General features: G+C 60.3%; 108 protein-coding genes (1 of these 108 running past the window's edge). 66 read left to right on the top strand and 42 right to left on the bottom strand.

What is annotated here, in order from left to right:
- On the top strand, positions 1-734 hold the 3' portion of the coding sequence (locus Q0072_RS15445; RefSeq protein ID WP_298331846.1) for a dihydroorotase. It extends 592 nt beyond the left edge of the window; only the last 734 of its 1326 coding nucleotides appear in the window; the start codon falls outside the window, past its left edge; it ends in the stop codon at positions 732-734.
- 173 nt (positions 735-907) lie between these two features.
- Here Q0072_RS15445 and Q0072_RS15440 read toward each other — a convergent pair whose 3' ends face one another.
- Positions 908-2293, bottom strand: coding sequence for a hypothetical protein (locus tag Q0072_RS15440; RefSeq protein WP_298331843.1), 1386 nt, complete (start codon positions 2291-2293; stop codon positions 908-910).
- A gap of 231 nt (positions 2294-2524) precedes the next feature.
- Between Q0072_RS15440 and Q0072_RS15435 the strand changes: the two genes are divergently transcribed.
- The 6 genes from Q0072_RS15435 to Q0072_RS15410 all read left to right on the top strand — a co-directional run bounded on the left by Q0072_RS15435 (position 2525) and on the right by Q0072_RS15410 (position 6778).
- The gene (locus tag Q0072_RS15435; protein ID WP_298331841.1) at positions 2525-3253 is read left to right on the top strand and encodes an enoyl-CoA hydratase-related protein; all 729 of its coding nucleotides are present in this window, start codon (positions 2525-2527) and stop codon (positions 3251-3253) included.
- Between the two features lie 44 nt (positions 3254-3297).
- Complete coding sequence (locus Q0072_RS15430; protein WP_298331839.1) at positions 3298-3900, top strand: GNAT family N-acetyltransferase; 603 nt, start codon at positions 3298-3300, stop codon at positions 3898-3900.
- Positions 3897-4403, top strand: a complete 507-nt coding sequence (locus tag Q0072_RS15425; RefSeq protein WP_298331837.1) for a DUF1285 domain-containing protein — start codon at positions 3897-3899, stop codon at positions 4401-4403. The genes Q0072_RS15430 and Q0072_RS15425 overlap by 4 nt, the downstream gene beginning before the upstream one ends.
- A gap of 120 nt (positions 4404-4523) precedes the next feature.
- The gene (locus tag Q0072_RS15420) at positions 4524-5666 is read left to right on the top strand and encodes a CCA tRNA nucleotidyltransferase (RefSeq protein ID WP_298331835.1); all 1143 of its coding nucleotides are present in this window, start codon (positions 4524-4526) and stop codon (positions 5664-5666) included.
- Between the two features lie 21 nt (positions 5667-5687).
- Positions 5688-6398, top strand: a complete 711-nt coding sequence (locus Q0072_RS15415) for a type 1 glutamine amidotransferase (RefSeq protein WP_298331832.1) — start codon at positions 5688-5690, stop codon at positions 6396-6398.
- The gene (locus Q0072_RS15410) at positions 6395-6778 is read left to right on the top strand and encodes a hypothetical protein (protein WP_298331829.1); all 384 of its coding nucleotides are present in this window, start codon (positions 6395-6397) and stop codon (positions 6776-6778) included. Before Q0072_RS15415 ends, Q0072_RS15410 begins: the two co-directional genes overlap by 4 nt.
- 29 nt (positions 6779-6807) lie before the next feature.
- Here the strand turns inward: Q0072_RS15410 and hemF are convergent, their stop codons facing one another.
- Complete coding sequence (hemF, locus tag Q0072_RS15405) at positions 6808-7722, bottom strand: oxygen-dependent coproporphyrinogen oxidase (protein WP_298331827.1); 915 nt, start codon at positions 7720-7722, stop codon at positions 6808-6810.
- Positions 7723-7731: 9 nt separating this feature from the next.
- The gene (locus tag Q0072_RS15400) at positions 7732-8211 is read right to left on the bottom strand and encodes a tRNA (cytidine(34)-2'-O)-methyltransferase (protein WP_298331825.1); all 480 of its coding nucleotides are present in this window, start codon (positions 8209-8211) and stop codon (positions 7732-7734) included.
- A gap of 228 nt (positions 8212-8439) precedes the next feature.
- On the opposite strand from Q0072_RS15400, the gene petA reads away from it, so the two are divergent.
- The 4 genes from petA (at position 8440) to Q0072_RS15380 (ending at position 12177) form a co-directional block, all read left to right on the top strand.
- The gene (petA, locus tag Q0072_RS15395; protein WP_298331824.1) at positions 8440-8979 is read left to right on the top strand and encodes a ubiquinol-cytochrome c reductase iron-sulfur subunit; all 540 of its coding nucleotides are present in this window, start codon (positions 8440-8442) and stop codon (positions 8977-8979) included.
- 10 nt (positions 8980-8989) lie between these two features.
- Positions 8990-10285 (top strand): cytochrome b N-terminal domain-containing protein, encoded by a 1296-nt coding sequence (locus Q0072_RS15390; protein ID WP_013478650.1) that lies wholly within the window; start codon positions 8990-8992, stop codon positions 10283-10285.
- Between the two features lie 5 nt (positions 10286-10290).
- Positions 10291-11160: a cytochrome c1 gene (locus tag Q0072_RS15385; protein WP_298331821.1), complete on the top strand. Its 870-nt coding sequence runs from the start codon at positions 10291-10293 to the stop codon at positions 11158-11160.
- A gap of 291 nt (positions 11161-11451) precedes the next feature.
- Positions 11452-12177, top strand: a complete 726-nt coding sequence (locus Q0072_RS15380; RefSeq protein WP_298331818.1) for an HD domain-containing protein — start codon at positions 11452-11454, stop codon at positions 12175-12177.
- 87 nt (positions 12178-12264) lie between these two features.
- Here the strand turns inward: Q0072_RS15380 and ychF are convergent, their stop codons facing one another.
- Positions 12265-13377, bottom strand: a complete 1113-nt coding sequence (gene ychF / locus Q0072_RS15375) for a redox-regulated ATPase YchF (protein WP_298331816.1) — start codon at positions 13375-13377, stop codon at positions 12265-12267.
- Positions 13378-13518: 141 nt separating this feature from the next.
- Here ychF and Q0072_RS15370 point away from each other — a divergent pair, with 141 nt between their 5' ends.
- Positions 13519-15090 (top strand): serine hydrolase, encoded by a 1572-nt coding sequence (locus Q0072_RS15370; RefSeq protein WP_298331813.1) that lies wholly within the window; start codon positions 13519-13521, stop codon positions 15088-15090.
- 38 nt (positions 15091-15128) lie between these two features.
- Here Q0072_RS15370 and Q0072_RS15365 read toward each other — a convergent pair whose 3' ends face one another.
- From Q0072_RS15365 to lgt, 9 genes are all read right to left on the bottom strand, one after another.
- A complete protein-coding gene (locus tag Q0072_RS15365) occupies positions 15129-16418 on the bottom strand; it encodes a glycosyltransferase (RefSeq protein ID WP_298331810.1) in 1290 nt (429 codons plus the stop codon).
- Between the two features lie 18 nt (positions 16419-16436).
- Positions 16437-17045 (bottom strand): aminoacyl-tRNA hydrolase, encoded by a 609-nt coding sequence (gene pth, locus Q0072_RS15360; RefSeq protein WP_298331808.1) that lies wholly within the window; start codon positions 17043-17045, stop codon positions 16437-16439.
- 183 nt (positions 17046-17228) lie between these two features.
- A complete protein-coding gene (locus Q0072_RS15355; RefSeq protein WP_298331806.1) occupies positions 17229-17822 on the bottom strand; it encodes a 50S ribosomal protein L25/general stress protein Ctc in 594 nt (197 codons plus the stop codon).
- 322 nt (positions 17823-18144) lie between these two features.
- Positions 18145-19395, bottom strand: coding sequence for a hypothetical protein (locus Q0072_RS15350; protein ID WP_298331803.1), 1251 nt, complete (start codon positions 19393-19395; stop codon positions 18145-18147).
- A 399-nt stretch (positions 19396-19794) separates the two neighbouring features.
- A complete protein-coding gene (locus Q0072_RS15345) occupies positions 19795-20730 on the bottom strand; it encodes a ribose-phosphate pyrophosphokinase (protein ID WP_298331799.1) in 936 nt (311 codons plus the stop codon).
- A gap of 121 nt (positions 20731-20851) precedes the next feature.
- Entirely contained in the window at positions 20852-21211 is a 360-nt protein-coding gene (locus tag Q0072_RS15340; protein ID WP_298331796.1) for a nuclear transport factor 2 family protein, read from the bottom strand.
- On the bottom strand, positions 21208-21984 hold the full coding sequence (pgeF, locus tag Q0072_RS15335) for a peptidoglycan editing factor PgeF (RefSeq protein ID WP_298331793.1): 777 nt from the start codon (positions 21982-21984) through the stop codon (positions 21208-21210). The genes Q0072_RS15340 and pgeF overlap by 4 nt, the downstream gene beginning before the upstream one ends.
- A 103-nt stretch (positions 21985-22087) precedes the next feature.
- On the bottom strand, positions 22088-23179 hold the full coding sequence (locus tag Q0072_RS15330; protein ID WP_298331791.1) for an SAM-dependent methyltransferase: 1092 nt from the start codon (positions 23177-23179) through the stop codon (positions 22088-22090).
- Positions 23148-24047, bottom strand: a complete 900-nt coding sequence (gene lgt, locus Q0072_RS15325; protein WP_298331788.1) for a prolipoprotein diacylglyceryl transferase — start codon at positions 24045-24047, stop codon at positions 23148-23150. The genes Q0072_RS15330 and lgt overlap by 32 nt, the downstream gene beginning before the upstream one ends.
- Before the next feature lie 160 nt (positions 24048-24207).
- Between lgt and Q0072_RS15320 the strand changes: the two genes are divergently transcribed.
- The 3 genes from Q0072_RS15320 to proC all read left to right on the top strand — a co-directional run bounded on the left by Q0072_RS15320 (position 24208) and on the right by proC (position 25958).
- On the top strand, positions 24208-24444 hold the full coding sequence (locus Q0072_RS15320) for an accessory factor UbiK family protein (RefSeq protein ID WP_013478665.1): 237 nt from the start codon (positions 24208-24210) through the stop codon (positions 24442-24444).
- Positions 24445-24484: 40 nt separating this feature from the next.
- On the top strand, positions 24485-25018 hold the full coding sequence (locus Q0072_RS15315; RefSeq protein ID WP_126419956.1) for a YbjN domain-containing protein: 534 nt from the start codon (positions 24485-24487) through the stop codon (positions 25016-25018).
- A gap of 139 nt (positions 25019-25157) precedes the next feature.
- Entirely contained in the window at positions 25158-25958 is an 801-nt protein-coding gene (gene proC / locus Q0072_RS15310; protein ID WP_298331783.1) for a pyrroline-5-carboxylate reductase, read from the top strand.
- 35 nt (positions 25959-25993) lie between these two features.
- Here the strand turns inward: proC and Q0072_RS15305 are convergent, their stop codons facing one another.
- The gene (locus tag Q0072_RS15305; protein ID WP_298331780.1) at positions 25994-27061 is read right to left on the bottom strand and encodes a phytase; all 1068 of its coding nucleotides are present in this window, start codon (positions 27059-27061) and stop codon (positions 25994-25996) included.
- Between the two features lie 283 nt (positions 27062-27344).
- Here Q0072_RS15305 and Q0072_RS15300 point away from each other — a divergent pair, with 283 nt between their 5' ends.
- The 5 genes from Q0072_RS15300 to Q0072_RS15280 all read left to right on the top strand — a co-directional run bounded on the left by Q0072_RS15300 (position 27345) and on the right by Q0072_RS15280 (position 32851).
- Positions 27345-30023 carry a TonB-dependent receptor gene (locus Q0072_RS15300; RefSeq protein ID WP_298331777.1) on the top strand — a complete coding sequence of 893 codons (2679 nt, stop codon included), beginning with the start codon at positions 27345-27347 and terminating at the stop codon, positions 30021-30023.
- 280 nt (positions 30024-30303) lie between these two features.
- Entirely contained in the window at positions 30304-31221 is a 918-nt protein-coding gene (locus tag Q0072_RS15295; RefSeq protein ID WP_298331774.1) for a hypothetical protein, read from the top strand.
- A 50-nt stretch (positions 31222-31271) separates the two neighbouring features.
- Positions 31272-32255: a nucleoside hydrolase gene (locus Q0072_RS15290; RefSeq protein WP_298331771.1), complete on the top strand. Its 984-nt coding sequence runs from the start codon at positions 31272-31274 to the stop codon at positions 32253-32255.
- 51 nt (positions 32256-32306) lie between these two features.
- Complete coding sequence (locus Q0072_RS15285) at positions 32307-32567, top strand: type II toxin-antitoxin system ParD family antitoxin (protein ID WP_298331769.1); 261 nt, start codon at positions 32307-32309, stop codon at positions 32565-32567.
- Positions 32567-32851, top strand: coding sequence for a type II toxin-antitoxin system RelE/ParE family toxin (locus Q0072_RS15280; RefSeq protein ID WP_298331765.1), 285 nt, complete (start codon positions 32567-32569; stop codon positions 32849-32851). The genes Q0072_RS15285 and Q0072_RS15280 overlap by 1 nt, the downstream gene beginning before the upstream one ends.
- Positions 32852-32903: 52 nt before the next feature.
- On the opposite strand, the gene Q0072_RS15275 is transcribed toward Q0072_RS15280, so the two are convergent.
- The 4 genes from Q0072_RS15275 to Q0072_RS15260 form a co-directional block, all read right to left on the bottom strand.
- Positions 32904-33305 (bottom strand): argininosuccinate lyase, encoded by a 402-nt coding sequence (locus Q0072_RS15275; protein WP_298331763.1) that lies wholly within the window; start codon positions 33303-33305, stop codon positions 32904-32906.
- 237 nt (positions 33306-33542) lie between these two features.
- Positions 33543-33875, bottom strand: a complete 333-nt coding sequence (locus Q0072_RS15270) for a hypothetical protein (protein ID WP_298331760.1) — start codon at positions 33873-33875, stop codon at positions 33543-33545.
- On the bottom strand, positions 33876-34682 hold the full coding sequence (gene fliP / locus Q0072_RS15265) for a flagellar type III secretion system pore protein FliP (RefSeq protein ID WP_298331757.1): 807 nt from the start codon (positions 34680-34682) through the stop codon (positions 33876-33878).
- On the bottom strand, positions 34682-35002 hold the full coding sequence (locus tag Q0072_RS15260) for a flagellar biosynthetic protein FliO (RefSeq protein ID WP_298331754.1): 321 nt from the start codon (positions 35000-35002) through the stop codon (positions 34682-34684). Before Q0072_RS15260 ends, fliP begins: the two co-directional genes overlap by 1 nt.
- 137 nt (positions 35003-35139) lie before the next feature.
- Here Q0072_RS15260 and flgB point away from each other — a divergent pair, with 137 nt between their 5' ends.
- The 9 genes from flgB to cckA all read left to right on the top strand — a co-directional run bounded on the left by flgB (position 35140) and on the right by cckA (position 41635).
- The gene (flgB, locus tag Q0072_RS15255; RefSeq protein WP_298331751.1) at positions 35140-35553 is read left to right on the top strand and encodes a flagellar basal body rod protein FlgB; all 414 of its coding nucleotides are present in this window, start codon (positions 35140-35142) and stop codon (positions 35551-35553) included.
- Between the two features lie 13 nt (positions 35554-35566).
- The gene (gene flgC / locus Q0072_RS15250; protein ID WP_298331748.1) at positions 35567-35989 is read left to right on the top strand and encodes a flagellar basal body rod protein FlgC; all 423 of its coding nucleotides are present in this window, start codon (positions 35567-35569) and stop codon (positions 35987-35989) included.
- A gap of 11 nt (positions 35990-36000) precedes the next feature.
- On the top strand, positions 36001-36309 hold the full coding sequence (locus Q0072_RS15245; RefSeq protein WP_298331745.1) for a flagellar hook-basal body complex protein FliE: 309 nt from the start codon (positions 36001-36003) through the stop codon (positions 36307-36309).
- A gap of 166 nt (positions 36310-36475) precedes the next feature.
- Positions 36476-36718 carry a type II toxin-antitoxin system RelE/ParE family toxin gene (locus Q0072_RS15240; RefSeq protein WP_298331742.1) on the top strand — a complete coding sequence of 81 codons (243 nt, stop codon included), beginning with the start codon at positions 36476-36478 and terminating at the stop codon, positions 36716-36718.
- Between the two features lie 12 nt (positions 36719-36730).
- Positions 36731-37129, top strand: a complete 399-nt coding sequence (locus Q0072_RS15235; protein ID WP_298331740.1) for a helix-turn-helix transcriptional regulator — start codon at positions 36731-36733, stop codon at positions 37127-37129.
- 102 nt (positions 37130-37231) lie between these two features.
- Positions 37232-37495, top strand: a complete 264-nt coding sequence (gene fliQ / locus Q0072_RS15230) for a flagellar biosynthesis protein FliQ (RefSeq protein WP_107870319.1) — start codon at positions 37232-37234, stop codon at positions 37493-37495.
- A gap of 42 nt (positions 37496-37537) precedes the next feature.
- Complete coding sequence (gene fliR / locus Q0072_RS15225; RefSeq protein ID WP_298331730.1) at positions 37538-38344, top strand: flagellar biosynthetic protein FliR; 807 nt, start codon at positions 37538-37540, stop codon at positions 38342-38344.
- Positions 38345-39412: a flagellar biosynthesis protein FlhB gene (gene flhB, locus Q0072_RS15220; protein WP_298331728.1), complete on the top strand. Its 1068-nt coding sequence runs from the start codon at positions 38345-38347 to the stop codon at positions 39410-39412.
- 69 nt (positions 39413-39481) lie between these two features.
- On the top strand, positions 39482-41635 hold the full coding sequence (gene cckA / locus Q0072_RS15215; protein ID WP_298331726.1) for a cell cycle histidine kinase CckA: 2154 nt from the start codon (positions 39482-39484) through the stop codon (positions 41633-41635).
- Positions 41636-41766: 131 nt separating this feature from the next.
- Here the strand turns inward: cckA and Q0072_RS15210 are convergent, their stop codons facing one another.
- Entirely contained in the window at positions 41767-42474 is a 708-nt protein-coding gene (locus Q0072_RS15210) for a FadR/GntR family transcriptional regulator (protein ID WP_298331724.1), read from the bottom strand.
- 479 nt (positions 42475-42953) lie between these two features.
- Here Q0072_RS15210 and Q0072_RS15205 point away from each other — a divergent pair, with 479 nt between their 5' ends.
- The gene (locus Q0072_RS15205) at positions 42954-44615 is read left to right on the top strand and encodes a DUF5597 domain-containing protein (protein ID WP_298331722.1); all 1662 of its coding nucleotides are present in this window, start codon (positions 42954-42956) and stop codon (positions 44613-44615) included.
- Positions 44616-44753: 138 nt separating this feature from the next.
- On the top strand, positions 44754-47627 hold the full coding sequence (locus tag Q0072_RS15200; protein ID WP_298331720.1) for a TIM-barrel domain-containing protein: 2874 nt from the start codon (positions 44754-44756) through the stop codon (positions 47625-47627).
- A 132-nt stretch (positions 47628-47759) separates the two neighbouring features.
- On the opposite strand, the gene Q0072_RS15195 is transcribed toward Q0072_RS15200, so the two are convergent.
- Together Q0072_RS15195 and Q0072_RS15190 are read right to left on the bottom strand one after the other, a co-directional pair.
- On the bottom strand, positions 47760-48599 hold the full coding sequence (locus Q0072_RS15195) for a DUF1365 domain-containing protein (protein ID WP_298331718.1): 840 nt from the start codon (positions 48597-48599) through the stop codon (positions 47760-47762).
- A gap of 181 nt (positions 48600-48780) precedes the next feature.
- Positions 48781-50160, bottom strand: coding sequence for an FAD-dependent oxidoreductase (locus Q0072_RS15190; protein ID WP_298331716.1), 1380 nt, complete (start codon positions 50158-50160; stop codon positions 48781-48783).
- Between the two features lie 167 nt (positions 50161-50327).
- Between Q0072_RS15190 and Q0072_RS15185 the strand changes: the two genes are divergently transcribed.
- The 10 genes from Q0072_RS15185 to Q0072_RS15140 all read left to right on the top strand — a co-directional run bounded on the left by Q0072_RS15185 (position 50328) and on the right by Q0072_RS15140 (position 58683).
- Positions 50328-50966 carry a sigma-70 family RNA polymerase sigma factor gene (locus Q0072_RS15185; protein WP_298331714.1) on the top strand — a complete coding sequence of 213 codons (639 nt, stop codon included), beginning with the start codon at positions 50328-50330 and terminating at the stop codon, positions 50964-50966.
- A complete protein-coding gene (locus Q0072_RS15180; protein WP_298331711.1) occupies positions 50963-51616 on the top strand; it encodes a ChrR family anti-sigma-E factor in 654 nt (217 codons plus the stop codon). Before Q0072_RS15185 ends, Q0072_RS15180 begins: the two co-directional genes overlap by 4 nt.
- Before the next feature lie 27 nt (positions 51617-51643).
- The gene (locus Q0072_RS15175; protein ID WP_298331709.1) at positions 51644-52069 is read left to right on the top strand and encodes a DUF2177 family protein; all 426 of its coding nucleotides are present in this window, start codon (positions 51644-51646) and stop codon (positions 52067-52069) included.
- Positions 52070-52124: 55 nt separating this feature from the next.
- Positions 52125-53357: a cyclopropane-fatty-acyl-phospholipid synthase family protein gene (locus tag Q0072_RS15170; RefSeq protein ID WP_298331706.1), complete on the top strand. Its 1233-nt coding sequence runs from the start codon at positions 52125-52127 to the stop codon at positions 53355-53357.
- A gap of 276 nt (positions 53358-53633) precedes the next feature.
- On the top strand, positions 53634-54236 hold the full coding sequence (locus Q0072_RS15165; RefSeq protein ID WP_298331703.1) for a histidine phosphatase family protein: 603 nt from the start codon (positions 53634-53636) through the stop codon (positions 54234-54236).
- A gap of 58 nt (positions 54237-54294) precedes the next feature.
- On the top strand, positions 54295-54534 hold the full coding sequence (locus tag Q0072_RS15160; protein ID WP_298331878.1) for an exodeoxyribonuclease VII small subunit: 240 nt from the start codon (positions 54295-54297) through the stop codon (positions 54532-54534).
- A 4-nt stretch (positions 54535-54538) separates the two neighbouring features.
- Positions 54539-55447, top strand: a complete 909-nt coding sequence (locus Q0072_RS15155; protein ID WP_298331700.1) for a polyprenyl synthetase family protein — start codon at positions 54539-54541, stop codon at positions 55445-55447.
- A gap of 19 nt (positions 55448-55466) precedes the next feature.
- Positions 55467-56126, top strand: coding sequence for a hypothetical protein (locus Q0072_RS15150; RefSeq protein WP_298331697.1), 660 nt, complete (start codon positions 55467-55469; stop codon positions 56124-56126).
- 115 nt (positions 56127-56241) lie between these two features.
- Positions 56242-58161, top strand: coding sequence for a 1-deoxy-D-xylulose-5-phosphate synthase (dxs, locus tag Q0072_RS15145; protein WP_298331696.1), 1920 nt, complete (start codon positions 56242-56244; stop codon positions 58159-58161).
- A gap of 78 nt (positions 58162-58239) precedes the next feature.
- The gene (locus Q0072_RS15140) at positions 58240-58683 is read left to right on the top strand and encodes an Imm26 family immunity protein (RefSeq protein WP_298331694.1); all 444 of its coding nucleotides are present in this window, start codon (positions 58240-58242) and stop codon (positions 58681-58683) included.
- Between the two features lie 57 nt (positions 58684-58740).
- On the opposite strand, the gene Q0072_RS15135 is transcribed toward Q0072_RS15140, so the two are convergent.
- Positions 58741-59148 (bottom strand): RcnB family protein, encoded by a 408-nt coding sequence (locus Q0072_RS15135; protein ID WP_298331692.1) that lies wholly within the window; start codon positions 59146-59148, stop codon positions 58741-58743.
- A 281-nt stretch (positions 59149-59429) separates the two neighbouring features.
- Between Q0072_RS15135 and Q0072_RS15130 the strand changes: the two genes are divergently transcribed.
- Entirely contained in the window at positions 59430-61031 is a 1602-nt protein-coding gene (locus Q0072_RS15130; protein ID WP_298331689.1) for an AbgT family transporter, read from the top strand.
- 146 nt (positions 61032-61177) lie between these two features.
- Here Q0072_RS15130 and Q0072_RS15125 read toward each other — a convergent pair whose 3' ends face one another.
- Positions 61178-62254, bottom strand: coding sequence for an alpha/beta hydrolase fold domain-containing protein (locus tag Q0072_RS15125; protein ID WP_298331687.1), 1077 nt, complete (start codon positions 62252-62254; stop codon positions 61178-61180).
- A 295-nt stretch (positions 62255-62549) separates the two neighbouring features.
- Between Q0072_RS15125 and Q0072_RS15120 the strand changes: the two genes are divergently transcribed.
- Positions 62550-63098 (top strand): hypothetical protein, encoded by a 549-nt coding sequence (locus Q0072_RS15120; RefSeq protein WP_298331683.1) that lies wholly within the window; start codon positions 62550-62552, stop codon positions 63096-63098.
- Positions 63099-63425: 327 nt separating this feature from the next.
- Positions 63426-63629 (top strand): cold-shock protein, encoded by a 204-nt coding sequence (locus Q0072_RS15115; RefSeq protein WP_013478897.1) that lies wholly within the window; start codon positions 63426-63428, stop codon positions 63627-63629.
- A gap of 54 nt (positions 63630-63683) precedes the next feature.
- Here Q0072_RS15115 and gluQRS read toward each other — a convergent pair whose 3' ends face one another.
- A complete protein-coding gene (gluQRS, locus tag Q0072_RS15110; protein WP_298331676.1) occupies positions 63684-64511 on the bottom strand; it encodes a tRNA glutamyl-Q(34) synthetase GluQRS in 828 nt (275 codons plus the stop codon).
- A gap of 154 nt (positions 64512-64665) precedes the next feature.
- On the opposite strand from gluQRS, the gene Q0072_RS15105 reads away from it, so the two are divergent.
- The 5 genes from Q0072_RS15105 (at position 64666) to Q0072_RS15085 (ending at position 68383) form a co-directional block, all read left to right on the top strand.
- Positions 64666-65226: an HNH endonuclease gene (locus Q0072_RS15105; protein WP_298331673.1), complete on the top strand. Its 561-nt coding sequence runs from the start codon at positions 64666-64668 to the stop codon at positions 65224-65226.
- A 46-nt stretch (positions 65227-65272) separates the two neighbouring features.
- On the top strand, positions 65273-65590 hold the full coding sequence (locus Q0072_RS15100) for a hypothetical protein (RefSeq protein ID WP_298331671.1): 318 nt from the start codon (positions 65273-65275) through the stop codon (positions 65588-65590).
- A 75-nt stretch (positions 65591-65665) separates the two neighbouring features.
- A complete protein-coding gene (locus Q0072_RS15095; RefSeq protein WP_298331669.1) occupies positions 65666-66013 on the top strand; it encodes a hypothetical protein in 348 nt (115 codons plus the stop codon).
- 62 nt (positions 66014-66075) lie between these two features.
- Positions 66076-67707: a copper resistance system multicopper oxidase gene (locus tag Q0072_RS15090; RefSeq protein WP_298331667.1), complete on the top strand. Its 1632-nt coding sequence runs from the start codon at positions 66076-66078 to the stop codon at positions 67705-67707.
- Complete coding sequence (locus Q0072_RS15085; protein WP_298331664.1) at positions 67694-68383, top strand: copper resistance protein B; 690 nt, start codon at positions 67694-67696, stop codon at positions 68381-68383. The genes Q0072_RS15090 and Q0072_RS15085 overlap by 14 nt, the downstream gene beginning before the upstream one ends.
- 59 nt (positions 68384-68442) lie before the next feature.
- Here the strand turns inward: Q0072_RS15085 and Q0072_RS15080 are convergent, their stop codons facing one another.
- From Q0072_RS15080 to Q0072_RS15070, 3 genes are all read right to left on the bottom strand, one after another.
- The gene (locus tag Q0072_RS15080; RefSeq protein WP_298331661.1) at positions 68443-69657 is read right to left on the bottom strand and encodes an alginate export family protein; all 1215 of its coding nucleotides are present in this window, start codon (positions 69655-69657) and stop codon (positions 68443-68445) included.
- A 118-nt stretch (positions 69658-69775) separates the two neighbouring features.
- Positions 69776-70765, bottom strand: a complete 990-nt coding sequence (locus tag Q0072_RS15075) for a LacI family DNA-binding transcriptional regulator (protein ID WP_298331657.1) — start codon at positions 70763-70765, stop codon at positions 69776-69778.
- A gap of 2 nt (positions 70766-70767) precedes the next feature.
- Positions 70768-72054 carry an MFS transporter gene (locus Q0072_RS15070; protein ID WP_298331655.1) on the bottom strand — a complete coding sequence of 429 codons (1287 nt, stop codon included), beginning with the start codon at positions 72052-72054 and terminating at the stop codon, positions 70768-70770.
- Positions 72055-72203: 149 nt separating this feature from the next.
- On the opposite strand from Q0072_RS15070, the gene Q0072_RS15065 reads away from it, so the two are divergent.
- A complete protein-coding gene (locus Q0072_RS15065; protein WP_298331653.1) occupies positions 72204-72629 on the top strand; it encodes a hypothetical protein in 426 nt (141 codons plus the stop codon).
- Between the two features lie 52 nt (positions 72630-72681).
- Here the strand turns inward: Q0072_RS15065 and Q0072_RS15060 are convergent, their stop codons facing one another.
- Positions 72682-73449 carry a response regulator gene (locus tag Q0072_RS15060; RefSeq protein ID WP_298331651.1) on the bottom strand — a complete coding sequence of 256 codons (768 nt, stop codon included), beginning with the start codon at positions 73447-73449 and terminating at the stop codon, positions 72682-72684.
- Between the two features lie 384 nt (positions 73450-73833).
- Between Q0072_RS15060 and Q0072_RS15055 the strand changes: the two genes are divergently transcribed.
- Positions 73834-74661 (top strand): flagellin, encoded by an 828-nt coding sequence (locus tag Q0072_RS15055; RefSeq protein ID WP_126420325.1) that lies wholly within the window; start codon positions 73834-73836, stop codon positions 74659-74661.
- An 86-nt stretch (positions 74662-74747) separates the two neighbouring features.
- Here the strand turns inward: Q0072_RS15055 and Q0072_RS15050 are convergent, their stop codons facing one another.
- From Q0072_RS15050 to Q0072_RS15010, 9 genes are all read right to left on the bottom strand, one after another.
- Positions 74748-75062: a hypothetical protein gene (locus tag Q0072_RS15050; protein WP_298331646.1), complete on the bottom strand. Its 315-nt coding sequence runs from the start codon at positions 75060-75062 to the stop codon at positions 74748-74750.
- A gap of 82 nt (positions 75063-75144) precedes the next feature.
- Complete coding sequence (gene serS / locus Q0072_RS15045) at positions 75145-76620, bottom strand: serine--tRNA ligase (protein ID WP_298331644.1); 1476 nt, start codon at positions 76618-76620, stop codon at positions 75145-75147.
- A gap of 161 nt (positions 76621-76781) precedes the next feature.
- Positions 76782-77681 (bottom strand): twin-arginine translocase subunit TatC, encoded by a 900-nt coding sequence (gene tatC / locus Q0072_RS15040; RefSeq protein WP_126420328.1) that lies wholly within the window; start codon positions 77679-77681, stop codon positions 76782-76784.
- Positions 77678-78265, bottom strand: a complete 588-nt coding sequence (tatB, locus tag Q0072_RS15035; protein WP_298331638.1) for a Sec-independent protein translocase protein TatB — start codon at positions 78263-78265, stop codon at positions 77678-77680. The genes tatC and tatB overlap by 4 nt, the downstream gene beginning before the upstream one ends.
- Before the next feature lie 86 nt (positions 78266-78351).
- On the bottom strand, positions 78352-78558 hold the full coding sequence (locus tag Q0072_RS15030; RefSeq protein WP_298331635.1) for a twin-arginine translocase TatA/TatE family subunit: 207 nt from the start codon (positions 78556-78558) through the stop codon (positions 78352-78354).
- A gap of 120 nt (positions 78559-78678) precedes the next feature.
- Positions 78679-79350 (bottom strand): SMC-Scp complex subunit ScpB, encoded by a 672-nt coding sequence (scpB, locus tag Q0072_RS15025; RefSeq protein WP_298331632.1) that lies wholly within the window; start codon positions 79348-79350, stop codon positions 78679-78681.
- A 154-nt stretch (positions 79351-79504) separates the two neighbouring features.
- Positions 79505-80362, bottom strand: a complete 858-nt coding sequence (locus Q0072_RS15020; RefSeq protein WP_298331629.1) for a ScpA family protein — start codon at positions 80360-80362, stop codon at positions 79505-79507.
- 3 nt (positions 80363-80365) lie between these two features.
- Positions 80366-81457, bottom strand: a complete 1092-nt coding sequence (gene nagZ / locus Q0072_RS15015; protein ID WP_298331626.1) for a beta-N-acetylhexosaminidase — start codon at positions 81455-81457, stop codon at positions 80366-80368.
- A gap of 14 nt (positions 81458-81471) precedes the next feature.
- Entirely contained in the window at positions 81472-82278 is an 807-nt protein-coding gene (locus Q0072_RS15010) for an SPOR domain-containing protein (RefSeq protein WP_298331623.1), read from the bottom strand.
- Positions 82279-82516: 238 nt separating this feature from the next.
- Here Q0072_RS15010 and Q0072_RS15005 point away from each other — a divergent pair, with 238 nt between their 5' ends.
- Complete coding sequence (locus Q0072_RS15005) at positions 82517-83005, top strand: hypothetical protein (RefSeq protein ID WP_298331621.1); 489 nt, start codon at positions 82517-82519, stop codon at positions 83003-83005.
- Positions 83006-83058: 53 nt separating this feature from the next.
- On the opposite strand, the gene Q0072_RS15000 is transcribed toward Q0072_RS15005, so the two are convergent.
- Both Q0072_RS15000 and Q0072_RS14995 read right to left on the bottom strand, forming a co-directional pair.
- Entirely contained in the window at positions 83059-84636 is a 1578-nt protein-coding gene (locus tag Q0072_RS15000; protein WP_298331619.1) for a cisplatin damage response ATP-dependent DNA ligase, read from the bottom strand.
- Positions 84633-85643, bottom strand: coding sequence for a ligase-associated DNA damage response exonuclease (locus tag Q0072_RS14995; protein ID WP_298331617.1), 1011 nt, complete (start codon positions 85641-85643; stop codon positions 84633-84635). The genes Q0072_RS15000 and Q0072_RS14995 overlap by 4 nt, the downstream gene beginning before the upstream one ends.
- Positions 85644-85718: 75 nt before the next feature.
- Between Q0072_RS14995 and Q0072_RS14990 the strand changes: the two genes are divergently transcribed.
- The 6 genes from Q0072_RS14990 to Q0072_RS14965 all read left to right on the top strand — a co-directional run bounded on the left by Q0072_RS14990 (position 85719) and on the right by Q0072_RS14965 (position 93538).
- The gene (locus tag Q0072_RS14990) at positions 85719-88166 is read left to right on the top strand and encodes a ligase-associated DNA damage response DEXH box helicase (protein ID WP_298331615.1); all 2448 of its coding nucleotides are present in this window, start codon (positions 85719-85721) and stop codon (positions 88164-88166) included.
- Positions 88150-88818: a ligase-associated DNA damage response endonuclease PdeM gene (gene pdeM, locus Q0072_RS14985; protein ID WP_298331613.1), complete on the top strand. Its 669-nt coding sequence runs from the start codon at positions 88150-88152 to the stop codon at positions 88816-88818. The genes Q0072_RS14990 and pdeM overlap by 17 nt, the downstream gene beginning before the upstream one ends.
- Positions 88819-88887: 69 nt before the next feature.
- Positions 88888-89457, top strand: a complete 570-nt coding sequence (locus tag Q0072_RS14980; RefSeq protein ID WP_298331611.1) for a lipocalin family protein — start codon at positions 88888-88890, stop codon at positions 89455-89457.
- A 209-nt stretch (positions 89458-89666) separates the two neighbouring features.
- Entirely contained in the window at positions 89667-91925 is a 2259-nt protein-coding gene (locus tag Q0072_RS14975; RefSeq protein WP_298331609.1) for a hypothetical protein, read from the top strand.
- A gap of 85 nt (positions 91926-92010) precedes the next feature.
- The gene (locus Q0072_RS14970) at positions 92011-92325 is read left to right on the top strand and encodes a metalloregulator ArsR/SmtB family transcription factor (protein WP_298331607.1); all 315 of its coding nucleotides are present in this window, start codon (positions 92011-92013) and stop codon (positions 92323-92325) included.
- A 196-nt stretch (positions 92326-92521) separates the two neighbouring features.
- Positions 92522-93538 carry a substrate-binding domain-containing protein gene (locus tag Q0072_RS14965; protein ID WP_298331605.1) on the top strand — a complete coding sequence of 339 codons (1017 nt, stop codon included), beginning with the start codon at positions 92522-92524 and terminating at the stop codon, positions 93536-93538.
- Here the strand turns inward: Q0072_RS14965 and Q0072_RS14960 are convergent, their stop codons facing one another.
- Both Q0072_RS14960 and Q0072_RS14955 read right to left on the bottom strand, forming a co-directional pair.
- Complete coding sequence (locus Q0072_RS14960) at positions 93539-94768, bottom strand: MFS transporter (protein WP_298331603.1); 1230 nt, start codon at positions 94766-94768, stop codon at positions 93539-93541.
- 168 nt (positions 94769-94936) lie between these two features.
- Entirely contained in the window at positions 94937-97369 is a 2433-nt protein-coding gene (locus tag Q0072_RS14955) for a TonB-dependent receptor (RefSeq protein ID WP_298331601.1), read from the bottom strand.
- A 347-nt stretch (positions 97370-97716) separates the two neighbouring features.
- On the opposite strand from Q0072_RS14955, the gene Q0072_RS14950 reads away from it, so the two are divergent.
- Both Q0072_RS14950 and Q0072_RS14945 read left to right on the top strand, forming a co-directional pair.
- The gene (locus tag Q0072_RS14950; protein WP_298331599.1) at positions 97717-99480 is read left to right on the top strand and encodes an alpha-amylase family glycosyl hydrolase; all 1764 of its coding nucleotides are present in this window, start codon (positions 97717-97719) and stop codon (positions 99478-99480) included.
- Positions 99481-99482: 2 nt separating this feature from the next.
- Entirely contained in the window at positions 99483-100370 is an 888-nt protein-coding gene (locus Q0072_RS14945) for an ROK family protein (protein WP_298331597.1), read from the top strand.
- A gap of 195 nt (positions 100371-100565) precedes the next feature.
- Here the strand turns inward: Q0072_RS14945 and Q0072_RS14940 are convergent, their stop codons facing one another.
- Positions 100566-103811: a PAS domain-containing protein gene (locus tag Q0072_RS14940; protein WP_298331595.1), complete on the bottom strand. Its 3246-nt coding sequence runs from the start codon at positions 103809-103811 to the stop codon at positions 100566-100568.
- Positions 103812-103955: 144 nt separating this feature from the next.
- Here Q0072_RS14940 and Q0072_RS14935 point away from each other — a divergent pair, with 144 nt between their 5' ends.
- The 6 genes from Q0072_RS14935 to Q0072_RS14910 all read left to right on the top strand — a co-directional run.
- Positions 103956-105335, top strand: a complete 1380-nt coding sequence (locus Q0072_RS14935) for an arabinogalactan endo-1,4-beta-galactosidase (RefSeq protein WP_298331593.1) — start codon at positions 103956-103958, stop codon at positions 105333-105335.
- Between the two features lie 273 nt (positions 105336-105608).
- Positions 105609-106178: an RNA polymerase sigma factor gene (locus Q0072_RS14930; protein ID WP_298331591.1), complete on the top strand. Its 570-nt coding sequence runs from the start codon at positions 105609-105611 to the stop codon at positions 106176-106178.
- Positions 106165-107133 (top strand): FecR domain-containing protein, encoded by a 969-nt coding sequence (locus tag Q0072_RS14925; protein ID WP_298331589.1) that lies wholly within the window; start codon positions 106165-106167, stop codon positions 107131-107133. The genes Q0072_RS14930 and Q0072_RS14925 overlap by 14 nt, the downstream gene beginning before the upstream one ends.
- Before the next feature lie 152 nt (positions 107134-107285).
- Positions 107286-110189, top strand: a complete 2904-nt coding sequence (locus tag Q0072_RS14920; protein WP_298331587.1) for a TonB-dependent receptor — start codon at positions 107286-107288, stop codon at positions 110187-110189.
- Positions 110190-110277: 88 nt separating this feature from the next.
- Positions 110278-112758, top strand: a complete 2481-nt coding sequence (galA, locus tag Q0072_RS14915) for a beta-galactosidase GalA (RefSeq protein ID WP_298331586.1) — start codon at positions 110278-110280, stop codon at positions 112756-112758.
- Positions 112759-112935: 177 nt separating this feature from the next.
- Positions 112936-113237, top strand: a 302-nt coding sequence (locus Q0072_RS14910; protein WP_298331585.1) for a hypothetical protein, incomplete at its 3' end; no start/stop codon positions are given.

Here is a 113237-nt window from a genome sequence, read left to right as displayed (position 1 = left end):
ACTGGACCAGCCACGACTTTGTGCGCGATGCCCAGTCAGCCATTCAGTCCACCCACCGTCTGGTGCGTCTGGCGCGCGAGGCCGGCAAGCGTATCCATGTCCTGCACGTCACCACCGCGGAAGAGATCGAATTCCTGTCGCACAACAAGGACATAGCCACGGTCGAGATCACGCCGCAGCACCTGACGCTGGTGGCACCCGAAGCCTATCAACGCCTGAAGGGCTATGCCCAGATGAACCCGCCGATCCGCGATCAGTATCACGTCGATGGCCTGTGGCGCGGCATCAGCGACGGCGTCGCTGACGTGCTGGGCTCTGACCACGCGCCGCACACCATCGAAGAGAAGCAGAAGCCCTATCCGGCCTCGCCGTCGGGTATGCCCGGCGTGCAAACCCTCTTGCCGGTCATGCTGACCCATGTCGCCAACGGCAAGCTGTCGCTGGAGCGGCTGGTGGACCTGACCTCGGCCGGGGCGCAGCGCGTCTTCGGTGTGGCGGGCAAAGGGCGGATGGCCGAAGGCTATGATGCCGATGTGACGCTGGTCGATCTGAACCACAAGCGGGTTATCACCCACGATCAGATGCGTTCGCGCTGCGGCTGGACGCCGTTTGATGGTTTTGAGGCCCACGGCTGGCCTAAGGCGACCATCATTCGCGGCAAGGTGGTCATGCGCGATGACGAGATCGTCCGGCCGTCGCAGGGGGAGGCGTGCCGCTTCATGGAAATCCTTTAGGTTCCCTCTCTTGGGCGACTGGGGCGTCGGCGTCGCTTGCAGGTACTCTTGTACCTGCGGCGCTAGCCTCCTGCCATTCGCCTCAAGATATGAAACCTAAAGCGTTCTGTTCCTTGCAAAAAAAGCCCCGCCTAACACTCGGCGGGGCTTTTCGTTGGGCGTTAAAACACCAATCAGTCGTTGGAACCACCCGCCGGAGGCACATAGGTGCCGTTGCCGGGGATTTCACACTGGATCGGATATTTGCGGCTCTTGGCGATGTTACAGGAGACGACTTCATCGAAGCCCGTGCGGGCCTTCACCACGGCGCCCACATAGCCACGCTTGTTGGTGCAGGCGATTTCGACCAGAGCGGCGTCATCGTCGCCACGGCCCAGATAGGTAACCTGCTGAACGTCGCAATCCTTCTTGGCCGCCTTGATCAGGACGTCCAGATGCTTGTCCAGCGTGGCGCGCGGCACGAAACCACATTCCTTGCGGCGTGAGATCATGGTGAAGCAGTCCATGGCCTCGAACTTGGCCGTCGAGCCCGTGTTCGGGATAAAGGCGGCCAGACCAAACTTTTGCTCAGGGCATTTGAATTCGATCAGATCGCGCTTGGTTGCGGTTTCCGTGCCGATCAGGTTGTATTCGGCGACGGTGCAGGTGATACCCGCCGCCTTCAGCTTTTCGCCATAGGCGGTGCGCGCTTCGGCAGTCAGGCTGGCGGCGTCCGTGTACTGACAGGGGCCAAGCGTACCGGCGCGGTCGCAGCCGACACTGGCGATATACTTCATCGTGGTCGTCGTCTGCAGAACGAAGCCGGGCTTGCCGGCGCAGCCGATTTCATAGAAGTCCTGACCTTCGCTGGTGACGCGGCCGATCCAGCGGGCCTTTTCCACCGTGCACGACGGCTGCGCCTGCTTGACGGGCGCTTGCAGGGACTGCATGGCCTGCGCCTCAGTGGTGTATTGACAGGCCGAGTTGCCCTTGGTCATCAGGCAGTTCGAAAAGCTCAGCTTGGCGCTTGTGGCCGTAAAGGGCACGTCCATCACGAAGCCAGGACGGCCGTCACAGGCCACTTCATAGCGATCAAAGCCATGATCCGTGACCGCACCCATCCAGCGGGCATTGCTGACGGTACAGGCCTGATCATATTGCTGCGCCAGCGGCGTCATCCACGCGTAGTGCTTTTCATTGCCCGGCAACACGCACTTGGCCTGCTTGTTGTTGGCAGCGTTTTGCGAAAAGGCCTGCGTACAGTTGAACTTATCGACCTTGTTCGTCGTGGTGTCCTTGCTGAGCAGATAGCCCCCTCCGGCCTTACAGGACACTTCGGTGACCTGAAGCTTGACCGGCTTGCCATCGGCCCCCTTGCTGCTGGACTCGCCGACATAGTAGGCATCGGCCGGTTCACAGGGCACGCCCGCCGCCTGAATCAGGGCCGGGGCATCCGCCACGCCCTTGGCACGTTGCTTATCGTTGAGCTTGACCGCTTCGGCAGCCGAGGCCGCGCTGCACCCCAGCGCGAGGGCGGCTACGGCCATAGCCGCGCCTCTGAGGAAGGTGGAAAGAGACATCGGTTGCGTTTTCCTTGAATGCGAACCTGTGAATGAGACGACGGCCGGATTTTAGCGGCTCTTTATAACAGGATTGTCTCTACAGGATGTGGCGGCTTAAAGGCAATGCCAGGAACGCGTGGCAAGCGGCGCTCGGCATAAAAAAACGCTCCGATTTTCAGGCTTGCCTGACCCAGCGGCAGACGTGCCATATAGAGATGTGATAACAACAGAATACGGGAACGAAACGGCATGTCGGTAAAGGTGACAGACGCGGCGGGCATCAGGCGCATCAGGCTTGATCGGGCCGCCAAGAAAAACGCGCTTGATCACCACATGTACACCACCCTGTCCGAGGCGATAGACAGCGCGCCGGGTGTTATTCTGCTCGAAGCCGAGGGGGGCGATTTCTGCGCCGGCAATGACATTGTCGATTTCATTTCGCTGGCTTCGCATGAGGGTGCGGTCGAAGCCCTGCCGGTCTTTCGGTTCCTCAAAGCCCTGACCTATGCGCGGATGCCGATTGTGGCGGCTGTGCAGGGGCAGGCCGTGGGGGTGGGGACGACCCTGCTGCTGCATTGCGATCAGGTGCTGCTGTCCGAAGATGCACGCCTCAGCCTGCCCTTCCTCAAGCTGGGCCTGACGCCCGAAGGCGGTTCCAGCCTGTTGCTGACCCAGCGAATCGGCCATGCGCGGGCCTTTGAGTGGCTTAGTTCCGGGCGGGTCATCCCGGCGGCCGAAGCGCTGAGCACCGGTGTCGCCAATCGCGTGGTGGCCCGTGAGGCTTTGGAAACGGAATCTCTGAGCGTTGCTGAAAAACTGGCCGCCCTGCCGCTGGAGGCGCTCATTCAGGCCAAGGCCCTGATGCGCCAGCCTGACGTCATCTGGGACCAGATCGTGCGCGAGGGTGAAATTTTTCTGGCGCGGCTGAGGAGCCCGGAAGCGGCCGCGGCTTTTGCGGCGTTTCTCAAAAAAGGCTGATTTGTAACAAACGCCTAACCTTGTTTATTTGACGAGGCGGGGGTTTGGGACTAAAGGGTGCGACCGTTTTTGCCGCTTTGTGGCATGAGTTGCATGATAAGTCAGGTCTGGCCGTGGATAGCTATGCCTTTGATCGTCTGATTACCGTGGAGGCGCTGGCTGAGCGCGAGGCCGCTGATGCGCTGGTCAACCGCGTGTTCGGACCCGGTCGCTATGCCAAGACGGCGGAACGCCTGCGTGAAGGCAATCAGCCCATTCCCGGCCTGTCGTTCGTTATGCACCGTATCGAACAGGGCGGGCACAGCGAAACCGCCATAATCGGATCGGTGCGTCTGTGGCCGGTCAAGGTACGCGATGACAATCAGGCGCTCAAAGGCGAAATGGCCTTTCTGGGGCCGATCGCCGTTGACGAAGATCACCAAAGTCTGGGTATCGGACGCGCCCTGATCCGTACCGCTATCAAGGCGGCCTTTGATGCCGGCGTCACAGCCATTTTGCTGGTTGGCACGCCCGCTTATTTTCAGAACTTTGGCTTTACGAAGGCCGAGGGGCTGAGCCTGCCGGGACCGGTCGATTTGCGCCGCCTGATGGTCCTCTATAACCCCGCCTATAAGGGCGAACCTCTGACGGGTGCGGTTGACAAATGAACGGCTGGCTGACCGAGGCCGCGCGTTTTCCTGATAAAGACTATCCCGTTGAGTCGTGGCAGCCGTCCCTGTGCGGGGCCATTGACATCCTCATCCGCCGCGATGGTGTCTGGCTGCACGAAGGCCGGCCCATCGCCCGCCCGGCGCTCGTGCGGCTGTTTTCGAAACTGCTACGCTGTGACGCAGAGGGCTACGTGCTGGTTACGCCGGTTGAGAAGCTGACCATCCAGGTTGAGGATTTGCCGTTTCGCATTGTCGATTTCGAGGGCAGTGTTTTCCGCAGCGATCAGGACAACCCACTGCCGTTGTCAGACGCGCATCCGCTGGTCATCGATGTGCAGGGCGAAGAATGGCGGCCGCGGATACGGGTGCGCGGCGATCTGTGGGGACGTCTGACGCGCGCCTGTGCGGCCCGCCTGTTCGAGACGGCGGAACTGGATGGCGATAAGGTGCGGCTTGAACTGGACGGGCAGGGGTTTGAAATCCCGGTGGTTTCAGCATAGGCTCGGACTTCAACAAACCTAAGGCGGTTTTTGGTGCATATCGCGCTCCCTCCGGAAATGACCGCGCCAGCGGTTCAGCGAGTCTTTGCTGCTTTAGAAGCGGCGGGAGGTGCGGGCTGCGTGCGTTTTGTCGGCGGCTGCGTGCGCGATGTGGTCATGGGCCGCACGCCGGGCGATCTCGACCTTTCGACGCAACTGACGCCCGACGCCACCGAGGCCGCACTGTCGGCGGCGGGTATCCGCCATGTGCCAACCGGCAAGGCCTTTGGCACCATTACGGCGGTGATTGACGGGCAGCCGTTCGAAATCACCTCCCTGCGCGAGGACGTTGAAACCGATGGCCGCCGTGCGGTGGTCAGCTACACGGGCGATTGGAGCCGGGACGCGCAACGCCGCGATTTTTACCTCAATGCCCTCTATGCCGATATCCGCGGCGAGGTGTTTGATCCGACGGGGCAGGGGCTCGATGACGCGCAGGCCGGTCGGGTGCGTTTGATCGGAGACGCCGAGACAAGACTCCGCGAAGACTATCTGAGAATATTGCGTTTTTTCCGTTTTAGCGCCAGTCATGGACGGGGCTTGGATGAGGCGTCCTTAAGCGCCTGTGTGGCCTTGCGTGACGGTATAGACAGCCTGTCGGGTGAGCGTATCCAGCAGGAGCTGTTTAAGCTGCTTACTATTGCCGACCCGGTAAACGTCGTACAGCGGATGATTGAAACCGGTGTGATCGCGCACGTCGTGCCCGGCGCGCCGGTGAATGCCGAGCGCGTGGAAGCCGGTTTCCCGCTGACGTCGGATGTAGTTCAACGATTGATTGTTCTGATTGGTGGCCACGGATGGGCTGAGACACTCCCCGCCTTAACTCAGCGTCTGCGTCTGTCAAATCGCGTGGCCGACCGTCTGAGCGCGGCCGCTGTTGCCTGTGCCGAAGCGGACATCACGGCGTCACCGGCCGCCCTGCGACGTGGCCTCTATCGCCATGGCCCTCAGGCGATGAGCGACGCGCTTGTGTTCCTTGCGGCGGAGGCGGGCCTGAAGCCAGAGGCATGGAAAGAACTCGATCAAAACCTGAAGCACATCGACGTGCCCGTCTTTCCGCTGAAGTCGGCGGGCCTGATCACCGCTGGGCTCACGCCCGGCCCGGAACTGGGCCAGACCCTGCGCCGTATCGAGGCCGACTGGATCGCACACGATTTCTCACCAATCGTGATTGAGGACGCCATTGACGACATAGCCAAACAGGCAAACATAAGAGGGCAGTAAAAACCCCGTGTTGTTTGCCTTATGTCCTACGTTGCCATCCTTGAAACCGGAGTGCCGCCGGAAAATCTGAGCGAAACCTACGGCACCTATGCCGACATGTTTCGTGCGCATCTGGCTGCACCGGAGCGTCAGTTTCGCGTGTTCTGCACCATGGAAGGCGAATTGCCGGGGCCGCAAGACAAGCTCACAGGCGTGGTCATCACCGGTTCGCCCGCCGGAGTCTATGAAGACCATGCGTGGATTTCGGACCTCATCGACTGGCTGAGGGGGCTGGATGCGCAGGTGCCGGTGGTCGGCATCTGCTTCGGCCATCAGGTGATGGCGCAGGCCTGGGGTGGCCACGTCGAAAAGTCGGATAAGGGCTGGGGCGTCGGCCTGCACGAATACACCATCCACGACAATGCCTTATGGCGCGAACTGGCCACGACGGACCTGTCGGCGATCCGCGTTGCCGTCAGCCATCAGGATCAGGTGGTCAGAAAGCCAGAGACGGCGGTGGTGCTGGCCGGGTCGGACTTCACGCCCTATGGCGCGCTGGCCTATACCGACCGCAAGGCGATTTCGTTTCAGTGCCACCCGGAATTTTGTGAAAACTTCGCCGGTGATCTGTGGATGAGCCGCCGCGGCTGGCGCATTTCCGAGCATCTGGTCGATCAGGCGATGGACAGCCTCAAGGCCGGCACGACGCGCGACCATGTGCTGGCGGCAATTTCACGGTTTTTGGCGGCGTGAAGCCTTATTTTGAAGCCTGTGCAGCTCTTCAGAGTCTTTATCTGGAAGATAGCTATGTCATTGGGATTGCTGAGCAGGATCCCGATCTGATCTTCCTGCTGGATGCGGTTCTGACCGAAAACCATCCCGCCTATCAGGCGCCGTCTTCTGGAATATACTATTGTTTCAAGCGTTTAGCGTTGAGGTTCGAAGACATTTCTACTGTTGCTTGGAAAGCTCTGTGCTTGAAAGAGGCCCTCACTACGGACGCCGATGGTGAAGTCGATTACGGCAATATCGACACGCTTCTTTTAACAGACAACACGGCTTATATCGAAGGCAGTTGGGGTGAGGTGGAACTCACCTTTTCCCGAATTACGGTCGATTATCTCGAGCCTTAAGACTTTTCAGTCATCTGCCATTGCCCCAATTACGGCCACTTCACCGCCGGGGGCATGGACGACAGGATAGATTCCACATTGCCGCCGGTTTTCAGCCCAAACAGCGTCCCGCGATCATAAAGCAGGTTGAATTCGACGTAGCGACCGCGCTGTATCAACTGTTGATCGCGTTCCTCTTCTGTCCAGCTCTGTTCTGAGCGTTCGCGCACAAGCCGCGGATAGATATCGAGAAACGTCTCGCCCACCGCACGGGTAAAGGCGAAATCGGCCTCATGATCGCCGGTGTTGAGGTGGTCATAGAAGATGCCGCCAATGCCGCGCGGTTCATTGCGGTGGGGCAGGAAGAAATATTCGTCACACCACTTTTTGAAACGCGCATAATAGTCCGGCGCGAAGTGATCGCAGGTCGCTTCGAACGCCGTGTGGAAGGCCTTGGCCTGCGGCGCGTCTTCGCGGCGGTCAGCGGCCAGAAGCGGTGTCAGGTCGGCGCCGCCACCGAACCAGCTCTGCGTCGTGGTGATAAAGCGCGTATTCATGTGCACCGCCGGGACGTGCGGGTTCCACATGTGGGCGATCAGGCTGATGCCGGTGGCGAAAAAGCGCGGGTCTTCGGCGGCCCCCGGTATGGTTTTGGCGAAGTCCGGGCTGAAGGTGCCGTGCACGGTTGAGATATGCACACCGACCTTTTCAAACAGCCGTCCGTGCATCATCGACATTTCGCCACCGCCGCCATCGCCGTGTTCTGCGTCAGGGCGTGTCCAGGGCTTGCGCGTAAAGCGCCCCGGCGTTGGTCCGTACATCGTCTCAGGGGCCGCGTCCTCCAGCGCTTCAAACGCGGCGCAGATGCGGTCGCGCAAGGCTCGGAACCAGACGGCGGCGGCCTGCTGGCGCGTGCTTAGGGTATCGGCAGAAAGCGGGGCGGAGAGGGGGGCGGTAGCGGTCATGGTGTTCTCTTAGGCTATTGGCGCGACCGGGGCAAACCCCGCTGTCTGACGCAGGGCCTCGCCCAGTGCCATGGCGGCGGCATTGATGACATTGATCGAGCGCATTCCCGGCCGCATGGGGATCAGCAAACGCGCATCGGCGGCATTGTGGACCTCATCCGGCACACCCGCGCTTTCGCGCCCCATCAGCAGTATGTCGTGAGGCCTGAAGGCGAAGTTTTGATACGGCGCCGCCCCCCTGGTGGTGAAGAGGACAAGACGGGTGTCCTGCGGCCAATCGTCGCGCCCGCTCAGGAAAGCCGCCCACGAATCATGTCGCGTCACATCGGCCTGACCGCCATAGTCCATCGCCGCGCGACGGATGGCGCGGTCGCTGAGGGGGAAGCCGCAGGGTTCGATGACGTCCAGTGCGACATCAAGGCACGCGCATAAACGTAACGCACTGCCTAGATTCTGTGGAATATCCGGTTGAAAAAGGGCCAGACGCATTTTATGCCATATTTTGGACAGAGGATTTTTTCGGCGCGCAAATGCCGCTATAGACGGAAAGACCTCTGACAGGTAAGAGGAGCTATCTGTGTCTTGTCGGGGAAAACCACCGGCGGGGTCGCAGGTCAATAAGAATTATGGCCGCCCTGTGGCGGCGAGCATTGAGGTAAGCGTCCCGCCCGTTCAGGTCGGGTCGGCGCATTGAGCGCAAGACGAAGAGGTGTCAAGGTGAGCGAACCTGCTACGGATCATGGCGGTCATGGGGACCCGAACCGCCGCGATTTCATTTACATAGCCGCGGGTGCGGCCGCCGTAGGCGCAGTGGCGATGGTTATTCCGCCGCTGGTCGATCAGATGAACCCCGCGGCTGACACCCTGGCTCTGGCTTCGACGGAATTCGACCTGTCGAAGGTACAGGAAGGCATGCAGGTGGTGATCAAGTGGCGCGGTAAGCCCTTGTTCGTTCGCTATCGCACGCCCAAGGAAATCAAGGAAGCGCAGGATGTCAAACTGACGGACCTCAAGGATCCGCAGGCCGACGCCGACCGCGTGAAAAAAGGGAAGGAACAGTATCTGATCCTCGTGGGCTCGTGCACGCACCTGGGGTGCGTGCCGACGTTTGGGGCTGGCGATTACGGCGGGTGGTTCTGCCCCTGTCACGGTTCGCACTATGATACATCGGGTCGCATCCGCAAAGGGCCGGCTCCGCTGAATCTGGCTGTGCCGGACTTCCAGTTCCTGTCCGACACCAAAGTGAAGATCGGTTAAGAGGGGCATCATGAGCGACCATCCGTCAACCTATGAGCCGAAGACCGGCGTCGAGAAGTGGCTCGACCAGCGACTGCCGATCGTTCGACTCGCCTATGATTCGTTTGTCGATTATCCGACGCCGCGCAACCTGAACTATTGGTGGACCTTCGGCGGTATTCTGTCCGTCTGCCTGATGATCCAGATCGTGACTGGCATCATTCTGGCCATGCACTACACGGCGCATATCGATCTGGCCTTTAATTCCGTCGAGCGCATCATGCGCGACGTGAATTACGGCTGGCTGATCCGCTATGTGCACGCCAACGGCGCGTCGATGTTCTTCTTCGCCGTCTTCGTTCACATGTTCCGCGGTCTTTATTACGGATCGTACAAGGCCCCGCGCGAAGTTCTGTGGATTTTGGGCTGCCTGATCTTCTTCCTGATGATCGCGACGGCCTTTATGGGCTACGTCCTCCCCTGGGGGCAGATGTCCTTCCACGGCGCCGTCGTTATCACCAACCTGATCGGTTCGATTCCCGTCATCGGCGGCCCGATCCTGACCTGGTTGCAAGGCGGCTTTGCGGTGGATCAGGCGACGCTTAACCGCTTCTTCTCGCTGCACTATCTGCTGCCCTTCGTGATTGCCGGTGTGGTTATCCTGCACATCTGGGCGCTGCACGTTGTGGGTCAGAACAATCCGGCGGGCGTGGATATCAAGTCGAAGGAAGACACCGTGCCCTTCACGCCCTATGCGACGGTGAAGGACGGTCTCGGGATCATCTTCTTCCTGATCCTCTTCTCGATCTTCGTCTTCTTCATGCCGAACGCCTTGGGCCATGCCGATAACTATATCCCGGCCAACCCGCTGGTGACCCCGGCGCATATCGTGCCGGAATGGTATCTGCTGCCCTTCTACGCCATCCTGCGCGCTATCCCGGACAAGTTCGGCGGCGTGATAGCGATGTTCGGTGCCATTGCCGTGCTGTTCGTTCTGCCGTGGCTCGATACGTCCAAGGTGCGCTCCATGCGTTACCGCCCGGTGATGCGCTGGTTCTTCGTGATCTTCGTTGTGGTCTGCCTTGGTCTCGGCTGGTGCGGGGCGCAGCTTCCGGACGCCCCTGTGGTGCCGGGTCTGCCCAGCTTCACCCTGCTGGACGGTGAGTTTAACTCTTACCTGTGGCTGACGCGCGCTCTGACGCTCTACTACTTCGCATTCTTCCTGCTCATCATGCCGTGGGTCGGCCTGAAGGAAGATCCGCTGCCGGTTCCGGCATCCATCAGCGAGGCTATCCTCGCCGAACACGCGAAGAAGAAGGGGGCTTAAGTCACATGTCCGCTATCATGACAAAAGGTCTTAAGGCTCTGGGACTGGCCGCCATCGCCGCCACCCTCGCTCTGTCGGCACCGGCCTTTGCGGCCGGTGGGGCCAAACATCCGCACGCGCCGAAGGAAGGCTTCAGCTTCGAGGGGCCGTTCGGCACCTTCGATCAGGGCCAGCTCCAGCGCGGCTATAAGGTGTTCCGCGAAGTCTGCTCCAACTGCCACTCGGCGACCCTGATGTCGTTCCGCAACCTCGGTCAGAAGGGTGGCCCCTTCTACGACGAGAAGTACAAGAACCCGAACGACAATCCGATCGTCAAGCAAATCGCGTCGGAATTTGAGGTGCCGGATGTTGACACGGATACAGGTGACGCCATCACCCGTCCGGCGACACCTTCTGATCACTTTCCGGCCAAGTTCGCCAACACCTATGCCGCAGCCGCGTCCAACGGTGGGGCCATCCCGCCCGATTTGTCGGTGATCACCAAGGCCCGCCATGGCGGTGCCCGTTACGTCTATTCGCTGCTGACGGGATACGTGGGGACTCCGAAGGGTCTGACCGTAAATGAGGGGCAGCACTATAACCCCTATATGGCGGGTGATCTGCACAGCGCCTGGAAGGGCGATCCCAAGCACGTTCCTCCCGGTGGCGTGTTGGCCATGGCCCCGCCGCTGAAGGACGATCTGGTCACCTATGACGACGGCACCAAGGCCACCACGCACCAGATGGCTGCCGACGTCGCCGCCTTTCTGGAATGGGCCGGTGATCCGCACGCCACGCTGCGCAAGAAGACGGGTGTGGGCGTGCTGATCTATCTCCTGCTGTTCGCCGGCGTGACGTATGCGGCCTACCGCAAGCTTTGGCACGGCAAACACTAATCGCCAGCCTGGCTCTACTGCGAGGGGCTGCTAAGCCCCGCCTTTCAAGCTTCCGGTGCTCACGTACTGTATGTACGCTGCGCTCCGGGGCTTGAAAGCCAAGTCTTCTCGCCGCCTCGCAGCGAGCCATGCAAGGCGATTAGTCGCGCATTTTCAAAGCCCTCGGTTCGCCGGGGGCTTTTTCTGTTGGTGGCTTCAAAAAGTGATCGCTTGACGGGTGTAAAAGGGCACATCGGTTCGTGATCACGTGCTACAGATCAGACTGAGGCAGGGGACAGTATCGAGTCGTCCATGGATTGTCAGACCCAACCCGTTTCCAAAGGCACCAGCCGGTTTCCCGATGCGCAGGCCCTGCAAAAGATGATGGCCGCGCGTCTGGCTCCGTCCTTTGCGCCGCATGAGACTCTGGCCGAAGCCCTGCTCCCGCACGTTCTGGGCAGCAGTGATGACGGTTCGCACGACGTCTCCCACCTTCAGCGCGTATTCAAGGTCGCCATGACCCTCCGTGCCGCCGAAAGCGGCAATGCTGAAATCGTGGCGGCTGCGGTCCTGTTGCACGATTGCGTTCAGGTCGAGAAAAACTCCCCGCTGCGCGCCGAAGCCTCGCGCCTCTCTGCGGAAAAGGCGGGCGAGATACTGGTGGCTCTGGGATGGGAACCCGCGCGCATCGAGGCGACGACCCACGCCATCCTGACCCATTCGTTCAGTGCCAATGTCGCGCCAGAAACGCTGGAAGCCAAGATCGTGCAGGACGCCGACCGTCTGGACGCCATCGGCTTTGTCGGCATCGCACGCTGCTTCTACACGGCCGGGCGCATGAACAGCGCGCTTTACGATCCGTTTGACCCGAAGGCCGAAGAACGCGAACTGGACGACCTTAGCTTCGCGCTGGACCACTTTGAAACCAAGCTGTTCAAGCTGAAATCCGGGTTTCAGACCGCCGCGGGCCGGGATATGGCCGACCTGCGTCACGCCCGCATGAAGGCGTTTATTGAGTATCTTCACGAAGAAATCTAAGGCTTGGGGCCGCAGGCCCCAAACCCCGATACTTCAGCGAGACGTCTCCATCTGCTCCCCGTAACGGGTGCAGGGGCCGTGCCCCTGCTACACATTAAAGCGGAAGTTCATCACATCGCCGTCCTTGACGATGTATTCCTTGCCTTCCTGACGGAATTTGCCGTTTTCCTTGGCGCCCGCTTCGCCGTTGAACTTCACGAAGTCCTCATAGGCGATGGTTTCGGCGCGGATGAAGCCCTTTTCAAAGTCCGTATGAATGACGCCGGCGGCCTGCGGCGCGGTATCGCCGACATGGATGGTCCAGGCGCGCGCTTCCTTGGGGCCGACGGTGAAGTAGGATTGCAGGCCCAGCAGGGAATAGGCTTCGCGGATCAGGCGGTTGAGGCCCGGCTCCTCAAGGCCAAGGGTTTCCAGAAACTCCTGACGCTCATCAGCATCGAGCAGTGCGATTTCCGACTCGATTTGTGCCGAAATGACCACCGACTTGGCGTGATCGGCGGCGGCGCGTTTGGAGACGATTTCCGACAGATCGTTGCCCGTCGAAGCCGAGGCCTCATCGACGTTACAGACGTACAGGGCGGGCTTGGAGGTCAGCAGTTGCAGCATCTCCCACGCCTTGGTGTCTTCCTTGCTGATCTTGCCCTTTTCGTAGGCGACGCGGGCCGGGCGGCCGTCGCGCAGTTCGGCCAGAGCCGCGTTGATCAGCGATACGGTGAGGGCCGCGTCCTTGTCGCCACCCGACTTGGCGCGCTTTTCGAGCTGCGGCAGGCGCTTTTCCAGCGATTCCAGATCGGCGATCATCAGCTCGGTTTCGATGATTTCCAGATCGGCCAGCGGGTCGATGCGGCCTTCAACGTGGGTGATGTCCGTATCGACGAAGCAGCGCGCCACAAAGGCAATGGCGTCGCAGTCGCGGATATTGGCGAGGAACTGGTTGCCGAGGCCTTCGCCCTTCGACGCGCCGCGCACCAGACCGGCAATATCGACGAAGTTGATGCGGGCGGGGATGATTTCCTTCGAGCCAACGATTTTGGCCAGCACCTCAAGGCGCGGTTCCGGCACGGCCACTTCGCCGGTGTTCGGCTCGATGGTGCAGAAGGGGTAGTTGGCAGCCTGGGCCGAAGCGATCTGGGTCAGGGCGTTGAACAGGGTGGACTTGCCGACATTGGGCAGACCGACGATTGCGACTTTCAGGGCCATGGGATTCCAAGCGGAGAAGAGAGAAATTGGCCCGCTGCCTAACGCATTTTCCCCGGCAAGGCCAGTGTTTTAGAAACGGATATGCTTGCGTAATCAAAAGCGGGCGCGATAGGGTAAGGTATCTATTGCAAGGATATGACCATGCTGCGCACCGACCGCCGTTCGTTTCTTACCCTTAGCGCAGGCCTTGCCGCGGCGGCGGCCCTGCCGGCCTTTGCGCAGACGTCTGATACCGCGCAGATCGACGCCATTGTCGAAGCCTTTATGGCGAAGTTCGCTCTGCCGGGTGTCGCCGTGGCGGTCATCCGGCCCGGTCAGCCTGACTATGTGAAGGGCTATGGCGTCCGCACGCTGGGTAAGCCGGACAAGGTCGATGAGCATACGCAGTTCGGCGTCGCCTCCAATACCAAGGCCTTTACGGCGGCGGCTCTGGCCCTGCTGGTCGAAGAGAAAAAGGTCGAATGGGACGCGCCGGTCGTGCGTTATATCCCTGAGTTTAAAATGTACGATGCGACCCTGACGCCACTGGTGACGGTGCGGGATCTGCTGTCGCACAGGGCGGGTCTGGGTCTGGGGCAGGGCGACCTGATGCTGTTCCCGGAGTCGGACCATACGCGCGAGGATCAGCTTAAGGGCGTACAGTTCCTCAAACCGCAATATCCGTTCCGGTCCGGCTATGCCTATAACAATGTCATGTTCACCATCGCCGGTCTGGTCATCGAGCGGGTGTCGGGCCAGACCTATGAGCGCTTTGTGACTGAGCGTCTGCTGACGCCGCTGGGCATGGCCGATACGGTGCTGGGCTGGCCCAATGTGACGGGGAACAACGTGGCCGGGCGGCACGCGCGTCTGACCGGCCCGCTGCGCGGTATGGGCGACTATAAGGTGGTCTTGCCCGAAGAGACGCTGTCCTTTTCACCGGCGGCCGGGCTGGTCACCAGCGTGACGGGCATATTGCCGTGGCTGCATACGCAACTGAAAAAGGGCGTGATGCCCAATGGTCAGCGGCTGTTTTCCGAGGCCTCGTCGCGCGAAATGTGGAAGCCCAACACGATGGTCGGGGCCGGAGCGGGGCCGACGCCGGAAATGCCGACCGCGGCGCTGTTCCGCACCTATGGTCTGGGCTGGTTCATTCAGGATTATCGCGGCTTGCGTCTGGTGTCGCACTCCGGCGGGCTGGTCGGGCAGGTGACGCAGCAGGCCCTGTTGCCGGAAAAGGGCATAGCGGTCGCCGTCTATACCAATGTCGAGGACGGGGCGAGCGGGCAGATTCGCAACGCCATTCTCGACCTGCTCATTGGCGCGCCGACCTTTGACTGGCTCAAGGCGGCGGCCGAAGGCACGACCAAGGCAGCCGACAAGGCGCTGGCCGATGCACCCAAGGCGCAACCGGGCGGGCCGTCACTGCCGCTTTCGGCCTATGCGGGCACCTATCGGGATGCGTGGTATGGCGACGTGACGGTGGCGGTGAGTGGAAAGGGTAAGACGGCGCGTCTGATGCTGGATTTCACCCGCACGCCGCGCCTGAAAGGGCCGCTGGAGGTGTTCGGACCGGACGTTTTCCGCACGCGCTTCCCGATCGGCTGGGGCGAGGACGCTGTGGTCACGTTCGAGATGAAGGACGGTCAGGTCGTGGGTATGAAGCTGGTGGCCTATTCACCGTTGGCCGATTTCAGCTTCGACTATCAGGACCTCGATCTGCGAAAGGTATAGGCGGGTCACGGGGCGAAGGGGGCCGTGCCCCCTTCGTCTTAAACCGTCACCGGCAGGCTTTGCATCAGGCGCTCGGCAGCGCGTTCGGCCCCGTCTTCCTGCGACACAACGGCGGAAGCGGCTTCGGCCTTATGGGGAAAGCTTGGGTCAGACAGCAGACGATCCAGCAGACGAATGGCCGAATGTTTGTGCCAACGGTCGAAGGTGATCGACAGGCCGGCCCCCAGACGCTCGATACGGCGGCCATTGTCGAACTGATCGCCAAAGACCGGCGTAACCAGTTGCGGACGCCCGGCGCGCAGGGCCTGAGCCGTGGAGCCTATGCCACCGTGGTGAATATTGACACGCGCGCGCGGCATCAGCAGCGAGTGCGGCGCGTAGGGGACGCAGAGAATATCCGGCCCAAAGTCGTCATTGAGCAGCGGGCTTTGCCCGCCGACCAGCAGCACGGCGCGCTGACGCAGCGCCTTCGCCGCCTTGACAGCGGTGCGGTAGAAGTCTTCACCGTCATAGACCGCCGTGGACCCCAGACTGAAGACCAGCGGGGCCTGACCGGCAGACAGGAAGGCCTCCAGCTGCGGCGGCAGTTCGCTGCGGCGGCCGTCTTCGGAATCGAAGAAGGGGAAGCCGACGATCTCGGTATGCGGCGGAAAGTCCGGGGCTACGTCGCCGATGAGGGGCGAATAGAGGCCCAGCGTCATCTGATCCGACTGCACGCCGCCCAGGCTGATTTCCATATTTACGCCGTACTTGGCATAGATGGCGCGGATAGGGGCGAGGCAGCCCGACAGCTTCTTTTCGCCGATCCAGAAGATGGCGCGGTTATATTGCCGGCCCAGCTCGGTGCGCGGCGACAGCACCAGAGGCGCGTCCTTCAGCTTGGGCGGATCATAGGCCGACAGCATGACGGCCGGTTGCAGGGCAACGGTAGAGAAGGGCCGGCCTTCGAGGCGCGCCGCCAGATGCGCCGTATAGGCGTAGGAGGAGGAGACGACCAGATCGGCCTGCCGCACAATGGGGCGAAGCTCGGACAGGCCCTGTTCTATATAGGGGGCCACGAGGTGCTTCAGCATGAAGCCGTGGTCCTGTGAGAAGTGGCGGATGATCTGCGCGGCGTCGATGCCCAGATTCTGGCGATAGGTTTCCATGCTGGGGCCACAGGCGAGGAATTTCAACCCGGCGGCTTCGACCTTACCTTCATAATCGGGGTGAGAGGCCAGCACGACGCTGACCCCACGACGTTTCAGCGCAAGGCCCAACGCCATGAAGGGATGCAGATCCCCCAGCGAACCAAAGGTCGTCAGAACGATTTGAGGCGCGGTCGGCATCGTCTAACCTTTTGAATCCTACTGAACGACTTTTTTAGGATCGAATTTCGGAGCCGGGCTCAAACGCATCACTTCGGTCATGTATTTTTCACTTTCCCCCAAGAGCGCCAGAGGTAGCGCCTTGACGCAGGCGTCGCACAAACGCTCAACCCAGTCCTCGGCCTTGTAGAAGTCCGATAAGACCCAGCTATGTACCAGTTCCTTTTGTCCGGGGTGCCCGATCCCCATGCGCCCGCGCACAAAGTTCGGCCCCAGATGTCCCATAATGGAGCGTAAACCATTATGGCCCGCATGGCCACCGCCCATTTTCAGCCGGAAGCGCCCCGGAGCCAGATCCAGTTCATCATGAAATACAAGGATATGGTCAGGCTTGATCTTGTAGAAGGTCGCCGCTTCCAGAACCGCATTGCCGGACAGGTTCATGAAGGTTTGCGGCTTCATGGCCAGTATTTTCGCAGGTCCCTTGGGCGTATCCACGCTCCCTTCGGAGACTTCGGACTGAAATTTTTTGCGCACCGGACCGAAGCTGGGCCCGTCGATCAGGCGATCAATAAACATGAAGCCGATATTGTGCCGGTTCTTCGCATATTGCGTACCTGGATTGCCAAGACCAACGACAAGAAACAAGGCGGGCTCCGATCAGCTCAAATCGATTCCGTACTCAATGAACGGTGATCTAATCAAAAAAATGGCAGAACGAACATGCCGAAATGCACAGACCCGGAGCGGAATCGTCGGGTTGCACACAGAAATAAGCCCTGTCCTTAGGGTAAGGACAGGGCTTTATCCTATTCCGTGTAAAAGCCCTTATCAGGCTTCGGCGGAAGCTTCTTCGCTCTTTTCAGCGGCCGAGGCGGTGATCGAAGCGATCACGACGTCCTTGCCCTGAACGGTGGTGACGTCCGACGGGAGGTTCAGATCGCCGACATGCACCGAAGCGCCGATGTCGAGACCCGACAGGTCAACCACGACGTCTTCCGGGATGTGACCGGCGGGAACTTGGATTTCCAGCTCGTGGAAGGCCACGGTCAGGGCGCCGCCCTTTTTCATGCCTGGCGAGGCTTCGTGGTTCTTAAAGTGAACCGGCACGTTGATCTTGATGGTCTGGGTTTCATCGACGCGATACAGGTCGAAGTGAACCGGCACATCGGTGACCGGATGGAAGTCGATCGCCTTAGCGATGACCTTCTGGGTTTCTTCGCCGTACTTCAGCGTGACGAGGTGACCGGCCAGCTTGCCCGTGTAGAGCGCCTTGCGGAATTCGTTGAGCTTCACGGCGATAGCCACCGGAGCCTTGTCACCACCGTACAGGATGCCCGGAACCTTGCCTTCATTGCGGGTGGCGCGGGCGCCGCCGGTGCCGGTGCGCTCACGGATTTCAACGTCTAGTACGATATCGGCCATTAGCCTGTTCCTCAAACAAAATGCGCCGCGTCAGTTTCAATGCCCGCCCTCTGAAACCTCCGTAAGGGAGGCGCGGGCAACACAATGGACACGGCGTGGGGAGACCCCGAAAATCTCAAGAGGGCGCGTAGATACACGCTAACGTCCCGATACGCAACTGGTCAGAAAGCGGAAAAATCGGCTTTTTCCTGCTCAAGGCCGGGTTTTTCAGACGGTAACCCTCATAAAGCCGAAAATCCCCCACGGGCGTCGAGGTAAGCCCTTGGAGGATTTTCAATATAACAGCAGATGGCACAGGGGAAGTTGCCTCCCCCCTGTCCGGTCAGGACGTCTTCTTCTTGGCCGGCGCGGTGGTCTTTTTCGTCGAAGTCTTCTTGGACGACGTTTTCTTGACCGGTTCTGGCTTGATGTACGGCTTGGCGTTGGCGTACCTCAACTCTTCGGTGCCGTCGGCCCGCAGCTTGACCTCGCGGTCCGGCGACAGGTTGAGCGCGTTCGAAGACAGTTCGCCGATGCAGTTACCCGTATCCATCATGATGTGCTGCCCAACGCAGAACACATCATCAAAGTGGAAGCGCGAGGCGGCCAGACACTGATTAAGATTCAGCTTTGATTCGCCGAGGCAGCGCGGCGACTGCTGCTCGTTCAGCAGGGCCACGACGGCGGCTTCGTTGGGGCCGGTCCCTTCACCCAGAATGGAGATGGCAGCGATGGCGAGCGCCCGATTCACGCCATAGGTATAGGGCGTGTTGAACAGGGTTTCCTGATCGAAGGACACCGGGGTGGTGCCCGTAGTGCTGAGCGGCTGAGCCGGGGTGCTGGTCGCTGCGGTCGCGTTATAGGCGGCGGCTTCGGCGGTCGCCGTGCCCGTGCTGGCGCGCGTAGTCAGGCCCTTACCGGTCAGGGCTGCGGTCAGCAGTCGAGCGCTTTCATCGCTGGCGACGCCACGGCTGGTCGAGGACGACAGCTTGGTGGCGGCCAGACGGCCCGCCGGATCGCTCAGCACGCCCTTGGACCAGGCCTGTTTCTGGATCGAATAGGCGGCTTGCTTCATCGCCGTACCCTTGGCGTAGAGCATTTCGCCGTCCGAAGACAGGGCCAGGATAACGCGACGGGCGGCGATATTGGCACCGGGGATGCCCGCCGCGTAGGCTGGATTGCTGAACAGCTTGTTCACCAGTTCCTGACGCGCCGCGTCGTCGGAGGCATAGGCGCGCAGTTGCGAGCGGAAGGCCGGTTCCTGCATGGCGACGATGGCGGCATAGGCGATAGCCCCGCGCGCCAGTTGCTTCGGCTCATAGGAAGCGCCCTGGCTCAGCTTGGCCTGCACCATAGAGGCGTCGTTGAAATCCGGGCTCATGCCACGCGCCTGTTCGACATAAGTGACATAGACCGAGGCGGCATCGGAAATGGCCGGAGCCAGCGACACGGGCGGCCCAGCAGGCGCGGGTGGCGGCGGGGGAGGTGCGGGCGGTGGCGCGTCGGTCTGACAGGCGGCCAGGCTAAGGGCCATAATCGACGCGGTGACGGCCAAGAAGAGCGGCCTGCGGCCGGTTCCGGTCGTGAATTTCATACTAAACTCCCCAATACGGATGCCCGGAACGGCGGGCAATATACGAGACGTCGGTTGACGGGGCGCAAACCCCAGGGCGCAGACAAACAGAAAGTCGTGCGGCCAAGCTTCCGCATCTGTTTCTTATGTCAGGTACTCTGAGCGGGCGGCATTTCCCACCGGACGGCGAGGGCATGATACTGGCAAAACGGCCGATCACAAGGCTGTCAGGAATAATTCAACTGCCAGCAGAAGTCCTCATAAAAGCGCCAAAAATATGGCTTTTTCGCTCGCGGCGGCCCCTGAGTCGCGCCGAAACGAAAATAACATTTCCGTGAGAGGTGTGGCCCTCCTCACGGTTAATATTGGCCTAATGGAAAATAAAAGAGGCATCCGGAAGGATGCCTTTTGGTCGGGAGCTTAGTCAAAGAGTTTGGAAACAGACTCTTCGTTGGCGATGCGGCGGATCGCCTCGCCGATCAGCGGAGCGACGCCGACGATACGCACCTTGGGGTGGTTACGGACATGCTCCGGCGCTTCGATCGAGTCGGTGATTACCAGTTCTTTGAGCACCGAAGTCTCCACGCGCTCCATCGCCTTGCCCGACAGCACGCCGTGGCTGATATAGGCGGAGACCGAGGTGGCACCGCGATCAATTAGCGCCTTGGCGGCGTTGACCAGCGTGCCGCCGGAATCGACGATATCGTCGAACAGGATGCAGTTGCGGCCGGTCACGTCCCCGATGATGTTCATCACTTCGGATTCGCCAGCGCGCGGACGGCGCTTGTCCACGATGGCCAGATCACCGCCCAGACGATCCGCCAACGCGCGGGCGCGCACCACGCCGCCGACGTCCGGCGACACCACCATGATTTCATGGGCGTTGGTGTAGTTGGCCTTGATGTCCTTGGCCATGAAGGGGATGGCCACAAGGTTGTCGGTCGGGATGTCGAAAAAGCCCTGAATCTGACCGGCGTGCAGGTCCATGGTCAGGACGCGGTGCGCCCCGGCGCGCACGATCAGATTGGCCACCAACTTGGCCGAAATCGGGGTGCGTCCGCCGGTCTTACGGTCCTGACGGGCATAGCCGAAATAGGGGATGACGGCAGTGATGCGCTTGGCCGAAGCCCGCGTCAGGGCATCGATGCAGATCAGCAGTTCCATCAGGTTGTCATTGGCCGGATAGCTGGTGGACTGAATGACAAATACATCCTCACCGCGCACGTTTTCGTCGATGGTGACGAAGATTTCCTTGTCGGCGAACCGTTCGATGCGGGCCTTGGTCAGGGGCATGTCGAGATAGTCGCCGATGGCCTGAGCCAGCAGTCGGTTGGAATTGGCCGATAGCAATTTCATGGGGAACCTGTGGGGCGGCAGGGTGGGAAACACGTGCGTGTTTTACATGCGGCGGCTTTTAACAGGTGCGATCTTTGGGGCAAGCCCGATTCGTCGCAAATCCTTAAAATTCTCGCTGGATTTACGGCTCTCTTGGCGTGCCCATGATGAACCATGCGCGCTTAATCGTTTCACCCTCGATTTCGTAGATGCCGACCACATCGACACGCCGCATACCCTCCGGAAAATTGCGGGTGACGGATTCGGTGTCGATAACGAAGGTGCCGATCACGCTGCGGCTGATGAGATGGGCGTAAAGGTCCGGTTCCTGAAAGCGGATCAGGTGGCGATCACCAATAGCCCTATGTCCCTTGGCCAGCAGGGTCTGTGGATGGGCGTAGATTTCGGCATCTTCGGCCCAAAAGGACAAAAACCTGTTCACGTCCTTCGCATTATAGGCGTCGAGCTGCCCTTTGACGATGTCTTCCGCTGAGCGTGTCATGGGCGCAGCATGATGGCGCTGATCAGGCGGCCATAGTCTGGCTCCTGCCGCAGGAAGCCGCGGCGGTTGGAATGGAACAGGGCCTCTTCGGCGCAGGTGTCGTGGCCCGTGGTCGCGACCTGCGTCAGGCCCAGCCGCTTCAGTCGCATCAGGCAGAAGCCGGGCAGGTCGAAATAGCGCTTGTCGGCGGCCTTGCCGGGAATAAAGCAGGCGCCGCTTTCGGCATCCTGCGCGCAGAAGGTTTCTTCGTAGTCAGCTGAAACTTCATAAGAGGCCTGCGCTATGCACGGGCCGATGACGGCCCTAAGGTGCCGGGCCTCGGCCCCCTTGGCCAGAAGCGCCGCGTATTCGGCCTCGATCATGCCCCCCAGCGCACCCTTCCAGCCCGCGTGACAGGCCCCGACGACGCCATTGACCGGATCGGCCCACAGGATGGGGGCACAATCGGCTGACAAAGCCCCCAGAATCAGGCCGGGGGCGGTGGTGACCAGGCCATCGGCCTCCGGACGGTCTTCGGTGGGCCACGGGCCATCGACCGTCACGGCGATTTTGGAATGCACCTGATAACAGTTGAGCAGACGCGCTTCGGGCTGGCCAAAGCTGGCGGCGACGCGGCGGCGGTTTTCAAGGATATTGTCGCGCGTGTCCTTGGAGCCCTGCCCGACATTCAGCGACTCGTAAGGAAAGGGCGAGACGCCGCCGAGCCGCGTGAAAAAGCCGTGCTGGATGTTCGGCAGGTCGAGGAGTGGGTGCAGGATTCGGGGCAGGGTCATTGTAGCGCCTGTGAAATTAAGAGCCCCCCACCACCGCATCTCAGCTTCGCTTCGTGCGGTCCCCCTCCCCAGTAAACTGGGGAGGTATGAAGGCTAAGCTGTACTAGGCCCCGATCTCGATCGGTGCAAGGCCTGCCAGCGGCAGGTCGCGGGGGTAACTGAGGGCCAGCACCTTAAACAACTCGCCCATCTCCTCTGACGCGATCAGGCGATGGACCTGCCGCGCCAGCCGGTCGGTTTCCTCAGGGTTTTTCGCGCGCAGTTCATCGAAGCGCTCGATGATGCCGAGACGTTGCAGGAAAACGCCCTGCGGTGTGATCTGGCTAACCCCCAGCCCCATGTTCAGCGCCGTAATCGCCAGCGACGGAAAATCGGCCCACTGGGTCAGGTCGTGCGCGCCGGGTTCGGCCAGCGGATCGGTCTTTTCGTGGCGATAGAGGGCCTGAAGTGTATCGCCGGGTTCGGGGCGGTCGCGGCCGTAGTCGATAAACAGCGCCGCACCCGTCGCCTCGTGGATCAGCGCGCCGACGGCCTCGATCAGGCGGTTTTGTGCCAGAGAGACTTCGCAGACCTGACCGGTTTCGGCGGCGAAGGGGGCGGTGAAATCATCAGGCGCGGGGACGAGGCCGATGACCAGTTCGCCCTCATGCAAACCCACGCAGCGCTCAAACCAGCCGTCGGGCGTCAGTTGAAACTGCCGCGCCGGCAGACAGTCGAGCACCTCATTGGCGATGATGAGCAAGGGCGCATCGGTCGGCACGTGGTCGAGGCTGTCGTAATGGCGCACCCCTCCTAGCCTGGCCGTTTGCACAGCACGCAGCGGCTGCGAGGGTTCGATCAGACCGATCTCAACGGCCTGCGCAAAGGCGGGCAGGGCGCGGAAAGTGCGCAGAAGATCGCTCATCAGCGTGCCGTCACCGGGGCCGATTTCAAGGACGCGAATCTTCGCGGGCGCACCCAGATCCTGCCACGCCTGCATGGCCCACAGGGCGAGACGTTCGCCGAACATCTGCGACACCAGCGGGGCCGTGATAAAGTCGCCCGCTTCGCCCAGAGCCGGGCGCGTGGCATAATAGCCTTCCTGCGGGTCGAACAGGCAGGCCCACATATAGTCGGCAATGGTCAGCGGGCCTTCGAGCTTTATTTGCTCGATCAGGCGGGTCTTAAGCGAGGCCATCAGGCGCTTTCGTCTCATTCGTCGTCGCCGTAAACCCGGCAGGCAGGGTTTTGCCGCGCAGGGCCAGCCAGATGGCAATGCCGCCGCCCATGATCATCAGCAGCGACAGGGTCTGCCCCATGGTGATGACGTGCTTGAAGAAGGGCAGCATCTGAGCGTCGGGCTCGCGCACAAATTCAACCAGCACGCGGGCAAGGCCGTATCCCGCAATGAACACGCCCATGATCAGGCCGGGCTGACGCAGTTTGCGCCAGACGTGGACGAGCAGATAGCCGACGATAAACAGCACGATGCCTTCCAGCACGGCCTCATAAAGCTGGCTGGGGTGGCGCGGCAGATAACCGGCCGGGCAGACGCCGCCGTATTGCTGAAGGATAAATTTGTTACAGAAAACCATGCCCCAGGGCCCGTCGGTGGTGCGACCCCACAGTTCGCCATTGATAAAATTGGCGATGCGGCCAAAGAACAGGCCGATCGGCGCGGCACAGGCCAGAAGATCACCCAGTGTCCACGGATTGATACGGTGACGCCGACTATAAAGTACGCCCGCGATACAGACGCCGATAAAACCGCCGTGGAAGGACATGCCGCCTTCCCATACCTTGAAGAATTGCAGCGGGTTTTTCAGGATGGGGGCCAGATCATAGAACAACACATAGCCGATGCGCCCCCCCAGAATGATGCCGAGCGCCATCCAGATAATCAGGTCTTCGAGATTTTCGCGCGACAGGGGGGCGGGGTAGGGCGCCCACAATGACTCCTTGCGGATCACGCGCGTCAGATACCACCAGCCCAGCGCGATACCGGCGACATAGGCCAGCGCGTACCAGCGCAGGGCGAGAGGGCCTATGTGCAAAAGGACGGGATCAATGTCGGGCAGGGTCATGCTCAGAAACCTGTGAACTGTATTCAATGACCTAAAGGAATCATCGAAGGGGGGCAAGAATCGTGAAAAACTTTCTTTCATTCGCCATTCGCACTATATGCGCACAGTGTGACAACTCATTTGAGGCTCTTTCCGGGCCTTTATCCGCAAGGATTTTCCCATGCAGTCGAAAAACCCCTTCCTCGACGAATTCGCCAAGCTCTCGACCAGCGCCATGTCTCTGGCTCAGGCCGCCGGTGACGAGGCCAAGGCCGCCTTCCGCGCCCAGGGCGACCGCTTCGTCGCCGATATGGACCTCATCCGCCGCGATGAATTCGAGGCGATGAAGGAGGTCATGCTGGCCGAAATCGCCGCACTGAAGCTGGAAATCCAGAGCCTCAAATCCAAGGCCGAGTAATCCCGCCCTCTGGACCTCTCTCAGGACACCTGTATCTACCATGGATCTGCCTCAGGCTGACTATACCGACACGACTTCCGACCCGCTCGAACTGGTCGAAGCCATCCTCACCGACGAAGGCCTGACCTTTGAGCGGACGCCTGATGGCGAGGTGCTGTTCTCGCTGGCCGGGCTGTGGAAGTCGCACGACATGTGGTTCTCCTGCCGTCCGGAGGGGGAGTGCCTGCAACTGTGTTCGTCGCTCGACCTGCGCTTCGATCCGGCAAAGGTCGCGCCGATTCATCAGTTACTGTCGCTGGTCAATCAGCGCGTCTGGTTTGGCCACTTTGAAATCTATGAGGACGAAGAGGGGATGCGCGAAGCGGGGCGTCTGCCCGCCGATATCGTCTTCCGCCACACCCTGTTGTCGAGCCCGATGGAACGCCCCGGTCAGGTGCAGACGGCGCACATGATCAATGTTGCCGCTGAGGCGGTGGATCGCTTCTATCCGGCCTTCGACTTCCTGTTCAAAGGCGCGCCAACGGCCGAAGCGGCGCTGGAAGCCTGCCTGTTCGAAACGATCGGAGAGGCATAAACCCTTTCTCCGCCCCTGCGAAGCGGGGGAGGGGGACCACGAAGTGGTGGAGGGGGGCTTCCGGGCGGCCCCCTCCGTCAGTTCGCTCATGCTCACTGACACCTCCCCCGCTGGTCAGGGGAGGAGGGAGGAAAGTCCAATGCTGGCGAAACCCATACTGCTGATCGGGGCCGGGGCGCTGGGGTCGGCCATGCTTAAGGGGATGCGCGCGGCGGGGCACGTGGCCCCGTCCGACCTGATCATTCTCGACCTCAATCCCGGCGAAGAGGCGCAAGCCTATGCCGGGATGGGAGCGCGGCTCAACCCGGCCCCGGAGGTGTGGCGTGAGGCCTTCACCGTCATCATCGCCGTCAAGCCGCAGAGCTGGCGCGGGGCGGCACAGATTCTGGACGGCAATCTCAACCCGGAGGCGACACTGATTTCGGTGATGGCCGGGGTGCGGACCGAAGACCTCAGCAGTGTTTTTGCACCGCTGAAAGTCGCGCGCGTCATGCCGACCACCGGCGTCGCAACCGGTAAGGGCGTTGCCAGTCTCTATGCGGCCGAGGGCGTGGCCTTACAGGCGGCGTCCAATCTTTTCTCGCCGATGGCGGCGACGGTGGTGCTGGATAACGAAGACCTGATCGACGCGGCGACTGCTGTGTCTGGTTCGGGGCCGGCCTATGTCTATGCCTTTGTGGCGGCGTTGGAGCAGGCGGCGCTGGAAACCGGTCTGACGGCCGCTGATGCCAAAACGCTGGCCCGCGCCACCCTGATTTCGGCGGCCAATCTGTTGGATCAGACGGGCGAAGACCCCGAAGACCTGATCCGCAAGGTCGCCTCACCCGGCGGCACCACCGAAGCGGCGCTGAAGGTGCTGCGTCAGGAGGGGCAGGGGCTCACGGAACTTGTGACGGCGGCGGTTCTGGCCGCACAGAAACGCTCCAAAGAACTCGGATAAGCAAAGCCCCGCCGGTTGGCGGGGCTTCGTCTTTCTTATTTGAGGCTAAGTTTCGCTTCGATCTCTTTCCAGTCCACGATCTTGAAATTTTGCCGGGCACGGGTGGTCGAAAGCGCTTCGCCTTCGGTGTCCATGTCGTCCTGCATCACGACGATACCCTTGGCATAGGGGCCGACCTGCCCGCCCAGGGCCGCGACCCCATCCGTCCCCGTCACGGCGTCGATGCCATTGCCGGGGAAGACCGAGAAGCGGCCCTGATAAACGGGCGCTCCCTCGACGCGCCAGACGGCAAAGGCCGAGTCGCCTTGCGACGAGGCGATCAGATAGGTCTTTTGGCCATCGCGCAGCAGGGTCAGGCCTTCGACATCGGCCTTGAGCACGTCCGACGGCAGGCTGGCCAGCGCCTTACGCTGCGAACCCGTCGCCGGATCGAGGCTGTACATCCAGATGCCGGCGTTTTCTTCGGCGATATAAAGCGTCTGGGTGACGTCATCGACCACGCAGCCTTCGGATTGCGTGCCGACATTGAAGCGGCGCGTTTCGCTCAGGACCGGCTTGCCCGCGGCGACGCCGACCGTGGCCTGAGCCACATCGCCGTTCTTACCAACCATAATGGCGACCAGATCGCCCGCCATCGTTTTGCCGAGGCAGAACCCATAGGCCTCAGAGGTGGCCAGCGGCGCAAAGCCCCAGTCGGTGGTTTTCAGCGTCGCCGGATCGAGCTTGAAGAAACGCACGCCATTGCCGACGCGGTCAGACGCGGCGACCACCACCGGCAGTTCCAGTGCGTCGTTGCGCAGATCGACATTGTTCATCGGACCGACGGTGAGGAAGTCGATTACCTTGCCATTCAGGTCGTAGCTATAAAGACCCGCCTTTTTGTCGGTGCCATAGATCACCACGCGGTTGGAGTCCGACGGATCGACCCAGATTTCGGGATCGTCCGCCGAGTCCAGATTGACCGTGCCGACCGCTGTGGTTTCGGCTACCGCCAGAACCGGCGTGCCCGTGCCCTGCGTCATCTTGGCAGAGTCGGAGATCAGTTCCTGGTGCACGCAGGCGGACAAAACCACTGAACCGACACACAAAAGAGTTGATGTCATAAAAATTTTAAATGTCTGTCCGGAAAGCATTTGCGTACACCCCTATGTGCTGATTTTCGCGCTCTTAGCACGGAGAATAAAAAAGAACACCCCATTTGAGTAGTGCGTGCTGCCGTTCATGCGATATGCTGAACTGTGCATCTAATGTCACAGTGTATCCCCTTTGTGACGCCGTCACAAAAGCTTCACAGAACTGTAGTCGAACCGTCGCCCAGCCTGACTAGACGGACCTCAGGGGCTTTGAAGCAAAGATTTTGCCGGGCCAGATCACTGGGGATTTGAGATGAAAACCGTGAAGTTTCTCGCGATGACGGCGGCGATCGCGCCGCTCGCCGCTGTGGCTGTTCCGGCCGTGGTTCAGGCCGCTGACGCTGAAGAGGTCACCGAAGTTGTTGTGACGGCGCGCCGTCCGTTGGCAGAGTCCGAAGCCTCGGCTTTGCAGACTCAACGCAAATCCGACTCTCTTGTCAGCGTGATCTCCGCAGACGCCATTGGCAATCTTCCAGATCAGAATATCGCTTTCGCGGTCAGCCGACTGCCGGGTGTGACGGTTGAGCGCGATCAGGGGCAGGCCCGTTACGTCAACCTGCGCGGTGCGCCGAATTACTGGACGACTCTGTCGTTTGACGGTCTGTCGGTGGTCTCCCCGGAAGGCCGCGCGTCGCGCTTCGACAACATCCCGTCGGCCATCGCATCTCAGGTCGTTGTCCAAAAGGCGATTGTGCCGTCCATGCCGGGTGACACGGTCGCCGGGAACGTTGAAATCCGTACGCGCCGTGCTTTCGACTACAAGGGCCAGAAGATCGTTGGCAAGCTGGGCCTTGGCTATGTCGAACTGGGCGAAGGCGAGGAAAAAGATTCCAGCCTCGTCTATTCCAACATCTTCATGGGCGGCAAGCTGGGCGTTGTGGCTCAGGCTTCCTACTATTCGCGCGACATGGCGACGGAAAACTGGGAAACCGATCCCTATCTGGTATCAGATGCCGGCAGCGTGACCAAGCGTTTCGCTCAGGAAACCAAGAATAAGCACTACCGTCTGACCCGCGAGAACTATTCGTTTTCGACCCGTGTCGATTACAAACTGAACGACAATCACGAAGTCTTCTTCTCGACCATCAACACGGCCTTTGATGATACCGAGCACCGCGATCAGTTTATTTTTCAGCTCAATCAGGGGACGACGGCGAGCGGCGTGGCTTACGGGTCTTCGGCCTTTTACGCGACGCAGGCCGCGACCTTTAACCCCGTCAGCGATACGGTTTATGGCGGTCGCATCTCGGCACGCATCACCTATCGTAACTATTACGACCGCATGTCCACCAATACCATCGGCGGTGAGTCTAAGTTCGGTGGCGGTCTCGATATGTCCTGGCGCCTGAACTACACTTGGACGGATAACACAACCGATGTGCCTCTGGAACTGCGCTTCCAGAACGGTTCGGCATCTGGTTCAGGTTTCCTGGCACGCCCGACGTTCAGGTATGATTTCACCAGTGGTTCGTCGAACATTGTTGAGCTGTACCGCACGACCGGCACCACTTCGGCCCGTACCGTAGGCGCGCGTGTTCAAAACATTGAAGACTTCGACATGCCGATGAGTCAGGCGACGCGTCAGGAGAACCGTGAAATTACGGAAGCCTGGACGGCCAAGGTCGATTTCGACAAGGATGCAATCCTGTTTGGCCGTGACAGTAAGGTTGAGTTTGGTTTCCTCTACACGGATCGTATCAAAGAATCGAACGTCAGGAACGAGGCCCGTAAGCTCAGCACGACCGCGCGTCTGGCCAACATCGTTCAGGATGGTCCTTATCTGGGTAAGCAACGTCTCGGCTATACCTTCCGCTACTCCAACATCGACGCGGCCTACGCTCTTTACAACGGGCTGAGCATAGATACCCCCGATACCCGTAGCCTTGCGGACTTCTGGAAAGTGAACGAAACCATTACGGCGGGCTACCTGATGGCCACGACGAAGTTCGATTGGGGTAATCTGGTCTATGGTTCGCGCGTCGAACAGATCGAACTGGCCACGAGCGCTTTCTCAAATGGCAAGCTGATCAAAACGTCGCGTGAAGAAACGCTGTTCTACCCCAGCGCTCACCTGAACTGGAACCTGAATGACCGGATGAAAGTGCGTGTTGGCCTGAGCACCTCGGCCTCGCGTCCTGATTTTGACGAAACCCGCCCGAACTTCACCATTAATACGAGCGAGCAATCGATCAGTGGCGGTAACCCGGACGCGACGCCTGAAAAGCAGACCGGCCTCGATACCTACTTTGAATGGTACGCGCCGAATCACTTCTTCTCAGCCGGTGTCTTCTACAAGGATATTCAGGACGTTCTGGCCAAGACTTCGCGTCCGTTTGGCCGCACGGACCTCGACACTCCGACTCAGAGCTACGCCAATTTCAGTTATGTGACCCGCCGCAATGTGGGTGATGGATATCTCAGCGGTCTCGAACTCTACTATTCGGGCAGCTTCGAACCGCTGTTCGAGAAGATGAACTTCCCGGCCTGGACTCATGGATTCGGCGTTCGCGCCACGGCCATGTTTGCCAAGTCAGAAGTGACCCTGCCGGCAGTGGATGGTGTTCCCGCGCGCAAGATTTCGCTGCCCGGCACTTCGGATGAGGCTTATAACCTGCAAGCTACTTATGAAAAGTACGGCCTGTCGGTGCGTTTGGCATACCAGTTCCGTACAGCCTCGATGCAGGAAGTCGGCGATTACAAGCTGGTTGCCGGCAAGGTTGTTCCGAACGGCAACGGCGACATCTACTGGGATGCTGACGAAGAAGTCGATCTGTCGGTTCGCTATCAGCTCAACAAGCATATTGAACTGTACCTAGACGGTCAGAACCTGTCGAATGACGGTGCCAAGCGTTACGGGGATACGGTCCTTTATCCGATCGAGTTCGAACGCTTTGGTTCGCGCTACATCGCGGGCTTCCGCTTCAACTACTAAAAAAGCCTTTGAGGGTGGGGGAGGCCGAAAGGCCTTGATCCCGGAAAACGCCGCTCCGGCAGGAGCGGCGTTTTTTTTTGGATCGGCCGCCCGGTTTTTGTGTAATTCATCACCGATCCTTAGAGTGCAATCCTCTAAAAATGTCATTATTAAACATAGGCTTAATTTATCCGGCAGCTTAACAGAAATGACGAATGCTCTTAGGCCTGCGCGTAGGGCAGGGCTTTGCGTCCCTCGTCTTTTGCGCTAGGGTTGCAAACTCTGAAAGGGAGGGGACGTTATGAAGCTATCTGTTGATTTTGCCTTTGCGGGCATCGAAATCATCAAGAAGAACCCGCTGGCCGTGCTGGTCTGGGGTCTGGTCTATCTGGTGGTCAGTGTGGTGTCGTCGCTGCTTATAGTGGCGGTGGCTGGACCGGCGCTGACGGCGCTGCAAAACTATCAGACCGCGCCCGATGCCGACCCGATGCAGGTGTTCGGTCATCTCGGGGCGCTTGTGCCGGTCTATCTCATTGCCGGTGTTCTGGGGCTAATCTCTTCCGCCATCATCCAGTGCGCCGTCTTCCGCAGCCAGTTACAGCCGGGGGCCGGTGGCTTTGCCTCTTTGAAACTGGGGGGCGATGAGTTCCGGCAAATACTGGTCGGGATATTGTGGGCTCTGGCGCTGGCGCTCTTTTACGTCCTGTTCGGGATCGCGCTGGCCATATCCATTGGCCTTATCTCGCTGATCGGGCAGGTCAGCGAGATTGTGGCCGGGATACTGATCTTCCTTCTGGTCGTTGGCGGCATTGTCGCCTTTCTGTATGTCGTCAGCCGCTGGTCGCTGGCGTCGGTACAGTCTTTTGCGGAGAAGAAGATCAATATTTTCGGCAGCTTCAAGCTGACCGAAGGGCAAGGCTGGAAGCTGCTGGGTGGTTATCTGCTGCTGGGTCTGGTGATGATCGTCATTATGATCATCGTCTATAGCCTGGTCTTTGCGCTGGTGGTTGGGACCAGCGGGGGGTGGGTGCAGGCGATTACGCAGATGAACCGTCCGGACATGAGCTCGGTCACGGCCCTGCTGACGCCGATCTTTTTCGCGCAAACCATCGTCAGCAGTCTGCTGATGGGCGGCTTCTATGCCCTGATTTACGGGGCTTCGGCAGCGGCCTACAGCGCCTTAAGCGACAAGGGCACGCGCTCGGTCGAAGTGTTCTGACCTTGATGTGAGGACGGTCGGACGATAGGCTTACCGCAAAGGAGCCTTTCATGTTCGACCGTCGCACCCTGCTGTTATCGTCTCTGGCCCTGTCGGTGGCGGGGGCCGTGGCGGCCAAGCCACGCAAACCCGTGCCGGTGATTTTTCACACCGATATTGGCGGCGATGTGGATGATACCTTCGCGCTCCTTTACCTGCTGCGTCGGCCGGAACTGGCGCTCAAGCTGGTGGCGACCGATGCGGGTAGCCCGCAGTACAAGGCCCGCCTGACGGCCAAACTGCTGACGCTGGCCGGGCGCAGTGACGTGGTCATTGCCATGGGGCGTCCGAAGGGCGAGGAGACAGGCGCGCAGGCCGAATGGCTGGGGGATTACAAGCTTGCCTCCTATCGCGGCTTGGTGCGCAAGGACGCTGCTCAGGCCATGATCGACACGGTGATGGCCTCACCAGACCCGATGACGGTCATAAGTGTTGGTCCGGCCACGGAACTGGCCGAAGCCTTGCGACGTGAGCCGAAACTGGCGCAAAAGGCGCGCTTTATCGGCATGTTTGGCTCGGTGCGTATCGGCTATAAGGGTGTTGCGCCGGCCGATGCCGAATATAACGTCAAGGTCGATCCGGCGGCGCTGCGCACGATCTTCGAAGCCGACTGGCTCAGTTGTTCGATTACCCCGCTCGATACCTGTGGTCGGGTGACGCTGGATGGGGGCGACTGGCAAAGGCTGTGGCATAGCCGTGATCCCTTCGCCGTGGCCTGCATCGAAAACAGCAAGGTGTGGCTGCCCAACGCGCCATGGATGGCCAAGGATTTCGACCTGAGCCAGCAAAGCTCGGTGCAGTTCGACGCTGTGGCGGTCGAGATGGCCTTTGACGAGTCGAAACTGGTGATGGAAACCCTGCCGCTCAGCGTGTCGGATGAGGGTATGACCCTGATCGACCCCGCCAAGGGTCGCCCGGTCCGCGTGGCGACGCAGTGGACCGACCTGCCCGGCTTCAAGCGGCAACTGGTCGAGGGACTGACGCGCGGCGCTTGAGGGCGGCGGCGGGCGGTGTTACTATCAGTTAGTAATAGATAGGAGCTTGCCATGCCGACCTCGGTTGCCCTTAGCCCGCACTTCGAAGCCTTCATCAAGGCGCAGATCGCCACCGGCCGCTACAATAATGTCAGCGAGGTGATCCGTGAAGGCCTGCGTCTGCTGGAAGACCGCGAGTTGGAGAAACAGCGGCAACGCGAAGCCCTGCGCGCTGAGATCGCCAAGGGGATGGAAGGTGAAGGCGTTGAGTTGGACGCCGCCTTCGCTCAGGTGCACGCACACATTGATGCCGTCAGCCGAAAAGCGGGCTGATGAAGGTCATTCTCTCACCCCGCGCTCTGAGCGACCTGATGGATATTGCGGGTTACATAGCCGCAGATAACCCACGCCGCGCGGTGAGCTTTACAGATGAGATCGAGGTCCGTTGCCGCAAGTTGGGCGATATGCCGTCGGCAGGGCTACTCTTCGATGAAGAGGCAGGTGTGCGCCGCGTCACTCATGCCCGTTATAATATCTATTACCGCATCAATACGGATCATGTGCGTATCCTACGCATCCTGCACGGCGCGCGACAAGTCGGTGAAGACGATATCTGACAGGCGTCGGCCGATGAGACCGACGCACGTCGAAGATAGCAAGCGGGTGGTCTTATTCGTAGGTGGCCCAGGTTTCGCCGGTCTTGCGGCTATAGCTGATGGCGATGCTGGAAACTTCGCACAGGTTGAAGTTTTCCCATTCCGCCGACTCGCCGTCATCATAGACGACCTTGAGATCCCACAGGCAGGCCTTTTCCTTGCGGCTGAAGGCGATGTCCACCTTGCCGTTGTTGGGCAGCACATCGTCTTCCATCACATCCTCGTCCCAGCTATCCGACTTGCTGGGCGACACATAGACCTCGGAAATCGTGTAGCCGGTGTGGTTGATCAGCGTGAAATTCTGCTTGCCCTGAGCCAGAGCCACGGTGGTGGCCAGCATATAGACGACGAGCGCCGAAAGCGCGGCCATCAGCCACATAACGCTCTGGCGGCGCGTTTGAACATTTGAAAACATTGAAATTCTCCCGATAAAATTCAATCACAACGTAAAAAACGGTCACGCAGCGTTCAATCACCGCGATCCGGTTAATCCCATTTATAACGGCTTTTAATGAAGCGGTCGTAACATAGTTATCACAGTTCGCCCGTCTCAGACAGGCAATAACTTCCTAAACCGCTGTCTGGCATAGAACTGGGGGTGGGGGCAAGACCTGCACCGCTTCAAGCGTACCCCGTAGAGGTCTGGCTCCGTTCAGTTAACAATGGACGTGTCCAGCCGGGGCGTATCCTTGAGGAGGCCATTGAGGCGGTTACGGATTATCGCGAAGGTAAAGCCAAATCCCGGCAAGGTCGTCAGTAATATCCACCAGGGCGGATTTTGGGGGAACACCATCCAGATCATAAAGACCAGTATCGGCACGCTGACGATTTGCATGAGTATGAGGGCGTAGCCGCTCAGCAGGGCTTTGCGGATAGTGGTGGCTTGTGCCTCGTCCTTCAGGCGGTAGGCCGGACGATGCCGACCGTGCCGATAAAAAAGGGTGTCCTGACCCAGTCGCTCGAATTTATCGTCGATGAAATTCATCTATCCCCCTGCGCCCCCGGCCTTGGTAAAGCTTTCGACCAATGAGCCGCACACCAGTCGCCAGCCATCGACCAGCACGAAGAAGATCAGCTTGAACGGCAGCGACACCACTACCGGCGGCAGCATCATCATCCCCATGCTCATCAGCACCGAGGCGACGACAAGGTCGATTACCAGAAACGGGATAAACAGCAGAAACCCGATCAGAAACGCCGTCTTCAGCTCCGAAATCATGAAGGCCGGGGTGATGACCGTGATCGGCAGGTCCATATTGTCCTTGGGCTTTTCGACCTTGGACAGGCGGATAAACAGGTTGAGATCGCCGGCATCGACCTGAGACAGCATAAAGGTCTTGACCGGTTCGGAGGCCGCATCGAAGGCCTGCGGCATCTCCATCTCCTGATCCATCAGGGGACGGATACCGGCATCATAGGCCGCCTGATAGGTGGGGGCCATCACCACCGCCGACAGGAACATGGCCAGCGAGATCAGAACCGCATTGGGGGGGCTTTGTTGCAGGCCGAGCGCCGTTCTGAGCAGGGACAGCACCACCACGATTCGGATGAACGAAGTGGTCATGATGACGATGGACGGTGCCAGCGACAGGACGGTCAACAGCCCCAGCATCTGCACGACGCGCGCCGTCAGCGTGCCGCCTTGCCCCAGGTCGAGATTGACCGACTGCGCCAGCACATCGCCGGGGAAGATCATGAGGGCAAAACCCAGAATGCCACCCAGCAGGGTTATGGCATAGTCGCGTTTGCGCATCGGCTTGCCGAACTGACGAAAAAGGTCGGGCATTCGCATCACAGCACCGGCCGATTGACGGTGGGCGCAGAGGCGGGTTTTGGCTTGGGTGCCGGCAGTTGCCGCGGCTCGATCAGTTCTTGACCTTCGCCCAGCAGCAGTAGGCGCTCCTCATCATCGACGCGCACGATCACCAGACGCCGCGCCGGATCGAGGACAAGGGTTTCGACGACGCTCAGGCGGCGTTCCCCGCGCTCCCCCTGAAAACGCGCCAGCAGTTGCGGCGCATACCGGCGCAGGGCATAGGCGAGGCCCAGCACCAGCCCCAGAACGATGGCCAGCGCAAAGGCCGCCCGCAACAGACTTAAAAAGACATCCATCGGGCCAACCCCTCCATACGCGACCACCGCCCCGATATGCGGCACAAGGTCTTAAAGCCTCATTAACCAACAAGGAGGCATATTTTGCCTGCCGCTCTGCATAGGCTGAGTCGCAGCGGACAGGTAAGGCATCGCGCATGAGCACGGAAAATATCGGCCTCCTTGGGGCGCTGAAAGAAAAGATGACCTGGCTGGGTCAGCGCCAGAAGCTGGTGGCGCAGAACGTGGCCAATGCCTCGACGCCGGGTTTCAAGCCGCGCGACCTTAAGGCGCTTGATTTTGCCTCCGTCCTCAAAGGGCAGCAGGAACAGACGGGGCTGGGCCTCAGCGTGACCAATGCCGGGCATATGAATGTCGAAGGCGGCGGAAGCTTTGCGCCAAAGGCGGTCGTTTCGCCCGATTCCGAAACGACCATGGACGGCAATTCGGTCGTGCTGGAAGAACAGATGCTCAAAATGGCCGAAAGCCGGATGCAGTATGAGGCGGCGCTCGGTTTCTATCAGAAATCGCTGGGCCTGATCCGCATGGCCACCAAGGCCCCGGGCAAGTAAAGGGTAGGTTCAGATGCCGATTAACAAGACCACCGACACCCATCCCACCCTTTCGGTCGCCGCCAGCGCGCTCCGAGCGCAGCAGGCGCGGATGCGGATTATCGCTGAAAACATCGCCAATGCCGACTCGACCGGTCAGACGCCGGGGGCCGACCCATACCGCGGCAAGATTCCGGTGTTTGAAGCCACCAAGATCGATGGAGCCATGGGGGTGAAACTAGCCTCGGTGCGTCCTGACTCTAAACCGTTCCCGGAGGAGTACGACCCCAGCCACCCGGCAGCGGATGCGCGCGGCTATGTCAAACGACCGAACGTCGAAAGTCTGGTCCAAAGTATGGATATGCGCGATGCGCAGCGGGCCTATGAGGCGAATCTCAATGTGATCGAGACGACTCGCTCTATGGAGCAGAAGACGCTCGATCTGCTTAAGCGTTAGAGGCTCGATAAATGAACCCCATGCTCGTCGCCAAGGCCTACGGGGCCGTTCAGAAGCAGGTCTCCGGCCTGCACGAAGAGGGCTCGCGCACGCAGGATGTGGGTGCCGCCTTTTCCAAGGTCCTGAACGGGGCCATGGAACAGACGATGAAATCGACCCAGAATGCCGAGTCGCAAATGATCGCGCATTCGCAGGGCAAGGCCGAACTGATCGACGCCGTGACCGCCGTGGCCACCGCTGAGGCGTCTCTGGAAAGCGTCATCGCCATCCGCGATCAGGTGATCAGCGCCTATCAGGAAATTCTGAGAATGCCGATCTGAGCCTTCAAGGTCTGGGCCTTCACTGTCCGGGCCGACGCGTGCGTGGGTGTCGTTTGCCCCGGCTGTTGGTCTCAAGGCTGACGATTTCCAAGCGGACCGTCGAGATGTTATGTTGAAATAGCAAATTGCTATTTTCTTGCGACGGTAGTAACGGAATGCTATTTTGATGAAGGCGATCATCTACGAACCCGCCGCGGAAAGAGCGCTGGAGCGTATCAATGCTCGTGACCGGGCGCGCATCGAAGATCGTCTGGAGACCTATGCCTTGACCGGGCATGGGGATATCAAGGCGATGAAGGGGCTTCCCCTGTTGCGTCTCAGGGTGGGTGATTACCGCGTGCTATTCACCGAAGACTTGCAGGTTCTGGATGTTATCGACCTTGGTCACCGGCGAGACATATATCAGTAGGAGAGACAGGACATGACCGATCATCCCCTAATAAATATCAAGGATGAGACCTTTGTTCTGGTGCCTCTGGCTGAATACGAAGCCCTTAGCCGATATGCCGAAGCGGTCGAGGAGGCGGCGGAAGAGGCTTGGGCCGCAAAGGTTTGGGCGGAGCATCTGGCCACCAAGGCGCGCGGTGAATATATTGCCATGACCAAGGCCGAATGGGCGCGCATACGTGCCGGTGAATCGCCGGTTCGCGTGGTGCGTGAGCACCGGGGGCTGACGCAAAAGGCTTTGTCTGAGAGGAGCGGTGTGGCCGCGCCGGAGATATCCGCCATTGAGGCGGGTAAACGCCGCGGCAGTGTCGATACGCTGAAGGCCTTGGCCAGGGCTCTGGGTTGCCCGCTGGACGTTGTGGCGGGGGAGTGATCCCGAAAACAACGCGGCGTTAACGGCAAATTAACCACGCTACCGGCAAAATCTGCCCAGCGGATCGGTGGGGTCCGTGGCTTAAGTGTAGGGCGATTTTCCATGACCGGTACAGAAGTTCTCAGCGTTGGCCGTGACGCCATCTGGCTGACCATTCAGCTCTGTGCCCCGGTTCTGATCGTTGGTCTTATCGTCGGTGTGGTGATCGGCCTGTTTCAGGCCCTGACCCAGATTCAGGAACAGACCCTGATCTACGCCCCCAAGATCATCGCCGTCTTCGTGACCCTGCTGCTGGTCTTGCCGCTGATGGGGGCGCTTTTGTCCGGTTTCATGAAGGAAATCGCCACCAAGATCGCGGGCATCTGACGCGCTGTCTGAGCGGCAAGAATCGCGTCATAGGTGGCCGTTATGATCCCCGTTACGCCCGCTCCGGATTTTCCGACCGAAGTCACCTCCTTCTTCGGTACGTCGCAGGTGGTGTTTACCGCCATGCTGATCTTTGTGCGCGTGGGCTCGGTCGCTATTCTTATTCCGGGGCTGGGGGATCAGGCCGTACCGCCGCGCATGCGACTGTCCTTTGCCTTTGTCTTCACCCTGATGCTGGTGCCGGTGGTGCAGTCGCAAATGCCCGCCCTGCCGCCGAAACTGGGGGCCATGGCCGGGCTGATCATCCATGAGGCGGTGATTGGCCTGATGCTGGGGATGCTGATGCGCACCTTTCTGGGGGCACTGGCCATTGCGGGGGAGGTGGTGTCGCTGCAAACCACCCTGTCCTTTGCCCAGACCGCCAATCCGGCGCAGGCCCAGCCCTCAACCTCGATCGGCACCTTTCTGGCCATGCTGGGGCTGGTTCTGATCTATGCCACCAATCTGCACCACCTGTTTATCGCGGGGATGCGCGACTCCTACTGGGTGTTTCCGCCGATGCGCCCGGTCATGGTCGGCGACGCGACGCAGCTGATGATCCGCACGGTGGGCGATACCTTCATGCTGGCTATCCAGATGACGACGCCCATTCTGGTCTTCGGTCTGATTATCAATGTCGCGGCCGGTTTTATCGGCCGCATCATGCCGGCCTTTCCTATCTTCTTCGCGGTCACCCCGATCAGCGTTCTGCTGGGGCTGGCCATCTTTGCCCTCAGTCTGGGCGGTACCGGTCTGGTCTTCCTTCAGCACTATGAGGAATTCCTGCGCCTCTTCGTAAGAGGTGTTTAGGTGGCCGACGAGGGCGAAGACAAGACAGAAGAGGCCTCGGCCCGAAAACTCGAAGAGGCGCGAAAAAAGGGCGACGTCGCCAAATCCGCCGACGTCCCTCAGGCCCTGTCGCTGATCGCGGCGTGCGCGCTGGTCATGCTCTATGGCGACAAGATCGCCCTGTCGCTGACCGAGACGTTGCGGGTATTTGTGGCCGCGCCGCACCTGTTGCGCGACTCGCTGATGGGGGATGGCGGGCTGACCATCGCCAACCACCTGATGGGGCAGGTCCTGCCCATCATTGCCCTGATCCTGCTGGTGGCGGGTACTGCCGGTGCCATAGGCAGTCTGGCCCAGACCGGCCTGATGTTCAGCACCGAAAAGCTCAAGCCCGACTTTTCCAAGCTCAACCCCATGGCGGGTTTCAAGCGCCTGTTTGGTGTTGATGCCCTGATCCAGTTCGCCAAGACGGTGATCAAGCTGATCGCCGTGGGTGTGATTACCTGGATGATCCTTAAGGGGCGGGCGGTCGATGTGGCGGGTCTGGCCGGCGCGTCGCCGCTGATGGTGCTGCCCTATGCCAAGGAGGTGTTTTTCTCGCTGGCCGTGGCGGTGTGCCTGTTCATGCTGCTGGAAGGCGGGGCGGACTACTTCATCCAGAAGTTCCGATTTTCGCAACGCATGAAGATGACCAAGACCGAGGTCAAGGACGAATACAAGCAGACCGAAGGCGACCCGCACGTCAAGGGCCGCCTGAAGCAGATCCGCATGGAAAAGTCGCGTCAGCGCATGATGGCCAATGTCCCCAAGGCGACGGTGGTGATCACCAACCCGACCCACAACGCCGTGGCCTTGCGCTATGATGAGGAAACGCCCGCGCCGCTGTGCGTGGCCAAAGGGGTGGATACGCTGGCCCTGAAAATCCGCGAAGTGGCGGGCGAACACGATATCGCCATTGTCGAAGACCCGCCGCTGGCGCGGGCCCTTTATGCGGCGATTGACGTCGATGAGATCATCCCGGAAACGCATTTTCAGGCCGTGGCCAAGATCATCTCCTTCGTCATGGTGCGCAAGCGGCGAGGATTCTGAGTGAAATCCGGGCAGGATTCGCAAATTAGGTTAAACTCTGGCGATTCGTTTTGGTGAGAGGTTTTCGCCTTGTCTTCGTCGCCCGCCCAAACATCGGCTCATACGCCCAATGCCGCGCCCAAAAACCTGCCGGAGCGGTTGCGCGACTTTGCCTCGCCTCTCGCCCTGACGGTGGTGGGGATCATCGTGGTTTGCGCCTGCGCCGCCTTCTGGTTCATTGCGGGGGAACTGCCGGTGGGCGTGGTACTGACCATCCTTGTGATCGTGATGGGGGCGGTGGTGTCGGTGGCGCTGTTCGCCTTTGGCCAAGACGATGACACGGGAGCACAAGGGCCGGGCGTCACCGCTCTGGTCGAAGCGCTGGCCGAACCGGCGGCGATCGCCAGTTTTGACGGCCGCCTGAGCGCCACCAACCCCGCCTGGCGCGATGCGGGTGGCAATGAAAAGCGTCTGCCGGCCGGAGAGGGGAGCGCTGCCCTGTTCGTCGCCATGCGCGAAGCCCGTGCGCAGGGCCATAGCCGCGCTCTGGTGCGGCTGGGCAGCTTTGATTTTGAAATGCTGCTGTCGCGTCTGGGCGATGAGCGCGTGCTGGTGCGTGCCGCCTCGCAGGGCGTGCTGGGCACGGGGCTTTTGCTTAACCATGAACTGCCGGTTGCCGAGAGCATGGACGCTGCGGAAGAGGCGGAAGCCGTTGTGGCGCAACCCTCTGTGGCCCCGGCCTTTGACGGGTCGGATGCGCCCTTTGGTCAGGCCTTGCTGGAAGGCGACACCCTGCTGACGGCGAAAATTACCCGCGTCAATCCGGTGTTTACGCGCCTCATGGGCGGCTCAGCGGCGGATTTGACGGGCAGGGTATGGGGCGACCTGATCGACGCCGCCTCGCGCGAAGAGGCGCAGGCCAAGCTCGACGCCAAAAAGACCGCCTTTGAGGTCAAGCTGCTGTCGAACAAGGACCTGCCGCTACAGGTGCGTCTGGCCCATACGCCGGGCGGCTTTATGCTTTACCTGTTCGACATCAGCGAACAAAAGCAACTGGAGCAGTCTCTGGCGCAGGTGCAGAAGATGCAGGCCATCGGGCAGTTCGCCGGCGGCGTGGCGCACGATCTCAACAACCTTTTGACCGGCCTCAAGCTGCGCGTCGAAGACCTTTTGCACAATCACCCGCTGGGTGATCCCTCCTATGGTGGGCTGAACGAAATCCGTCAGATTTCGACGCGCGCCGAGGATCTGGTGCGCAAGCTGCTGGCCTTTTCGCGCAAGCAGACGGTCAAGCGCGTCACGCTCAATCTGGGTGAGTTGATCTCCGAATCCGAGGTGCTTCTGCGCCGTCTGATGCGCGAGGATGTGAAGCTCGAAACCGAATATGGCCGTGACCTGCCCGACATCCACGCCGACAAGGGCCAGATGGAGATGGCAGTGATGAACCTTGTCGTCAATGCGCGCGATGCGGTGCACGCCTCCGGCGGCGGGCGCGTTAAAATCCGTTCGGCGGCGCTGACTCAATCCGAAGCCGTGGCGCAGGGCTGGGCCGACGCCCCGGCGCAGGGCGCGGCGCTGATCGAGGTGTCGGACAATGGTCCCGGCATCCCGCCGGAGATCATGACTAAGGTCTTCGAGCCGTTTTTCACCACCAAGCCGCTGGGTGAGGGGACGGGACTGGGGCTGGCCACCGTCTATGGTATTGTCAATCAGGCCGATGGCCATATCGCCATCACCTCGGTGGTGGCCCCTGCTGAGGGGCACGGGGCGACCTTCAAAATCTTCCTACCGATCAAGGTGCACGTGGCTAAGCCCGACACGCCGAAGGTCGAAGCGGCGCCAGCGTCTCCGCCCAAGGTCACGCCGAAGGACATGTCGGGTGCCGGACGAATCCTGTTTGTCGAGGACGAAGAGATCGTGCGCGGCATCGCCGCCCGTTTGCTGCGTCAGCGCGGTTATGAGGTCACCGAGGCCTCGGACGGTGAAGAGGCGCTCGACATCATCCAGAGCGGTGACAAGTTCGACCTGCTGATTTCCGACGTCATCATGCCGGGTCTGGACGGGCCGTCCATGCTCAAAAAGGCGCGACCCTTCCTTGGCAATGTGCCGGTGATGTTCATTTCGGGCTATGCCGAAGCCGAGTTCTCGGACCTTCTGGAAGACGAGGTGGGCGTGTCCTTCCTGCCCAAGCCGCTGGATATCAAGACTCTGGCCGAACGGGTCAAGGCGCAACTGGCGGCGTGAGTTTGGCGCTGATAAGACCCATGAAACGCCCTTCTGTTTTACACCTCCCTGCACACCGTGCGGGGAGGTGTAAGAAAAAGGCGGGCCTACTCACATGCGCCCACTAACGGGTGCATGGGCCGTGCCCCTGCCTATTCGCCCACCGCCGGATCGTAGGTTTTAATCAGTTCCAGCGATTCCAGCAGGATGGCGCGCATGGTGTGCAGCGCGCCGTCGGCGTCGCCTTTTTCAATGGCAATCAGCACGGCTTCGTGCGCCGGGATCGAAGCGGTGTGGCCGGAAATCTTGTTGGTGACGCTGATCGACAGGCGCAGGGCGGTATTGATCAGTTCACGCAACTGCCAGAAGAAGGGGTTGCCCGACGCGCGCAGAATGGCGACGTGGAATTCGATATCGGCCTGAAGCGCCTGGTCGTGGTCGGCGGTATTGTCGCGCATCCCGTTCAGGCCGTCGCGGATGGCCTTGATGTCCTTACGGTCGGCATTCTGGGCGGCCAGGGCGGCGGCCACGGGTTCAATGGCCAGACGCACCTCGGTAAATTCGCGGTAGATGGTGTTGGAGAAGGGGCGTTCCATCAGCCAGCGGGTGACATCCGGATCGAGCAGGTTCCAGCGGCTGACCGGTTCGACCTTGGTGCCCTGACGCGGGCGGGCGCTCAGGAGGCCCTTGGCCGTCAGCATCTTCACCGCCTCACGCGCGACGGTGCGGCTGGCCGAAAACTGCTGGCACAGTTCAGCCTCGGTCGGAAAACCGCGGCCGTCGTAATGGCCGGAAACAATCGATTGGCCGAGGGTTTCCAGAAGTCCATAGGTGAGGCTGACGCCGTGCTGCGTACGCATATTAGAGCGCTTTCCGAAACGTGTGACGCACTTTTCGGGCAAAAAAGCGCGTTAAACCAAAAATTTAGAGCGTCGTTTCGATTCTATCAGAACGAAGTACGCTCTAAGCTGCCTGTAGGCATGTCTGAGTCTTGTTATAAGATGAGTAATCACCGATATTTCCGCCGCTTGTCCAGCTTAAATGACAAATAAGACCTCAGGGACGATCATCCACACGACAAGTCGATGTGAAAACGATTGAAAATGATAGCGTTATCATTTTTGACCTTGCGCCCTAAAGCGAGGATGATTAAGACAATTGTATAATAAAAAATGCCGCCTTTTCAGGAGCGGTGTCGGTTGCGAGGGAACAGTGCGGTGCAGACGCACCGTCTAAAAAAGGCGGGCGGCTGTTTAATCCCTCAAGCGAAGTTCAGACGCGGACCGTGTGTCCGTCATAAGCGCCGGTGCGTCGCATCGGTCAGTCAGGGGAGCCGTGCATGGGTCTAAGAGTATCGCGCCGTTTGTTGATGTCTGTCGCCGTGTTCGGTGCCGCCATGTGCCTTGTGCCCGTCACGCAGGCGCTGGCGCAAAACAAGCCGCTGCCGCAGGTGGTCAAGAAGAACGGCAAGGCGGCGCTGATGGTCGATGGCGCGCCGTACCTCATTCTGGGGGCGCAGGCCAATAATTCGTCCAACTATGTGGCGCAGTTGTCAAAGGTGTGGCCGGCGCTGAAGGATATTCAGGCCAACACGCTGGAAATTCCGGTCGCCTGGGAGCAGATCGAGCCGAAGGAAGGCCAGTTCGACTTCTCTTACGTCGATGAGTTGGTGAAGCAGGCGCGTCAGAACAATATGCGTCTGGTGCTGTTGTGGTTCGGGACGTGGAAAAACACCTCGCCCAACTATACGCCGGACTGGGTGAAGCTCGATAACAAACGCTTCCCGCGGATCACCAAAAAAGACGGGACGATGTCCTATTGCCTGTCGCCGATGGAGCGCACGACGCTGGAGGCCGACAAGAAGGCCTTTGTCGCCCTGATGACGCATCTGAAGAAGATCGACGGCGACCAGCATACGGTCATCATGATCCAGCCGCAGAACGAGTCCGGCACCTATGGCAGCGTGCGCGACTATTCGCCCAAGGCCGAAAAGGTCTTCAAAGGGCAGGTGCCGCCGGCGCTGCTCAAAAAGAAGGGGATCAGCAAGGGCGGGACCTGGGGCGAGGTGTTCGGCAAGCATGCTGACGAATATTTCCACGCCTGGCATATCGCCAGCTATATCAATGAGATCGCGGCCGCCGGTCGGGCGGTCTATGACCTGCCCATGTACGTCAATGCGGCGCTGCGTGAGCCGCTGATCGAGGTGGGGCCGGAGACCTATTCGTCGGGCGGGCCGACCCACAATGTCATCGACATCTATCAGGCGGCGGCCCCGGCCATCGATATTATCGCGCCCGATATCTATAAGCGCGACTCGGCCAATTACGAGGCGGCGCTGAGCCTTTATTCGAAGTTCGAGAACCCCCTGTTTGTGCCGGAAACCGGTTCGGATACCGAATTTGCCCGCTATATTTTCAGCGTTTTCGGACGCGGCGGCATCGGCTTTGCGCCCTTCGGCATCGACTATACGGGCTATACCAACTACCCGCTGGGCGGCAAGGACATCTCACCGGAGGGCCTGAAACCGTTTCGGGAAAAGTACGCCCTGTTTGCGCCGATGATGCGCGACTGGGCGAAGATCGCCTATGAAAACCCCGTCTGGGGTGTCTCTGAGGCCGATGACCGCAGACCGCAATCCATCGACCTTGGCGGTAAGTGGAAGCTCGACGTGCTCTATGGTGAGTGGCAGTTCGGCCTGACCGAATGGACGTGGCTGGGCAAGATCGATCCGGTGCCGGGGCGTGAAAAGCCCAATGGCGGCGTGGTCGTAGCGCAGCTGTCCGAAGATGAGTTTCTGGTCACCGGCGTCCACGCCCGGCTGAATTTCGGGCTGGGCTCCAAAAACAAGGGCAAGAACCTGATCTTCCGTTCGGTCGAACAGGGGCACTTTGAAAACGGCCAGTGGGTCGTCGATTTCGTGTGGAATGGCGATCAGACCGACTATGGCCTGAACCTGACCGGCCAGCCGGCGGTGCTCAAGGTCAAGCTGGCAACCTATTGATAATCAATCCCTCTCTCGTTCACACAGAGAGAGGACCGGGGTTTGGGGGACGCACAGGCCGTCCCGAACGCCCCCCTCATCCGGCGCTGACGCGCCACCTTCTCCCTCAAGGGAGAAGAGATATTCGGGAGAAGACAGATGAAACCCTATATCTACGCCTCGACGTTGGCCGTCGCCCTGATGGCCTCCACGGCGCTGGCCGGGACCTACAGCCGCACCGATACCGGCATTGTGGTCAAGCCGGACACCAGCACCGCGAAGGAAATCCGCCTCAATGTCATCAGCGACTCGGTCATTCAGGTGGTGGGCGTCGATGACCCGGCGCGCGAACAACTGCCGTCGCTGATGGCGGTAGCCAAGCCGGAAGGCAAGTTCACGGTGACCGACGGCAAAGGAAGTGTCACGGTGAAGGCCGCTGCCGCCTCGGCGCAGGTGGACCTGACGACCGGGCGCATCACCTTCTTCAACGCCAAGGGCCAGCCGGTCCTGAAAGAGGTCAAGAGCGCCATCACGCCGGTGACGGTCGAGGGTAAATCCTATGTCGCCACCAGCGCCCAGTTCAACCCCGGCACGACCGAGGCCTTCTACGGTCTGGGGCAGCACCAGAACGCCCAGATGAACCTCAATGGCGAAGACATCGAGCTGCGCCAGCATAATATGGATATCGGCATCCCCTTCGTGGTGTCGGACAAGAATTATGGCGTGTTGTGGGACAACAATTCGGTCACGCGCTTTGGCAATCCGGTGCGGTTTGGTCTGGCCAGCCGCGATCTGAAACTGACCGCGCTCGATGGCTCCAAAGGCCTGACCGCCAAATACTATGTCGATGACAAGCTGATCCTGACGCGCGTTGAGCCCGACATCCGCTATCAGTTCCTGAGCGATGTCGATAAGCACTGGCCGACCGATCCGGCCCTGAGCAAGGCGGCGACGACGGGCAAAACCGTCAAGGTCGTCTGGGAAGGCTCGGCCACCTCAGACACGCCGGGCGTGCACAAGATGCGCCTGTTTGCCTCCGACTATGTGACGATGAAGGTCGATGGCAAGACGATCTTCGACCACGGCATCTGGCGTATGGGCTGGAACGCCTGGTACAATAATTTCGAGCAGACCTTCGCCAAAAACAAGCCGGTCAAATTCCACGTCGAGTGGCTGCCGTCGGGCGGCCTGATCTCATTGCACCATTCCAATCCGGAACCGGCGGCCGACAAGCACTCGCTGCGCTTCACCTCTGAGGCGGGCACGGGCCTGACCTATTATTTCATCTCCGCCGACAGCCTCGACGGCGTCATTTCCGGCTATCACACCGTGACGGGTAAGCCGCCGATGATGCCGAAGTGGGCCTATGGCTTCTGGCAGTCGCGCCAGCGCTACGAGACGCAGGATCAGCTTCTGGGGGTGCTCAAGACCTATCGCGACAACAAGTGGCCGATTGACAATATCGTGCAGGACTGGTTCTACTGGCCTGAAGACCAGTGGGGCAGCCACACCTTCGATCCCGTTCGCTTCCCCGATCCGCAAAAGCTGGTCGATGAGGTGCACAAGCAGAACGCCCGCATCATGATCTCGATCTGGGGCAAGTTCTATCCCAATACCGACAACTATAAGGAGCTGGACGCCAAGGGCTATATGTGGCGCCGCAATGTCGAGCTGGGGGCCAAGGACTGGGTGGGGCCGGGCTATCTCAACAGCCACTATTCGCCCTATAATCAGGAAGCGCGCGACATCTACTACCGCCAGATGAAGGAAGGTCTGGCCAAGTACGGCTTCGACGCCTGGTGGATGGACAATACCGAGCCGGACGTGCGTTCCAACACCAGCCCGGAGGAATTTGCCGAGCTTATCACCCCGACCCAGATGGGGCCGGGCGCGCTGGTCCACAACGCCTATTCGACCATGAGTTCTCAGGCCGTCTATGAGGGGCTTAAGGCCGATCAGCCGGACAAGCGTCAGTTCATCCTGACCCGTTCGGGCTTTGCCGGCGTGCAACGCAACGCCGCCGCCCTGTGGTCGGGGGATGTCGTCGGCACCTGGGACAATCTGTACGATCAGATTTCGGCGGGTGTGCAGACCGGCTTCTCCGGCGTGCCCAACTGGACGCACGACATCGGCGGCTATGCGCAGGAAACGCGCTTTCAGGGCAAGGATGTCGGCGGGCTTCAGGAAAACCGCGCCGCCGGTGGCACAGGTACGGCTGAGGACCTGAAGGAATGGCGTGAGCTGAACCAGCGCTGGTGGCAGTTCGGGGCCTTCTCGCCGCTGTTCCGCTCGCACGGCGAAGGCGTGAAGCGCGAAATCCACGAAATCTCACCGCCGGGTTCGCCCATGCGCGCCAATATGGTGTGGTTCCTTGAGCTGCGTTACCGCCTGATGCCGTACATCTATTCGGCGGCCGCGGACGCCCATTACGAGTCCGCTCCGATCATGCGCGGCTTTGCGCTGGACTTCCCGACGGATGCCAGGGGTAAGGACGTCAAGGACGCCTATATGTTCGGCAAGTCGATCCTCGTCGCGCCGGTTACGACGTATCAGGCGACCTCACGCAGCGTCTATTTCCCGGCGGGTGCCAATTGGTACAACGCCTATACGGGCGAGACGGTGAAGGGCGGTCAGACCCAGACCGTCGCGGCGCCGCTCGATCAGTTGCCGCTGTTCGTCAAGGCGGGGTCGATCCTGCCCATGGGCCCGGTCATGCAGTATGTCGATGAAAAGCCCGACGCCCCGCTGACGATCAATGTCTATACGGGTGCCGATGGCCGCTACAGCCTCTATGAGGATGATGGCGTGTCGAATGGCTATGAGAAGGGCAAGTTCACCCGTATCCCGTTCAGCTATAACGATAAAACCGGCGAACTGACCATCGGGGCCCGCACTGGCCAGTACGACAAGATGGTCGCGGCGCGGACCTTCAAGGTACGCTTCCTGAAGGCGGGCGACAAGACGACCGACTTCGATGCCCCGGCCATCAGCGTGGCCTATTCGGGCAATGCGGTGAAGGTGAAACGGCCGTAAGTGCTTGTGTCTTCTCCCTTCCTGCCTTTGGCGGGGAGGGAGACCATCAAGCGAAGCGCAGATGGTGGTGGTGGCTTCTTTGGCTCGACGAAATCGCAGTATGCGTTGAAACAGTCGCGACGCCCCCCTCCGTCACCGCGCTTCGCGCGGTGCCACCTCTCCCGGCACGCCGGGGGCGTAGGAAGAGGGGAGAGGCTCTCCTACGCTAAATACCGCCGGGGCGTCCTTGGGGCCGGGGCGGTATTTGACGCCCTTGAGCCAGATTTTCAGCGCTTCCCAGTGTATGCCCCACACGACCTTCAGGGTCATCAGCGGCATGGTGAGGAAGTATTTCATCAGCACCCGGTCGCTCAACGTCTCGCGTTGGGCGTTGAAGCTGGCCACCAGCATTTTTTCGCGGCCTTCGGGGCGAATCTGCTCCAGTAGGATGCGCAGGCCAAAGCGTGCCTCCGGCGGTGTCAGGTCAAAGCTGTAGGCCATGTCCATATCCATGAACGGCGAGACGTGCAGCCGCTTGTCCGCCGCCTGATGCAGCCGGCCCTTGTCCTGCACCGGCAGGACGTAGCAGTGGCGGTCGCCAAAGGTGTTATTCACCTGATAGACCACGGCGCGCAGGTCGCCATCGGCCTTTTCGACGAAATAGAGACTGATTGGGTTGAAAACGAAGCCCAGAACGCGTGGCATGGCCAGCAGGAACAGCCGGTCACCCGCCTCATAAAGGCCCTGTGGCGTCAGAAAGGCGATGATCCGCTCGCGCAGCGGCGTGGCGGTGTCGCGCCTAACCGGGCCGTGGTCACGCTCATAAAAACCCAGCAGGTTGAAGCGGTTGAGGCCCAGCGTCTTTAACGGTTTCAGGGTTTGCTCAAGATGATCGAGATCGAAGAGGATCTGAAACACCGAATATTCCAGATGGTGCACTTTTGGGGCAAAGCGGTGGTGCATGACGGGGCCGGCATAGAGGGCGGTTTTCATGTCCTGTCTTCTCCCTGTGCCGCGAATTTGAGTGTTGCGGAAATATCGGAAGGGGATGACTCCCAAAGACAGAGAGGGCGCAGACCTTGGGCGTCACCCCCCTCCGTCACGGCGTCGCGGTCGCGCCGCAGCGCCACCTCCCCATCGCTGCGCGACAGGGAGGAGAGGGAAAGGCTCCCCTTCATTCCGCCGCCTCCAGCAGGGCGCGGGCCGGTTGCCAGAAGATGCGTGAGCGGCTCCAGTCAAAGGCCCACGGGCGCGAAACGCCGCTGATGGCCTCAGCGACGGCCAGACCCGATTGCAGGCCGTCCTCGTGGAAGCCCGCGCCGAAATAGGCCCCGCAAAACCAGGTGCGGTTGACGCCCTGTAAGCCTCCCAACTGCGTCTGGGCGGCGATGGCGGCTTGATCGAACAGGGGGTGGTCGAACGTCATGCGCTTGATGACCTTGTCTTCGGCAATCGGCGTGACGGGGTTGAGCGTCACAAAGACGTCCTGACCGGGCAGGTTTTGCAGCAGGTTCATCCAGTAGGTGACGCACAGCATACGCCCCGCCGTCATCTCGTCCTTGCGACCAATATAGTTCCAGCTCGCCCAGGCGTGGCGGCGGCGTGGCATCAGGCTGGCGTCGGTGTGCATCACCACTTCGTTGTCGGTGTAGCGGAAGGCCGACAGCACCTCACGTTCCTGCGACGTGGCATTGTCACCCAATATACGCAGGGTGTCGTGGGCGTGGGTGGCGAACACCACCTCGTCAAAGTGATGACTCTCGCCTTGCGTATCGGTCAGGGTGACGCCGCTGGCGTGGCGTTCGGCCTTTATAATGCCACAGCCGGTGCGGATGCGGTGTTTGAAGGGTTCGATCAGGCGCTTAACATAGGCCTGAGACCCGCCGGTGACCGTGCGCCACTGGATGCGTTCGGCCAGATTGAGCTTCAAAAGGCCGTGGTTCTCAAAGAAGTTCATGAAGGCGCGGAAGGGATAGTCCATTACCTCAGCGGCTGAGGTGGACCAGATGGCGGCGGCCTGCGGCACCAGATGGTCCTCGATAAAAGGCCGCGAATAACGCCGGCTGATCAGATACTCGCCCAGTGTCAGACGCTCATCCTGACGCGCCTTGTGATCAAGCGGGGCGGTCTTGTAGAAGCGCACCAAGTCCCACATCAGGCGCAGGAAACGCGGGCGCACCACATTGCCCCATTGCGCCAGAAGCCCGGCTAAGGACACCGAGGCGTATTCCAGACGCCCCTTGTCGATGGAGACACCGAACGACATGTCAGAAGACTGATGCGGCGCGCCGATATAGTCGAGCAGGGCCGTCAGATTGGGGTAGCAGGGCGTATTGAAGACGATAAAGCCCATATCGACCCACAGAGGCGTTTCGGCGCTGCCGATATTGACGCTGTGGCTGTGGCCGCCGGGGCGGTCTTCTTTTTCAAACACCGTGATGTCGGCGTGCGGATGGAGATGCCAAGCGGCGGATAAGCCGGAAATCCCTGTGCCCACAATGGCGATACGGGGGCGGCGGGAAATGTCCGGGGTGGCGCGGCTGGCGTCGTACATTCTTGTATCCTTATATATGCTTCAACGCTTACGCCGGGGGTCGGGCGCTGGATCATCCTATCTGAGTTTCCGGAAATACTATTCTGATTCATCCAAACCTGTGGCCGCGGCGTAGAAGCCTCATGACCACAGCCAAGTCCACATCGACTCTTTACGGGCGGCCTCAAATGTCCTTTGACCGCGACGATTTAATCGGGTCTTCTGCGCGTATGATCGTCGCAGAGACTGGCCTGAGCCGGGGAGGGCGTCCCGTGGGTGTGCCCGAAGCCCTGATTTTACGCATCGCCGAAGGGCGTGACCGTGCGGCCTATGCGCAACTGTTCAGTCAATACGCGCCCAAACTCAAGGCTTTCATGATGGGGCGCGGTCTGACCGCCATCGAAGCCGAAGATCTGGCGCAGGATGCCCTGCTGAATGTGTGGCGCAAGGCCTCCTACTTTGATCCGTCCAAGGCGTCGGCGACGACGTGGATCTATTCCATCGCGCGTAATCTGCATATCGACGGCGTGCGCAAGCAGAAGCGGGCGCAAACCCTGCCGGAAGATTTGTGGGCCCCGGAGCCGGAACAGGCCCCGGATACACACCTGATCGGGGTGCAGGACGCCAAAACCATCGGCGTCCTGATGCAGACCCTGTCGCCGGAACAGCGCGAAGTGGTGCGGCTGTCGTTTTTTGAGGACCTGTCGCATGGCGACATCGCGCAGGCCCTGTCCATCCCTCTGGGGACCGTGAAATCACGTCTTCGGCTGGCGCTTCTGCGGCTGCGGGCGGCTTTTGAAATGCGAACTGAAAGTAAAAGCGTATGACGTCCATCAGTCACCACCTCGATGAGGTTATACTGCTCGACTACCACCGTGGCCGTCTGAACGCCGGTCAGTCCCTGCTGGTCGAAACGCACCTGGAAATGTGCCCGCATTGTCGCACGTCTCTGCGCCTGTTTGATGCCATCGGCGCGTCGATGCTGGAAGACATCGTGCCGGTCGATATGGCCGATGACGCGCTGGAATTGGCGCTGGCGCGTATCGAGCGCCCCGAAGAGGCCCCTGAGCCGCGCGTTGCGCCCGAACTGCCCGCCTATCTTAAGGGTATTGAACTGCCGGAAGCTGTGCGCGCGGCGGCCTTCAAGCCGCGCTACTGGGGCGCGCCCGGCGTGTGGATGGCGCATCTTGACGCCCCGAAGGACGGGCGCGGTCTGACCTATCTGATGCACGTCAAGGGCGGGATGCAGATGCCGGTCCACGACCATCAGGGGCTGGAGATGACGCTGGTCCTCAGCGGCTGTTTCAGCGACGATCGCGGGGCCTATCATCCCGGCGATTGCGTGTCGTGCGACGAAGGGGATCACCATTCGCCCCTGATCGCGGCGGACGATTGCCTGTGCCTGATCGCGGCAAACGCGCCCATCGCGCCGAAGACGCTTTTGGGTAAACTGTTGCAGCCGTTCGCGCGTATCTGATCCGACCCACATTCCCAAAGGTGAGGCATGAAGATGTTTCTGAGCGCGCTCGTCCTGACACTTATCGCCTTCGCGGTCATTGACACCGTATGGCTGACCCTTACCGCCGGTCCTTTGTACAAGCCGCTGATGGGCGACCTGATGGCCCCGCGCATCAACATGCCCGCTGCCATAGCCTTCTATCTGCTTTACGGCCTTGGTGTGACGTGGTTTCTCACCTTTCCGGCCCTGTCCGGACAGTTGCCGATGCAGGGTCTGCCCGCCGGATGGTCACTGACGGTCAGCGCGGCCCTGCTGGGGCTGATGGCCTATGGCACCTATAATCTGACGGCGATGGCCGTGATCCGCGACTGGTCCCTCAAACTGGTGGTGATCGACATGATCTGGGGGGCGGTGCTGACGACCGTCGCGTCGCATCTGGTCGTGTTCGCCGGGCGGCTGCTCAAGATATAGACTTTTTGCAGCGCGCGTTTTCATTATAATAAGAAACTCAGACGGAGGCGGCCCTATGTCCAGCACCTCGACATCCCTTGGTCCCCATTTCGTAGCCAAAAGCGCCGACCTGCATGTGGTGCCCAAGGCCCTGCGGCAGCCGCTCAAGACGCTGCGCCACAACTGGCACCGCGGCAATCTCGACATCATTCTGCCGAACGGCACGCCGTTTGAAATCCGCGGGCGTGAGCCCGGCCCGCACGGCGTCCTTAAGGTCAACGATTTCCGCTTCCTCCGTCGCGTCCTGTCGGCCGGCGATGTCGGTTTTGCCGATGGTTATGTGGCCGGGGAGTGGGATACGCCCGACCTGCCGGACCTGCTCGAAGTGTTCACGCTGAACATCGACCGCCTGACGCGCTTCTTTATCGGCAACCCCTTCATGCAGATGATGAGTCGTCTGCTGCACAGCTTCAACCGCAACACTAAGGAAGGGTCGCGGCGCAATATCTTTGCCCATTACGATCTGGGCAACGCCTTCTATTCCGAGTGGCTGGATGCCACCATGACCTATTCGTCCGCCCTGTTCAAAGGCACCGAAGACCTTGAGCCCGCGCAAACGGCCAAATACGCCGCGCTGGCGCGACTGGTCGATCTCAAGCCGGGGCAGCACGTGCTGGAAATCGGCTGTGGCTGGGGCGGCTTCGCCGAATACGCCGCCAGGATGGGTGCCAGGGCCACCTGCCTGACCATTTCGCCATCGCAGCACGACTATGCGGTCGCGCGTATGCAGCGGCTGGGCCTGTCCGATAAGGTGGAAATCAAGCTGCTCGACTACCGCGATGTGACGGGCGAATACGATGCCATCGTCTCTATCGAGATGTTCGAGGCGGTGGGGATGGAATACTGGGACACCTATTTCCGCAAAGTGTCGGAGGGCCTCAAGCCCGGCGGTAAGGCGGCGCTGCAAATCATCACCATCCGCGACGAGCTGTTCGAAGATTACCGTCAGCGCCCGGACTTCATCCAGCGCTATATCTTCCCCGGCGGCATGTTACCGTCGCCGTCCAAGCTGCGCAGCCACAGCGCCAAGGCCGGTCTGTCGGTCCTGTCGGATCAGTCGTTCGGCCACGACTATGCCCGCACGCTGAATATGTGGGCGCGGCGCTTCGATGCGGCCTGGGGCGAGGGGCGCATCAGCGGCTTCGATGAAGCTTTCCGCAAGATGTGGCTGTTTTATCTGGCCTATTGCGAAGCGGGCTTCCGCACCGAGCGCACCGACGTGGTGCATTTCGCGCTTCAGAAGGCCTGACCCACCCGGCATCCTGCCGGTCCGGTGCGTCCCCTGCCGCCTGTGCAGGACGCATTTAATCACTTGTCTCCCCCCAAGGGGCGGGCTACCAAACCTCTCACTGAAACGGAGCCGGAATCGTTTGCGATTCCTGTTATACGAAGTGTCATTGAAAATGACTCTTGGTATTCGTTTCGCGAATGTCTTATGCCTTTGATACATACAAGACATTCGCGAGTTTTTTTAACGGCCGGATGCGTCAGCATCTTCGGCCGTTAGTATTAGAGAGGCAGCGGTTTGGCCAAGGGCGGCACAGCGCAGAAGCAAAACGGGGCAATCACCCTCGTGCGGCACGGCGAACCGGCCCTGTCGCGGCGCGTCAAGCTGACGGCGGCCGGCTATCGCGACTGGTGGGGGCGGTATACGCTGGCCGGGCTGCTGGAAGGCCAAATTCCGCCGCCGCAACTGGTCAAATGGGCGCAAGAGGCGGGCTTTGTCTATTCCTCGACCCTGCAACGCTCCATCGAAACGGCGCGCGCGGTTTGCAAGGGCAAGCCCTTTGAATCGCTCGATCTGTTTATAGAAGCGCCTCTGCCGCCACCGAATTTTCCGACTTTTTTGACCTTTTCGCCCAAATACTGGGGCGGGATTTCGCGCTTCTGGTGGTGGGCCTTCAATCATCACGCGGGCGAGGAAACGCGCAAACAGGCCGAGGCCCGCGCCGCACAGGCCGCGCGCCTGCTGCACGACAAGGCGCAGACGGGCGAAGACGTGCTGCTTCTGGCGCACGGCTATTTCAACTGGATGATTTCGCTCGAATTGGGAAAATTAGGCTATAGCCAAACCTGCGAGCAGGGGTTTAAGTACTGGGGCTGCCGCCGCTATGAGCGACGCGCCTGAGTGGCCTTGCTGAACGCCGCCCTCCTCCGTACCCTGATTGCGTAACGAAAGGCCAATGATGACCGAACCCGCCGAAACTTTGTCTTTTGAGGACGCGCTGGCCCAGCTTGAGCGCATCGTGGCGGAACTTGAGTCCGGTCAGGCCCCGCTGGAAAAGTCGCTGGAACTCTATAAACGCGGCGCGGCCCTGAAGGCGCTATGCGAAGACCGTCTAGAGGCCGCCCGCCTTCAGGTCGAAAAGATCACCCTGTCCAAGACCGGTCAGGTCGAAGGCACGGCTCCGGCGGAGTTCAACTGAGGTGATGCCGGTTGCCGCCAATTCCGACCTGCCGCCTCTGCATGAACGGATGCAGGAGACCGCCGATCTGGTGACGATGGCGCTCGATGAGCTTTTGCCGCGTGCCGAAGGGTTTGAATCGCGCCTGACCGAGGCCATGCGCTATGCCGCGCTGGGGCCGGGCAAGCGGCTGCGGCCGTTTTTTGCACTGGAAACCGGGCGTCTGTTCGATGCGGATTCTCAGGCCGTGCTGCGGGCGGCGTGCGCGCTGGAATGTATCCACGCCTATTCGCTGGTGCATGACGACCTGCCGTGCATGGACGATGACGATATTCGCCGTGGGCAACTGACCGTGCACCGCGCCTATGATGAGGCGACGGCGGTGCTGGCCGGGGACGCGCTTCAGACGGTGGCGTTTGAGATTCTGGCCTCTGAAGATACCCACGAAGACCCGCGCGTGCGGGTGGAACTGATCTCGCGGCTGGCTCTGGCGTCGGGTGCGCAGGGCATGGCCGGCGGTCAGATGATCGACCTGATCGGCGTGTCCGATGATCTGGGCGGTGTGGCGCGGATGCAGCGCATGAAGACCGGCGCGTTGATTGTCCATGCCTTTGAAATTCCGATTATTATTGCCGATGCCCCGGAAAAGGAAGCCAATGCCCTGATCCATTTCGCGCAGGATCTGGGGCTGGCCTATCAGATTGCCGATGATCTTCTGGACGTCGAAGGCGATCCGGACCTGCTGGGCAAGGCGGCGGGAGGCAAGGACGCGGCCAAGGGCAAGACTAATTTCGTTACTCTATTGGGTTTAGATGAGGCCAAGGCGCGGGTGCGGCTCCTGTCCGAACAGTGCAAGGCGCGGTTGGATATTTTCGGGAGCGATGCCGACATCCTGCGCGACAGCGTGGATTTTGTGCTGAAACGGCAGAGCTAAACCTTAAAGAGGTGGGGGGATGATGAAATACTGGGGGATTTGTTTAGTCGCTATTGTGGTTATGGCGGCTTCGGCGGAAGCGGCGCCGCCGGTTCTCAGCGTTGAGCAATCGCATAGCGAATTTGAAAGTTTTTTGTCAGCGTTTATTGAAGACAGCGCAGATTTCACTTCGACAGGTTATGCCAAAACCTGTGCGGATGCCGGACGTGATCTGGTTAAAATTCAGGAAGCCGAGACGAAGCTGAAAGCGAATACTGATCAGCTTAAAGCCAAAGGTAGTGATGTCTCTGTTTTGAATGATGATCTTTCGGTTATGTCTCGTTTGCGTGAAAACTACATCACGGCGCAAAAACGCGCCTGCCGTCGGGCCGAAAACAAGGGGCGCGAGGCGCAGATTTTTGCTGATGGTCAACGCTTCCGGGACGATTATCAGGCCTCCATCAAAGCGTTAGAGGCGGCAATGGAGACAAAAGATCGGAAGAAGGTTTGTCGGGCGTCTCTTCAGTCATTGACGGCGCTAATGGGGCTTCAGCGGGTGTTGAAGGAGTCTTTATCTATTGATGCAGACCTGCTGACGCCAGAGGAACGCGCACTCATGGATAGCGACCAGAAATGGCTCGATAAACAAATCGCAGATACCAGTGACCTGATGGCGATGACTTGTTCTCCAGAAGCGTAAATCACGGCGGATATACAAGCCTTCCGCTGGACAAAACCTTGCCGCAGTTTTATGTCGGTTACGCTAGAGACGAAAACCATTGCCGGTTCTGATCCGGCCTGTGAGTGCACCGCTTATGCCCCAACCCGAAACGCCGGTCCTGGACACGCTGACGGTCCCGGAAGCGATCCGCCATCTGTCCGCCGCTGAGCTGAAGACGCTGGCCGACGAGGTGCGCGCCGAAACCATTGATGTGGTGTCGAAGACGGGCGGGCATCTGGGCTCGGCGCTGGGCGTGGTCGAACTGACCGTGGCTCTGCACCATGTATTTGAAACGCCTCGCGATATTCTGATCTGGGACGTCGGGCATCAGTGCTATCCGCACAAGATCCTGACCGGACGGCGTGAGGGTATCCGCACCCTGCGTCAGGGCGGCGGCCTCAGCGGCTTCACCAAGCGCTCGGAAAGCCCCTATGATCCGTTCGGCGCCGCCCACGCGGCGACCTCGATTTCGGCGGCGCTGGGCTTCTGCGCGGCGCGCGACCATAAGGGCGAGACGAACAAGGTCGTGGCGGTCATCGGTGACGGCTCGATGTCGGCCGGCATGGCCTATGAGGCGATGAACAATGCCGCCGAAACCACGAAGAATCTGACGGTTATCCTCAACGATAACGATATGTCCATTGCGCCGCCGGTGGGCGGCATGAGTGCCTATCTGGCCAATCTGGTCTCTGGCGGGGCCTATCAGGCGGTGCGCCGCTTCGGCAAGAGCGTGGCCGAGCGCCTGCCGCGCCCGCTGTTTGAGATGGTGCGCAAGGGCGAGGAATTTTCGCGCACCTACGTGACCGGCGGCACCTTCTTTGAGGAGCTGGGTTTCTATTACGTCGGTCCCATCGACGGGCACGATATGGACAACCTTTTGTCGGTCTTAAAGCGCGTGCGCGGCATCACCGACCGCCCGGTGCTGGTGCACGTGGTGACGCAAAAGGGCAAGGGCTATGCCCCCGCCGAGGCCGCTTCTGACAAGTATCACGGCGTGGCGAAGTTCGACGTCATCACGGGCGAGCAGGCCAAGCCCAAGGCCAATGCCCCCAGCTATACCGAAGTCTTTGCCGCTGAGCTGATCAAGCAGGCGCAGATCGACCCGAAGGTGGTGGCCATCACCGCCGCCATGCCGTCTGGCACGGGGCTTGACCGCTTTGCCGAGGTGTTTCCGACGCGCTGCTATGATGTGGGCATCGCCGAACAGCACGCCGTGACCTTTGCCGCCGGTCTGGCGGCGGACGGCATGAAGCCGTTTTGCGCGCTCTATTCGACCTTCCTGCAACGCGGTTACGATCAGGTGGCGCACGATGTGGCGCTTCAGGACCTGCCGGTGCGCTTTGCCATCGACCGCGCCGGTCTGGTCGGAGCCGATGGAGCGACCCACGCCGGGACATTCGATATCGGCTATCTGGGGACGCTGCCCGGTATGGTGATCATGGCCGCATCGGATGAGGCGGAGCTGTCGCGCATGATCGCCACGGCCACCGCCTATGATGACGGGCCATCGGCGTTCCGCTATCCACGCGGCGAAGGCGTGGGCGTCGAAATCCCGGCCGTGCCGGAAACGCTGGCTATCGGGCGCGGACGTATCGTGCGCGAAGGCTCAAAGGTCGCCATCCTGTCGCTGGGGGCGCGTTTGCAAGAGGCTTTGAAGGCCGCCGATCTGCTGGGTGCGCGCGGGCTTTCGACCACGGTGGCCGATGCGCGTTTCGCCAAGCCGCTGGATAAGGAGTTGATCCTTCAGTTGGCGCGCCACCACGAATGCCTGATCACGGTCGAAGAGGGCGCCATGGGCGGCTTTGGGGCCTTCGTGCTGCACTATCTGGCGGCTGAGGGTGCACTGGATAACGGTCTGAAAATCCGCACCCTCACCCTGCCAGACCGCTTCCAGGACCACGACAAGCCGGAAAAGATGTACGCCGATGCGGGCCTCGACGCGCAGGGCATTGCCGCCTCGGCCATGAAGGCGCTGGGGTTCAGCGAGGCCGATATCGCCAAGGCGGCGGTTTAGTAAAGGGCTGTGGTGGTAACTTCAAATTATCCACCCACAAACTTTCAGTTCATAAGGCGCAACCGTAAGCCGCTGGCCGTGGGCGACATCTTCGCACTGCAATTGCCAAACGGCAAATATCTGCATGGTTGTGTTATTATCTGCGATGCGAAGACTGGCCCAATGCCGGGTGCCAACCTGCTATATGTTTACAAAGATCAATCTGACAGTCTGGAACCGGACTATGAAGCTCTGCGTCCTCACAATCTTCTAGTCCCGCCTGTCTGGACCAATAGACTGGCATGGGAGCGGGGCTATTTTGTGCTAGCGGGGCGCATGGAAGTAACCTCATCACGACGTCTCAGGACGCATCTTTTTTGGAGTATTTTACGCAAAAAGTATGTGACTGAAACGGGTGTTAACAGTTCGTGGTTGCAAAGATTGTTGAATACAAAATTTCGCGGCAGTTGGGGCCTTAAGAGTTATCTCGGTATTGATGACGATATAAGTGAAGCCATTGGGATACCCAAGATTCCTGAGTGACAATAGACGACAAAAGGAAACGGCGCCCCGTTGGAGCGCCGTTTCTCATTCAAGGCCTTAGTTGCTGAGCACAATCGCTGCGATCAGGCCCGTGGCTACCGCCGCCAGCACGTAGCGGTCATCGACCTGACGCCACTCATAGCCGCGCGGCGGGGCGTAGAGGTGGCGGTGGCGGCGGTAATCTATGGCATAGCCGCGGTCCCAGTCGCGATAGGCAACGTAGCCGCCGCGACGCCATTCGGAGCGCTCGCGCCAGCCATAGTGGCGGCCACGATCATAGCTGCGGTACGAGTCGTAGCGCCCGCGCCGGTCGTCATAACGGTCATAACGATCATAGCGATCATATCGGTCGTACCGCTCATAGCGATCGTGGCGGTCATGACGCCCGTGGTCGCGCGGATGGGCAGCGGCAACGTCAGCCATCAGCAGGGAGCCAGCCATCATAGCCAGCAAGGACGTAGTCATTATGCGTTTCATAACGGTCTCTCCTGTGTAGCCCCATACCTATGATCACAGACTAATCCTGCTTGCCTGAACCGCGCATGAACGGATATATGGCGAAGGTATTCGGCCTCCACCCCTCTGAGATAAAGAAGTGATGGGGCATTGAGCGATGCCTGATAAGCATATCTACCCTCATCTCCTTTCTGTTTTTTGTGAATTGCTATCGATTGCACGCATTGGCCCCGGTTTACAGATGCAAAACCTTCGCTAACCTGAGGCTTTAAAGTAAAAGGGAGCACAGGGTGATCGAGCCGCAATCGCAAGACGCCATACGGCGATCCAAAGGCTTTCTGGGGCTGGTCGAAAAAGCCGGCAATCTGCTGCCTGACCCGGTGATGATCTTCGTCTGGCTGATCCTTGGGCTGATGGTGCTTTCGACCATCGGCGCGCATTTCGGCTGGTCGGCCTCCATCCCCTACAGCGGCGATGAAGCCCCGCACTGGGCGACGCTGGATAATGGCGTTGTGACCTATACGGCGACCAGCCTGTTTACCGCTGAAAACATAGGCCGTTTGCTGGTCGATATGCCCAAGACCCTGACCGGCTTTGCGCCGCTGGGCGTCGTGGTTGTGATCATGTACGGGGCGGCCGTGGCCGAACGCTCAGGCCTGTTTTCGGCGCTGATCCGCTCCTCGCTGCGCAATGCACCGCGCGCCATCCTGACCCCGTGCGTCATCATCACTGGCATGGTGTCGCACCATGCGTCGGATGCGGCCTATGTGGTGTTCATTCCTCTGGCCGGGCTGATCTATGCCTCGGTCGGTCGGCACCCGCTGGTGGGGATCGCCGCCGCCTTTGCCGCCGTGTCGGGCGGCTATGCAGGCAATATCACGCCGGGGCAGATCGACGTCCTGCTGTTTGGCTTCACGCAGGAAGCCGCCCGCATCATAGATCCGGCATGGACGATGAACCCGCTCGGCAACTGGTGGTTCATCCTCGCCATCGTCGGCCTGTTCACCCCGGTGGCCTGGTTTATCACCGACAAGGTGGTCGAGCCGCGCCTCGGTAAGTGGGGTGGTTCGCCGGATACCGAGTTGCAGGCCGAACTGGCCAAGTCTGAAATCACGCCCGCCGAGACAAAAGGCCTGAAACGCGCCGGGATCGTCGCGGTGCTGGTGGTGGCCGGGTTTGCGGCTCTGGCCCTGTGGCCCGGCTATACGCCACTGATCAACGAAGAGGCCAGCGGCCCGGCGCAGCTTCAGCCCTTCTACGCCGCCCTGATCGCGGGCTTTTTCCTGCTGTTTATCACCACCGCTATCGCCTTTGGCACCGCAGCCGGGACCATCACATCCGACAACGACGTGGTGAAGATGATGGGCGAGGGGATACGTTCGCTGGCGCCCTATCTGGTCTTCGCCTTCTTCGCGGCGCACTTCGTGGCCATGTTCAATTGGTCAAGGCTGGGGCCGATCACCGCCATCAACGGGGCCGAAATCCTCAAGGCGTGGAATTTACCGGCTCCATTCCTGCTGGTCAGCGTGTTGCTGTTCTCTTCGATACTCGACCTGTTTATCGGTTCAGCCTCGGCCAAGTGGTCGGCGCTCGCCCCCGTGGTGGTGCCGATGTTCATGCTGGTCGGCATCTCGCCGGAAATGACCACAGCGGCCTACCGCATGGGCGACAGCTATACCAATATCATGACGCCGCTGATGTCCTATTTCCCGTTGATTCTGGCCTTCACGCGGCGGTGGGACAAGAGCATGGGCGTAGGGTCTCTGCTGGCCCTGATGCTGCCCTATGCCCTGAGTTTCATGGTCGCGGGGATCGGCCTGACGGCGGCCTGGGTGGCGCTTGACCTGCCGCTGGGGCCGGGCGCACAGGTGCACTACACCCCGGCGGGCTAGGCTTGTGAAGGTTTGAAACCACAGATTTCACAGATTATTTTTATCAGAGGTCGCTTTCGGACCCGTGTCATTTCTCACGGACGCGCTTTGCGCGTCATCTCATCTGTGTAATCTGTGGTTCTTTCAAAAATGCGGTCCCGCAAATATTAAGGCGCGTCAGGGGTGTCCGTGGTCAGCTCACGCCACAGCGTCGCCATATCGCGCACGGCGGCCTGAGCGTGATCGACCACCCCGGCAAACAGCGGGAAGCCCAGAGGCAGCGTGTCATAACGGCGATAAAGGGTCTGGGTGCGGCCCTCCATCAGACGCCGCGCATAGCGTTCCGCCTGAGCCGCCAGCGGATCGAGCCCGCCGGAGACGATTACGGTCTTGGGCTGACCATTGATCACCTCTTCGCACAGGGGCGACAGGGCGACGTCGCTCAGGCCCGTGCCCGCGCCGGCATAGTGGCCGATCATGAGATCGAGATCGGCGGCGTTGATCGGCCAGCTCCGCGCGAAGCGGCTGGTTTTCAGGTCCGGGTCCGACAGGTCGAGCAGGGGCGTGACCAAAAGCTGCGCCACGGGCAGGGGCTTGAAATCACGGCGCAGATCGAGGCACAGACGCGCCGCCATATTGCCGCCCATGCCGATGCCGCCGATGGCTGCCTGACCCGAGTTCGCGCCTAACCGGCCCAGATTGGCCAGCGCCCACTCCCACGCCAGACGCGCGTCGTCATACCCCGCCGGAAAGCGATTTTCGGGGGCCAACCGGTAGGCGGGCAAAAACACCGGACAATGCGCCTCATGTGCCAGAAGGCTGGCAAAGGCGAGGCTGAGTTCCGGCCCACCCAGTACGCCACCACCATCGTGGAACAGCACCAGTAAGGGGGAATTGTGGTCGATACGTTGCGGCCGCACGAGTTGGCCGTTGATCAGCCCGCCATCCCCGGCGGCTTCGACCTTCACCCGGACCTCAGACCCCACGCTCATCAGGGCGGCGGCCTCCTGCCAGTCTTCGCGCGCCCCTTCGACCGAGGTGCCGACAAGGCTCAGCGGCGTGCGCTGATCCTGGCGCGCGAAAAAGGTCTTCCACAGGAAGGTGATCTGCGTATCGAGCGTGCGCCCATCCACGTGCACAATGCCGCCGCCGGACAGGAATTTCAGCACGGCAAACGGCAGGCGCAACACCTGACGCAGAAGCAGGCGTCTCAGGACGGACTGACGGGGTGGCGATAAACGCATGGGTGACCTGATTAGAGCGCTTTCCAAAAAGTGTGACGCACTTTTTGGATAAAAAGCGCGTTAAGCCATAAATTTAGAGCGTATTTCGATTCAGCACGAACCAAATACGCTCTAAACAGTGGGTTGCTACAGTGTTAGGTCGGATCAGCCGGAACAGCAAGACGGAGCAATGAGGGGCGATGCGTCGGGGGGATTTTTACAATACCAAGCCGCGGCTTTACCGGCGGCGGAACCGGGTCACGACGCTGTGGGGCAACGGTGTGGTGTCCTTGCTAGGAGGCCTGAACCTCATTCGGTGTCCTTGTTTTGCGGCTGGGGCCTCTCTCTCAGTGGCGGGCTGTGGTGGGAGGCCGTGCAGAGGTGGCGGCAAAGCGGGCAATGGGAGGCAGGCCTTGTTATTGGCGGTATCGTCACCCTGCCGCTTCTTCTCCTGTGTCTGCGCTACCTGATCAGGGTCTGGGGACTGTGGTGGCTGTCTGTGTTCACGCGGTTGGGGCGTCGCCTGATGGTGTTCAACAGTCGCCGTATCTGGATCAGGGGCTTTACGCCGCGCTTTGGAAAGCCGTGGTCAGAGGTTGAGGTGCGCTTTCTGCGAAAACGCTATGCGCTGACCGGGCCGTTGTGGATCGGGCACGGTTTGAAAACCAAGTTTTACATAAACGGGTGCTGGAAGGCGTTTCGCGAATGGGATGTCGGCTTACTGACCGGGCGTGATCTTCAGACCCTTCTTCTCTATGAACTCTGGCGCTATCAGGATCGCACGGGGGACAAGCGCTGGCGGCTGAGCCGCAAGGCCTATTCAGATAACCGCCCGGACGTGCCCTATCCCGAAGGTTACGACTGAACGCGCCGGGTCGTCTCATCTGGCACAATAATACCCTTGTCGCGCAAGCAACTTCTGCTCAGTCACAGTAAGTATTAATAATGAATTTTGAGATCACAATTCGGTAACGATGATTTATTGCCGCGGGGGGCGGTCTATATGGGATTTTTATTTGACCGCTCTCAAAAGCTGCGTCTTACTCTCTGTCGCAATTCGTGATCTGGCTGCTGACTGCTCGGAGACGGGAATTCCTGTTTTCCTGAACTCAAACTGCGCTACCGAGACCGACGATTGTAGGGGAGATTTGCTCCCGAACACCTCGATACTGCTTTTGACTAAGGAGAGCACATGGCCGAAGGTACGGTTAAGTGGTTCAACGCCACCAAGGGTTTTGGTTTTATTCAACCGGCCGAAGGCGGCAACGACGTCTTTGTCCACATCACCGCTGTTCAGCGCGCGGGCCTGCAAGGGCTGGCGGACGGTCAGAAGCTCTCCTATGAGCTTCAGACCGAGCGCGGCAAGACCGCTGCGGTTAATCTGCAACTGCTGTAAGCCATCGGTTTTAGCGTTTGAAACAAAGCCGTCCCGTTCGCGGGGCGGCTTTTTTCACGCCTTTGGCGTCGCCGCGATCAGGGCCTTGATCGCCTTGGCATCCATGCCCTCAATGCGGCAATCGCGCAGGCTTTTTGATCCCTTGCGCTTTGCAAGCCGCCGCCCCTGATCGTCGAGCAGCAGGGAATGGTGGCGATAGACCGGCGTCGGCAGGCCCAGAAGCCGTTGCAGCAAGACCTGCGTATGGGTGGCGGCAAACAGGTCGTGGCCACGGTGGATGTGCGTAATGCCCTGCCGCGCATCGTCTATAACCACCGCCAGATGGTAGGCCACGCCGATATCCTTGCGCCCCAGCACCACATCGCCATTGACCTCAGGCCGCGCCGTCTGCGGGCCGGTTTCGCCGTCCGGACCGTGGCCGGTCTCGACAAAGCCCAGCCGGTCCCATTCGGCGCCCAGCGCGTCACGCGCCGCCGCCAGCGACAGGCGCCACGAAGGTTCGCGATCGGCCGGCCCATTCTCCGCTACAGCATCGCCTTCCTGCGGTGCCCCCTGCGCTGCCTGAGCCAGCTCCTTGCGCGTCTTGTAACAGGCATAGACCAGCCCGCGCGCCCGCAAAGTCTCCAGCGCCGCCTCATAGTCGGCCAGATGATCGGATTGCCGCAGCACTGGCTCAGGCCAGTCCATACCCAACGCACGCAAATCCTCATAAATCGCCGCCTCGTATGCCTGGCGGCAGCGCGTGCGGTCTATATCTTCGATACGCAACAGGAACTCCCCGCCCGCCTGACGCGCCGCCTCGAGCGCCGTCAGGGCCGCATAGGCGTGGCCCAGATGCAGGTAACCGGTCGGCGAGGGGGCAAAACGGATGCGGTAGGTCATAAGCCCTTCCTATAAACGCTGTCATGCAAACTTCACTGTTTTCTTTTTACGGAATCGGGTTCTTACTAAGCTTGTGGATAAGCTGCTTAGCTAGAAGGAGCTCGGTCTTCCGGTACGATTATCCCGTTGCATCCCCGATCGCATGGAGGCGTCCATGCAGGTCCTGAAACGTCCGCCCTCTGACTGGCGGGCCCTGGTCCTGAACGCCGATTTCAGGCCGCTCTCCTATTATCCGCTTTCGACCCGGCCGTGGCAGGATGTCGTCAAGGCGGTGTTCGAAGGTCGCGTCGATGTGGTTTCGACCTACGATGTCGAAATCCGCTCGCCCTCGATTACCATGCGACTACCCAGCGTCATCAGCCTCAAGACCTATATCGACCAGAACCGGCCGCCGGCCTTCACGCGCTATAACGTCTTCCTGCGTGATCAGTTCAGTTGCCAGTATTGCGGCTGTCGCCACGACCTGACCTTTGACCATGTGCTGCCCGTCTCGCAGGGCGGCAAGTCCACTTGGACCAATATCATCACTGCCTGCGCCCCGTGCAACTTGCGTAAAGGGGGAAAAACACCCCAACAGGCACAGATGGCACTGGCCAAAAGTCCACACCGCCCGACAATGTATCAGCTTCAGGAGCTGGGACGGCGTTTTCCGCCTCACTATCTTCACGAAAGTTGGGTAGATTACCTGTATTGGGATACGCTGCTCGAACCCTGACGGGGGCTGAGGGGCGTATATGGGTATTCTTCGGGCTGATTAAGACATGTCGCAGCGCGTGCGCTTTGAGTTGGATCGCCGGAATTTCGGCGTGATACGTTTTCCCCGTGATAAGGGGCAGACCTTGGTGCCCCTGAAACCCATTGAGGCGGCTTTGGCCCGAACGCTGGACGTGCAGGTTGAGGCGCGACGCGAGCGCCTGTTCGGCCCCAAGATACCGCGCTTTGCCTATATGGGTGAGGTGCTGGCTCTGCGGGTGCTCGACTCGGGCGATGCGGTGCTCGACCTGTCGCACGCTGATGATGAGGCGCGCGAAACGATCATCGAACATATGCGCCTGTCCGAGGATTTTGAGAGCTTTTGAGAGCAGGTGTCACGGTCGCCTGGCAATGACGGCGAGCCGATAGGCAAGCACGCGAATTCCTGCTAAGCAGGGCGCATGTGGAAGCGACTGAGCCGTATTGCCGGATTGCTGGCCTTCGTCCTAGCGACGATGGCGGGACCGGTCATGGCGCAGGCCCGGATGGCCACCGCCGAGCCTATGCCCTGTCATGAGATAGCGATGGGCGAACAGGCCGCACCTCATAAGTCGCCTGTAGAAAAGACGCATTCCGATTGCGGCATCGCCTGTCAGTGTCCGGTCAGCCATTGCGCTGCCGGTCTTCTCATCCTGCCGCAGATGGCGTCACTCATGGGCTATGAAGGTCGCATGCACACAGGCTTTGGTACGGATCAACGATTGAATTTCGCCCTCAGCGACGACCTGATGCGACCGCCGCGCGCCTGAAAACCGGACTCGTATGGCGCCCAGAGCGGGCGCAGCCATTCACGTTTTTCAGGAAAACACTCATGAAATCCATGCTTTTGGCGGGTTTCTTCAGCCTGTGCGCCTCTGTGGCCCTGGCCGAAACCCGCACCTATGACCTGACTATATCTCAGGTCCAGTCCACGATTGGTGGCAAACCCGTCCCCAAGATCGCCGTCAATGGCACCATTCCCGGCCCTGTCCTGCGCTTTACCGAAGGCGACGAGGCGGTGATCCATGTCACCAACACGCTGAAAACGCCGACCTCGGTCCACTGGCATGGCCTGCTGCTGCCGGGAATAATGGACGGGGCACCGGGCTTCAATGGTTTCAAAGGCATAGCGCCGGGCGAAACCTTTACCTATCGTTTCCCGATCCGGCAGTCAGGCACCTACTGGTATCATTCGCATTCGTTAGGGCAGGAGGCAGACGGCCTCTACGCCGGCATCGTCATCGCCCCCAAAACGCCCGACCCCATTCAAGCCGATCGCGACTATGTGGTGCTGCTGTCCGACTATCATCAGGACAGCGCGGCGCGTATTCAGGCCAACCTCAAAAAGTCGTCCGACTATTATCAGTACAAACGCCGCACGGTGGGCGATCTGCTTAAGGACGCACATCAAGAGGGGCTTGGTAAGGCTCTGAAATCAGCCGGTGAGTGGGGGAAGATGCGTATGCTCCCCACCGACCTGTCTGACGTCACCGGCTACCGCTTTCTCGTCAACGGTCTGACGAATGCCCAGAACTGGACGGGCCTGTTCCGGGCGGGTGAGCGAGTGCGCCTGCGCTTTATCAACGCCTCGGCCATGACGATGTACGATGTGCGCATTCCGGGCCTGAAGATGACGGTTGTCGCGGCCGATGGCCGACCGGTGCAGCCGGTTGAGGTGGATGAATTCCGCTTCGGCAATGCCGAAACCTATGATGTCATTGTCACGCCGAGCGAAGACCGCGCCTATACGATTGCCGCCGAGTCGCTGGACCGCGAAGGCTTTGCACTGGGGACGCTGGCCCCGCGCGAAGGGATGACGGGCGATATCCCGCCGCATCGCCCGCGCGCCGTGCTCAGGATGGGCGACATGAATATGGACGTCATGATGCGCGACGATCCCAATATGGATATGAGCCAGATGGATCATGACAGCGGATGGGCCGACACCGGCGCACCCAAAGGGACCGTGGTGCTCGACTATGCTCAGCTCAAAAGCCTGACGCCGCACAGCGACACGCGCCCCCCCACACGCTTTATCAAGGTGGTGCTGGGCGGCAATATGGAGCGCTATATCTGGACCATCAACGGGAAAACCTTCTCACCGCAGGACGGCATTGCGCTGGGTTATAATGAGCGGGTGCGGCTGATCTACGTCAATGAGACCATGATGGCGCATCCCCTGCATCTGCACGGCATGTTCGTCCAGCTTGAGAACGGGCAGGACGCGGATCGCCTGCCAGACAAGCATACGGTGATCGTGCCGCCGGGTCAGACCGTGTCGGTGCTGCTCTCAGCCACCGAGCCCGGCGACTGGCCCTATCACTGCCACCTGATGTTCCATATGCAGTCGGGCATGATGACCACCCTACGCGTCACGGCACCGGAAGCGGGCTTTGTGCCCCCGACGGCGCAACCCGCTCCGGACCACACACCACACGGGGAGGGCCATCATGCACATCCTTAAAACAGTGGCTTTGTGCCTGCTGCTCCCCTCAGCCGCTCTGGCCCAACACGACCATTCGGCCACCTATCACGCCGTGTGGCTGGAAACCGCCTACAGCCGAAACGATGGGCAGGACACGGCGCATTGGGACGCCGACGGCTGGGTCGGCGGTGATACACACAAACTGTGGCTCAAGAGCGAAGGCGAGGTGCGTGACGCCCGGACGGAAGGCGAAGTCTGGGCCCTCTACAGTCGTAATGTCTCAACCTTCTGGGACGCGCAGATCGGCGTGCGTCACGATTTCGGGGAAGGGGATCGCAACTGGCTGGCCATAGGGGTCAACGGGCTGGCACCCTATTTTTTCGAAACCGAAGCGCATCTGCTCGTGGGTGAAGATGGGACTATCGGTGCACGACTGCGGCAGGAAAACGATCTACTGTTGACGAACCGGCTGATCCTGTCGCCCTCGCTGGAACTCAATGCGGTCAGCCAGGCCGATCCGCAGCGCGGCACGGGCTCAGGCCTGACCGACGCGACGGCGGCCCTGCAACTGCGTTACGAGGTCAACCGCCGCTTTGCGCCCTATGTGCAGCTTGATCACCAGCGCACGCTGGGGGAGACGGCCAAACGGACGCACGCGGCGGGTAAACCGACTGAAGAAAACCGCATAAGCCTTGGTATACGCTGGCTATTCTGAGGTATGAAAAAAGGCGTCCGGATCGCTCCGGACGCCGCAATTTCACACGGTCTATAGGCTTACAGCTTGTATTCCAGACCTACCCATACCTTGCGACGCGACGCCGGCATGGAGGAGTCTGCACGCTCGAAATCGGCATATTTGACACTGACCGTCAGGTTTTTGGTCAGGGCCGCCGAGGCCAGCGCGTCCCATTCCTTGCCCACGGCGCGGCTGTTGCGATCCGTTTTGAAGTCGTGATAGCTGAGGGTCAGGGTCGGCTTCTTGAAGGGCCCGATCTGGGTCGGATGCGCGTAAGTGGTCGTAAAATTCAGATCGTTCAGACCATCCGGCAGAACCTTGTTGCCATTGGTCGAAAAGGCATCGGCCCAGCCGCGGATATTGTGCGCGCTGCCGATTGGGGTGATGAAGCCGCGCACCCCATTGCCTTCATTCTTCTCATAGGCCGCGACAACCTTCCAGCGTCCATGATTGACGCCCACCTCGCCATTCACAGCCTTGAGGCTGAAATCGCTGGGGTTATTGCCGTGATCAACCTGTTTGGCGATGACACCGGCATAGGTCAGTTTCGTCGTCTTGCTGAGCGGCTTTTCACCGCTGAAACGCAGGCCCGTGGTCAGGGTCGAGTTATAGGCCGAATTCTTGAAATCGAGCGCATAGACAAAGCCTTGCAGCTTCAGGGCCGGGCTGGCCGCATAGCCGACATTAAGGATGTGGCTGTCGGAATCCCAGTCGGCATATTCGCCCGCCGTGCGGTTGATCTTGGTCAGGTAAGCATAGGTCGTGGACCACTTGCCCTTTTTGACGTCCACTCGCAGAGCATCAAAGGTCATTTCGTCCTGACGCCAGCCGGAATTGCCAACGAAACGGTTGTCGTCGATCAGGATGCGCTGACGCCCGGCCGTCACCGTCGTCGCGGCATTGGGCGTCCAGGTCAGTTGCAGGCGATTCAGTTCGGTGACTTCCGGGTCGTTGACCGAGGCGTAGCTCGTCTTGCCGTTATAGCCCGAATTATAGTCGTCTTTGAGCGCGCGCACGTCCTCGAATTCAACGAGGATCTTGACCTTGCCGAACTGACCGCTCTCGAAGCCGACGCGGTTGCGCCACGTCAGGGCGTCGGCATCATTCAACCCGGCTTGCGAGACGCTTTCGCTGCGCAGGCGGGATTCAAGGATGGGTTTGGACTTGGCGAGGGCTTCGGAAAAGCTGTCGGCGTGGGCACCGCCGGCGATACCGGCCAGGGCGAGGGTGCTGAGCGAAACGCGAACAATCATAGACGTACTCCAACTGGCGTGCGCCTTCCGAAACGTATGAACAAGGTCCGGACACAGATGCGCGCACTTTCAATGAAAGTAAGCGTCTCATAAAAATGGTAATTTTTTGCAAACGCCGTTACGGGAGCGTTCGCGTCGATTCACGCACGATCAGAGTCGTATCAAAAACGACGCGCGCAGGGGTGCCGGTGTCGCGTTGCAACAGGCGATCCACGGCCTCATTGGCCATGTCTTCGATGGGCATTTCCACCGTCGTCAGGGCAGGGGCCGAGGTGCCGACCCAAGGGGCATCACCAAAGCCGATGACAGACAGGTCTTCAGGCACCCTCAGGCCACTGCGCGCGGCGCGCCGGACGATGGCCAGCGCAATCTGATCCGTGCCGGCGAAAATGGCCGTGACGTCACGGCGGTCGATGGCCTCACCCACGGCGGGCTCCAGATCGTCGGAAAAGGCGGTTTCCACATGAAAGACGCATTCGGCATGGTCGCTTAAACCCGCGCGGAAGCCTTCGCAGCGTTCGGTCATGCTGCTGAGACTCATCGGGCCGGAGACGAGCCCGACCTTGCGGTGCCCGCCCGCCAGAAGATGCGCCGCCGCCTGCTGTCCGCCGCCAAAATAGTCCGCCAGCACCAGAGACAAACCCGTCGCCTTACGATCCATCACCACGGTCGGTAGTCCCGGCGTTACGGTTTGGGCATCAAGATCCTGTACCGGAAACCACACCAGCCCGTCGGCCCCGCGCTCGATCAGGCTGGCTATGGCCTGCTGCTCGAGGCCGATATCGCCCTCGGTATCGGCGATGATGACATAATGGCCGCTGGCGCGCGCCCGGCGCATGACGGCCTGCGCCAGAGCGGTGAAGAAGGGATTGGCAAAGTCCGGCAGGATAAGCCCCAGCGTCCCCGTGCGCCCGGTGCGCACGGCGCGCGCCGACAGGTTCTGACGATAACCCAGATCGGCGGCGACCCTGAGGATATGGGCGCGCACCTCTCTGCCCAGCGAACCTGTGCCATTGATGGCATACGACGCGCTGGCCAGAGAGACGTCGGCGGCTCTGGCCACGTCTTTCAGCGTGATACGCTTCGCGGTGCGCCCCTCATCCACCATGCTCAGACCTCGTCCTTGCCGGAGGCAAAGATGCAGACCAGTGTGATCAGCGCTGCCACCAGAAGGTAGTAGCCGACATGGCTCAGGCCGTAATTGGCCTGAAGCCAGGTGGCGGCATAGGGGGCCAGCGACGCCCCGACAATACCCGCGAAATTGAAGGTGAGGGAGGCCCCTGTATAGCGCACATTGGCCGGGAAGGGGGCCGCGAGCGCCGTGCCGATCAGGGCATAGGTCATGCCCATCAGCGCCATGGCGGCGACCGAAAAGACGAAGATGCCGCCCTCATTGCCCATCAACGGGGCAAGTGCGAACGAGAAGACCGCAATCAAAGCCGTGGTCAGGATAAGGATTTCGCGTCGGCCAAAGCGCTCCGCCAGCTTGGCCGACAGCGGGATAAACAGACCAAAGGCAATCGAGCCCAAAATCTGCACCTCAAGCGCCTTCACAAACGGTATTTTCAGCACCTTCACATTATACGAGAGGAGCCACGCGCTGCCGATATAGAAGAGAACAAAGGTCACCAGCGCCACAAAGGTGCCGAGGACCAATGAGCGCTTATGCCGGCCGAAGATTTCGACCAGCGGCACCTTGACGCGCTCTTCCTTGTCGATAGCCTGTTGAAACTCCGGCGTCTCGGTGATCGACAGACGCACCCACAGGCCGACCCCGATCAGGGCCAGCGAGGCGATGAACGGCACGCGCCAGCCCCAGCTCAGCAGGTCTTCCTGCGAGATGAAGTGCAGCAGCACCCAGAAGGCCCCGGACGACAGCAGCAGGCCGATAGGGGCCCCCAGTTGCGGGAACATGCCGTACCACGACCGCTTGCCTTCCGGCGCATTTTCAGTGGCCAGCAGCACCGCGCCCCCCCATTCGCCACCCAGACCAAAGCCTTGCCCGAAACGGCACAACGACAGAAGGAGGGGGGCCACCACGCCAATCTGCGCATAGCTGGGCAGGCAGCCGATCAGGACAGTGGAAATGCCCATGGTCAGCAGCGCTGCCACCAGCGTTGCCTTGCGCCCGATGCGGTCGCCGAAATGACCGAACACCATGGCCCCGATGGGACGCGCGAAAAAGGCGATGGAGAAGGTGGCGAAGGATTGCAGCAGGGCCGAGGTCGGGTCGCTGGTCGGAAAGAACAGTGACGGGAAGACCAGCACGGCCGCCGTGGCATAGACATAGAAGTCGAAAAATTCGATGGTCGTGCCGATCAGGCTGGCCAGCAGGACCTGCGCCGGTGAATTGACGGGTTTGTGGCCGGTGATAGCCGCCGGTGTAGCGTTGGACATAGACGGAATCCCGAAATCCCTGTGATGTGATTTATGTTTCGCCTAACGCATTTTCCGCCGTAGCGGAAGCCTGACATCGGCAAGACGCCGTATGGCGCGCTTATTTTGTGCCCCTTACAGTCGCGCATCGGATCAGAAGGAGATGTTTCATGACCTCACTATGGAGACCCGGCGCGGCTTTGATCGCGGTTTCGGCGCTGCTGGCGGCCTGCTCAGCGGAACCCTCTCAGCCCGCAGCTGAAGAAACGGCCCAAAGCGCCGTAAGCGAAACCCCGGCGTCGGTCGTGTCGCCAAGCGCCTCTGCCTTTGACTATGCCGGGCGCTGGACAGGCGTGGAGGGCACCTACATGACCATTACGCCGCAATCGGACACGGCCTATCAGGTGGTGATTGCCGATCTGGACGGTCCCAAAACCTATGCGGGGACGCTGCAAGCCGACGGCCTGCATATTGAACGCAATGGCACGGCGCTGGTCATCGTGCCCGGCGACGGGGAGGCGACCGGCATGAAATGGCTGGCGGAAAAGTCCGACTGCTTGGTCGTGGCCGCCAACGAGGGCTATTGCCGCGATTAAAAAAACCGGCTCCGTTTCCGGGGCCGGCTTCTTTTTGTGGCTGTGCGATCTGTTACGACGCCATCAGGCGGATGGCCGTATTGATTAGCTCGACCGGGCGGAACGGCTTCTGGATTTCGGCGTCGGCCCCGGCGGCCATGGCGGCCGACGTGGCGCGGTCCGAGCTGACGCGCGCATCCAGCCCCGCCGACATGGCCAGAATCCGTACATTCGGCCAGGTCGATTTAATAACGCGGATACCCTGAAGCCCGCCCATGCCCGGCATGAAGATGTCCGAGACGATCAGATCGACGTGGGCGATGTCTTCGTTGTCCAGCGCTTCTTCCATGCTGTGCGCAATCGAGACGCGGTAGCCGTTATCCGACAGGGTCTGCGCGGTCAGTGTCGCCACCGTATGGCTGTCGTCGATGACCAGAGCGTGCTTGCGCTTGCGACCCTCGGAGGCGTCGGCCTGCGCCGACTCGACGATGGCGCGCATCTGCTGGCGCGAAAAGGGCTTGCGCAGGACGTAATCGACATTGGTGCTGCGCGCCAGTTTCAGCGTGCTGTCCACCGAAGCGTCACGCGACCCGGCAGTCATAATGGCGATGGTGGCGTCCAGTGCGCGGTCACGGATTTGCGTGATGTGGTCAAGGCTGTTGTCTTCGCCCAGAAACACATCGACGAAAATCAGGTTCGGCCGTTGCTGCAACAGCACTTCGTGACATTCGGCCAGGGAGCGCGCGACCACATAGTCCCAGTCTTCGTCCTTGAGCATCCGCCCGACGATGTTTGCCTGGGTCATGCTGTCTTCGATAACCAGCGCCAGTCCTTCAGCCATTCTTGCCTCGTTTAGATGAGCCGCACAGGGTGCGAAAAGGGAATGGCAGACTCAATACAATGTTATTCTTAATAATTCCCCCTGTGGACCTTTCTGTGGAGCCTTTGGGCCTTATTCAGAAAAAAAAGCCGCGCGAAACCGCACGGCCTTAAGTCAATACAGGGAGGAAAGCCCCGAAGGGCAACGGTGCAGGGCACCGCATAATCATGTCATACAATTGGTTGACCAAATATTCAAGTGTAAAATGTCTTTCAATTTTGAAAAACAAGAGTCTTTTTTGCGCGCCATTAAATCGAAGTTAAACGCGATCGGATAGCGTGGTTATTGAGCAGGGCTCCCGTTCGGCAAAAGACGACCGGCCACAGGGTAGGGGACACACGAAGCGTGAACTCCATCAACACCAATGTCGGGGCCATGCAGGCCCTGCAAATGCTGAACGCGACCTCGAAAGAGTTGAACGCGACGCAGGCGCGTATTTCGTCAGGTCTGAAAATCGCCAGCGCCAAGGACGATGCGTCGGGCTGGGTTATGGCGCAGGGGCAGAGGGCTCAGATACGCGCGCTGGATGCGGTCAAGGAGTCTTTGTCCCGCAATGGCTCGGTGGTGGATGTGGCCATGACCGCCGGCGAGAGCATCTCCGACCTTTTGATGGAGCTGAAAGAAAAGGCGCTGGCCGCTTCTGATCCGTCGCTGAACACCACGGCCCGCCGCGCGCTGAATGACGACTTCGTCGCCATCCGCAATCAGATCGCTCAGTCGATCCGGAACGCGACATTTAACGGCGTCAACCTGCTTAACGGGTCGCGCACCTCGATTGCGGCTCTGGCCAATGCCGATGGCAGCGACACCCTGACGGTCATGGCGCAAAACCTGTCTCTGGGCGGCAGCATTCTGACCTTGAGCAGCGGAGCGGGTTTTGCCAGCGCCATGTCGGCGCAGGGGCTGATCGCCACGCTGGATAGCTCGATCAGCAATATCTCTGTGGCGATGGCGCGTCTGGGCGCGTCCTCCAGAGCGCTGGATCGCCACACAACCTTTATCGGCAAGTTGCAGGACACGCTTGAGGTCAATGTCGGGCGACTGGTCGATGCCGACATGGCCAAGGAGAGCAGCAAGCTTCAGGCGCTTCAGCTCAAGCAGCAACTGGCGATCCAGACCCTGAGCGTGGCAAACCGCTCGCAATCCTTTTTGCTGCAACTGTTTGGGCGGTAGTGGCCGGACGAGCGTCCACCCCGGCGGACCCCTAATTACGCATAATATAGATTATGGGAAATATTTAATCGCAGGACGCGGCGAATTTAATGCCGCAGGCGTGACACCGGCTCAGACAGTTTGAGCGCCGCCTGCATATGGCCGGAGGCGGCGCAGGCCGCTGCATCGACCACGGCGTCAAAAGCATCGGCCAGCGCCATTTGTCGCGCCGCCAGGGCTTTCAGCATCTGACGCACATAGAAGCCAATGACGGCCATGGCGTAGTCGGTCTTGCCGTCGATCTGGCTGGCGATGATTTCTACCAGTTCAAGCTCGGCTTCTTCAGGCGGCAGGTCCCGGCGCGTAAAGGCGCATAGCGTGGCACCGACCGAACGTTCAATCAACGACGGATGGGTCTGCATGGCACTCACTCGTAAATGAGCTGAGAGTATGCCACTGTTTTTATAAAAAATCTATCCACAGGCGAATTTAGCCTGCGCCGGCTCAGCCGATGTGCGTCAGGCCGCCCATATAGGGTTGCAGCACGCTCGGAATAGCGATGCGACCGCCCTCGTCCTGATAGTTTTCCATGATCGCCACCAGCGTGCGGCCGACCGCGAGCCCCGAACCATTCAGCGTATGCAGGAAGCGCGTGCCCTTTTCGCCGGCCTTGCGCGTGCGGGCGTCCATACGGCGGGCCTGGAAATCCCCGCAGTTGGAGCAGGACGAAATTTCGCGGTAAGTGTTTTGCGACGGCAGCCACACCTCAAGGTCATAGGTCTTGCGCGCGCCAAAGCCCATATCGCCGGTACACAGCAGCATGGTGCGGAAGCTGAGGTCGAGCTTTTTGAGAATAGCTTCGGCGCATTCGGTCATGCGCTCATGCTCCGCCGCCGACTGTTCTGGCGTGGTGATCGACACCAGTTCGACCTTCTGGAACTGATGCTGACGGATCATGCCCTTGGTGTCGCGGCCCGCCGACCCGGCTTCGGCGCGGAAACAGTTGGTCAGGGCCGTCAGACGCAGCGGCAGTTCCTCTTCCGCCGTGATGGCTTCGCGGACAAGGTTGGTCAGCGACACTTCGGCGGTGGGGATGAGGTAGCGGACGTCGTCATAATATGTTTTCGCATCTATATTAGCCAACAAATCTCTTAAACGCGCACTATCAAAATACTGCGGATTTAAGGCGTTCACTACATTTAGTTCAGTCTCTTCTTTAAAGAGGGTAATAGCTTGAGAAAGATCGTCTAAATATCTATCAACATTAAAGCTAGATACTTTAAACAAATCCTCTTCAAACTTCGGAAGTTGACCCGTGCCGAACAGCGCGTGGTCCTTGACCAGTACGGGCGGATTGACCTCGGTATAGCCGTGCTCGGCGGTCTGGGTGTCGAGCATCCACTGACCGATGGCGCGCTCCAGACGCGCCAGTTGCCCCTTGAGCACCACAAAGCGCGAGCCGGACATTTTGGCCGCCGCTTCAAAGTCCATCAATGGGCCAGTTGGCCCCTTAAGCGCTTCGCCCAGATCGGCGTGATCCTTGGCCGGAAAGCTGAGGATATTCGGCGCGCCATGGCGGCGGATTTCGACATTGCCCGCCTCATCTTCACCCAGCGGCACATCGTCAAACGGGATATTGGGCAGCGAAGCCAGCAGGGTGCGCAGTTCCTCTTCGGTCTGACGCTCCGTTTCCTGCGCCGCGGCTATCGCGCCTTTCAGGCCCTCGACCTCCGCCATCAGCTCGGCGGCCCGCGCCTCGTCTTTCTGCGCCCCATTTTTACCTGACAAGACCTTGCCGATTTCGCCGGACAGCTTCTTCAACTGCGCCTGATTGGTCTCAAACGCCGTCTTGGCGGCACGCAAGGCCTTATCCAGAGTCAGCAGCGCATCGACATCCGCTTGCGCCGACTCACGGCCCCGCGATGACCAGCCCTTGACATAAGCTTCAGGTGTTTCGCGTAAGGCTTTGATATCGTGCATGGAAGTGTCCTCAAGGTCTCAATGGACAGGTCGCCCTGCCCGCCGCTTCGCGGTCCCCCCTCCCCGTTGCGCAGGTAGGGAGGAAAAATCCTTCCCCGTTTACGGGGAAGGTGGATTTCTCGTCAATGCTTCATTGACGAGAAAGACGGAGGGGGGATGGCTCAGCTTACAATCGACGGCTCTTTGCGCCGCCATTCGATCATCCGCACGCACAGGATCGAGATTTCGTACAAAAGCACAATCGGGATGGCGAGCATAAGCTGCGAAATGGGGTCCGGCGGCGTGACCACGGCGGCAACGACCACGATCCCCAGAATGGCGTAGCGCCGCCCGGATGACAGCATTTTCGATGACACCATACCGGTCAGGCCCAGAAGCGTCAGCACAATCGGCAACTGGAAACACGCGCCGAAGGCCAGCATCAGGGTGGTGACCAGCGACAGATATTCCGACACCTTGGGCATCAGTTGCACGGTGACGGCCCCTGCCCCCAAAATCTGCTGGCTTAAGGAGAACCACAGCACCATCGGCAGGATAATGAAATAGACGAGCAGCGCGCCCATGACGAACAGTACCGGCGCCGCGATCAGGAACGGCAAAAAGGCCATGCGCTCGCGCTTATAAAGACCCGGCGCGACAAAGCGATAGAGGTGCCAGGCGATCACCGGGAAGCTGAGGATGACCGCCCCAAAGCCCGCCATCTTCATCTTGGTGAACAGGAATTCCAGCGGCGCTGTGGTGATGAGCGCCACGCTGTTCTTAGCCTGCGGCACCTCTTTGAGGCCCAGAATAATCTCGATCAGGTCGAACGGCCCCGCCCCATGCCCGCCGTGGGCGCGTGACGCCTCAAACATGCGGTTGGCCATCTCATAGGGATGGGTCAGGAAGATGTAGATGGGCTCGGCGAAGCCAAAACACAGCAGAAAGGCCGCCACGAACGCCACGACCATCCAGATCAGGCGCGAACGCAACTCGATCAGGTGGTCCATCAGCGGCGCGCGCGACGCCTCGATTTCGGCCTCGTCCGGGTGGAGGTCGTCTTTGGTCACCAGATCGTTCATGACGGGAGAGTCTCAGTCGTCTTTTTGGCGCGGCTGCGCTTGGGTTTAGCCGCAGCCGCTTCGGCTTCGGCCATAACCGGTGCATGTTCAACGGTTTCGGCGGATTTCTTCGCGCGCGGCTTGCGCGGCTTTTTTTCCGGCTCTGCTATCGCCGGGTCCGCCGCCGTATTAGGCACTTCGGGTTCGTCGGTCAGAGACGGCTTGCCGAAATCCGCCGGGGTGTGCCCATGATCATAAGCATCGGGCGACGGGACATCGACATTGTCGCTGTAGTAGTGGCCCTTGGGTGGGATGGCGTCGTTGATTTCGCCTTCGATGCGCCGCATGTCTTCGCGGATATCGTCAATGACCGGCGAGGTGACATTGCCGGAGCGCAGGGCTTCAACCTCCTTGCGCAGATCATCGAGTTCCGACTGACGCGCCATGTCGTCAAAAGAAGTGCGGAATTCGTCGGCCATGGAGCGCATCTTGGCCACAAAGCGACCCAGTTGCCGCAACAGCTTCGGCAAATCTTTGGGCCCCACCACAATCAGGGCCACCACCGCAATGAGTACGAGCTCAGAGCCCCCAATACCGGGCAGCATTCAAATTACGCCTTAGGGTCAGAACATGAAAAAGCAACCGCCCCTATTCAATGAGGGGCGGTCATGCAGAAAATAACGAAAAAGACTTAGGCCGCGTCCTTATCGGTAACGGTCTTGGCCGTTTCGGGCTTGGTTTCGTCCTTCTTGGCGTCCTCATCCTTGAGGCCGTCCTTGAAGGCCTTGATACCCTTCGCGGCATCGCCCATCAGGCCCGACAGCTTGCCACGGCCGCCAAACAGCAGCAGCGCGACAACCGCGACAATGGCCCAGTGCCAGATGCTCATGCTACCCATGTTAGATCTCCATACGCGCGGCGCTGCCTTGCGGCGGCGCATCTTCGGGATACAAGTATTGCTCTCTTATAGGCGTATTGTAGGCGTACATCAAAGCGAAAATAAGCCCAATTACACCGTCTAATCGCGGTCGCCGTCGGCGCTTTCAAAGAAATCCTGTGCAAACTCGACCTGTTCCATCTCCTCAAGGCCGATGGGGTCTTCGGCTTCACGCGCGCCGCCGGGTTCGGGGATGACGAAATCGGCAGGCACATTGAGGTCGAGCAGGCCGGCCGCGCGCATATCCGCTGCGCCGGGCAGATCATGCAGGCTGGGCAGAGAAAACACCTCCAGGAAGTGTTCGGTCGTGCCATAGGTGACCGGTCGGCCCGGTGAGCGCCTGCGCCCGCGCAGGCGGATCAGGTTCATCTCATGCAGCACATCCAGCGTGCCGCGCGACAGGCCCACGCCCCGAATCGTCTCGATCTCCGCCCGCGTGACCGGCTGGTGATAGGCAATGATGGCCAGCGTTTCCAAAGCCGCCTTGGACAGACGGCGCGGTTCTTCGCGTTCTTCGACCATCAGGTGGCTGAGGTCGGGCGCAGTGCGGAATTGCCATTTGTCGGCCACCACTTCGAGGGTCACACCCCGGTCGGCATAGCGCGCTTTTAATGCCGCCAAAGCCTTGCCCACATCCGCCCCTTCGGGCAGACGTCGCGCCAGATCAGCCGCCGACAATGGGGCGGCGGCGGCAAACAACAGGGCCTCAATGGCGCGCTCGATATCGAGTTTGGCGGACAGGTCGGGGGTCATGCGGTCTACCTCCTCCCCTGCGCAGCGGGGGAGGTGTCACGGCTTGTCCGTGACGGAGGGGGCGCGCCAAAAGGAAAGCCCCCCTCCGTCTCGCAACCTGTCGGTAGCGATCCACCTCCCCCAAGCAAGTTGGGGGAGTATGATAGAAAAGCGCTCATCGTCCCTCCATCAGCGGCGGGCGGCGGCGCAGGTAAAGCGTGTCGAACGTGCCCAGTTGCTGCACCTGCATCAGGCCCTCCTTGGTCAATTCCAGCCCCGCCGACAGGGTCGAGGCGACGTAGGAGGCGCGGCGCGGCCCCCCCTCGCCCACCGGCTGCGGCGCAATCTCATCCAGCGGCGTCCAGTCCGATAACTGCGGCAGCACATCGCGCAGATGGTCGCGGGCATCTTCCAGCGGGAAGGCCTCGACGCGCATGGTTGGGTCGTAATGGCGGGCGATTTCGCGCTGCCTCTGGGTCACATAGGCCCCCATCAGGTCGAACAAAGAGACATCCAGTCGTGACGACGGCAGGATGACCGTGGCCTGCGGGTCGCCACGCGCGAACACATCGCGTTTGAGCTGAGGGCGCGAGGTGATGGCCTCCACGGACTTCCGGATAGCCTCCAGCTTTTTGAGGCGAAAGGCCAGCGCGGCGGCCAGTTCTTCGGGTTCCGGCTCATCGCTTTTCTTGCGCTCCGGCACCGGCAGCAGCAGACGCGATTTGAGATAGGCCAGCCACGAGGCCATGACCAGATAGTCCGCCGCCAGCGAAAAACGCAACCGTCGCGCCTGCTGGATGAAGACCAGATACTGCTCAGCCAGTCGGGTGATCGAAATTTTCAGCAGATCGACCTTCTGCTGCCGCGCCAGTTCGAGGAGCACGTGCAGCGGGCCTTCGTAGCCATCGAGATCGAGCAGAAGGGCGTCGTCGGCCTCGATCTCCGGCACGGGCGCGGCATCGGCCGTGAAATCGAGGCGGTGCTGAAACACCTCGTTTTCAAGCCCCGGCAAAGCGCCCCCGCGCGTGTTCACGGCTTAGTAGACCTCCTGATAGGCGGTCGGATCGACGAAATCCTCATACTCTTCGCGCACGGTGACCGGGCGGTGCAACAGCACCTGAAGACGGCCCCGAGCCTCTTCGACGTTCAGCGGTTCGACCTTGTGCTTGAGGCGCAGGAGCGCGCGTTCGAGACGCTGCTGAACCTTGCCTCGAATGGTTGGCACGAAGACCGACACGGCTTTCATTTCCTCAAGGTCGCCGCTGCAATGCAGGACGATGTCGCAACCGGCGCGCAGCGAGGCCCGCGCCCGTGCGCCGACCGGACCTTTCAGCGCGCCCATGCCGATGTCGTCGCTGAGCAGCAGGCCGTCAAAGCCGATCTCTTCGCGGATAAGCTTGATCACCTTTTTGGAGGTGGTAGCCGGGTTGCGGCGATCGAGCGCCGTGTAAACGACATGCGCCGTCATCGCCAAAGGCATGTCGGCATTGACGGCGAAGGGCAGAAAATCGACCTTTTCCAGCTCATCACGGCGTGCCTTAACGACCGGCAGTTCGTGATGCGAATCGACCTGAGCGCGGCCATGACCGGGGGCGTGCTTGATCACCGGCAGCACCCCGCCGGCCAAGAATCCTTCGGCGGCGGCGCGGCCCATAATGGCCACGGTCTCGGCGGTCAGGCCATAGGCGCGGTCACCAACCACGTCGTGGGTGCCCGCCTGCGGCACATCCAGCACTGGCGCACAATCCACATTGACGCCCAGCGCGCGTAGATCGTGCGCCATCAGTTGCGCCCCCATGCGGACATATTCACGCTGTTCAAACGGCGAATTGGCCACGGCCTCATAAGCGGCGGCGGGCGGATAGGACGGCCAGTGCGGGGCTTTGAAGCGCTGCACGCGCCCACCTTCCTGATCGACCAGGATCAGCACATCGGGGTGCCCGGCCGCCGCTTTCAGCGCGTTGATCAGGGCGCGGACCTGCTCCGGTGTGTCGATATTGCGCTTGAACAGAATAAAGCCCAGCGGCTTTTTAGCGGCAAAAAACGCCTGTTCAGCGGCGGTAAGCTCAAGCCCCGCACAGCCGTAGATGGCGGCGGAAACTTTGGCTTTTTGTTTGATATTCAGCATGTTTTAACGGACTCTTACTTCACGAAACAGGTCTTGCCCGCCGATTTCAGCGCGTTGCAGAATTGCTGCGCCTTATCCTTGGAAGCAAAGCCGCTAAAGGAGGTTCTGTAAAAAGTCGATCCGTCGCGATCAACCTTCTCGACCACCTTACGCGTGCCGCCAACAAACAGGCCGTAAGACGAGGCCAAGGCGGCAAATTCGCGGTCGGCAATGGCCTGCGACGAGAAGGCGCCGATCTGCACCGATGCGCCGCCGGAAGTCGCCACCACGGGCTTGGGTTCCGGCTTGGCTTCTGCGGTCTTGACCGGTTCGGCGGGTTTGGTCGCCACAGGGGCCGGTTGCGCAGGCTTGGCGGCGACCGGAGCCGATGGCGTGGGTTGCGTCGGCTGGTTTGCCGGCGCGGTCTGGGCCGGGGGCAGCAGGTTCTCATTGGCACTGGGGGCCGACGGTGCCACCGCCGAAGCGGCTTCTCGGGCCTGCGGGGCCTCGGTATCATTGGCAAAGACGGGTGCGGTGCCTGAGGCGTGCGCTTCCTGATTGACCGAAGGGTCAAGCATATCCTCGTCGCTCAGCGGCTTGGCCTCCTCGATATTGCCGTCCTTATAGGCCGTCAGCGGGTCACCCACATCCGTGACCTTACGGGTGTTCAGGCCGGAATTGTAGAACAGCACGACCGCCAGCAGCAGCACCACCAGCACGATAAACGACGCGATCAGGGTGATCGGAGTCTGATCCCGCTTCGGCGCGGGACGGCGGCTGTCGTAGCTCAGATGATCCTCGGTCGGCGGCGTGTAGGTGCCGCGTTCGTTGTCTTCCACCATGACCTTAAAAATCCTGTAGTTGCGCCTTTACGAATCATGCGCAGCGAAGCACGCCATTTTGGCAGGCTTAAGTCCATACGAAAAGAGAGACCCGTCTAAAAAGCGGTACGCGATCTTTATGCACACCTGTTTTTGCGAGCGAGCCGCGATTTCAGCGTAAACGACAACGCTTTTTAGCCGCGACCGTCGGTTGTGATTTGATAACTCTTTCATGTTACGTTTTAACGCGGAGGACAGGATGGGCCAGCTCACAGACAAAGACAGGCTGATCTTCATGGCGCACAGCGATCTGCGAGTGATCGTTCTGCGTCCGGTTGGCACCCTGCCGCCGGAAGACCTTATCGAGCAGTTCTTCCTGTCGCTCAAGCGCGTGGAGCGGCCGTGGCTTTATCACCGGCTGGTCGATATGCGGCGTTATGACCGTGATTTCAGCACCGAACACGTCACCACACTGGCCAAACGCTGGCAGGCCCTGCGCGGTCGTCACAACTGCTACGCCCATGTGGCGCTGGTCTGCGCGGCGCGTTGCGAGCGCTGGCATCAGGCGGCTGCCCTGCCCGGTTTTCCCAATGAAACCCTGTGCCGTTTCACCAGCTATTCGCACGCCTTCAACTGGCTGATGGCCACGGATCGGCACGCCTATCTGTCGCAGATTGCCGATGTACCGGCGGATCAGGCGCGCAAAACGCGGCCCTCGTCTTTTTCGGGCGATCTGGTGCTCGATTAGGCCCGGACATTTTGCCGTCAGGCGTTTGCGGGTGGCACCACCCGCGGCAAGCCTCAGCTTGTACCCGCCAGAGGTTCGAGAACGCTCAGGTGATCGGCCTCCTGCGCCGGCTTGTCCCAGCGGATGCGGTTGATCCGCGGGAAGCGCAGGGCATAGCCGGACTTGTGGCGTTTGGAACGGTTGACGGCGTCAAACGCCACCTCAAACACCAGCTCTTTCTTCACCTCGCGCACCGGCCCGAAGCTGTTGAGCGTGTTGTGGCGCACCCACTTGTCCAGTTCCTTCAACTCGGCGTCCGTAAAGCCAAAATAGGCCTTGCCGATGGGGAGGAGTTGGTTCCCCGACCACAGACCGAAGGTGAAATCGGAATAGAAACTCGACCGCTTGCCAGATCCGCGCTGCGCATACATCAGCACCGCATCGACCAGCTTGGGATTGATCTTCCACTTATACCACGGTCCCGTCGGCCGTCCGGCGACGTAGGCGCTGTCGCGGCGTTTCAGCATCAGGCCTTCGATGACCGAGGCATTATCGACGCTGCCGCGCAAGGCCTCCAGTTCGACAAAGTCGCCATAGGACAGTTGCGGCGACAGGCGGATGCCATAGGGCCGGTGGCGCTCGAGAGCGGCCTGCAACAGGGCACGGCGCTGGTTATAAGGCTGGGCGCGCACGTCCTCGCCTTCGAGAAATAGCACATCATAGGCGACAATCGCCGCCGGATAATCGGCCATATATTTTGCCGAAGGGGCCTTGCGCCCCAGCCGCTGTTGCAGATCGTTAAACGTCCCTGTCTCTTCACCGCGCTGCACCAGCAGTTCGCCATCCAGCACGGCGTGAAAATTCAGATGCGCCAGTACGTCCGGAAATGAGCCGGAAATATCATCGCCGGTACGCGTAAACAGGGCGCGACCGATGCCCGAATGCACCACCTGTACGCGGATACCGTCATGCTTCCATTCGGCGGCATAGGTTTCCGGCGTGATCAGGGCGTGGTCTTTGGCCTCCAGCGGGTGGGCCAGCATGACCGGTGTAAAGGTCAGGCGCGCCGTGACGACCGGTTCCGGCCCCCGCCTTTCCAGCCAGTCAAACAACGGTTGATAGGGTGGGTCTATGCCATGCCACAGGCTCTCGATGCGCTCGACCGGCTGATCACCGAATTTCGCCAGCACCTGTTTAAGCAGGCGCGCCGAGACGCCGATACGCAGGGCCCCGGCCCCGATCTTCAGCAAGGCCCAGCGTTCGGGCGAGGTCATCTGATCGAGCAAACCCGCCACATAGTCGGGCAGTTGCGCCTTGGGCGTATGGCGCAAGGCCTCGACCACCTCATGCAAAGCTGGCAAGTCGCCCTGTTTCGCTTCGGCGGCCGGCCACAGATGGGCGACGGTTTCCGACAGCTCACCAACATAGTCGTGGCTGAGGGTGAGAAGCGTCGGATCGACGCGCGCCCGGATCATCTCCAGCACCATGGAGCGCCGAAAATTGGGTAGGGACAGGTCCCCGGCGATAATCGCCACCGCATAGCCGCGGTCGGGATCGGGCGTGGTGCGCAGATAGTCGAGCAGCAGCCGCGTCTTACCGAGCGTCGATGGCTCGTAATAGAGGCTTTCCAGCAGACGGGAAAAGGCTTTCATTCCGCGTCGTCCTCATAGCCGATCAGGTGCAGGGCGCGGGCCTTCAGGCCTATCTGCGTCGCCTGATGCACCAGCGCGTCGTCGCGGCCGTGCGTCACCCACACTTCCGGCGCGCCAACATCGCTCAGGGTCTGGATCAGTTCGTCCCAATCGGCATGGTCGGAAATCACCAGCGGCAGTTCAACGCCCTTTTGTTTGGCGCGCGCCCGTATGCGCATCCAGCCGGAGGCCGCCGCCGTCAGCACCTCTGGCAAACGCCGCGACCAGCGGTCCTTAAGCGCCGAAGGCGGACATAGGACGATCTTTCCGGCCAAAGTGCGTGCGTTTTCCGACGTCACCGGCGCCAGCGGTCCCAGATCAATCCCAAACGACTGATAAAGGTCGCACAACCGCTGCATGGCGCCGTGCAAATAGATGGTTTCGACATAGCCCGCGGCGCGCAGGGCGCAGATGAGGCGCTGACACTTGCCCAACGCATAGGCCCCGACGAGGTGACAGCGATCCGGAAACTGCCGCAGCGAGGCCAGCAACCGTGCGATCTCATCCGCCAGCGGCGGATGGCGAAACACCGGCAGGGCGAAGGTCGCCTCGGTGACGAACACATCGCACGGCACCGGTTCAAACGGCACGCAGGTTGGGTCTGACCGGCGCTTATAATCGCCGGAAAAGACGATGGTTGCGCCATCATATTCCAGCCGCGCCTGCGCCGAACCCAGGATATGCCCCGCCGGGTGCAGGCTGAGACGCACGCCATTGATGTCAACGATTTGCCCATAGGCCAGCGGGTGCTCGGCCTCGCTGAAATGGTCTTCGCCATAGCGGCTGCGCATGATGGCTAGGGTTTCTGGCGTCGCAAACACGTGCTGATGACCGGCGCGCGCGTGGTCGGCATGGCCGTGCGTCACGACCGCGACTTCGACCGGCTGCATGGGGTCGATAAAGAAGCCACCGGGTCGGCACCACACACCTTCGGGCCGCACTTCGATCCAGTCACGCGGATGGGTCACTGATCACCCCCGCGATCCTGAACGTAACAGGTGGCATAACTGCCTTTTTATGACCGTTCACGTTAAAAGCGTTCCATGACGATACCTGATGCCTTCCAGTCGTGGTTTACCTCACAAGGCTGGACCCTGTTGCCGCATCAGCGTGAGATGACGGCGCGCTTTGCCTCCGGTCGCTCGACGCTGCTGACCGCGCCGACCGGCACCGGAAAGACGCTGGCGGGGTTTTTGGGGTCCCTGATTGATATTACGCAGACGCGGCCAAACGGTTTGCATACGCTGTATATTTCGCCGCTGAAGGCGTTAAATTACGATATCGAACGCAATGTCACGGCGATGATCGAGGCGTTAAGCCTGCCCGTGCGTGTGGAAAGCCGCACGGGGGATACGTCGCAATATCGCCGCCAACGCCAGCGCGCCAAGCCACCGAATATCCTCCTGACGACGCCGGAATCGCTGATGCTGCTGCTCTCCTATCCGGACGCAGCAAAGATGTTCGGCACGCTTAAGGCCGTCATTATCGATGAAATTCATCAGGTGGCGGCCTCACGTCGCGGCGACCTGATCGCGCTGGCGATGGCGCAGCTTGAGGCCTTCAGCCCCGGCTTTCGGCGCATCGGTCTGTCAGCCACGGTGGCAGAGCCTGACCTGTTCTGCGACTGGCTGGGGCGGGAAAATAAGCCTGTCGAACATCTCAACAGCCGCACCCTGGGCATGGCGGAAGCTGCGCCGGAAGTGGCCATTCTGCCGACACGCAAAGCGCCGCCCTATAACGGCTTTATGGCGCAATATGCGGTGCCGGAAATCCTGTCCGAGATCGCAAAGGCGCGCACCGCCATCGTCTTCGTCAATACCCGCGCGCAGGCGGAACTATTGTTTCAGTTCCTGTGGGAGGCCAATGAAGAGGCCCTGCCCATTGCCATCTACCACGCCTCGCTGACGCGCGAGATGCGGCTGAAGACCATCAGCCTGATGGCCGCCGGCAAGTTGCGGGCATTGGTCGCCACTTCGGCCATCGAACTGGGGATCGACTGGGGCGACGTCGATCTGGTCATACAGGTCGGTGCCCCCAAGGGCGTGAGCCGCCTTTTGCAACGTATCGGCCGGTCAAACCACCGCGTCGATGTGCCGTCAAAGGCTTTTCTGTGCCCGGCCAACCGCTTCGAAGTTTTGGAATGTGAAGCGGCCATTACCGCTATCCGAGCGGGGAAACTCGACGGCGATGTCCCTCAGCCGGGGGCGCAGGACGTGCTGGCGCAGTTCATTCTTAATGCGGCGTGCAGCGCTCCAGTCACGCCCGAAGCCCTTTATGCCATTGTCCGCACCGCGTGGTCTTACAGCGACCTGAGCTTTGCGCAGTTCGAGACCCTATTCCGCTTTGTCGTCGATGGTGGCTATGTGCTGCGCAATTACGACCGCTGGCACCGCCTGAGCGAAACCGAACAGGGGTGGATACCGGCCTCCCCCCAGATCGCCCGCCGCCACAGGCAAAATATCGGCGTCATTATCGAGGCCGGAAAGCTCAAGGTGCGTCGCCTGCACGGGCGCGGCGGTAAGCATCTGGGGGAAATCGAAGAACAGTTCGGGCAGTCCATGCGTCCCGGCGACACCTTCTTCTTTGCCGGTGAGGTGCTGGCCTTTGAGCGCATCCACGACATGACGCTCGATGCCCGCCCCAGTGCCGCAAAAGAACCCTTGCTGCCCAGCTATTCCGGCGGGCAGATGCCGCTTTCGACCTTCCTCGCCGACGGGGTGCGCGGTCTGTTGCAATCGGAGGACACGCTAAGCGAACTGCCCGCTGAGGTGCGCAACTGGCTGAGTTTGCAAACGCGCTTTTCACGCCTGCCCGATCGTCAGGATCTTTTGATCGAGAGCTTTCCGCGCGGCAAGCTCTATACGCTGGTCCTCTATACGTTTGAGGGCCGCCGCGCCAATCAGACGCTGGGGATGCTGTTGTCCCGGCGCATGGAACGCTATCAGCTTCACCCCTTAAGTTTTAGCGTCACCGATTACGGGCTGGCCATCAACAGCGTCGAACAGGTGACCGACGGTATGATCCATGACCTGTTTTCGAGCGATATACTGGCTGATGAACTGGAGGAATGGCTGGCGGACTCGCCCATGCTCAAACGCTCCTTCCGGCGGGTGGCGACCATTGTCGGCCTGGTCGAACAGAACAATAATGCCGCGCGCAAGACGCTGAAACAGGTGACCTTTTCGACCGATCTCATCTATGATGTGCTACGCAAGTACGAGCCCGATCATGTGTTGTTGCGGCTGTCGCGCGCCGATGCCGAACGCGAACTTCTGGACCTCGACCGATTGACCGATCTCATCCTGACCTTCCGCGAGCGTATCGCCTTTTGCGACCTGCCGCGTCCCTCGCCTTTGTCCCTGCCCGTTATCCTCGATGTGCGCACCGAACGCCTGCCCGGTGGCGGGATCGAGGCCCTGTTGCAGCAGGAAAGCGCCGAAGCGGCGGCCGAGCGCCTGATGCAGGAGGTGGTCGATGACCTCGACGACTGAGGTAGAGTTCGCGGGTCACCGCATGGTGCTCGATACCGAACTGGCCTTGTGGTGGCCGGCGCAGAGCCTGCTGGCCGTGTCGGACCTGCACTTCGAAAAATCGACGTTTCTGGCGCAGTTCGGATCGCCCATCGCTCCTTACGATACGCTGGACACGCTAAAGCGCCTCGAAGCCCTGATCGCGCGTTATCAGCCGCGCACCCTTGTCCTGCTGGGCGACAGCTTCCACGATCGCGGGGCGTGGCAAAGGCTGGAGGCCGCTACGCGCCGCCATCTGCTCAGTCTGTGCAACACGGTCGAATCCTGCCTGTGGGTCGAAGGCAATCACGATGTCGGCTTAATCGGCGACGCATGTCTCACCTTTGTGGACGATCATGTGGTGGAGGGCATCGCCTTCCGCCACGAGGCCGAACCCACAGAGCAGCCGCAGATTATCGGCCATTTTCACCCCAAGCTGACAACGCGCGTGCGCGGTCACAAGGTCAGCGGCAAGTGCTTTGCCCTCAACCGCAAACGCCTGATCCTGCCCGCTTTTGGCAGTTTTACCGGCGGCCTCGACATCCAGCACGAGACCCTGACCGAAGCGGCGCAGGGCGAGACCTTTACCCCCTATCTGATTTATGGGCGGACCATCCTGCCCATCCGCACATGAATATTCGGCACAGCCGGATCGTATCTTTACACAGGCACCGGCAAGATGAAGCCACATACGGAGACCTCAATGAAACCGCGCAACTACGCCCTGCCCCTCGCCCTCGCCTCTGCCGCCCTTCTGGCCCTCAGCGCTCAGGCTGTCACCGCCATGCCGGTGGGCAATCCGAAGGTGCCGCAACCGGCCAAGCCGGTGGAACTGACGCGCTATCTGGGCCTGTGGTACGAACTGGGGCGTTATGAGAACCGCTTTGAAAAGGACTGCGATCAGGTTACGGCGCAATATAGCCTGGCCGAAGACGGCAAGATTACCATTCTCAACACCTGCGGCTGGCGCAAGGGCGAGCCGGGCAAGTCGTCAAAGGGCAAGGCGAAGATCGTCAGCGACAGCGGCAACGCGAAACTGAAGGTTTCTTTCTTCGGTCCATTCTACATCGGCGATTACTGGGTGCTGGATCACGCCGAGGACTATAGCTGGTCCATCGTCGGGGAGCCGTCGGGCAAGTATTTGTGGATTTTGACCCGTGCGCCATCACCCGCCTTCAAGGTGCGCGAAGACCTGCGTAATCGCGCCCGCGAGTTGGGCTATAATACCGATCTTATCCGCTGGACGTCGCAGACGCCGACAACGACGAGATAGCGCGCGGTGTGAAACAAGCCCAACAGGCAGGTCCAGCGCGTTCTCGGTGGCGCGTGTCGTGTCGTGTTTTTCCGCTGGCAGAGGTCCGGCTTTTGTACTCGACGCTCTCAGGGTCTTTGGGTATCAGGTTGTTCATAACGGACGAAGCCAGAGCGTGCTCACACGGGGCGCTTTACTTCGCAGCCTGAGACCCAATGGATTTAAACTGCATGTTTCAGTTTCACCGACGGATAAACGTCGAACAGGAAAGGTTGACGCTTAATCTCGGCGATCATGTCCGTTTGCTACACTTTGGTACGACACTGCCGCCATTAGGTGCGGGATGGGAGGTCGAGGCCGCTCTCAGTTTTTTCGATGGCAACTGTCTGCTTTTGCTGAGAAATCAAACCCAAACGGCCTTGTGGCTGTGCGACGCGCACAACCGGCTTATATCGGGTGACGATTCCCGCACTGCGGACTATCTGGAAGCCCGTTTGATTGAAACCCCCATCGACGCGGATCGCCACATTCTGAGCGAGGTTCTGGCGGTTTGTTACCTCAATATGGGTAATTCAGAATCGTTTTTTGAAACCCTGCTGGCCAGCGATCTGTTTGGTGACGTCTATGGCAGCCATACCTTGTTCATTCTGGCCAATATCGCTCTGCAACTGGGGCGGATCGATGAACTGGAAGCCGTGTTCGGCAAATCGCAGGCTCCCTCAGATGTGAAAACAGCCCTGTTGCAGGCCTATCTGGGGCGGCAGGCGGCGGACAGGGGCGATTTTGCCGCAGGCCACGCGTATCTGGCTCTGGCTTTTGCGAGTGATGTGCCCCTTCCCGATTGGGCCGCCGCCTTCCTTGACCATTGTGCCATATACGATCGCAGTCCTGTCTGCGACTGGGTGCCGTCGGTGTTACGCGCTGAAATTGGGTCGTTCTCCAAGGTGATAAAGGCCTTTTTCCGGGGAGAGCCCGCGGCTTTTGAAAAAGGCAGATACCCTTTGGCGACACTTGCCTGTCATTGGGTCAAACAGTTCCGGGTGGTTCGTACAGCAGAGGACCAGAAAACCCTGATCGAAACGGCGAAAAGCTGTGGTTTGTCTTCTAAGTTTATTAGTGCGCTTTGTGACGGACCGAATGGTGTGGGCCACGCCATGCAGTCAAGCCTGCCTCAACTGCCACATCTGTCCTATGATTACTCTTTTCGTATAAGAGACATAGCCTGCGGAATCAAAGCCGGCGGGAAACCGGTGCTTTGCCCCTTTAGCGGGTCTGTACAGTTCTGCAAGGATACGCTGGACGAGCACGTTTTTCTGCACAGACATGACGGTCACATAGTCGTCATTATGTCGGAGCGGACTATAAATTACGCACCATCCGACCAGATATGGGTGTTTCCGGACTCGGAGGTGCTGATCACTTCCGAGATTCGTCCAAAAGGCGATTTCGAATTTACCCGTACTCTGGTGAGGGTGGTTCAGCACTTCGAAGCGGTACAGAACTATTTAAAAACACCTGAACGCACGGTTATGTTAGCCGAGTCAGCGATGGGGCATATCGGGCACTACATCTGGAACATCATTTCAGGCTGGTCGCCACTCTTTGAAATGGTCGATTTCGAAAGTGTCGATATCATAACAACCTACAATAATTGTCACTTTTTTGGTGGTGTCTCAGCTTTGTACCAAAAGGAATGCGAGCGAGCCGGACAGGTTGTGAAAATTGATACGGATTTAGATTTATTCCGGTTAATGCTTGACCATAAAAGTACACTATACAGTGTTCGTAACTGTCATGTGTCTGAAGATCTGGCGGGGCGTATCGTGCGTTTTTGTGAGACGCAGGTGACTGAGGGTTTCAAAGAATCACTGAGGCATTTTTGCGATAGTCACGCTCCGATACTGATGATCACTCTTAGGACGGGCAACCGAAGCTGGGAGACGCAGACAGAGGGCTATATTCAAATTATTAATGCCTTGGCTCAGCATTATCCGAACTTGCGCGTAATCATAGATGGGTTGAATGCGGCAGCAGATGGCACCTCTACCGCTCTACCCATGTCTGTTCAGGATGAGGAGGCGATTGCAGCCTCCATCATAGCGGGTTGCCCAACCGTACAAATTTGGAATTCTATAGGGTGCAGTATTTTTGAAAGCCTCCTGCTTTGCTGTCATTGCGACGCGTTTATTGCCCCGATCGGTGCAGGTCTGGCCAAGGTCAGATGGATTGCCAACAAGCCCGGCTTAGGATTTTCCAATCGCACCTTTTTGGCGCCTGACCATCTTAATGGCTATCTCTACAGTTTCTTTCGCGAAAATCAGATCCCTATGCGGTACATCAGCCGTGAACATATTCGGGATATGGATGACGGGCCGTCGGGTATGAAGGATCGTGCCAATTTCGACGTGGACTGGACCGTCATCTATGACGAAATACGCCACATAGTCGAAAACATCAGGGATGCCAGATTAGCGTTATCGAAATTTTAGAACAGGCTCTTCTAACCTAAGTCCAGCCGAAATAACCATCCAGATATTATTGATAACTCAAATGCGTAGAAAGAAAATTTGAGTCATGGCCGTCACCGCGCAGGACCTGCAAAATCTGAAGCCCAATGTGCAGCGCGCGACACGGATGCTCAAGCTGCTGGCCAGCGAGCACCGTCTTATGATCCTGTGCCGGCTTGTTGAGGGCGAGGCTAGCGTTTCCGATCTCGCCGACTATCTGGGGCAGCCGATTGCCGGCACCTCACAGCATCTGGCCAAGATGCGAGCGGAAAATCTGGTCTCTACGCGCCGCGACGGTCAGACCATCTACTACGCTTTGGGTGATCCGGCGACACAGAAGGTGATAGAAGCCCTGTGCGAGGTCTATGGTCCTCAGGCGTAAACGCCGCTCGAAAACACCAACGGCCGAAGTTGCTAACCGCATCCGGACGTTAAAAACACGAGACTGTCTCATACGTCTCCGGGACATGAGACAGTCGCGAAGGGAATACCAAGAGTCATTTTCAATGACCCTTGGTATAAGACATTGAAACAGAGACCAAATGCCTCTAGGTTCTGCGTTTCAGGACCGATTTGCCATGAGCGACACCCTCCCCGCCAAAGTCAAGATGACCGACATTGCGCGTCTGGCCGAAGTGTCTCTGGCCACCGTTTCGCGCGCCCTGGCCGACAGCCCGCTGGTGCCGGAGCCACAAAAGCAGCGCATCATCGCCATCGCCGAAGCACATGGTTACGCCGTCAATCAGGCGGCGCGCAACCTGCGTATGCAGACGACGCGCACCATCGGTCTGGTCCTGCCGCTAGGCCACGAAACCGGGCAGCAGATGACCGACCCGTTCCTGCTTGAATTGGTCGGTTACCTCTCCGAAGAGGTATTCCGGCGCGGCTATGACCTGCTGTTTTCCAAGAATCTGTCACCACAAAGCGGCTGGCTGAATTCGCTGGTGAAGTCGCACCGCTTCGATGCCATGCTGGTTCTGGGGCAAAGCGATCAGCACGAAGAAATCAACGCCATCTCGGCCCACTATAACCCGATGGTGGTGTGGGGCGAACGGTTGCCGGATCAGGGCTACTGCTCGGTCGGCGTGGACAACGTACATGGCGGGCGGCTGGCGGCAGAGCATCTGCTGAGCAAGGGCCGCAAGCAAATCCTGTTCCTTGGGCCCGCTCAGGTGCCCGAAGTGGCGGCGCGTCTCAAAGGCTTTACGGAGGGGCTCACGCAAGCCGGGCATAAACTCACACCCGCGCAGATCATCGAGACCCACTTCACGCCGGATTCGGCCTATGAAACGGTCAGGGGGCTTGTGGCCTCGCGTCGGCGCTTCGATGCCATCTTTGCCGCGTCGGATGTTATCGCGCTGGCGGCGATCAACGCACTGATTAATGCCGGACGGCGCGTGCCGGAAGACGTGGCGATTTGCGGTTTCGACGACGTGGCCATGTCCAAAACCATGTCCCCGGCCCTGACCACCGTAAAGCAGGACCTGCGGCTGGGGGCGCAACTGATGGTCGATCTGCTGTTCCGGCGACTGGCGGGGGAAAAGACCTCCTCCGCCGTTCTGGCCGCCGGGTTGATCGAGCGCGCCTCTACCTGATCAGTATTCGGCGTTGAGCGCTTTCAGACGCTCACCCGCCGGGTCGCGGCGGTGGTTGAAGACCAGCGCCACAAACAGGATCAGGGCCAGACCGGTGGCCAGCACGAACCCATACTGCGCCCCACCAAACAGGTCGGACACCGCGCCCATGGCCAGAGGCGCCACAACTGCGCTGAGGCAGGTGAAGAACAGGATCACGCCGCCGGCCGCGCCGTGCTGCGCCTTGCGGAAGCCCGATATGCCCTTGGAATTAATGGTTGGGTACATGACCGACATGAACAGGCCCGACAGCGGCAAGCTATAGACCGCCACCGCCTGCCCACCGATCAGAGCCGCCACAAAGCTGATCAGAATGGCTCCGGCGCACAGCACCAGCACGAGCGTCCATTTCAGGCGCGCCAGCATCCACACGCCCAGAAAACGCCCCGCCGCGCGCAACACGAAGAAGATGCTGAGGGCATAAAGCGCCAGCCACACAGCCGGTCCCTGATAGCCTTTGAGCAGGGTCGGCATCCACACATAGATCGCCGTCTCCACGCCGACATAGAGCATGGCGAGCGCCGAAAAGGCCAGCGCATAGGGATCACGCACAAGGCCCAGCGAGGCTTTCAGGCTGAAAGTGTCGCTCGCGGCCGTCTGCCGTTCGGGATAGCGCACCACAAAGGCCGTTATGATCAGCAGTGTACACAGCGTCCCGGCAATCACATAGAGCCATTTCCACGACGCGCCCGACACAAGAAGTTGCGTGACGATGAGCGGGCCAATAATGGCGCCGACGCCGAAAAAGCCTTCGACCATATTCATGACGCGCGTATGGCTTTCGGTCGAAGTGGAGATGTCACCGATCAGGGCGAGAGCCCCGGTCTTGAACACACCGATGGCCAGCCCTGAAATAAACAGCAGAACCGAAAAGAACAGAAAATCATTGCCGACGGCAAACAGGAAGGAGTTGAGCGCAAACAGGCTCAACCCCAGAATGATCGTCCACTTGCGCCCCAGACGATCGGCCAGAAAACCCAGCCCCAGACCGGCAATAGCGATGCCGCCCATGGTGGCGTAATGAAACGCCCCGGCCTCGGTCATGCTCAGGCCGTACTCGCGGATGACTTCGGGGATGATAACCCCCACCGCGTCGGTCGTCATGGCGAACATCATGAACATCAGATAGGTCAGCCCGGTAATCAGGGCGATATTGGCCGGACGGGCCAGATGAGGCGCAGATGTCGTCATGGAGCGGTTCCCTGTCGTTTGTTTTTATACGTCTGAATTTCGGAGGCGAATGAAAAAGAACGGGAGCGGGCCGCAGAGGGTATGCGACCTGCTCCCGTTGCCTTCACGCCAAGGCATTTTCTGACACCTCATGCCAAAAAGTGGTGCCCACTTTTTGGCATGAGGTTATCAGAACCGATACTTCAGGCTGATCGTCGAGGTGCGGCCATTGATGGCGCGGGCGCGCACATAGTTGGTCGCATTGTTGGTGATCGCGCCTTCTTCAACCTCGGTGATCCCCAGAACGTCAAAGGCATTATTGACGTTCAGCGAGACGGTCAGGTCGTCCGTCAGGTTGTAATCGGCAAACAGGTTGGTCTGCACGTAGCCTGGCATGACCAGTTGGTTATCATCCTGCGCATAGGCGTCGGTGGTACCGACAAAGTTGGCCCCGAACTCCAGCTTGTCCATCTTGTAGGTCGGCGTGAACTGGAACACCCATTCGGCCTGACGGCGCGGACGCTTGCCGACCGCGGCCGGACTCAGGGCGTCCTTGGTGATCTCGGCCTTGGTGTAGGTGGCCCCACCGTTCAGGCTGAGATTGCCGATGCGATAGGCCCCTTCAAACTCGATACCCTTGGCTTCGTACACGCGGTCAAAGAACTTCTGCGAGGTGGCTTCGAAATTCTGCTCCTCGGTTTCGGCGGCAAAGGCCGTTACAAAGACACTGAGCGGGCCGCTGCGGTACTTTACACCGGCTTCGGTCTGTTTGACGAAGTCGATGGCGTCTTCACGCGATACCGAGCCGTCGTCACGCACTTTACCGAACAGCAGACGGTCGGCATTGGCGCGCGCGCCCTTCGAATAGCGGGCGAAGTAGGACAGGTTGTCCGTAGCGCGGTAATTGCCCCCCAGCGAATAGGAGGTGTAACTCCAGTTATAATTGACCGGCTTGGCCGCCGCATAGTTGACGAAGGACACGCTCTTTTCCGGATTGGAAATCACGCCGTCGCCATTGACGTCGAAATTGATCATCTGGGTCGAGGCCGCATAGGTGCCGCGCGCCTTGCCCTCGTCCTGTCGCACCGAGGCTTCGAGCGTCAGCTTGCCCCATTCGCCGCTGGCGATGACGTAGGGGGCGACGATGTCGTACTGCACATCATAATGGCGGGTGCAGCAGTTGCCCCACACCGGCACGCCATAGGCAAACAGGCCGTTTTGCGACAGGTTGGTGTTGCCGGCATAGAGGTTTAGCAGGCGCGCATTGTCACCGGCCACTTCCATGGCATAGCTGTTCCACACCCAGTCCATATTGATGGTCTGCGACGAATTATACAGACCAAAGGTCAGGTCGATCTTCGAGCCGAGGGCGTCAAAAGTCTTTTGCAGCTTGAGATCATTGGCCGAATTGTCGAGGCTGTTCAGGCGCGTATTGAAGGTGTGCATGATCATGGCCAGACCGGTATAGGTCGAACCCGCATTCGGCCCATTGGCCACCACAAGGCGCGTCCCCGCCGTGCCCAGAGCCGAATTTATACCCGACACAATCTCAGCCGAGGTGCCCACCGTCGCCGGGAAGGGCGCGATGAAGTTGGCTTCGGTCTTGGCGAAACGGAACTTGTCGTTCAGCGTCCAGCCGCCGCCGACATCGAACTGCGCTTCACCGTTGAAGACGAGGCTTTTCGGAGCCATGCCGTCGCGCACATTGGTCACGGAGCGGTTGTTGCTGCCGTTAAGACCGGCGTCCTGCATGAAATAGGCCGAGTGGATGGTGTCGGACTTGGCGTCCAGCCCCGGTGCCGACGACCATTTCGGATCGCCATTGGTGCCCGTCACCTTCATCGGCATGGGCAGGTAACCAATGGCTTTGTCATTCAGATATTTGACGCCCAGTCGCAGGAAGCCGTTATCGAACTTGCGCGTGATATTGGCCTTGATCTGCCCGCCCTGATTGGCGGTGTAGCCCGCCTTGCGCGGCCCTTCGCCGGAGCGGTAGAAGCCGCCGATATGGAAGTCGATCTTGTCCGACAGTGCGCCGCCGAATTCAAAATCACCGCGCGTTTGACCGAAGTCGATGCCTTGCGTCAGTTGCAGCGTACCGCCTTCCTTCGCACCGGTCTTTGAAATGATATTGATGATGCCGCCGGGCGAGTTGGAAGCCAGGGTCGAGGCCGTGCCGCCGCGGATGGCTTCGACGCGACCCACCGTCAGATCGGTACGCAGAAAGATGTCGGCATTGCCGAAGGCGATATCACCGAACTCCAGAACCGGCAGGCCGTCTTCCTGCAACTGAAGGAACTTGGCACCGCCCGCCGCTACCGGCAGGCCGCGCACAGCGATATTGGCATTGCCTTCACCGCCGGTCGATTCGGAGCGCACGCCGGGGATGTTGCGGAAGACTTCGGCGGCCGAACGCGGCGCGAACTTCTGCATGTCCTCCACCTGAATGGCGCTGACCGAGATCGAGGTGTCGAGCTTGTTGGCCTTGCGCGCCACGCCCGTAACAATCACTTCGGTGACACCCGAATCGGCAGACTGATCCTGCGCCGAAGCGGGTGAACCCAGTACCGCCATGAGCGCCACCAACGAAACGCCGCCGGTCGTCCATATCGACTTAGACATATTATTCCTCCTGATGAAGCGCGTGGCTTCGCATTTTTCATTACGTCCGGACGGGATCTTTGAGTCTCGCTCCAGGCCTGGTTCGGAAAACATCATTTATTGTAAACGTTTTCAAGTTAATTCTTTCTAAAATCGATCAGGCAGGCTTCATTTGGACGAAATTCGGCAATTTTGCCACAGTTTGACCGTCCGAAATTGCCAATCCGGTATAACATAGCGATATTTCACTTGTAATCCTTTTCATTTTGGATGTATCTAAAGGCAGGACGCGGTTGCGATCCCTCTTCCCTACCCTTGGGCCGCCGGCGTGTGTACGGCGGCCCGCCTTTTCAGACCGGGAACGCTTAATGGCCGATACGATCCATGCTTCTGCCGACCTGTCCTGCGACCCGCTGTGGCGTCAGGCAGAGGCCTGCCTGCGCACGCTTTATGGTTACGATCCCCGTTTTGAACACAGTCTCAGCGATCTGAAAGCCCGCGTGACCGATGCGCGCGGTGCCCGCCCCGCCGCCCTGCGTCACCTCGATATCGCCCGCGCCAACACGCCAAACTGGTTCCTTAAGCCCGGCCGCCCCGCCTATTGCACCTATATCGACCGTTTCGCGGGCACGCTTGAAGGCACGGCGCAGCACCTCGACTACCTCGAAGGCCTTAAGGTCGGTATCTTTCACCCCCTGCCCCTGCTGAAACCCCGCGAAGGCAATTCGGATGGCGGCTTTGCCGTGGCCGATTACCGCGAGGTCGATCCGCGTCTGGGTAATATGGAGGATCTGAGGTCACTGGCCGCCGATCTGCGGGTACGCGACATGTCACTGGTGCTCGACATGGTGTGCAATCACACGGCGCGCGAACACCCCTGGGCACAGAAGATGCTGGCTGGTGATCCAGCCTTTGCCGACTTCTATATTGTATTCGACTCCGCCGCCGAAGTCGCTCAATGGGAAGCCGCGCTTCAGGACGTTTTTCCTGACACCGCGCCGGGCAGCTTCACCTATGACGCCGAAGCCGGCGGCTATGTGTGGACCACCTTCTATCCGTTTCAGTGGGACCTGAACTACGCCAATCCGCGTGTGTTCGTGGAAATGGCCGACAGCCTGTTCTTTCTGGCCAATGCCGGGGTGGAAGGCTTCCGCCTCGATTCGACGGCCTATCTGTGGAAGCGCAAGGGCACGATCAGCCGCAACCTGCCGGAAACGCACCTGATCCTTCAGGCCCTGCGCGCCCTGCTCACCCTGGTCGCGCCTTCGACCTTCCTGCTGGCCGAAGCCATCGAATCTCAGGCCTCGGTCCTGCCCTTTTTCGGCACGCCACAGGCGCGCGAATGCGATCTGGCCTATAATAATGGCGTCATGACCGCCCTGTGGGGCGCCTTGGCCGATCAGAAAGCCGATGTGCTCAAGACCACCATTGAGCGCGCCGGTGAAAAGCCGGGGCATGGCCACTGGCTGAACTATGTGCGCTGCCATGACGACATCATCTGGCTGGCCCTGTCCGATACGGCCGCGCCAGAGCGCCTTAAACACTGGTCCGACTTCTTTGCAGGCAAGGGCTCCTATGCGAAGGGCGAGGCGTTTCAGGCCCCGGAAGGCTCCCCGGCCTCCGGTTGCGGCATGGCGGCCAGCCTGTGTGGCGGCAAAGACGACCCGCAGATGCCCGCGCGCCTCAAGCTGCTCTACGGCCTCACCTACGCGCTGGAAGGCGTGCCGCTGCTGTATATGGGCGATGAAATTGGGCTGGAAAACTTCGATGCCTATCGCGATGCCCCGGACCTGAAAGATGAGGTGCGCTGGTTGCATCGTCCGGTGATGGACTGGGCCAAGGCTGAGCGCCGTCATACGCCCGGCTCAGCCGAACACGACATGTACAGCTTCCATCGGCAACTGGCGGACACGCTGTCGTGCCTCGCTTTCACACCGGGACAGACCGTGCGCACCGATACCGACGAGCGGGTTGTGATTATTGAACGCCCTCTCGCAGCGGGCCGTTTTGTCTGTCTTGCCAATCTCAGCGCCGAAGCTGTCTCCTACAGCCTCACGGGCCGCGTACTGATAGGGTCGGACAGCGACACCCTGCCGGCCTATGGGCTGCGCTGGTTTATCGAAGAGGCCTGATCATGCCCTATTTCGCAGCCCTTGAGGTCGGCGGCACCAAGGTCAATGTCGCTGTTGGTTCCGGCCCCGACGACCTTCAGACCCTGCGCATCCCCACGCGCGCGCCGCAAGAGACGTGGCCGGAAGTACTGCGCGTGCTGGACACCCTGTCGCAAGGGCGCGCCTTCGACGCCATCGGCATAGCCAGCTTCGGCCCCATCGACGTCAATCCCCAGAGCTCCACCTATGGCCGCTTCCGCAAGACGCCCAAGCCGGGCTGGAGCGGTTTCGACCTTTTGAGCCCATTGACCGAGGCTTATCCGGAAGTGCCGGTTGGCCTCGATACCGACGTCAATGGCGCGGCCCTGGGTGAGAAGCGCTGGGGCGGGGCCAAAGACCTTGACACCTTCGTCTATGTGACGGTGGGGACGGGTCTGGGGGTCGGGCTGGTCGTTGCCGATCAGCCGGTGCACGGCCTTTTGCACCCAGAAGCCGGGCATATCCGCGTGCGCCGCCACCCGGACGATACCTATGCCGGCCATTGCCCCTTCCACGGCGATTGCTGCGAAGGCTTAAGCTGTGGCCCGGCCATCGAAGCGCGCACCGAACAAAAGGCCGAAACCCTGCCGCCCGATCATCCCGTCTGGGGCATGGTGGGCGACTATCTGGGGCAGTTGTTCTGCAATCTGGCCCTGATCACCTCGGCCCAGCGGATTCTGGTCGGCGGTGGTGTAGGGCTGAATGAGCCGGTCCTGCGGGCGTCGCGTCAGACCTGCCACCGGCTGCTCAATGGCTATCTGGAGGCGCTGGACTCTGCCGACAGTATGGACCGCTATATTCAGGCGGCGCATCTTGGCGATCGCGCCGGGATGCTGGGAGCCATCGAGCTGGCCCGTCGGGCTCTCTGTTAGAAACCCCTTGTAGCGCTTTCCGCACTGCCGATTCCTCTTCCCCAAATCCGCAAGTGCGATTGGAGCGGAAGGAGTCCATCAACAATCGTTCCAATAGAGCGCAATCCGATAAAGTGGAAACCACTTTTCGGAGAAATTGCGCGACAAAACAGAAATTTAGAGCGGGATGATGCTTCCACTTAAAATCATCCCGCTCTAAACCTTGCGGTCCAGCATTTCCCGCACCCGCGCCGCCAGTTCTTCGATACTGAACGGCTTGCCGATCAGTTCGACCCCGGCTTCAACCACGCCATTGTGCACCACGGCATTGCGGGTATAGCCGGAGGTAAAGAGCACCTTGAGGTCGGGTCTTGCCTTCTGGGCTGCATCGGCCAGCCTGCGGCCATTGATTTCCGGCATCACAATATCGGTAAACAGCAGTCGGATTTCCGGATGGGCGTCCAGTAACCTGAGCGCTGCCGCCGCCGAGTCGGCCTCCAGCACGCGGTAGCCCAGTTCGCTCAGGGCGTCACAGCTGAAGCGGCGTACCACGGCCTCGTCATCGACCACCAGAATAACATCGCGCGCCTCCCCCGGCAAAAGCACGCCCTCTGAGGGCCCGTGGTCGGGGACGGCGACATCCACCCCGGTCAGGCGCGGCAGATAGATCTTGACTGTCGTGCCCTGCCCCGGCTCCGAATAGATGCGGACGTGGCCGTTCGACTGTTTGACGAAACCATAGACCTGACTGAGGCCCAAACCCGTCCCCTTACCCACGCCCTTGGTGGTGAAGAAGGGATCAAAAGCGCGGGCGATCACATCCGGCGGCATCCCGCAGCCCGTGTCTGTGACAGCGATCAGCACGTACTGCCCGGTCGCCACGCCGATCTCTTCGGCCACATAGCGCGAATCGAGGTGGGCATTCTGGGTTTCGATGGTCAGCCGCCCACCGTCGGGCATGGCGTCGCGGGCATTGACCCCCAGATTGAGAAGGACATTCTCTAACTGGTTGGGATCGACGTCCACCGGCCACGCCCCGGCGGCCAGCACGGTCTCAAGCTGGATAGCGCCCCCCAGCGAATGGGCCAGCAACTCCGACATGCCCCCCACCAGGCGGTTGACATTGACCGTTTCGGGCCGCAGGGGCTGCTGACGCGAAAAGGCCAGCAGGCGCTGGGTGAGGTTGGCGGCGCGCTTGGCCCCCTCCAGACCTTGCGTCACATAGTGCCGGGCACGCACGTCTTCGGTGCCGATACGCCGGTTAAGCAGTTCCAGCGATCCCATAACAACGGCCAGCATGTTATTGAAATCATGCGCAATACCGCCAGTGAGTTGACCCACCGCCTCCATCTTCTGCGATTGACGCAACTGCTCCTCAAGCTGGCGCTTGGCGGTGACATCGATGCCGACCCCCGTGCGGCGCACCGGTTGCCCCTCTTCGAAATAGGTATGCCCGCGCGACAGGACCCAATGCACCGACCCATCCGGATGGATCAGGCGGTATTCCAGCTCGATATCGCCGTGGCGCGTCAGCCCCTCGGCCATAGTGGTGCGCAAAGCCGCCCGGTCATCGGGATGCACGTTGGACAAAAACACCTTGCGGCTGACGCCACTCACACCCGCTTTGGGATCAAGCGCATAGACGCTGGCAATACCATCATCATAATGGAAGAGGTCGCTGGCCACGTCATAGGTCCAAACGCCGATGCCATCGACAGCCCCCAGCGCCAGACGGGCGAAATCGCGGCTGTCTTCCAGTTCGCGGGCGCGTTTGATGTCGTCGCTAATATCGCGCGCCACGCAATAGACGAGGCCGTTTTCCTCGTTCGCCGTCCACGAGAAGGTGCGATATTGGCCGTCGCGGCCACGCAACCGGTTCTCAAAGCGCCACGTGCTGCCGCCCGCCGCCAGCGAGCGCAGTTCCGTGCGCGTCGTTTCATGATCGTCCGGGTGTTCAAGCCACTGCGAGGTCTGGCCGATCAGTTCCTCGGCCGTCCAGCCCAGCAGGTGGGTCCAGGCGGCACTGACCTTCAGCCAGCGTCCTTCATTGTCGGTAATCAGGAACGGGTCCTGCGACAGGGACCACAACCGGTCCCGCTCCTCAAGCTCGCGCACGGTTTGCAGCAGGAGGACGTCCTGCTCCAGCCGCTGCGTCACGTCATAGGCAAACTGATAGGCGCCAATAATCTCACCATCGAGCCCATATAGCGGCGCTGCACGGATTTCATAGGCGCGTCGCTCGCCCGTGTCCCCGCCAAACTCGTCTATGGTGACCGGGCTTTCTCCGGCCAGCGCCTGATCCCACAGGGTTCGCACATGGGTCACCGCGTCGGGGTGGCCGGCCAGCAAGTCCAGCAGATTGTCGCCCACGCGCGGCGTGACCCCGAACAGGCGCTGAAACTCGGCAATGGTGGCACGGTTGATGGCCCGCCAGTTATAGTCGTTGTCGATGACGTGGATGAAGGCTTCGGTCGCTTCGACCACATCCGCCAGAATCTTGCGCTCGGCCAGAGCGTGCGTCACCCGGTCTTCCAGCGTCGCATTGAGCGCTTTCAGGGCGTCTTCGGCGTGCTTATGATCCGTGACATCGTAGCCGCCAACGAAAATCCCCGTCACCGCGCCCTTGTCGTCGAACACGGGCTGATAGATGAAATCGATATAGCGCGTTTCGCTCTGATTGGAGAGATTGACCGGAAAACTGCGCGAGGTGAAAGGCTGCCCGCTTGTGTAGACCTGATCCAGCAGTTCGTAAAACCCCTGATCAGCCACTTCAGGAAACAGTTGCCGCACGCTGTGCCCCGGATAGTCGCGCTCACCGGCAATAGTGCGATAGGCCTCGTTGACATAGGTAAAGACGTGATCAGGCCCTTCCAGCGTCGCCACAAAACCCGGCATGTGGCGCAGTGACCGCGCCTGACTTTCGCGCTCGGCAGTGGCGGCGCGTTCCAGCAAGACCTTGCGCGTCGTTTCGACCACGATGGCCAGAATACCGACCGGGTTTCCGCTGTCATCGCGCACCGGCGAATAGTCGATATCAAACCAGATTTGTTCCGGCTGTCCCGACCGGTTGAGCTCAAACTGCACATCGCGATAGGCCAGGGTCTGTCCGGCCAGCCCGCTGCGAACAACATTGTCATTAAACTCAGAGGCTTCCGGCCACGCCTTCCGTACATCCATGCCCAGAATTTCGGGATGGCGCCCCGCTGAAATTTCGGCATAGCCGTCGTTATAGATGAGCAAACCCGCCTCGCCCCACACCAATGTCATGGGGACATGCGAGGCGACAATCAGACTGACGCAGGTTTTCAGGCAGGCGGGCCAGCTCTCGATGTCGCCCAGTTCGGTCTGCGACCAGTCTTTCTCGGCGATCAGACGTCCGCACGCCCCACCGACAGACAAGAGACTGCGGGCGTAGCCGCCAGCGGATTGGGGCGCAAAGCGTGCGTCATCACGGGCGGGCATGGAAACCTTGGGGGAACAGAGCCAGTATATTCCTTCGCTAAGCGCCGCCGTATAAGTTTTCAATCATGGCTACTGCCGCGCGTCCGGCGGAAAAGGCTGCGCGCTTCATCTTGGATAGGGACAGACCTGACTTTGGAGTATTTCATGCCCCTTGCCCGCCCGCTCCGCGCCCTGCCCGCCGCCCTGCTGCTGATGCTGGGCACCCTGCCCGCCGCCGAAGCCCGCGAAGGACGCGCCTATTATTTCGGCAGCGACCTGTCTTATGTGAATGAGATGGAGGATTGCGGCGCGACCTATAGCCGCAATGGCAAGCCGGAAGACGTCTATGCGCTGTTCAAATCGTCCGGGGCCAATCTGGTGCGCTTGCGCCTGTGGAATGATCCCAAATGGACACCCTATTCGAACCTAGCCGACGTGACCAAGGCTATGAAACGGGCCAAGGCCGCCGGCCTCCCCGTCCTGCTTGATTTCCATTATTCCGATGACTGGGCCGATGGCGACAAGCAACTGGTGCCCGCCGCCTGGGCCCCTCTCAGCACCGATCAGCAGGTCGAGGCCCTGTACAAATTCACCTACGACACGCTGATGACCCTCAGCGCGCAGGGCCTGATGCCGGATCAGGTACAGGTCGGCAATGAAACCAATGGCGAGATGATGGGCTCGGTGACGTGGAAACAAGGCGATCCGGTCAAGCCGATCAACTGGGAACGCAATGCCCGCCTGTTCAATGCCGGCATCCGCGCTGTGAAGGACGCAGGCGCCAAGGCCGGCAAGACGCCGCGCATCATGCTGCACATCGCCCAGCCCGAAAATGTCGAGGGCTGGTTTCTCAAGGCGACCAAGGCCGGGATCGAAGGCTACGACCTGATCGGCATCAGCTATTATAAAAAGTGGTCGAAGATGGACATGGCGGGCCTTGGGGCCGTCATCAACCGCCTGCGTCACACCTATCCGGGCAAGGATATTGTGGTGGTCGAAACGGCTTATCCCTTTACCGACAAACACATGGACGAAAACGTCAACCTGATGGGTGAAGATTCCACCTTCCCCGCCTATGGCTTTTCGCCCGAAGGTCAGGCGCGTTACCTGCACAACCTGATGCAACTGACCCTCGACAATGGCGGCGCGGGCGTCGTCTATTGGGAACCGGCGTGGGTGTCCACGAAATGCAAGACGCGCTGGGGCAGCGGCTCCAACTGGGAAAACGCCACCTTCTTCGACTTTACGGGCAAGGCCCTGCCGGCGCTGGACTGGCCCAGGGCCGATTACGTCTATCCGGTCGAAATGACCTTCCGGGTGAAGGACGAAGGTCAGCCCGCCCTGTTCATCAGCGGCGACTTCACCGGCGGTCTGGCCGTACAGATGAGGCGCGAAACCGGCTGGTTCGTCTATCGCAGCTGGCAGCGCCCCGGTTCGACGCTGCTGGCCGGAGCCGCCACCACCCCCGAGGCCCTGAAAGACGCCCCCGCCTCGGAAATCACCGTGCCGGCCAAGGCGGGCGTGGCGACCCTATCGACAAAATAATCACACACCGCCGTCCGCGCGTCTTTTGTCATACAATTATCTGGCCAAAAACGCGCGGACGTGTTTACTCTGTGAGACAACCCCGCCTGTGGGCAGGTGATGAAAATGGGGAAACCGGTTTTCATCACCGGCTGAATCACGAGAGACGGGGGACTCAGGGAGTGCCACCGTGCGTATTCAAACCGGTTTTTGCCAAAAAAAGTACGCTGACGCGGCGGAAACACGCCGCTCGTGCATTTTATACCGTAGAGGCGTCTGTCGGGCGGGGCGGTTATGAGCGCCCACGACGAACGTCTGGCTTTCATCGGGACGCACATCCTGCCGCACGAGGCGGGGATGCGTCAGTGGCTGTCGCGCGCCGGGCTTTCGCCGTCCGAGCGCGACGATCTGGTACAGGAGGTCTATTACCGCCTGCTGCGCCAGACCAGCTACGCCCATATCACCGATCCGCGCGCCTATCTGTACCGGATGGCGCGCAATCTGATGCTGGAGCAGATCAGGAAAAACCGCGTCGTGTCGATCACTACCGTTCAAAACCTCGATGAGCTGGGTCGGGCCGATCTGTCGCCCACGCCGGAACAGGCCGTTTCGGCGCGCCGCGAGCTGTCGCGCGTCATGGCCTTTATCGAGAGCCTGCCCGCCCGCTGCAAGGCCGTGTTTGAGCTGCGCAAGGTGCACGGCCTGTCTCAGGCCGAAACCGCCGCGCGGCTGGGCCTGAGCGAGAACGTGGTGGAAAAAGAAACGGCGCGCGGCCTCACCCTGATCCTGAGGCAGGTCGCCGAAGGCGATGCGCCCGTTCTGGCACCGATGCAACCCGCCCGGACCCGGCATGTCGGCCATTGACGAACAGGCTGCGGCCTACATAGCGGCACGCGCCGCCGGGCGCTGGGATGAGGCCGATCAGGCCGCGCTTGAGGCGTGGCTGGCGGCCGATACGCGGCATCAGGGCGCGTTTTTTCGCGCCGAAGCCGCCTGGGCCATGCTGGATCGCGCCAGCGTGATGGGCGCAGGCGTCACCGCCGATACGATCCGTACCTCTCCATTTCAGGCCTTAGCTCCCCGTCCGCGCACCGTCACCCGTCGCCAGTGGCTGGCCAGTAGCGGCCTGATCGCGGCGTCGGTTGCCGGCGCGGCCCTGATCGTGCCGGCTTTGACGCACCAGCGCCTTGAGACCGAGGTGGGTGAGCTGCGCAAGGTGCCATTGAAAGACCAGAGCATCGCCAGCGTTAATACAGACACCACGCTGGACGTGGCACTGGGCGCCAAACGCCGCGACATCCGCCTGATCCGCGGCGAAGCATGGTTTCAGGTCGCCAAGGACAAGGCCCGCCCCTTTGTGGTCGAAGCTGATACGGTGCGCGCCCGCGCGGTGGGCACGGCCTTTGGTGTGCGCCGCTACCCCGACGGGGCCGAGGTCATGGTCAGCGAAGGCGTGGTCGAGGTATGGAATACGCAGGCCCAGGACACACCGGTTCGCCTTGAGGCCGGGGGTCGCGTCTTCGTGCCCTATGCACCGCAGCCGATCCGCGCCGAATACGCCCCGGACGCCGTCGATCGGCGGTTGGCGTGGCGCGAAGGACAGATCGCGCTTGATAATGACAGCCTGTCCCACGCCGCCGCTGAGTTCAACCGCTACAACAGCCGCAAGATCGTGATTGCCGATCCGGCGCTGGGGGAGGAGAAGCTGGTCGGCTGGTTCCGCGCCGATCAGCCGGACACCTTTGCCCGCTCGGTGCATCTGGCGCTCGACGTACCGGTGCGCATCGACGACACGCGCATCGTTATCGGCGCGGAATAAAATAAATAAGATAAAAATATCGAATGAGGCGGCGGAAAGCGTTTCGGGCTTCATCTTGGATAACAGGAGGGGTGACTGCCGCCAGACCGGCACACCCGATAAAAAGCAACCGCAGTCCCACTCCACGGCGCGGTCCTACGGGAAACACCATAATGATCCAGTTCTCCGGTGCCTCACGAGCCGCCCTCATCGCCGCGCTGAGCGTCAGCGCCGCCTATAGCGCCCCCGCCTTTGCCCAAAGCAAGGCCTTCGCCATTCCGGCGCAACCCGCCGCCAAGGGCGTGCAGGCTTTCGCCCAACAATCCGGCCTTCAGGTGCTGGCCAGCGCCGATGACCTCAATGGTCTGCGCACCAATGCCGTCGAAGGCACCCTGCCCGTCGATAAGGCCCTGACCCAGTTGATCAGCGGCACGGGCCTTAGCCTCAAATCGAACGATGGTCGCGCTGCCGTGCTGGTGCGCGCCTCTGCCGCCAGCATCGAACGCACCGCCGACACCGCGCAGGCCGAAGCCCCCGCCGATGCGCCAGAAGAGGTGACGGTCGTCGGTATCCGCAAGTCGCTACGCGACGCCATCGATCAGAAGCGTTCCAGCGCCGGGGTGGCCGAATTTATCTCGGCCAAGGAAATCGGCGTCCTGCCCGACGTCACCATCGCCGAATCTCTGGCGCGGCTGCCGGGTGTGACCACCTCGCGCGACCGCGGCAACGACAGTCAGGCCTCGATCCGCGGTATTGGTCCGCGCATGGTGTTGGGCACCGTCAATGGCCGCGAAGTGGCCACCTCCGAACCCGACCGTAACGTCCGCTGGGAAATCTACCCGTCGGAAGTGGTCGCCGGAGCCGCCGTCTATAAGTCCTCCGAAGCCCGCCTCCTGTCGGGCGGCATTTCGGGCACGGTCGATCTGCAAACTATCCGCCCCCTTTCCTATTCGGGGCCTGAATTCGTCGTCCGCGCCGGTGGGGTTTATTATGACGGCGGCAAGGCCTTTCCGGGCTATGACGGCCTCGGCTGGCGCGCCTCTGGCTCATGGGTGAAGAAGGTCAATGACCAGTTCGCCTTCGTTATCGGCCTGACGGGTCAGAAGCAGAAGAACGGCTATGAGAGCTTCCGTGGCTGGGGCTTCAACGACGACTCGATCCGCGCCGGTAACTCGACCGGCCCGGTCGTCGCGGGCGGCCCCAAGGTGCCGACACCGTGGGGCGCAGGTGCCGAAGCCAAGTTCCTTGATGCGGACCGCTACTCAGCGTCGTTTGGCGCGCAGTACCGCCCGAATGCGCAGTTTGAGCTGACCTACGACCTGCTCTATTCGAAGTACAAGATTCAGGAAGACCAGAACCAGACCTGGTACGGGGAAAACAACTGGGGCAACTGGGCCGGTGGCAATACGGGCAATTTCAGCAATCCCGTCATCGTCAATGGCGATCTGGTCGGGGCGGCGACCGCCTGGTCGCGCCTGATGCCCGTCGTGGCTCGCTATGCCGAAGACAAGTCGCTGCTGGTCACGGGTCTGAACGGCAAGTGGTCGAGCGAGCTTTGGACCGTCACCGCCGACCTCTCCTATTCGAATGCCGAACGTGAAAACACCTGGCGCGCCATCAAGATGGAATACTATCCGTCCAGCATGACGTGGCTTTTGACCGAAGACCCGTTCATCACCGTCACGCAACAGCCGGAAACGGCCACCCTGTCCACCGTGGCCGGGACCAATGATGTGGGCAAGGTCAAGGACGAACTGACGTCGGGACAGCTCGATTTCCGCCGCGAATTCAGCGGTGACTTCTGGACCTCGCTACAGTTCGGCGCCCGCTATGCCGACCGCACCAAGTCGGAAGCCACCGGCTATACGCAGGCCGCAGGTCCGGTCACAGGCAGCGTCAACGCTTCGACCCTGACGGCCTACAAGCTCGAGAATTTCAACGTTCCGGCCATGCTGAAGGGGGATTTCGACGCCCTGCGCACGCAGGTCTATGGTGCCAACGCCTTCAGCCTGTCGCCGGATCAGATCGCCTACAATTCCGAAGTCTCGGAAAAGGTCGGCGAAGCCTATGTGCAGGGCAATTTCGCCTCGACGTTTATCGACGCCCCGGTCACGGGTAATGTCGGCCTGAGGGTCGTCAATGTCGATAGCCAGTCTTCGGGTGACTCGCGCACCAGCGTCTGGGTCGAAGCCACCCCCGGCAACTGGGTCGAGCGCGTGACCCTGACCCCCACCACGGGCGGCGTCAGCTACACCAAGGTCCTGCCCTCGGCCTCGGTCAAGGTGCAGGTAATCGACAATGGCTTCCTGAAGCTCGGTCTGGCCCGCGTCATGTCGCGCGCGCCGCTGAACGAACTGAAGGCCAACCGCGCCATCTCAACCTCAGCCCCCTATACGGGCTCGGCCGGCAACCCCTATCTGAAGCCGTTTGAAGCCGATCAGATCGACGTCTCTTATGAGTATTACTTCCGTCCGGACTCGCTGTTCGCGGTGGCGGGGTATTATAAAAACGTCAAAAACTATGTCGGCTATAACCAGCGCACCGAAACGATCAACGGCAATGTCTATACCCTGACCTCGCCGATCAATTCGAGCAAGGGCGGCTTTATTTCGGGTGTCGAATTCACCTTCCAGACGCCGTTCGACACCTTCCTCCCGAACGTGTCGTGGCTGGACCGCTTCGGCATCTATTCCAACCTGGCTCTGGTCAATTCCAATATCAAGGAATTCGTCCCGGCGGGCAATCCGCTGCCGATGAACGGCGTGGCCGACACCACGGCCATCCTCGACCTGTGGTATTCGGACAAGAAATTCGAAGCGCGTCTGGGGGCCAAGTACCATTCGGAGTATACCGCCATCCTCGGCTGGGATTCGACCAATCTGGTGCGCGTGATGCCGGAAACGACGCTCGACTTCTCGGCGGGCTATAATGTCAACTCCAGCGTTTCTCTGCGCTTCCAGGCGGGCAACCTGCTGGATACGCCGATGAAGGTCTACACGGACTATAAGTCAAACCGCGTGGGCGACATGTCCTATTATGGCCGTCGCTTCCTGTTCGATCTGACCTACAAATTCTAATCGATTTCATACACTTGAAAGGCCGGGTTTTCGCTTGAAAGCCCGGCCTCTTTATTTGTAAGATAATTACAAACCAGAGGAAACCGTCATGACCGATCTTAACCGTCGCCGCCTGCTGCAAACCGCCGCCGTCACCGGGGCGGCTCTGACGGCACCACACGCCGTAGCAGCACCGAAGACGAATGAGCCCGTCATCGACTTTTTCCCGCAGGACGACCTCAGCCCGCGTGAGCGCCTGTCGCTTGATCTCGACTGGCGCTTCACCTTTGGCCACGCCAGCGACATGAGCCGCGATTTCGACTATGGGCAGGCCTTGCGTACCCACGCCAAGCAGGGCGCGCGCGTCGCCACCTGCGTTGGCGCTGACTTTGACGATTCCAACTGGCAAAAGATCGACGTGCCGCACGACTGGGCCGTCGCCCTGCCCTTTGCGCAAGGGGCCAAAGGTCCCGTCGCCAATGGCGAGGACGAGCCCGACATGCTGGCGGCGCACGGCTATAAGCCGATTGGCCGCGACTTCCCCGAAACCTCTATCGGCTGGTATCGCCGCGTGGTGCCCGTGTCCCCGGCGGACAAGGGCAAGCGCCTGTGGATCGAGTTCGACGGCGTGTTCCGCAACGCGCTGATCATCTTCAATGGCTTTATCCTGAAACGGCATGAGAGCGGCTACACCTCGTTTCAGGTCGATATCACTGACTTCATCAATACGGACGACAAGCCCAATATCCTGACCGTGCGCGTCGATGCGACCGAGGGCGAAGGCTGGTTCTACGAAGGCGCAGGCATCTATCGCCACGTCTGGCTGGTGAAGACGAACGCCGTGCATATCCCGCAATGGGGCGTCTGCGTGCGCGGAAAGGCCGACGGCACGGTCGAGATCGTCACCACGGTGCGCAATGCCTTCACTCAGTCGCGCAGCGTCAAACTCACATCGGCCATCGGGGGCAAGGCAGCGCAGGACGGGGCCACGGCTGAGGTCGCGGCGGGAGAGTCCACCACCATGCGTCAGACGCTGAAACTGGCCGATCCCGTCCTGTGGTCGGTGGACACACCGCACCTCTACCGGCTGGAAACAACGGTTGAGACAGGCGACGGCACTCAGGACAGGGTGGTGACCTATTTCGGCCTGCGCGACATCCGTTTTGACACCGAAAAAGGCTTCCTGCTCAATGGGAAATCGGTCAAACTTAAAGGAACCAACAACCATCAGGACCACGCCGGGGTCTGTGCTGCCATCCCCGATGCCCTGCAAGTCTGGCGGTTGCAGCAACTGAAAGACATGGGCTCCAACGCCTATCGCTGCTCGCACAATCCGCCGACGCCGGAAGTGCTGATGGCCTGCGATCGGCTGGGCATCCTCGTCATCGACGAAACGCGCAAGATGTCGTCGTCGGAAGACGGCCTCTATCAGCTCGACGCCATGATTCGCCGTGACCGCAACCACCCGTCGGTCATCGCCTGGTCGATCTGCAATGAGGAACCGCTGCAAGGCACGGAACGTGGCATCGAAGTCGCGAAGACCATGAAGGCCCTGTGCAAGCGCCTTGACCCCACACGTCCGGTGACCGCGGCGCTCGACAATTCCTACGGCAAGGGCATCACCTCGGTCGTCGATGTGCTGGGCTTCAACTATCGCCATCACCTGATGGAAAAGTTCCACGCCGACTATCCGAACATCCCCATCTATGGCTCGGAAACCGGCTCAACGGTCTCAACACGCGGCGAATACGTCAATGACCCGGCACGCTCCGTGTTGCGGGCCTATGATACCGAGCATCCGTGGTGGGCCTCGACCGCCGAAGCCTACTGGCCGCTGTTCGATGAGAAGGCCTTTATCGCGGGCGGCTTTATCTGGACGGGCTTCGATTATCGCGGAGAGCCGACGCCCTATAATCGCTGGCCGGCCATTTCGTCGCAGTTCGGCATTCTCGACACCTGCGGCTTCCCGAAGGACAATGCCTTCTATTACCGCGCCTGGTGGAAGAGCGAGCCGCTTCTGCACCTGTTCCCGCACTGGAACTGGGAGGGCAAGGAAGGGCAAAACATACCCATCTGGGTTCATTCGAATCTCGATGCCGTCGAACTTTTCGTCAATGGCAAGTCACAAGGCAAGAAGACCGTCGTCAAAAACCGCCACCTCGAATGGGATGTGGCCTATCAGCCGGGAAAGATTCAGGCTTTTGGCTATAAGGGCAACAAGGTGGTGTTGAAGGCCACGCGCGAAACCGCCGGACCGGCAACGAAGCTGGTCCTGACGGCCGATCGCACCACGCTGAAGGCCGATGGCCGCGACGTGGCTATCTTTAAGGTCGAAGCCTTTGACGCCAAGGGCCGCCCGGTGCCCAAGGCCGGTAATCTGGTGACATTCTCCCTGTCCGGCGGCGGGGCAGTGATTGGCGTTGGCAACGGTAATCCGGCCAGCCACGAGGCCGATAAGGCCTCTGAGCGCAAGCTGTTCAACGGTCTGGCGCAGGCGATTGTGCAAACCGGCCGTTCGGCCGGACGTATCACAGTGACGGCCTCGGCGGAGGGTTTGAAGCCTTCGAGCGTGACCCTGATCACCGCTTAGCGGGCGCTCACTTGCCTGACCTTTCCCCCTCACCATCTGAGACTGGTCAAACAAAAAATGCCCTAAACGGACGTTGTCTTGCCCTTTTTTACCCCCTGACCGCACTTTTTGCTGGCCACGTCGTGAGTCTGACGCCATAATTTATCAGACAAATAAACAGACGAAAAAGGGTAAGATATGTCTGGATCGCTCAGGAAGATGGTGATGGGTTCGGTGGCGGCGGGGGTGATGATGCTCGCCGCGGCGCCCGTACTGGCGCAAACCGCGCCCGTGGCGGAGTGGGAGCAGCCTGAGGTGGTGGCGGTGAACCGCGAGCCGATGAAGGCGACCTTCTTCAACTTCGAGAGCCGTGATCTGGCACTGAAGGGAGACAAGGCCGCCTCAAAGCGCTTCCTGTCGCTGGATGGCACCTGGGATTTCAAATTCTCCAAAGGCGTCGATAATCGCCCCAAGGACTTCTACAAGACCGGCGCGAACCT

The sequence above is a fragment of the Asticcacaulis sp. genome, assembly GCF_027484505.1.
GTDB lineage: Bacteria > Pseudomonadota > Alphaproteobacteria > Caulobacterales > Caulobacteraceae > Asticcacaulis.
The sequence above is the reverse complement of the archived record's forward strand: the minus strand, read 5'-3'. Positions and strand labels throughout refer to the sequence as shown.

What these genes read in the sequence shown, in the direction of transcription:
- Q0072_RS15440 (WP_298331843.1), bottom strand. Translation starts at nt 2,293, where the DNA reads ATGTCTCTTTCCACCTTCCTCAGAGGCGCGGCTATGGCCGTAGCCGCC.
- Q0072_RS15435 (WP_298331841.1), top strand. Translation starts at nt 2,525, where the DNA reads ATGTCGGTAAAGGTGACAGACGCGGCGGGCATCAGGCGCATCAGGCTT.
- Q0072_RS15425 (WP_298331837.1), top strand. Translation starts at nt 3,897, where the DNA reads ATGAACGGCTGGCTGACCGAGGCCGCGCGTTTTCCTGATAAAGACTAT.
- Q0072_RS15415 (WP_298331832.1), top strand. Translation starts at nt 5,688, where the DNA reads ATGTCCTACGTTGCCATCCTTGAAACCGGAGTGCCGCCGGAAAATCTG.
- hemF (WP_298331827.1), bottom strand. Translation starts at nt 7,722, where the DNA reads ATGACCGCTACCGCCCCCCTCTCCGCCCCGCTTTCTGCCGATACCCTA.
- Q0072_RS15400 (WP_298331825.1), bottom strand. Translation starts at nt 8,211, where the DNA reads ATGCGTCTGGCCCTTTTTCAACCGGATATTCCACAGAATCTAGGCAGT.
- Q0072_RS15390 (WP_013478650.1), top strand. Translation starts at nt 8,990, where the DNA reads ATGAGCGACCATCCGTCAACCTATGAGCCGAAGACCGGCGTCGAGAAG.
- Q0072_RS15385 (WP_298331821.1), top strand. Translation starts at nt 10,291, where the DNA reads ATGTCCGCTATCATGACAAAAGGTCTTAAGGCTCTGGGACTGGCCGCC.
- Q0072_RS15380 (WP_298331818.1), top strand. Translation starts at nt 11,452, where the DNA reads ATGGATTGTCAGACCCAACCCGTTTCCAAAGGCACCAGCCGGTTTCCC.
- ychF (WP_298331816.1), bottom strand. Translation starts at nt 13,377, where the DNA reads ATGGCCCTGAAAGTCGCAATCGTCGGTCTGCCCAATGTCGGCAAGTCC.
- Q0072_RS15370 (WP_298331813.1), top strand. Translation starts at nt 13,519, where the DNA reads ATGCTGCGCACCGACCGCCGTTCGTTTCTTACCCTTAGCGCAGGCCTT.
- Q0072_RS15365 (WP_298331810.1), bottom strand. Translation starts at nt 16,418, where the DNA reads ATGCCGACCGCGCCTCAAATCGTTCTGACGACCTTTGGTTCGCTGGGG.
- Q0072_RS15355 (WP_298331806.1), bottom strand. Translation starts at nt 17,822, where the DNA reads ATGGCCGATATCGTACTAGACGTTGAAATCCGTGAGCGCACCGGCACC.
- Q0072_RS15350 (WP_298331803.1), bottom strand. Translation starts at nt 19,395, where the DNA reads ATGAAATTCACGACCGGAACCGGCCGCAGGCCGCTCTTCTTGGCCGTC.
- Q0072_RS15345 (WP_298331799.1), bottom strand. Translation starts at nt 20,730, where the DNA reads ATGAAATTGCTATCGGCCAATTCCAACCGACTGCTGGCTCAGGCCATC.
- Q0072_RS15340 (WP_298331796.1), bottom strand. Translation starts at nt 21,211, where the DNA reads ATGACACGCTCAGCGGAAGACATCGTCAAAGGGCAGCTCGACGCCTAT.
- pgeF (WP_298331793.1), bottom strand. Translation starts at nt 21,984, where the DNA reads ATGACCCTGCCCCGAATCCTGCACCCACTCCTCGACCTGCCGAACATC.
- Q0072_RS15330 (WP_298331791.1), bottom strand. Translation starts at nt 23,179, where the DNA reads ATGAGACGAAAGCGCCTGATGGCCTCGCTTAAGACCCGCCTGATCGAG.
- lgt (WP_298331788.1), bottom strand. Translation starts at nt 24,047, where the DNA reads ATGACCCTGCCCGACATTGATCCCGTCCTTTTGCACATAGGCCCTCTC.
- Q0072_RS15320 (WP_013478665.1), top strand. Translation starts at nt 24,208, where the DNA reads ATGCAGTCGAAAAACCCCTTCCTCGACGAATTCGCCAAGCTCTCGACC.
- Q0072_RS15315 (WP_126419956.1), top strand. Translation starts at nt 24,485, where the DNA reads ATGGATCTGCCTCAGGCTGACTATACCGACACGACTTCCGACCCGCTC.
- proC (WP_298331783.1), top strand. Translation starts at nt 25,158, where the DNA reads ATGCTGGCGAAACCCATACTGCTGATCGGGGCCGGGGCGCTGGGGTCG.
- Q0072_RS15305 (WP_298331780.1), bottom strand. Translation starts at nt 27,061, where the DNA reads ATGACATCAACTCTTTTGTGTGTCGGTTCAGTGGTTTTGTCCGCCTGC.
- Q0072_RS15300 (WP_298331777.1), top strand. Translation starts at nt 27,345, where the DNA reads ATGAAAACCGTGAAGTTTCTCGCGATGACGGCGGCGATCGCGCCGCTC.
- Q0072_RS15295 (WP_298331774.1), top strand. Translation starts at nt 30,304, where the DNA reads ATGAAGCTATCTGTTGATTTTGCCTTTGCGGGCATCGAAATCATCAAG.
- Q0072_RS15290 (WP_298331771.1), top strand. Translation starts at nt 31,272, where the DNA reads ATGTTCGACCGTCGCACCCTGCTGTTATCGTCTCTGGCCCTGTCGGTG.
- Q0072_RS15285 (WP_298331769.1), top strand. Translation starts at nt 32,307, where the DNA reads ATGCCGACCTCGGTTGCCCTTAGCCCGCACTTCGAAGCCTTCATCAAG.
- Q0072_RS15280 (WP_298331765.1), top strand. Translation starts at nt 32,567, where the DNA reads ATGAAGGTCATTCTCTCACCCCGCGCTCTGAGCGACCTGATGGATATT.
- Q0072_RS15275 (WP_298331763.1), bottom strand. Translation starts at nt 33,305, where the DNA reads ATGTTTTCAAATGTTCAAACGCGCCGCCAGAGCGTTATGTGGCTGATG.
- Q0072_RS15270 (WP_298331760.1), bottom strand. Translation starts at nt 33,875, where the DNA reads ATGAATTTCATCGACGATAAATTCGAGCGACTGGGTCAGGACACCCTT.
- fliP (WP_298331757.1), bottom strand. Translation starts at nt 34,682, where the DNA reads ATGCGAATGCCCGACCTTTTTCGTCAGTTCGGCAAGCCGATGCGCAAA.
- Q0072_RS15260 (WP_298331754.1), bottom strand. Translation starts at nt 35,002, where the DNA reads ATGGATGTCTTTTTAAGTCTGTTGCGGGCGGCCTTTGCGCTGGCCATC.
- flgB (WP_298331751.1), top strand. Translation starts at nt 35,140, where the DNA reads ATGAGCACGGAAAATATCGGCCTCCTTGGGGCGCTGAAAGAAAAGATG.
- flgC (WP_298331748.1), top strand. Translation starts at nt 35,567, where the DNA reads ATGCCGATTAACAAGACCACCGACACCCATCCCACCCTTTCGGTCGCC.
- Q0072_RS15245 (WP_298331745.1), top strand. Translation starts at nt 36,001, where the DNA reads ATGAACCCCATGCTCGTCGCCAAGGCCTACGGGGCCGTTCAGAAGCAG.
- Q0072_RS15240 (WP_298331742.1), top strand. Translation starts at nt 36,476, where the DNA reads ATGAAGGCGATCATCTACGAACCCGCCGCGGAAAGAGCGCTGGAGCGT.
- Q0072_RS15235 (WP_298331740.1), top strand. Translation starts at nt 36,731, where the DNA reads ATGACCGATCATCCCCTAATAAATATCAAGGATGAGACCTTTGTTCTG.
- fliQ (WP_107870319.1), top strand. Translation starts at nt 37,232, where the DNA reads ATGACCGGTACAGAAGTTCTCAGCGTTGGCCGTGACGCCATCTGGCTG.
- fliR (WP_298331730.1), top strand. Translation starts at nt 37,538, where the DNA reads ATGATCCCCGTTACGCCCGCTCCGGATTTTCCGACCGAAGTCACCTCC.
- Q0072_RS15210 (WP_298331724.1), bottom strand. Translation starts at nt 42,474, where the DNA reads ATGCGTACGCAGCACGGCGTCAGCCTCACCTATGGACTTCTGGAAACC.
- Q0072_RS15205 (WP_298331722.1), top strand. Translation starts at nt 42,954, where the DNA reads ATGGGTCTAAGAGTATCGCGCCGTTTGTTGATGTCTGTCGCCGTGTTC.
- Q0072_RS15200 (WP_298331720.1), top strand. Translation starts at nt 44,754, where the DNA reads ATGAAACCCTATATCTACGCCTCGACGTTGGCCGTCGCCCTGATGGCC.
- Q0072_RS15195 (WP_298331718.1), bottom strand. Translation starts at nt 48,599, where the DNA reads ATGAAAACCGCCCTCTATGCCGGCCCCGTCATGCACCACCGCTTTGCC.
- Q0072_RS15190 (WP_298331716.1), bottom strand. Translation starts at nt 50,160, where the DNA reads ATGTACGACGCCAGCCGCGCCACCCCGGACATTTCCCGCCGCCCCCGT.
- Q0072_RS15185 (WP_298331714.1), top strand. Translation starts at nt 50,328, where the DNA reads ATGTCCTTTGACCGCGACGATTTAATCGGGTCTTCTGCGCGTATGATC.
- Q0072_RS15180 (WP_298331711.1), top strand. Translation starts at nt 50,963, where the DNA reads ATGACGTCCATCAGTCACCACCTCGATGAGGTTATACTGCTCGACTAC.
- Q0072_RS15175 (WP_298331709.1), top strand. Translation starts at nt 51,644, where the DNA reads ATGAAGATGTTTCTGAGCGCGCTCGTCCTGACACTTATCGCCTTCGCG.
- Q0072_RS15170 (WP_298331706.1), top strand. Translation starts at nt 52,125, where the DNA reads ATGTCCAGCACCTCGACATCCCTTGGTCCCCATTTCGTAGCCAAAAGC.
- Q0072_RS15160 (WP_298331878.1), top strand. Translation starts at nt 54,295, where the DNA reads ATGACCGAACCCGCCGAAACTTTGTCTTTTGAGGACGCGCTGGCCCAG.
- Q0072_RS15155 (WP_298331700.1), top strand. Translation starts at nt 54,539, where the DNA reads ATGCCGGTTGCCGCCAATTCCGACCTGCCGCCTCTGCATGAACGGATG.
- Q0072_RS15150 (WP_298331697.1), top strand. Translation starts at nt 55,467, where the DNA reads ATGATGAAATACTGGGGGATTTGTTTAGTCGCTATTGTGGTTATGGCG.
- dxs (WP_298331696.1), top strand. Translation starts at nt 56,242, where the DNA reads ATGCCCCAACCCGAAACGCCGGTCCTGGACACGCTGACGGTCCCGGAA.
- Q0072_RS15135 (WP_298331692.1), bottom strand. Translation starts at nt 59,148, where the DNA reads ATGACTACGTCCTTGCTGGCTATGATGGCTGGCTCCCTGCTGATGGCT.
- Q0072_RS15125 (WP_298331687.1), bottom strand. Translation starts at nt 62,254, where the DNA reads ATGCGTTTATCGCCACCCCGTCAGTCCGTCCTGAGACGCCTGCTTCTG.
- Q0072_RS15115 (WP_013478897.1), top strand. Translation starts at nt 63,426, where the DNA reads ATGGCCGAAGGTACGGTTAAGTGGTTCAACGCCACCAAGGGTTTTGGT.
- gluQRS (WP_298331676.1), bottom strand. Translation starts at nt 64,511, where the DNA reads ATGACCTACCGCATCCGTTTTGCCCCCTCGCCGACCGGTTACCTGCAT.
- Q0072_RS15105 (WP_298331673.1), top strand. Translation starts at nt 64,666, where the DNA reads ATGCAGGTCCTGAAACGTCCGCCCTCTGACTGGCGGGCCCTGGTCCTG.
- Q0072_RS15100 (WP_298331671.1), top strand. Translation starts at nt 65,273, where the DNA reads ATGTCGCAGCGCGTGCGCTTTGAGTTGGATCGCCGGAATTTCGGCGTG.
- Q0072_RS15095 (WP_298331669.1), top strand. Translation starts at nt 65,666, where the DNA reads ATGTGGAAGCGACTGAGCCGTATTGCCGGATTGCTGGCCTTCGTCCTA.
- Q0072_RS15090 (WP_298331667.1), top strand. Translation starts at nt 66,076, where the DNA reads ATGAAATCCATGCTTTTGGCGGGTTTCTTCAGCCTGTGCGCCTCTGTG.
- Q0072_RS15085 (WP_298331664.1), top strand. Translation starts at nt 67,694, where the DNA reads ATGCACATCCTTAAAACAGTGGCTTTGTGCCTGCTGCTCCCCTCAGCC.
- Q0072_RS15080 (WP_298331661.1), bottom strand. Translation starts at nt 69,657, where the DNA reads ATGATTGTTCGCGTTTCGCTCAGCACCCTCGCCCTGGCCGGTATCGCC.
- Q0072_RS15075 (WP_298331657.1), bottom strand. Translation starts at nt 70,765, where the DNA reads ATGGTGGATGAGGGGCGCACCGCGAAGCGTATCACGCTGAAAGACGTG.
- Q0072_RS15070 (WP_298331655.1), bottom strand. Translation starts at nt 72,054, where the DNA reads ATGTCCAACGCTACACCGGCGGCTATCACCGGCCACAAACCCGTCAAT.
- Q0072_RS15065 (WP_298331653.1), top strand. Translation starts at nt 72,204, where the DNA reads ATGACCTCACTATGGAGACCCGGCGCGGCTTTGATCGCGGTTTCGGCG.
- Q0072_RS15060 (WP_298331651.1), bottom strand. Translation starts at nt 73,449, where the DNA reads ATGGCTGAAGGACTGGCGCTGGTTATCGAAGACAGCATGACCCAGGCA.
- Q0072_RS15050 (WP_298331646.1), bottom strand. Translation starts at nt 75,062, where the DNA reads ATGCAGACCCATCCGTCGTTGATTGAACGTTCGGTCGGTGCCACGCTA.
- serS (WP_298331644.1), bottom strand. Translation starts at nt 76,620, where the DNA reads ATGCACGATATCAAAGCCTTACGCGAAACACCTGAAGCTTATGTCAAG.
- tatC (WP_126420328.1), bottom strand. Translation starts at nt 77,681, where the DNA reads ATGAACGATCTGGTGACCAAAGACGACCTCCACCCGGACGAGGCCGAA.
- tatB (WP_298331638.1), bottom strand. Translation starts at nt 78,265, where the DNA reads ATGCTGCCCGGTATTGGGGGCTCTGAGCTCGTACTCATTGCGGTGGTG.
- Q0072_RS15030 (WP_298331635.1), bottom strand. Translation starts at nt 78,558, where the DNA reads ATGGGTAGCATGAGCATCTGGCACTGGGCCATTGTCGCGGTTGTCGCG.
- scpB (WP_298331632.1), bottom strand. Translation starts at nt 79,350, where the DNA reads ATGACCCCCGACCTGTCCGCCAAACTCGATATCGAGCGCGCCATTGAG.
- nagZ (WP_298331626.1), bottom strand. Translation starts at nt 81,457, where the DNA reads ATGCTGAATATCAAACAAAAAGCCAAAGTTTCCGCCGCCATCTACGGC.
- Q0072_RS15010 (WP_298331623.1), bottom strand. Translation starts at nt 82,278, where the DNA reads ATGGTGGAAGACAACGAACGCGGCACCTACACGCCGCCGACCGAGGAT.
- Q0072_RS15005 (WP_298331621.1), top strand. Translation starts at nt 82,517, where the DNA reads ATGGGCCAGCTCACAGACAAAGACAGGCTGATCTTCATGGCGCACAGC.
- Q0072_RS15000 (WP_298331619.1), bottom strand. Translation starts at nt 84,636, where the DNA reads ATGAAAGCCTTTTCCCGTCTGCTGGAAAGCCTCTATTACGAGCCATCG.
- Q0072_RS14990 (WP_298331615.1), top strand. Translation starts at nt 85,719, where the DNA reads ATGACGATACCTGATGCCTTCCAGTCGTGGTTTACCTCACAAGGCTGG.
- pdeM (WP_298331613.1), top strand. Translation starts at nt 88,150, where the DNA reads ATGACCTCGACGACTGAGGTAGAGTTCGCGGGTCACCGCATGGTGCTC.
- Q0072_RS14980 (WP_298331611.1), top strand. Translation starts at nt 88,888, where the DNA reads ATGAAACCGCGCAACTACGCCCTGCCCCTCGCCCTCGCCTCTGCCGCC.
- Q0072_RS14975 (WP_298331609.1), top strand. Translation starts at nt 89,667, where the DNA reads ATGTTTCAGTTTCACCGACGGATAAACGTCGAACAGGAAAGGTTGACG.
- Q0072_RS14970 (WP_298331607.1), top strand. Translation starts at nt 92,011, where the DNA reads ATGGCCGTCACCGCGCAGGACCTGCAAAATCTGAAGCCCAATGTGCAG.
- Q0072_RS14965 (WP_298331605.1), top strand. Translation starts at nt 92,522, where the DNA reads ATGAGCGACACCCTCCCCGCCAAAGTCAAGATGACCGACATTGCGCGT.
- Q0072_RS14960 (WP_298331603.1), bottom strand. Translation starts at nt 94,768, where the DNA reads ATGACGACATCTGCGCCTCATCTGGCCCGTCCGGCCAATATCGCCCTG.
- Q0072_RS14955 (WP_298331601.1), bottom strand. Translation starts at nt 97,369, where the DNA reads ATGTCTAAGTCGATATGGACGACCGGCGGCGTTTCGTTGGTGGCGCTC.
- Q0072_RS14950 (WP_298331599.1), top strand. Translation starts at nt 97,717, where the DNA reads ATGGCCGATACGATCCATGCTTCTGCCGACCTGTCCTGCGACCCGCTG.
- Q0072_RS14945 (WP_298331597.1), top strand. Translation starts at nt 99,483, where the DNA reads ATGCCCTATTTCGCAGCCCTTGAGGTCGGCGGCACCAAGGTCAATGTC.
- Q0072_RS14940 (WP_298331595.1), bottom strand. Translation starts at nt 103,811, where the DNA reads ATGCCCGCCCGTGATGACGCACGCTTTGCGCCCCAATCCGCTGGCGGC.
- Q0072_RS14935 (WP_298331593.1), top strand. Translation starts at nt 103,956, where the DNA reads ATGCCCCTTGCCCGCCCGCTCCGCGCCCTGCCCGCCGCCCTGCTGCTG.
- Q0072_RS14930 (WP_298331591.1), top strand. Translation starts at nt 105,609, where the DNA reads ATGAGCGCCCACGACGAACGTCTGGCTTTCATCGGGACGCACATCCTG.
- Q0072_RS14925 (WP_298331589.1), top strand. Translation starts at nt 106,165, where the DNA reads ATGTCGGCCATTGACGAACAGGCTGCGGCCTACATAGCGGCACGCGCC.
- Q0072_RS14920 (WP_298331587.1), top strand. Translation starts at nt 107,286, where the DNA reads ATGATCCAGTTCTCCGGTGCCTCACGAGCCGCCCTCATCGCCGCGCTG.
- galA (WP_298331586.1), top strand. Translation starts at nt 110,278, where the DNA reads ATGACCGATCTTAACCGTCGCCGCCTGCTGCAAACCGCCGCCGTCACC.